Annotated in this window: 108 protein-coding genes and 1 tRNA gene (1 of these 109 running past the window's edge); 55 read left to right on the top strand and 54 right to left on the bottom strand. The window is 67.4% G+C overall.

Annotation, left to right across the window (positions count from 1 at the left end; genetic code table 11):
- The first annotated feature begins 244 nt into the window (after positions 1-244).
- From PA6_RS10110 to PA6_RS10120, 3 genes are read left to right on the top strand one after another with little or no spacing between them, the layout of a single operon-like run.
- A complete protein-coding gene (locus PA6_RS10110) occupies positions 245-910 on the top strand; it encodes an Nmad2 family putative nucleotide modification protein (RefSeq protein ID WP_021700816.1) in 666 nt (221 codons plus the stop codon).
- The gene (locus PA6_RS10115; protein WP_021700817.1) at positions 910-1,773 is read left to right on the top strand and encodes an Nmad3 family putative nucleotide modification protein; all 864 of its coding nucleotides are present in this window, start codon (positions 910-912) and stop codon (positions 1,771-1,773) included. Before PA6_RS10110 ends, PA6_RS10115 begins: the two co-directional genes overlap by 1 nt.
- 16 nt (positions 1,774-1,789) lie before the next feature.
- On the top strand, positions 1,790-2,647 hold the full coding sequence (locus tag PA6_RS10120) for an OST-HTH/LOTUS domain-containing protein (protein ID WP_021700818.1): 858 nt from the start codon (positions 1,790-1,792) through the stop codon (positions 2,645-2,647).
- Here the strand turns inward: PA6_RS10120 and PA6_RS22470 are convergent.
- Both PA6_RS22470 and PA6_RS10130 read right to left on the bottom strand, forming a co-directional pair.
- Positions 2,644-3,096: a hypothetical protein gene (locus tag PA6_RS22470; RefSeq protein WP_021700819.1), complete on the bottom strand. Its 453-nt coding sequence runs from the start codon at positions 3,094-3,096 to the stop codon at positions 2,644-2,646. The two genes, PA6_RS10120 and PA6_RS22470, sit on opposite strands and share 4 nt — an antisense overlap.
- A gap of 70 nt (positions 3,097-3,166) precedes the next feature.
- Positions 3,167-4,963, bottom strand: coding sequence for a GmrSD restriction endonuclease domain-containing protein (locus PA6_RS10130; protein ID WP_021700820.1), 1,797 nt, complete (start codon positions 4,961-4,963; stop codon positions 3,167-3,169).
- A gap of 207 nt (positions 4,964-5,170) precedes the next feature.
- Here PA6_RS10130 and PA6_RS22785 point away from each other — a divergent pair, with 207 nt between their 5' ends.
- Positions 5,171-5,383, top strand: a complete 213-nt coding sequence (locus PA6_RS22785) for a type II toxin-antitoxin system CcdA family antitoxin (RefSeq protein WP_021700821.1) — start codon at positions 5,171-5,173, stop codon at positions 5,381-5,383.
- A gap of 617 nt (positions 5,384-6,000) precedes the next feature.
- Here PA6_RS22785 and PA6_RS10135 read toward each other — a convergent pair.
- From PA6_RS10135 to glyQ, 10 genes are all read right to left on the bottom strand, one after another.
- Positions 6,001-6,933, bottom strand: coding sequence for a phosphatidate cytidylyltransferase (locus tag PA6_RS10135; RefSeq protein WP_021700822.1), 933 nt, complete (start codon positions 6,931-6,933; stop codon positions 6,001-6,003).
- Position 6,934: 1 nt separating this feature from the next.
- A complete protein-coding gene (locus PA6_RS10140) occupies positions 6,935-7,558 on the bottom strand; it encodes a lysophospholipid acyltransferase family protein (protein WP_021700823.1) in 624 nt (207 codons plus the stop codon).
- 13 nt (positions 7,559-7,571) lie between these two features.
- Positions 7,572-8,027, bottom strand: a complete 456-nt coding sequence (locus PA6_RS10145; RefSeq protein ID WP_021700824.1) for a hypothetical protein — start codon at positions 8,025-8,027, stop codon at positions 7,572-7,574.
- The gene (locus PA6_RS10150; RefSeq protein ID WP_021700825.1) at positions 8,017-9,354 is read right to left on the bottom strand and encodes a phosphatase PAP2/dual specificity phosphatase family protein; all 1,338 of its coding nucleotides are present in this window, start codon (positions 9,352-9,354) and stop codon (positions 8,017-8,019) included. The genes PA6_RS10145 and PA6_RS10150 overlap by 11 nt, the downstream gene beginning before the upstream one ends.
- A complete protein-coding gene (locus tag PA6_RS10155; RefSeq protein ID WP_021700826.1) occupies positions 9,354-11,108 on the bottom strand; it encodes a bifunctional alpha/beta hydrolase/class I SAM-dependent methyltransferase in 1,755 nt (584 codons plus the stop codon). Before PA6_RS10155 ends, PA6_RS10150 begins: the two co-directional genes overlap by 1 nt.
- Before the next feature lie 10 nt (positions 11,109-11,118).
- Positions 11,119-11,742 (bottom strand): CDP-alcohol phosphatidyltransferase family protein, encoded by a 624-nt coding sequence (locus tag PA6_RS10160; protein WP_021700827.1) that lies wholly within the window; start codon positions 11,740-11,742, stop codon positions 11,119-11,121.
- Positions 11,743-11,976: 234 nt separating this feature from the next.
- Complete coding sequence (locus tag PA6_RS10165) at positions 11,977-12,750, bottom strand: lysophospholipid acyltransferase family protein (RefSeq protein ID WP_021700828.1); 774 nt, start codon at positions 12,748-12,750, stop codon at positions 11,977-11,979.
- Positions 12,751-12,765: 15 nt separating this feature from the next.
- Positions 12,766-13,296, bottom strand: coding sequence for a D-glycero-beta-D-manno-heptose 1,7-bisphosphate 7-phosphatase (gene gmhB / locus PA6_RS10170; RefSeq protein ID WP_021700829.1), 531 nt, complete (start codon positions 13,294-13,296; stop codon positions 12,766-12,768).
- A 46-nt stretch (positions 13,297-13,342) separates the two neighbouring features.
- Positions 13,343-15,397, bottom strand: coding sequence for a glycine--tRNA ligase subunit beta (glyS, locus tag PA6_RS10175; protein WP_021700830.1), 2,055 nt, complete (start codon positions 15,395-15,397; stop codon positions 13,343-13,345).
- Positions 15,394-16,341, bottom strand: coding sequence for a glycine--tRNA ligase subunit alpha (gene glyQ, locus PA6_RS10180; protein ID WP_021700831.1), 948 nt, complete (start codon positions 16,339-16,341; stop codon positions 15,394-15,396). The genes glyS and glyQ overlap by 4 nt, the downstream gene beginning before the upstream one ends.
- Before the next feature lie 158 nt (positions 16,342-16,499).
- Between glyQ and PA6_RS10185 the strand changes: the two genes are divergently transcribed.
- From PA6_RS10185 to PA6_RS10200, 4 genes are read left to right on the top strand one after another with little or no spacing between them, the layout of a single operon-like run.
- Complete coding sequence (locus PA6_RS10185) at positions 16,500-17,708, top strand: class I SAM-dependent methyltransferase (RefSeq protein ID WP_021700832.1); 1,209 nt, start codon at positions 16,500-16,502, stop codon at positions 17,706-17,708.
- Positions 17,709-17,756: 48 nt separating this feature from the next.
- A complete protein-coding gene (locus tag PA6_RS10190; protein WP_043216529.1) occupies positions 17,757-18,308 on the top strand; it encodes a DNA-3-methyladenine glycosylase I in 552 nt (183 codons plus the stop codon).
- A 54-nt stretch (positions 18,309-18,362) separates the two neighbouring features.
- Complete coding sequence (locus PA6_RS10195) at positions 18,363-19,250, top strand: lysophospholipid acyltransferase (RefSeq protein ID WP_021700834.1); 888 nt, start codon at positions 18,363-18,365, stop codon at positions 19,248-19,250.
- A gap of 59 nt (positions 19,251-19,309) precedes the next feature.
- Positions 19,310-19,573: a PilZ domain-containing protein gene (locus PA6_RS10200; RefSeq protein WP_021700835.1), complete on the top strand. Its 264-nt coding sequence runs from the start codon at positions 19,310-19,312 to the stop codon at positions 19,571-19,573.
- Here the strand turns inward: PA6_RS10200 and PA6_RS10205 are convergent.
- From PA6_RS10205 to def, 5 genes are read right to left on the bottom strand one after another with little or no spacing between them, the layout of a single operon-like run.
- Positions 19,570-19,902, bottom strand: a complete 333-nt coding sequence (locus PA6_RS10205; RefSeq protein ID WP_021700836.1) for a tetratricopeptide repeat protein — start codon at positions 19,900-19,902, stop codon at positions 19,570-19,572. The genes PA6_RS10200 and PA6_RS10205 overlap by 4 nt on opposite strands.
- Positions 19,903-19,925: 23 nt before the next feature.
- Positions 19,926-21,299, bottom strand: a complete 1,374-nt coding sequence (trkA, locus tag PA6_RS10210; protein WP_021700837.1) for a Trk system potassium transporter TrkA — start codon at positions 21,297-21,299, stop codon at positions 19,926-19,928.
- Between the two features lie 13 nt (positions 21,300-21,312).
- Positions 21,313-22,626, bottom strand: coding sequence for a 16S rRNA (cytosine(967)-C(5))-methyltransferase RsmB (rsmB, locus tag PA6_RS10215; protein WP_021700838.1), 1,314 nt, complete (start codon positions 22,624-22,626; stop codon positions 21,313-21,315).
- Complete coding sequence (gene fmt, locus PA6_RS10220; protein ID WP_021700839.1) at positions 22,623-23,555, bottom strand: methionyl-tRNA formyltransferase; 933 nt, start codon at positions 23,553-23,555, stop codon at positions 22,623-22,625. Before fmt ends, rsmB begins: the two co-directional genes overlap by 4 nt.
- Before the next feature lie 60 nt (positions 23,556-23,615).
- On the bottom strand, positions 23,616-24,122 hold the full coding sequence (gene def, locus PA6_RS10225) for a peptide deformylase (protein WP_021700840.1): 507 nt from the start codon (positions 24,120-24,122) through the stop codon (positions 23,616-23,618).
- A 133-nt stretch (positions 24,123-24,255) separates the two neighbouring features.
- Here def and PA6_RS10230 point away from each other — a divergent pair, with 133 nt between their 5' ends.
- The 3 genes from PA6_RS10230 (at position 24,256) to PA6_RS10240 (ending at position 27,045) form a co-directional block, all read left to right on the top strand.
- Positions 24,256-25,296 (top strand): LysM peptidoglycan-binding domain-containing protein, encoded by a 1,041-nt coding sequence (locus PA6_RS10230; RefSeq protein WP_021700841.1) that lies wholly within the window; start codon positions 24,256-24,258, stop codon positions 25,294-25,296.
- Positions 25,297-25,359: 63 nt separating this feature from the next.
- Positions 25,360-26,448, top strand: coding sequence for a DNA-processing protein DprA (gene dprA / locus PA6_RS10235; protein WP_021700842.1), 1,089 nt, complete (start codon positions 25,360-25,362; stop codon positions 26,446-26,448).
- Between the two features lie 39 nt (positions 26,449-26,487).
- On the top strand, positions 26,488-27,045 hold the full coding sequence (locus tag PA6_RS10240) for an L-threonylcarbamoyladenylate synthase (RefSeq protein ID WP_021700843.1): 558 nt from the start codon (positions 26,488-26,490) through the stop codon (positions 27,043-27,045).
- A gap of 6 nt (positions 27,046-27,051) precedes the next feature.
- On the opposite strand, the gene PA6_RS10245 is transcribed toward PA6_RS10240, so the two are convergent.
- A complete protein-coding gene (locus PA6_RS10245; RefSeq protein ID WP_021700844.1) occupies positions 27,052-28,029 on the bottom strand; it encodes a quinone oxidoreductase family protein in 978 nt (325 codons plus the stop codon).
- Positions 28,030-28,107: 78 nt separating this feature from the next.
- On the opposite strand from PA6_RS10245, the gene hemF reads away from it, so the two are divergent.
- The 4 genes from hemF to pbpG all read left to right on the top strand — a co-directional run bounded on the left by hemF (position 28,108) and on the right by pbpG (position 31,834).
- A complete protein-coding gene (gene hemF / locus PA6_RS10250; protein ID WP_021700845.1) occupies positions 28,108-29,061 on the top strand; it encodes an oxygen-dependent coproporphyrinogen oxidase in 954 nt (317 codons plus the stop codon).
- A gap of 112 nt (positions 29,062-29,173) precedes the next feature.
- Positions 29,174-29,992, top strand: a complete 819-nt coding sequence (gene aroE, locus PA6_RS10255; protein WP_021700846.1) for a shikimate dehydrogenase — start codon at positions 29,174-29,176, stop codon at positions 29,990-29,992.
- A gap of 1 nt (position 29,993) precedes the next feature.
- Complete coding sequence (locus PA6_RS10260; protein ID WP_021700847.1) at positions 29,994-30,860, top strand: carboxylate/amino acid/amine transporter; 867 nt, start codon at positions 29,994-29,996, stop codon at positions 30,858-30,860.
- 62 nt (positions 30,861-30,922) lie between these two features.
- Entirely contained in the window at positions 30,923-31,834 is a 912-nt protein-coding gene (gene pbpG, locus PA6_RS10265) for a D-alanyl-D-alanine endopeptidase (protein ID WP_172491643.1), read from the top strand.
- 59 nt (positions 31,835-31,893) lie between these two features.
- Here the strand turns inward: pbpG and PA6_RS10270 are convergent.
- From PA6_RS10270 to PA6_RS10290, 5 genes are all read right to left on the bottom strand, one after another.
- Positions 31,894-31,966, bottom strand: a tRNA-Thr gene (locus PA6_RS10270).
- Between the two features lie 54 nt (positions 31,967-32,020).
- Positions 32,021-33,370, bottom strand: a complete 1,350-nt coding sequence (locus tag PA6_RS10275; protein ID WP_021700849.1) for a glutamine synthetase family protein — start codon at positions 33,368-33,370, stop codon at positions 32,021-32,023.
- Positions 33,371-33,388: 18 nt separating this feature from the next.
- Positions 33,389-33,946, bottom strand: coding sequence for a helix-turn-helix domain-containing protein (locus PA6_RS10280; protein WP_021700850.1), 558 nt, complete (start codon positions 33,944-33,946; stop codon positions 33,389-33,391).
- Between the two features lie 133 nt (positions 33,947-34,079).
- A complete protein-coding gene (locus tag PA6_RS10285; protein WP_021700851.1) occupies positions 34,080-35,366 on the bottom strand; it encodes an NAD(P)/FAD-dependent oxidoreductase in 1,287 nt (428 codons plus the stop codon).
- 77 nt (positions 35,367-35,443) lie between these two features.
- The gene (locus PA6_RS10290) at positions 35,444-36,349 is read right to left on the bottom strand and encodes a LysR family transcriptional regulator (RefSeq protein WP_021700852.1); all 906 of its coding nucleotides are present in this window, start codon (positions 36,347-36,349) and stop codon (positions 35,444-35,446) included.
- 171 nt (positions 36,350-36,520) lie between these two features.
- Here PA6_RS10290 and PA6_RS10295 point away from each other — a divergent pair, with 171 nt between their 5' ends.
- Positions 36,521-37,645 carry a M14 family metallopeptidase gene (locus PA6_RS10295; protein ID WP_021700853.1) on the top strand — a complete coding sequence of 375 codons (1,125 nt, stop codon included), beginning with the start codon at positions 36,521-36,523 and terminating at the stop codon, positions 37,643-37,645.
- On the opposite strand, the gene PA6_RS10300 is transcribed toward PA6_RS10295, so the two are convergent.
- The gene (locus PA6_RS10300; RefSeq protein WP_021700854.1) at positions 37,608-39,026 is read right to left on the bottom strand and encodes a GGDEF domain-containing protein; all 1,419 of its coding nucleotides are present in this window, start codon (positions 39,024-39,026) and stop codon (positions 37,608-37,610) included. The two genes, PA6_RS10295 and PA6_RS10300, sit on opposite strands and share 38 nt — an antisense overlap.
- Before the next feature lie 207 nt (positions 39,027-39,233).
- Between PA6_RS10300 and ybaL the strand changes: the two genes are divergently transcribed.
- The gene (gene ybaL, locus PA6_RS10305; RefSeq protein ID WP_021700855.1) at positions 39,234-40,943 is read left to right on the top strand and encodes a YbaL family putative K(+) efflux transporter; all 1,710 of its coding nucleotides are present in this window, start codon (positions 39,234-39,236) and stop codon (positions 40,941-40,943) included.
- Positions 40,944-41,003: 60 nt separating this feature from the next.
- Here the strand turns inward: ybaL and trpA are convergent, their stop codons facing one another.
- Both trpA and trpB read right to left on the bottom strand, forming a co-directional pair.
- Positions 41,004-41,813 (bottom strand): tryptophan synthase subunit alpha, encoded by an 810-nt coding sequence (trpA, locus tag PA6_RS10310; protein WP_021700856.1) that lies wholly within the window; start codon positions 41,811-41,813, stop codon positions 41,004-41,006.
- A complete protein-coding gene (trpB, locus tag PA6_RS10315) occupies positions 41,810-43,021 on the bottom strand; it encodes a tryptophan synthase subunit beta (protein WP_021700857.1) in 1,212 nt (403 codons plus the stop codon). Before trpB ends, trpA begins: the two co-directional genes overlap by 4 nt.
- 113 nt (positions 43,022-43,134) lie before the next feature.
- Here trpB and PA6_RS10320 point away from each other — a divergent pair, with 113 nt between their 5' ends.
- From PA6_RS10320 to PA6_RS10330, 3 genes are all read left to right on the top strand, one after another.
- Positions 43,135-44,022 (top strand): LysR family transcriptional regulator, encoded by an 888-nt coding sequence (locus tag PA6_RS10320; protein ID WP_021700858.1) that lies wholly within the window; start codon positions 43,135-43,137, stop codon positions 44,020-44,022.
- A 47-nt stretch (positions 44,023-44,069) separates the two neighbouring features.
- Positions 44,070-44,285, top strand: a complete 216-nt coding sequence (locus tag PA6_RS10325; protein ID WP_021700859.1) for a dodecin — start codon at positions 44,070-44,072, stop codon at positions 44,283-44,285.
- 91 nt (positions 44,286-44,376) lie between these two features.
- Entirely contained in the window at positions 44,377-44,601 is a 225-nt protein-coding gene (locus PA6_RS10330; RefSeq protein WP_021700860.1) for a DUF1161 domain-containing protein, read from the top strand.
- A gap of 55 nt (positions 44,602-44,656) precedes the next feature.
- Here PA6_RS10330 and PA6_RS10335 read toward each other — a convergent pair whose 3' ends face one another.
- Positions 44,657-45,568: a LysR family transcriptional regulator gene (locus PA6_RS10335; RefSeq protein ID WP_021700861.1), complete on the bottom strand. Its 912-nt coding sequence runs from the start codon at positions 45,566-45,568 to the stop codon at positions 44,657-44,659.
- A gap of 103 nt (positions 45,569-45,671) precedes the next feature.
- On the opposite strand from PA6_RS10335, the gene PA6_RS10340 reads away from it, so the two are divergent.
- The 3 genes from PA6_RS10340 to PA6_RS10350 all read left to right on the top strand — a co-directional run bounded on the left by PA6_RS10340 (position 45,672) and on the right by PA6_RS10350 (position 48,272).
- Positions 45,672-46,529 (top strand): MBL fold metallo-hydrolase, encoded by an 858-nt coding sequence (locus tag PA6_RS10340; RefSeq protein ID WP_043216532.1) that lies wholly within the window; start codon positions 45,672-45,674, stop codon positions 46,527-46,529.
- Complete coding sequence (locus PA6_RS10345; protein ID WP_021700863.1) at positions 46,520-47,212, top strand: DsbA family protein; 693 nt, start codon at positions 46,520-46,522, stop codon at positions 47,210-47,212. Before PA6_RS10340 ends, PA6_RS10345 begins: the two co-directional genes overlap by 10 nt.
- A gap of 61 nt (positions 47,213-47,273) precedes the next feature.
- A complete protein-coding gene (locus tag PA6_RS10350; protein WP_021700864.1) occupies positions 47,274-48,272 on the top strand; it encodes an LLM class flavin-dependent oxidoreductase in 999 nt (332 codons plus the stop codon).
- A gap of 78 nt (positions 48,273-48,350) precedes the next feature.
- On the opposite strand, the gene PA6_RS10355 is transcribed toward PA6_RS10350, so the two are convergent.
- Positions 48,351-48,773, bottom strand: a complete 423-nt coding sequence (locus PA6_RS10355) for a PA0061/PA0062 family lipoprotein (RefSeq protein ID WP_043216534.1) — start codon at positions 48,771-48,773, stop codon at positions 48,351-48,353.
- Positions 48,774-48,811: 38 nt separating this feature from the next.
- Positions 48,812-49,213 (bottom strand): PA0061/PA0062 family lipoprotein, encoded by a 402-nt coding sequence (locus tag PA6_RS10360; RefSeq protein WP_021700866.1) that lies wholly within the window; start codon positions 49,211-49,213, stop codon positions 48,812-48,814.
- A gap of 43 nt (positions 49,214-49,256) precedes the next feature.
- Here PA6_RS10360 and PA6_RS10365 point away from each other — a divergent pair, with 43 nt between their 5' ends.
- Both PA6_RS10365 and PA6_RS10370 read left to right on the top strand, forming a co-directional pair.
- Entirely contained in the window at positions 49,257-50,321 is a 1,065-nt protein-coding gene (locus PA6_RS10365; RefSeq protein WP_021700867.1) for an aminopeptidase, read from the top strand.
- Between the two features lie 34 nt (positions 50,322-50,355).
- Entirely contained in the window at positions 50,356-50,586 is a 231-nt protein-coding gene (locus PA6_RS10370) for a DUF1161 domain-containing protein (RefSeq protein WP_021700868.1), read from the top strand.
- A 6-nt stretch (positions 50,587-50,592) separates the two neighbouring features.
- Here PA6_RS10370 and PA6_RS10375 read toward each other — a convergent pair whose 3' ends face one another.
- From PA6_RS10375 to PA6_RS10385, 3 genes are all read right to left on the bottom strand, one after another.
- Positions 50,593-51,528, bottom strand: coding sequence for a hypothetical protein (locus PA6_RS10375; RefSeq protein WP_021700869.1), 936 nt, complete (start codon positions 51,526-51,528; stop codon positions 50,593-50,595).
- A 71-nt stretch (positions 51,529-51,599) separates the two neighbouring features.
- Positions 51,600-52,022 (bottom strand): hypothetical protein, encoded by a 423-nt coding sequence (locus PA6_RS10380; RefSeq protein WP_021700870.1) that lies wholly within the window; start codon positions 52,020-52,022, stop codon positions 51,600-51,602.
- The gene (locus PA6_RS10385; protein WP_021700871.1) at positions 52,019-52,561 is read right to left on the bottom strand and encodes a gamma carbonic anhydrase family protein; all 543 of its coding nucleotides are present in this window, start codon (positions 52,559-52,561) and stop codon (positions 52,019-52,021) included. The genes PA6_RS10380 and PA6_RS10385 overlap by 4 nt, the downstream gene beginning before the upstream one ends.
- 124 nt (positions 52,562-52,685) lie before the next feature.
- Between PA6_RS10385 and prlC the strand changes: the two genes are divergently transcribed.
- The 4 genes from prlC to PA6_RS10405 all read left to right on the top strand — a co-directional run bounded on the left by prlC (position 52,686) and on the right by PA6_RS10405 (position 56,972).
- Positions 52,686-54,734, top strand: coding sequence for an oligopeptidase A (prlC, locus tag PA6_RS10390; protein WP_021700872.1), 2,049 nt, complete (start codon positions 52,686-52,688; stop codon positions 54,732-54,734).
- A complete protein-coding gene (locus tag PA6_RS10395) occupies positions 54,734-54,991 on the top strand; it encodes a YheV family putative zinc ribbon protein (RefSeq protein WP_021700873.1) in 258 nt (85 codons plus the stop codon). The genes prlC and PA6_RS10395 overlap by 1 nt, the downstream gene beginning before the upstream one ends.
- 107 nt (positions 54,992-55,098) lie before the next feature.
- On the top strand, positions 55,099-56,157 hold the full coding sequence (locus PA6_RS10400) for a PA0069 family radical SAM protein (RefSeq protein ID WP_021700874.1): 1,059 nt from the start codon (positions 55,099-55,101) through the stop codon (positions 56,155-56,157).
- Between the two features lie 89 nt (positions 56,158-56,246).
- Positions 56,247-56,972, top strand: a complete 726-nt coding sequence (locus PA6_RS10405) for a carbonic anhydrase (RefSeq protein ID WP_021700875.1) — start codon at positions 56,247-56,249, stop codon at positions 56,970-56,972.
- 35 nt (positions 56,973-57,007) lie between these two features.
- Here the strand turns inward: PA6_RS10405 and PA6_RS10410 are convergent, their stop codons facing one another.
- The gene (locus PA6_RS10410) at positions 57,008-57,655 is read right to left on the bottom strand and encodes a hypothetical protein (protein ID WP_021700876.1); all 648 of its coding nucleotides are present in this window, start codon (positions 57,653-57,655) and stop codon (positions 57,008-57,010) included.
- A 376-nt stretch (positions 57,656-58,031) separates the two neighbouring features.
- Here PA6_RS10410 and coxB point away from each other — a divergent pair, with 376 nt between their 5' ends.
- From coxB to PA6_RS10430, 4 genes are read left to right on the top strand one after another with little or no spacing between them, the layout of a single operon-like run.
- On the top strand, positions 58,032-59,159 hold the full coding sequence (gene coxB / locus PA6_RS10415; RefSeq protein WP_081693970.1) for a cytochrome c oxidase subunit II: 1,128 nt from the start codon (positions 58,032-58,034) through the stop codon (positions 59,157-59,159).
- A gap of 1 nt (position 59,160) precedes the next feature.
- Complete coding sequence (ctaD, locus tag PA6_RS10420) at positions 59,161-60,765, top strand: cytochrome c oxidase subunit I (RefSeq protein ID WP_021700878.1); 1,605 nt, start codon at positions 59,161-59,163, stop codon at positions 60,763-60,765.
- A gap of 10 nt (positions 60,766-60,775) precedes the next feature.
- On the top strand, positions 60,776-61,354 hold the full coding sequence (locus tag PA6_RS10425) for a cytochrome c oxidase assembly protein (protein WP_021700879.1): 579 nt from the start codon (positions 60,776-60,778) through the stop codon (positions 61,352-61,354).
- A 12-nt stretch (positions 61,355-61,366) separates the two neighbouring features.
- Complete coding sequence (locus PA6_RS10430; RefSeq protein WP_021700880.1) at positions 61,367-62,254, top strand: cytochrome c oxidase subunit 3; 888 nt, start codon at positions 61,367-61,369, stop codon at positions 62,252-62,254.
- Between the two features lie 6 nt (positions 62,255-62,260).
- Here the strand turns inward: PA6_RS10430 and PA6_RS10435 are convergent, their stop codons facing one another.
- Positions 62,261-62,464: a twin transmembrane helix small protein gene (locus PA6_RS10435; protein WP_021700881.1), complete on the bottom strand. Its 204-nt coding sequence runs from the start codon at positions 62,462-62,464 to the stop codon at positions 62,261-62,263.
- A 68-nt stretch (positions 62,465-62,532) separates the two neighbouring features.
- On the opposite strand from PA6_RS10435, the gene PA6_RS10440 reads away from it, so the two are divergent.
- Genes PA6_RS10440 through PA6_RS10465 form a run of 6 tightly spaced genes read left to right on the top strand, consistent with a single transcriptional unit; the run spans position 62,533 to position 67,208 of the window.
- The gene (locus PA6_RS10440; RefSeq protein ID WP_043216550.1) at positions 62,533-63,288 is read left to right on the top strand and encodes an SURF1 family protein; all 756 of its coding nucleotides are present in this window, start codon (positions 62,533-62,535) and stop codon (positions 63,286-63,288) included.
- Complete coding sequence (locus PA6_RS10445; RefSeq protein ID WP_021700883.1) at positions 63,263-63,838, top strand: hypothetical protein; 576 nt, start codon at positions 63,263-63,265, stop codon at positions 63,836-63,838. The genes PA6_RS10440 and PA6_RS10445 overlap by 26 nt, the downstream gene beginning before the upstream one ends.
- 31 nt (positions 63,839-63,869) lie before the next feature.
- Positions 63,870-64,928, top strand: coding sequence for a COX15/CtaA family protein (locus PA6_RS10450; RefSeq protein ID WP_021700884.1), 1,059 nt, complete (start codon positions 63,870-63,872; stop codon positions 64,926-64,928).
- A gap of 14 nt (positions 64,929-64,942) precedes the next feature.
- Positions 64,943-65,842, top strand: a complete 900-nt coding sequence (gene cyoE, locus PA6_RS10455) for a heme o synthase (RefSeq protein ID WP_021700885.1) — start codon at positions 64,943-64,945, stop codon at positions 65,840-65,842.
- Positions 65,843-65,866: 24 nt separating this feature from the next.
- Complete coding sequence (locus PA6_RS10460; protein WP_021700886.1) at positions 65,867-66,505, top strand: SCO family protein; 639 nt, start codon at positions 65,867-65,869, stop codon at positions 66,503-66,505.
- A gap of 25 nt (positions 66,506-66,530) precedes the next feature.
- Positions 66,531-67,208 carry a hypothetical protein gene (locus PA6_RS10465; protein ID WP_021700887.1) on the top strand — a complete coding sequence of 226 codons (678 nt, stop codon included), beginning with the start codon at positions 66,531-66,533 and terminating at the stop codon, positions 67,206-67,208.
- Between the two features lie 46 nt (positions 67,209-67,254).
- Here the strand turns inward: PA6_RS10465 and PA6_RS10470 are convergent, their stop codons facing one another.
- From PA6_RS10470 to PA6_RS10500, 7 genes are all read right to left on the bottom strand, one after another.
- A complete protein-coding gene (locus tag PA6_RS10470; protein WP_021700888.1) occupies positions 67,255-68,034 on the bottom strand; it encodes a MetQ/NlpA family ABC transporter substrate-binding protein in 780 nt (259 codons plus the stop codon).
- A 77-nt stretch (positions 68,035-68,111) separates the two neighbouring features.
- Complete coding sequence (locus PA6_RS10475; protein ID WP_021700889.1) at positions 68,112-68,792, bottom strand: methionine ABC transporter permease; 681 nt, start codon at positions 68,790-68,792, stop codon at positions 68,112-68,114.
- On the bottom strand, positions 68,789-69,796 hold the full coding sequence (locus PA6_RS10480; RefSeq protein ID WP_021700890.1) for a methionine ABC transporter ATP-binding protein: 1,008 nt from the start codon (positions 69,794-69,796) through the stop codon (positions 68,789-68,791). The genes PA6_RS10475 and PA6_RS10480 overlap by 4 nt, the downstream gene beginning before the upstream one ends.
- A 236-nt stretch (positions 69,797-70,032) precedes the next feature.
- Positions 70,033-70,998 carry a hypothetical protein gene (locus PA6_RS10485; RefSeq protein WP_021700891.1) on the bottom strand — a complete coding sequence of 322 codons (966 nt, stop codon included), beginning with the start codon at positions 70,996-70,998 and terminating at the stop codon, positions 70,033-70,035.
- A 53-nt stretch (positions 70,999-71,051) separates the two neighbouring features.
- Positions 71,052-71,840 (bottom strand): zinc ABC transporter permease subunit ZnuB, encoded by a 789-nt coding sequence (znuB, locus tag PA6_RS10490; RefSeq protein WP_021700892.1) that lies wholly within the window; start codon positions 71,838-71,840, stop codon positions 71,052-71,054.
- Positions 71,840-72,631: a zinc ABC transporter ATP-binding protein ZnuC gene (znuC, locus tag PA6_RS10495; RefSeq protein WP_021700893.1), complete on the bottom strand. Its 792-nt coding sequence runs from the start codon at positions 72,629-72,631 to the stop codon at positions 71,840-71,842. Before znuC ends, znuB begins: the two co-directional genes overlap by 1 nt.
- Positions 72,628-73,128 carry a Fur family transcriptional regulator gene (locus tag PA6_RS10500; protein WP_021700894.1) on the bottom strand — a complete coding sequence of 167 codons (501 nt, stop codon included), beginning with the start codon at positions 73,126-73,128 and terminating at the stop codon, positions 72,628-72,630. Before PA6_RS10500 ends, znuC begins: the two co-directional genes overlap by 4 nt.
- A gap of 62 nt (positions 73,129-73,190) precedes the next feature.
- Between PA6_RS10500 and PA6_RS10505 the strand changes: the two genes are divergently transcribed.
- Positions 73,191-74,096: a zinc ABC transporter substrate-binding protein gene (locus PA6_RS10505; protein WP_043216537.1), complete on the top strand. Its 906-nt coding sequence runs from the start codon at positions 73,191-73,193 to the stop codon at positions 74,094-74,096.
- Positions 74,096-74,437 carry a hypothetical protein gene (locus PA6_RS10510; RefSeq protein WP_021700896.1) on the top strand — a complete coding sequence of 114 codons (342 nt, stop codon included), beginning with the start codon at positions 74,096-74,098 and terminating at the stop codon, positions 74,435-74,437. The genes PA6_RS10505 and PA6_RS10510 overlap by 1 nt, the downstream gene beginning before the upstream one ends.
- Here the strand turns inward: PA6_RS10510 and PA6_RS10515 are convergent.
- Together PA6_RS10515 and PA6_RS10520 are read right to left on the bottom strand one after the other, a co-directional pair.
- Positions 74,420-75,370 carry a homoserine kinase gene (locus tag PA6_RS10515; RefSeq protein ID WP_021700897.1) on the bottom strand — a complete coding sequence of 317 codons (951 nt, stop codon included), beginning with the start codon at positions 75,368-75,370 and terminating at the stop codon, positions 74,420-74,422. The genes PA6_RS10510 and PA6_RS10515 overlap by 18 nt on opposite strands.
- A gap of 4 nt (positions 75,371-75,374) precedes the next feature.
- The gene (locus PA6_RS10520) at positions 75,375-75,659 is read right to left on the bottom strand and encodes a DUF2782 domain-containing protein (protein ID WP_021700898.1); all 285 of its coding nucleotides are present in this window, start codon (positions 75,657-75,659) and stop codon (positions 75,375-75,377) included.
- A 74-nt stretch (positions 75,660-75,733) separates the two neighbouring features.
- On the opposite strand from PA6_RS10520, the gene polA reads away from it, so the two are divergent.
- Positions 75,734-78,520, top strand: coding sequence for a DNA polymerase I (gene polA, locus PA6_RS10525; protein WP_021700899.1), 2,787 nt, complete (start codon positions 75,734-75,736; stop codon positions 78,518-78,520).
- A gap of 312 nt (positions 78,521-78,832) precedes the next feature.
- Here the strand turns inward: polA and yihA are convergent, their stop codons facing one another.
- Positions 78,833-79,480, bottom strand: coding sequence for a ribosome biogenesis GTP-binding protein YihA/YsxC (gene yihA, locus PA6_RS10530; protein ID WP_021700900.1), 648 nt, complete (start codon positions 79,478-79,480; stop codon positions 78,833-78,835).
- A gap of 193 nt (positions 79,481-79,673) precedes the next feature.
- Between yihA and PA6_RS10535 the strand changes: the two genes are divergently transcribed.
- The 8 genes from PA6_RS10535 (at position 79,674) to PA6_RS10570 (ending at position 87,510) form a co-directional block, all read left to right on the top strand.
- Positions 79,674-79,967: a c-type cytochrome gene (locus PA6_RS10535; RefSeq protein WP_021700901.1), complete on the top strand. Its 294-nt coding sequence runs from the start codon at positions 79,674-79,676 to the stop codon at positions 79,965-79,967.
- Positions 79,968-80,157: 190 nt separating this feature from the next.
- Entirely contained in the window at positions 80,158-80,781 is a 624-nt protein-coding gene (locus PA6_RS10540) for a c-type cytochrome (RefSeq protein ID WP_021700902.1), read from the top strand.
- 288 nt (positions 80,782-81,069) lie between these two features.
- Complete coding sequence (locus PA6_RS10545; protein ID WP_021700903.1) at positions 81,070-81,699, top strand: thiol:disulfide interchange protein DsbA/DsbL; 630 nt, start codon at positions 81,070-81,072, stop codon at positions 81,697-81,699.
- Positions 81,700-81,709: 10 nt separating this feature from the next.
- Positions 81,710-82,555 (top strand): endonuclease/exonuclease/phosphatase family protein, encoded by an 846-nt coding sequence (locus PA6_RS10550; protein WP_021700904.1) that lies wholly within the window; start codon positions 81,710-81,712, stop codon positions 82,553-82,555.
- A 24-nt stretch (positions 82,556-82,579) separates the two neighbouring features.
- Entirely contained in the window at positions 82,580-84,454 is a 1,875-nt protein-coding gene (locus PA6_RS10555) for a GGDEF domain-containing protein (RefSeq protein WP_021700905.1), read from the top strand.
- Positions 84,455-84,528: 74 nt separating this feature from the next.
- Positions 84,529-85,122, top strand: a complete 594-nt coding sequence (locus PA6_RS10560; RefSeq protein WP_021700906.1) for a MarC family protein — start codon at positions 84,529-84,531, stop codon at positions 85,120-85,122.
- Between the two features lie 26 nt (positions 85,123-85,148).
- Positions 85,149-85,925 carry an N-acetylmuramoyl-L-alanine amidase gene (locus PA6_RS10565; RefSeq protein ID WP_021700907.1) on the top strand — a complete coding sequence of 259 codons (777 nt, stop codon included), beginning with the start codon at positions 85,149-85,151 and terminating at the stop codon, positions 85,923-85,925.
- Positions 85,926-85,938: 13 nt separating this feature from the next.
- Positions 85,939-87,510: an EAL domain-containing protein gene (locus PA6_RS10570; protein ID WP_021700908.1), complete on the top strand. Its 1,572-nt coding sequence runs from the start codon at positions 85,939-85,941 to the stop codon at positions 87,508-87,510.
- Here PA6_RS10570 and PA6_RS10575 read toward each other — a convergent pair whose 3' ends face one another.
- The 3 genes from PA6_RS10575 to PA6_RS10585 form a co-directional block, all read right to left on the bottom strand.
- Positions 87,511-87,918, bottom strand: coding sequence for a DUF1330 domain-containing protein (locus tag PA6_RS10575; RefSeq protein ID WP_021700909.1), 408 nt, complete (start codon positions 87,916-87,918; stop codon positions 87,511-87,513).
- A 65-nt stretch (positions 87,919-87,983) separates the two neighbouring features.
- Positions 87,984-89,684 (bottom strand): sulfatase-like hydrolase/transferase, encoded by a 1,701-nt coding sequence (locus tag PA6_RS10580; RefSeq protein ID WP_021700910.1) that lies wholly within the window; start codon positions 89,682-89,684, stop codon positions 87,984-87,986.
- Between the two features lie 116 nt (positions 89,685-89,800).
- Positions 89,801-90,457, bottom strand: coding sequence for a DUF3313 domain-containing protein (locus tag PA6_RS10585; RefSeq protein ID WP_021700911.1), 657 nt, complete (start codon positions 90,455-90,457; stop codon positions 89,801-89,803).
- A 130-nt stretch (positions 90,458-90,587) separates the two neighbouring features.
- Here PA6_RS10585 and PA6_RS10590 point away from each other — a divergent pair, with 130 nt between their 5' ends.
- Both PA6_RS10590 and PA6_RS10595 read left to right on the top strand, forming a co-directional pair.
- Positions 90,588-91,814: a nucleoside recognition domain-containing protein gene (locus PA6_RS10590; RefSeq protein WP_021700912.1), complete on the top strand. Its 1,227-nt coding sequence runs from the start codon at positions 90,588-90,590 to the stop codon at positions 91,812-91,814.
- Positions 91,815-91,888: 74 nt separating this feature from the next.
- Complete coding sequence (locus PA6_RS10595; RefSeq protein WP_021700913.1) at positions 91,889-93,499, top strand: methyl-accepting chemotaxis protein; 1,611 nt, start codon at positions 91,889-91,891, stop codon at positions 93,497-93,499.
- A 1-nt stretch (position 93,500) separates the two neighbouring features.
- Here PA6_RS10595 and norR read toward each other — a convergent pair whose 3' ends face one another.
- The gene (gene norR, locus PA6_RS10600) at positions 93,501-95,060 is read right to left on the bottom strand and encodes a nitric oxide reductase transcriptional regulator NorR (protein ID WP_021700914.1); all 1,560 of its coding nucleotides are present in this window, start codon (positions 95,058-95,060) and stop codon (positions 93,501-93,503) included.
- Positions 95,061-95,209: 149 nt separating this feature from the next.
- On the opposite strand from norR, the gene hmpA reads away from it, so the two are divergent.
- Both hmpA and PA6_RS24775 read left to right on the top strand, forming a co-directional pair.
- The gene (gene hmpA, locus PA6_RS10605; RefSeq protein WP_021700915.1) at positions 95,210-96,391 is read left to right on the top strand and encodes an NO-inducible flavohemoprotein; all 1,182 of its coding nucleotides are present in this window, start codon (positions 95,210-95,212) and stop codon (positions 96,389-96,391) included.
- A 92-nt stretch (positions 96,392-96,483) separates the two neighbouring features.
- Positions 96,484-98,100 carry a methyl-accepting chemotaxis protein gene (locus PA6_RS24775; RefSeq protein WP_021700916.1) on the top strand — a complete coding sequence of 539 codons (1,617 nt, stop codon included), beginning with the start codon at positions 96,484-96,486 and terminating at the stop codon, positions 98,098-98,100.
- 58 nt (positions 98,101-98,158) lie between these two features.
- Here the strand turns inward: PA6_RS24775 and PA6_RS10615 are convergent, their stop codons facing one another.
- From PA6_RS10615 to PA6_RS10640, 6 genes are all read right to left on the bottom strand, one after another.
- Positions 98,159-99,187 carry a DUF5924 family protein gene (locus tag PA6_RS10615; RefSeq protein ID WP_021700917.1) on the bottom strand — a complete coding sequence of 343 codons (1,029 nt, stop codon included), beginning with the start codon at positions 99,185-99,187 and terminating at the stop codon, positions 98,159-98,161.
- 70 nt (positions 99,188-99,257) lie between these two features.
- Positions 99,258-100,895 (bottom strand): Na/Pi cotransporter family protein, encoded by a 1,638-nt coding sequence (locus PA6_RS10620; RefSeq protein ID WP_021700918.1) that lies wholly within the window; start codon positions 100,893-100,895, stop codon positions 99,258-99,260.
- 99 nt (positions 100,896-100,994) lie between these two features.
- Complete coding sequence (locus PA6_RS24780; protein WP_021700919.1) at positions 100,995-102,581, bottom strand: methyl-accepting chemotaxis protein; 1,587 nt, start codon at positions 102,579-102,581, stop codon at positions 100,995-100,997.
- The gene (locus PA6_RS10630; RefSeq protein ID WP_021700920.1) at positions 102,578-104,833 is read right to left on the bottom strand and encodes a putative bifunctional diguanylate cyclase/phosphodiesterase; all 2,256 of its coding nucleotides are present in this window, start codon (positions 104,831-104,833) and stop codon (positions 102,578-102,580) included. The genes PA6_RS24780 and PA6_RS10630 overlap by 4 nt, the downstream gene beginning before the upstream one ends.
- 167 nt (positions 104,834-105,000) lie before the next feature.
- Complete coding sequence (locus PA6_RS10635; RefSeq protein ID WP_021700921.1) at positions 105,001-105,330, bottom strand: hypothetical protein; 330 nt, start codon at positions 105,328-105,330, stop codon at positions 105,001-105,003.
- A gap of 47 nt (positions 105,331-105,377) precedes the next feature.
- Positions 105,378-106,496 carry a PilT/PilU family type 4a pilus ATPase gene (locus PA6_RS10640; protein WP_021700922.1) on the bottom strand — a complete coding sequence of 373 codons (1,119 nt, stop codon included), beginning with the start codon at positions 106,494-106,496 and terminating at the stop codon, positions 105,378-105,380.
- 98 nt (positions 106,497-106,594) lie between these two features.
- Here PA6_RS10640 and recC point away from each other — a divergent pair, with 98 nt between their 5' ends.
- Positions 106,595-109,769, top strand: the 5' portion of a protein-coding gene (gene recC / locus PA6_RS10645; RefSeq protein WP_021700923.1) for an exodeoxyribonuclease V subunit gamma. The gene runs 86 nt beyond the window's last position; only the first 3,175 of its 3,261 coding nucleotides appear in the window; the start codon lies at positions 106,595-106,597; its stop codon lies beyond the right edge, outside the window.

Consider the following 109,769-nt stretch of genomic DNA (forward strand, 5'->3'; position numbering starts at 1 on the left):
GGTACACGCTTGATCTCCCCACCACACATCGGGCAGTCACCATGCCGGCACTGGGCCGGGTATACAGCACTCCGTGGGGTGTTCCTGTACGGCGAGCCGTTTGACTTGGCGTTCTACCGTCAGCACGGTCTCTTCGGTGAGACGGTTTTGGTAAGTTGAACCAGATTTCTCTGGATTGGCTTGAGACGGGCGCCACTTTGCCTTTTAGTCTGTGGTTTGGCTGGTGATGGACAAGGAGGTACCTATGCGGCTGTTCAGCTACAAGATGACCCATGACACCGGTTTCGCGCCGAACCCTTTTGGCAGCACCCTGACCCTGGCCACCTGCAAACCCCAGATTCGCTGGGCGAAGAAAACCGGCGATTGGATTGCCGGGTTCACCTCCAAAGCCCTCTCAGGGGATCGAATCGGTGAGGAGCGGTTGATCTACCTGATGCGCGTGGGGGAGAAGGTGCATTTGCGGGATTACCACGGCGATCCACGATTCCAGGACAAAATTCCTAATCTGAGCAAGGCCGGCCCCATCCCCAAAGCGGGCGACAACATCTACCGACCCCTGGTGCCTGGCGCGCTCGAGCCTGGGCATTTTGAACAGTTGCCCAATCCGAACCATTGGCGCGTTGGAGACGACGCACCTAGTGCGTTTGACCTGCAGCGAGATGTATCCGGTCAGTATGTCCTCGTTGCAGAGGAGTTCTATTACTTCGGCGCCCAAGCCATCGCGTTGCCTGAGGTAATGCGGCCGGCATTGCCCCAGGGGCAGTCGGCACATGGCAAGCTGTCCGGCGCCGAACAGGCCGAACGCTTTATTGCCTTCATCCGAGCGCGCTACCAGCCGGGCCGGCATGGGAAGCCGACACAGTGGCCGCAAGAGGAGGCGGCCTCGATCTCCAGGTGTGGAGGTCGGTGATGCGCATCATTTTGAGTCGTAAGGGTTTTGATTCGGCAGCCGGTGGTTGCCCGAGCCCCATCTTCCCAGATGGGCGCATGTTGTCGTTGCCCATCCCCGATAAGGGCTCGCCGATTGCCTACGGTGATTTGAGCTATGCAGACATGAACGTCGGAGATCTGGTCGTTGGGCTTACAGGAGATGCCAAGCGGCACCGGCATTTTGCGCATCTGGATCCTGATCTGCGAGCCGATGCGCTGCCCCGATTGTCTGGCTGGAAGCCCCTATTGGGACAGACTGGCAGCGCTCAGGGGCATCTGCGCAAGCAGGGGGTACAGGTTGGGGATGTATTCGTATTCTTTGGCTCGTTCAGGGTTGTCGAGAGGACGGCTGAGGGCTGGCGCTTCAAGAAGGCTGAGCGGGCCCGCCATGTGATTTGGGGCTGGCTACAAATCGGTCAGATCCACACCGTCGATGAGGTGCAGCCCGAAGATTTGGCGTGGGCCCGCTACCACCCGCATTTTTCCTACGCGCATGACGCCGCTAACACGCTGTATGAGGCGGCAGAGCAGTTGGTGTTCAACGGTACTCGTGCCGATGCGCCTGGGGCTGGTGTATTTCAGTATCTTGATGAACGGCTTGTGCTGACGGCCCCGAATAGCAGTGCTCAGACGTACTGGAGGCTGCCGGCTTTCTTCGCTCCCGTAGAGGGGGTGTCGCGACTGAGCTATCACCAAGATGTGGGGCGGTGGCGCATGGCGGGTCATGAATGTCTGCTCAAGAGTGCCGCCAGAGGGCAAGAGTTTGTCTTTGACACGCAAGGGCAGGAGGCGCCGGTTCAATGGCTGCGTTCACTGCTAGAAGAAAGATCGTCGGAGATATGAGCAGAGCCGTTTCAAAATGAATGAGACTGTGGATTCTGTGCCCGAGCTTCAACAGACAGTGCAGCGCAAGCTTGGGCGCTGCATGCTGCGGCTACAGCAATACGAGCTGTTGCTGAAAGCGGTGGTAGCAGAAAGCGAGATCAGTGGCCCGGCAGATCGATTGCTGGCGATCCGTGACGAGCGACGGGCGAGCACCCATAAGCAGACGCTTGGCGCACTGGTCAGCCAGCTGACCGAGGGCGCCCTTAGTCGATCATCAATGGCAGAGCGTGAGCCGGCGGACGATGTTTCCCCGGATAGAGCCTGGTTCAGCATGCGTTACCAGATTGAGCTCCCGGAGCAGCAGTTCAGTGATACCCATGCGGCGTTGAAGGAGTTGGTGGCGTTGCGTAACGAGCTGGTACATCACTTCCTGCAGCGTTTCGACCTCTGGGATCCTGCAGGCTGCGAAGCCGCCGAACAGCATCTGGATGGCAGTTACGAGACCATCGATGGGCATTACTTAACGCTGCACACCTGGGCGAGAAGCCTCGGCGAAGCGCGTACTGAAATGGCGTCGTTTATGCAGTCCCAGGCTTTTCATGAGGTGCTTGTAAATGGCATCTGGCTCGATGGCTCTGTACATTGGCCCAGCAGCGGTGTCGTTAGTTGTTTGCGCGAGGCTGAGCGGCTGTTGGCCTGTGACGGATGGACGGTGCTGTCAGAAGCGATTCGCTGGATCACTAAGACCTACCCTGACCAGACACCTAAGCGCTATGGCTGCAGTAGCTGGCGTCATGTGTTGCACGAGGCCAAGCTATTTGATGTCCGGAAGGAGGTTCAAGTGGACGCCGGAGGGGCCGTGGTTTGGTACCGCAGCCCTGTGGCGCACTAGAACCCTAAGCTCTTTTTCAAGGCATCTAATGCGAGATCGGGCCCGTAGTTTTTGATGACCTCCAGAATGCGGCCAAAGGCTCGCAGCTCTTCTTCGGCGTATGGGAGGTACAAATTTCCACCGGTCTTGAAGGTGAAGTGCTGGCTTAGATGCTCTAACAAATCCGTCGCGTGCTGGCTGGCTTTGCCCACGCTGTGGAATTGCACGTAATCAACCAGGGCGATACTGGCCAGTTGAGAACCATCGGTATCGGTGGCCCGCTGGACGTCGCCTTGCCACCACACAGTAACTCGGTCATCGTCCAGGCCATCATCAATCTCCCGCTGAGGCAGGATCAGCGTTCCATCTCTGAGTGAGCGGGCACCCCATAAACCCTGGACGTCTTCCTGTTGATACAGCGGCATCAGGCCGCCAATGAAGTCGACATAGCGTTGGCTGGACTGGCTCACCTACACCTCCTTTGTGGGATGACAACGGGACATCGATTTTCTTGTTAACGGGAGCCGATGCGGCCCGCGTTTAGAGAGTTTCGAACCAACGTTGAATCTTAAGTGCCATTAGCTTCCTGCGTTCCTCCAGAAAATCGCGGAAATCGCTGATCTCGCCGTCGAGCATGGCTTCTGGAATGCAGTTCATGCGTAGGTTATTGAGCAAGGCGCTACGTTCAGTAATGCCGCCGTACTTCTTATCGCCTGCGTTGCATTGCCGAGCCAGCTCTGCGAAGTAGAGCTCCGGCGCTTTAGCCCCGATGGCGATATTGATCTCGCTCTGAGCCACTACATAGTTGGCAATTTGGTTGTAGGTTCCACTGCTCATGCCCTGTCCTTTGAGGTGCTGGCGGGGATAGACGTGGTGGACGTCAGCTCGATTCAGCAGCAGATCGGTCACGCTGATGTCGCGTGACAAGAAACCCTTGTCTCCCAGCTTGACCTGCGCAGCCTTGTAGCAGAGGAAGTAAGGGCTCTTAATCGACGAAGTGTCCATGAACTGCGGCAGCATGCCTGTCCAGAAGCTATCGGGCAGTTCGTTAGGAATAACGGACTCGACATAGTCAACGACCCCTTTACTGGCGATCTGGCGTATATCGAAGTCAAACGTGGATTCCGGTGAGCCACTGTAGCGCCCGGTGAGAATCGACATGGCGTACCAGCGACGAACCAAGCGCTCCAGGTCGGCGGCGGGGACGTTAGATTTTCTACCTTGTAGGTAGACGATGTAGGCAAAGTTAACCGCGTTCTGGCTGCTGATCATGTCGCTAGTGATGAAGCCCGCCGAACGCAGAATCATGGTGATGCGGTCAAAATGAGTTTTGTTGATGAAGGCATGGATACCGTCCTTCAACCGCAGAAAGGAGTCCTCGGCAATCGCCTCCTCATATTGCTTAGTTTCAAAGTTTCGGCCTGACAGCAACGCCACTAGGTCTTGCAGCTTGCCGCGCCCGAACTCGGAGGTGAAGGCCACTCGCAGCATGTCGGTATAGGTGGGGTCGTAGATGTCATCGTTGACGTTGGCCACCCACTTCATCTTGTCGAAGAACTCGGACTCCACGAACTGCTGGTCGCCCTTTTGAATCTTGGTCAAGAATTCAGGGGCGACGGCAAGGTGGCAGAAGTAGTCGATGGCTTTGCGCAGCAGGTTGCCGCCATAGGTCTCGTTGACTGCAATCTTCGACATCGCAAAGTCAGCTTGGGAAAGCTGTTTTCCGGCCGAGTTCACCCTGATAAAGATTTCGGTCACGGTTTCGATGTCGAGATCTTCGGCTAGCTCAATGATGCCCACATGGTTATGGATGATCCCTCTCAACTTTTCGATGATTTTGAAGATCTGGTCTTGCGAGCATTCCGTGTTTACTTGGCAATAGTCACTTACCAGTTGGAACAAGCTGGTCGAGGACTTGAACACCTCAGAAACATCAGCGATCCAGGCTGTATTTTTTCGAATGGCAGGGTTAGCTACTTCGAAACGTTCTTCCTGGGGGTTGAAGGCAATACGAATTTGAACGGTCTCATAGTCATCGGTGAGCACTTCAATGCCGAGCAGCGACGCCATGAGGGCAGTTACACGTTGCTGTCCGTCGATCAGAATGCGCTTACCAGCTGAAGTTGAGCCGTCCTTGAGCTTCACCTGAGGATTGCGCCAGGCGATTAGGTAGCCCACCGGGTACCCCTGGTATAGCGAGTCGAGCAGGTTGCGAACCTTGGTGGCTTCCCAGACAAAAGGACGCTGAATTTCAGGGATTGCTATCTCACCGGACTTCACCCAGGTCAGCAGCGTTTCAATTGGGTGAGGTGTGACAGAGTACCGTTGGGTTGCCATGTACCGCATCCTTTCATCAGCAAAATTAAAGCGAGATTTAGCAGGCGCGTACCTTCGCGTCTAGCCAGCTATGTTCCCAGCACAATCAAAGATTTTCTTGTGCAAAGCCAAGAGGAGCAGCTGGTTGACGCTCGTCTGGCGGCCCTATGCGCAAGTGGCCTAAGCATGTGAGCATTCAGGCAGGCAAGAGGAACAGGGCTGGGTGATATGGATCGCATAGAGCGTGGGAAACAACATTTGCGTGATTCGCTGCTTGCAGGGGCTGGATCGAGTCCGACTGAGCCTGTGGATGGCCAGTACTTCAAATCGCTGCGTGCCAAGGTTTATCAGTGGCAGGAAGATAATCGCAAAATCATAAGCGCATACAACGAGTATGTGGAGGCCCATGGGCTATTCAGCGATGACCTGCGGATCTTCTGATACTTCCTTTCATCGCTCGCAAAAGTTCTACTGCAGCTGCCAAGGCTAGCACGCCCTTCCGGTCGAAGCTCCGGATTGCTAGCTAAGGACTTGCCTGCTTGCGCCGTAGGTGTAAAGATATTTGTAAATCTTGACGCCTTGTCAATTCCGCAAGGGTCAAATAACTTTGCGCAAAAATAGGTTTTGCGAGATTAACTTTGGCCAACATGTAAATTAACTTTGGCCGAACTCTTCTCTATGGCTGATTTTCAGGTGCGTCAAGTTCAATTATCTTTGCGCACCTACACCCCAGTCGTCGCAGAAAGAAAACCCCGGCCTAGCGCCGGGGTTTTTATTTCTGCCGCTATAGCGAAAGGCTTACACGCAATGGCGGAACAGGCTTCTGCCCTCACCCGCGTGTCTTGGCTAATCTACCCACACCTACCGGGAACTGGATGTCCCGGGTCAAGGAAGACAGACCGCGCCAGGATGGCAGACGACAGGATGTCGGAAGGTCATAAAAAACCCGCTTCGGCGGGTTTTTTGTTGCCTGCGATTCCATGCAGGCCCGGCGTCAGCGCTGGCTCAGGATTCCGCGAGCCGGCTGTCGCCTCGAGTGAGGCGACAGCTGATGCGGATCAGGCCCACCAGTAGCGGACGAAATGGAAGAAGATCGGTGCGGCGAAGCATACCGAGTCCATGCGGTCGAGCATGCCGCCGTGGCCCTCGATCATGTGGCCCCAGTCCTTCACCCCGCGGTCGCGCTTGATCGCCGACATCACCAGGCCGCCGGCGAAGCCCAGCAGGTTGACGGTCAGCGCCATCAGCGCGGCCTGCCAGAAGCTGAACGGGGTGATCCAGAACAGCGAGGCACCGACCAGGCTGGCCAGGGCCACGCCGCCGACAAAGCCTTCCACGGTCTTGGAGGGCGATAGCTTGGGCGCGATCTTGTGCTTGCCGGCGAGCTTGCCGCAGACGTACTGCAGCACGTCCGAAAGCTGCACGACGATGATCAGCCAGGCGATCAGCAGCAGGTTGCGCCCCTCGTAGCCGGGAATATCCAGGGTCAGCAGCGCCGGCACGGCGGATACGCAGTACACCGCGATCATCAACCCCCACTGCACTTCCGAAGCGCGCTCGAGGAAGCGCGTGGTATCGCCGCCCAGCGAGGCGAGGATCGGCAGCAGGAGGAACAGGTAGACCGGGATGAAGATGGCGAACAGGCCGTACCAGTCCAGGGCGATCAGCAGGTACTGCATCGGCAGCGCGAAGTAGAAGGCCGCCACCAGTGCCGGATAGTCGCTGCGCCGGGTCGGCGTCAGGGTGAGGAACTCGCGCAGGGCGTAGAAGGACACGAAGTAGAACAGCAGGATCACGCCATTGTTGCCGAACAGGAAGGCGATGCCGATGACCAGCACCATGGCCCACCAGGCGTCGATCCGCGCGTTGAGGTTCTCGATTACCGCGTTGGGTACTTCACCGGCGCGCCGCCGCAGCACGCGGGCGATCAGAGTGGCGAGCAGCAGTACGGCACCGATGCCGGCGAACAGCAGGATTGTATTGCGATCCATCTCAGACTACCTCCGGGGCCAGATCCAGCAGGGCATTACGGGCGCGTTCGAGGAACGCTGCCTTGTCCTCCCCTTCCTGGCGTTCGAGCGGTGCGCCGAAGCTCAGGGTACACAGCAGTGGCAGTGGCAGCGCCCTGCCCTTGGGCATCACCCGGTTGAGGTTGGCGATCCACACCGGCACAAGTTCCACATCGGGTTTGGCCTGCGCCAGGTGGTACAGGCCGCTCTTGAACGGCAGCAGCTGCTCGTCGGTGAGGTTGCGCGTGCCTTCGGGGAAGATGATCAGCGAGTCACCCTGTTCCAGCGCATCGAGCATTGATTGCAGCGGGTTGGCATTGGGGTCGCTGCGGTCGCGGTCGACCAGTACACCGTTGAACACATCACGGATCAGAAAGCGGCGCAGATCGCCCTTCATCCAGTAGTCCGAGCCGGCCACCGGGCGAGTGCGCCGGCGCAGCTCCGGTGGCAGGGAGGCCCACAGCAACACGAAGTCGCCGTGGCTGCTGTGGTTGGCGAAATACAGCCTTTGTGTCGGCTGGGCCGTGCAGCCCAGCCAGAGGGCGCGGGCGCCGGTCAGCAGGCGAGCTGCCGAGGTGATGGCGAAGGCAGTGAGCGAAGCGAGCATGGATATGACTCCTTTATCCAGCCAGGGAAAGCCAGGGGGTGGCGAGAATGACGACCAGGGCCAGCAACAGCTGCGCCACCAGCCAGGCTGCCTGCAGGCGCAGCAGACGGAGCGCGGCGTGGCTACGTTGCAGCCAGTCGCGAGGCGCAGCGTCGGTGGGTTGCAGACCAAGGCTGTGCAGCGCCTGGTCGAGGTCGGTGGTGTGCATGGCGAGACGAGCGGTATCGCCGGCCAGGCGGGCGAACAGTTCAGCGTCCAGTGCCACGCGGATGGCCCAGTACTTCTGTGCCAGGCCGAGCATCACCAGCAGGCCGCAGACCACAGCGCTGGCGGCGCTGGGTGGTGCACCGAGCAGCGGCGCCAGACCATAGGCCAGGGCCAGCAGGGTCAGCGTGTTGGACAGCAGGTCCAGGCCACGGCCACGGCCCAGCAGGCCGGCGACCAGAGTGAGTTGCATCTCAGAGGCCATGGGCCATCTCCAGATTCGCCGAGGGTTGCAGCAGACCCTGCAGCGCTATGCGCTGGGCATCGCCAAGGACAATCCTTGGCCGCGCGGCGCGGATCATCGCGATGGCCTGCTCGACGCTGTCGGCGCAGCCGCTGTGCAGCAGCCAGGCGGCGACCAGGGTGGCGCTGCGTGAGTAGCCGAGGGCGCAGCAGACCAGCAGCGGACCCTGCTGGCGCAACTGTTCGATCAGCTCGGCGCCCTGACGGCACGCCTCGCTATCCGGGGCGACCAGGTCGAGTAGTGGCAGGTTGCGATAGGTCTTGCCGGGCAGGCGCACCGGCAGCTCGGCGCTGAGGTCGAGCACGGCAGCGAAGGGCGCCGCTTCACGCGCGCTTGGCACGCGGCCGAGCCAGACGCCCTCCACCACCTGATCCGGTTGTGGGTGCTTGCGTGTCCATAGCCGCGAGTTGACCCAAGCTCCAAGCAGATAGGGCGCCAATAGCCAGGTGCTGGCCGAACTCAGCGAGCCGTCTGCGTGCTTCTGGAAGCCGGCCGCGCCGAACAGTGCGTAATTCAGCGCTACCAGCAGCAGCGATGCGCAGGGCCACAGCAGCCACAGCCAGGCGCCGCCGAGATTGACCGCCAGGGCGGCGCAGATCGCGCTGCCGAGCCCGTAGCGCAGCGCTAGACGCCAGCGCTGTGGCTCGCGGGCCAGGCGCAGGTTGTGCAGCGGGCTGCGGTCCTCTATTGGCCAGAGCCAGACGCACAGCCAGCCGGCCAGGGCGCCGGTGGGGACATCGATGAAGTGATGCTGCCAGGTGGTCAGCACCGACAGGCCGATCAGCGCCATCCAGCCATGCAGCAGGCCACGCAGCAGCAGGCCGCGGGTATGGCGGGCGAACATCACCCAGATCACCACCAGCAGGGCGATATGCAGCGAGGGCGCCTGGTTGAACGGCTTGTCGAAGCCCATCAGCACATCGAACATCCAGCCGAAGAAGCCGTCCAGCTCCGGACGTTCGAAAGTGAAGCGCAGCGGCCAGAGCAGGAAGCAGGCGACGCAGATGACCTGTGCCGTAAGCAGGCGCAGGGCGTGGCGGTCCATCTCCCGGCGAGTGGCCGGGAGCAGGAAGGACAGGCCGTAGAGCAGGTCGATCGACCAGTAGGGCACGATGCTCCAGGGCCACAGCGGCATTGCGCTTTCCCAGGCGAACACCAGGCTGCCGACATCCTCGCGCTGCGCAGTCAGCCAGTTGGCGAAGCCGTAGCTGGCGAAGAACAGCGGGCCGAGCAGCAACAGCCAAAGAACCCCGCGCTTCCACAATCCGGTTTCGCGGGCGGCCTGCATCAGGACACCCGCTGGGCCAGGGACACGCTGAAGATGCCCCATTCGTCGATGCGCTGTTCCAGCTTGCGGAAACCGGCGGCCTCCACCAGCTGGTCCATTTCCGCCTGGCTGCGTCGGCGCATCACCCAGGCCTGGCCCTGGCGGTGGCTGGTTAGGGCGCGGGCGATCAGTTCCAGCTGTGGGTGCCAGGGCTGGCCGGTGTAGACCAGGTAGCCACCCTCCTCGACCGCCGCGGCCAGGCCGGCCAGCGAGTCGCCGATCATCTGGTTGCTGCCGAACAGCTCGTACAGGCCGGAGACCACCGCCAGCGTCGGTTTGGGATCGAGGGCAGCCAGGTCGGCCCGGTCGAAGGCATCGCCTTTGACGAAGCGGGCGATGTCGCCGAGGCCCTTCTGCGCGATCAGCGCACTGCCGTCGCGTACGTTGATCTCGCTGTAGTCACGCAGCAGGATCGCGTCCGGCTTGTGCTCCAGGCCTTCGAGGGATTCGAGGATGTAACGGCCGTGGCCGGCGGCGATGTCGACGATGCGCACCGCCTTGTCCGCCTCGCGCAGCCGGCCCATGGCCAGGCGCAGCAGTTCCTCGGCATGCAGCTTGCGCTGGCGGATGCCACGCCAGCCGATGGAGTTCAGGTAGTTCGCATCGATCAGGCGGCCCAGCGCGGACTTGCCGGACGGCTGGTTGCGGTAGACGTAGTCCAGGGTACTGCCGGAATCGAAGCCGGTGGCGAAGCCCAGCTTCACCCCGTCGGACAGCCCGCTGCCGAGCTTGAGGCCGGCGCGGGTCGCGTGCCAGTACAGGTCGCCGAAGGAGTTCTTCGGCAGTGGCGCAGACAGGCTCTCGGCCTCGGCGCAGCTCCAGCCAAAACGGTCGGCATCCAGCAGCGAGGGACGCGCGGCCGGCTGCTCGAAACTTTCCAGGATGAAGCGTCGCGCACGGCTCAGCGCATGGGCGCGGTCGCGCTCGCCAAGGGTGTCGTGGAAAAAGCCAGGGAGGATGTGCTTCTCCTTGCGCAGGCTACCCAGGCGCTCGAAGAACTGCTCCTGCGGTTTGCGATGCACGACGAAGTCGGCGCCGGAGATCAGCAGCTGGGTCGGGATCTGGATCGCCTGGGCATCGGCGACCACGCGCTCGGCGGCGTCGTAGAGCCCCAGCAGCATGTTGACCGAGATCGGCCGGGTGATCAGCGGGTCGTTCTCGAACGAGGCGATGCGCTCGGGATCGTGGCTGAGGAAGCGCGCCTTGACGTAGCTGTTGACGAAGAAGTTGCCGCGCCACTGGCGCAGCAGCTTCAGGCCCGGGCGGGCGAAGGGCACGTAGAGCTTGACCTTGAACGCCGGCGAGGCGAGCACCAGGCAGCGTACCTTGGGCGCGTAGTCGTGGGCCCAGGTGCTAATGATCACGGCACCCACGCTCTGCGCCAGCACGGCCATGTCGGACTGCTCGATGGCATGCGTCGCACTGAGGTGATCGAGGAAGGTCTGCACATCGCGCACGCTGGTGGCGAAGCTCGGGCTGTCACCGCGGGCGCCGGGTGACAGGCCGTGGCCGCGGGCATCCCAGGCGAAGAAGTCGTAGTCGGGCAGATCCAGCTCGGCGGGCAGGTGGGCCATGCGCCCGCCGTGCTCGTGGCCGCGGTGGAACATCACCACCGCCTTGCGCGGGCCTGCGCCGGGGTGAGTGGCGGGCCAGTGGCGATAGAGCAGCTCCACGCCATCGTGGGTGAGGAAGACAGCCGTCTTGCAGTCGCGCATCGAAATATCCTTATTCCGATTGAGAGGTTTGTGCCACCTCGGCCAGGCCTTGGCGCACGCGGTTGACCAGAGTCGCCAGCAGCAACAGCAGGATCACCGCTAGCAGCCCGTTTATCCAAGACGACGGCAACAGGCCGGACGCCACACCGGCGCCCAGAACGCCGAAGCAGAAGGCGCGGTCGCTCTTGCCCATGGGGCCGTCGTAGCGGCGCGAGGCACCGACCATCGGGCCGAGCACGCCGGCGTATTCGCTGATCACCGCCAGCACCACCACCAGCACCACCAGGGTCGGCGAAACGCCGGCGAGCAGGGCGAAGGGCAGGTACAGGGCACTGTCGGCGACCACGTCACTCAGCTCGTTGAGGTAGGCGCCGAGTTTGGACTGCTGGCCGAACTCGCGGGCGAGCATGCCGTCCACGGCGTTCAGCGCCATGCGCAGCAGCATCCACAAAGGAATCAGGGCGAACAGCCAGGTGTGCTGTGGCAGCCAGGCCAGCAGCGCGCCGAGCAGCACGGACACCGCGGCGGCGGCGAGGGTCACCTGGTTGGCGGTGATGCCCTGCGCATACAGGCGCTGCACACCGGGGCGCAGCAGATTCTGGAAGCGAGGTTTGAGCTGGTAGATGGACGGCATGGAGCGAAAATCCCTTTCACGATGCGGGTCCGCCTAGCTTACTCGCTTTGCCCGCCCGGCGTTCCGGCAAGACTGTGCGGCATTGCCGAATTCGTCCATGACGCCGGTTGCGGTGAAAACTTATGCCCCGCTGCACGGCCTCTCGGGCGCAGTTAAAAGTCCATATGAAACAGGGTGTTGGACGCGATAATGGCAATGCGCCGGTATTTCGCGCACAGCTTATCCACAGGCGCGTCAGGCGATGCCCGAGGCGCCTTCGGAGACGGCCTGTGGTGCTACGCCGCTGATCTGTTGCTGGGTCTGGGCCACCCAGGCGTAGGCGCGCTCGTTGAGCTCGGCAATGGCGCGCGGGCCCTCTCCCTCGGCGTGCATGACCGGACCTATGACCACCTGGATGGTGCCCGGGTACTTGGCCCAGCCCTGCTTGGGCCAGAACTCGCCGGCGTTGTGTGCGATCGGCAGTACCGGTAGGCCGGCGTTCACCGCCAGGGCAGCGCCGCCGCGGGAGAACTTGCCGATCTGCCCCGGTGGAATGCGCGTACCCTCGGGGAAGATCAGCACCCAGGCGCCCTGCTTGATGCGTTCGTCGCCCTGCTTGGCCAGTTGCTTGAGGGCGGCCTTGGGGTTGCTGCGGTCGATGGCGATGGGCTTGAGCATGGCCATGGCCCAGCCGAAGAACGGCACGTACAGCAGTTCGCGCTTGACCACCTGCGACAGCGGCTCGAACAGCGCGGAGAGGAAGAAGGTTTCCCAGGTGCTCTGGTGCTTGGCCAGGATCACGCAGGGCTGCTGCGGGATGTTTTCCAGGCCGCGGACTTCGTAGTGGATGCCCGCCACCACCTTGGCCAGCCAGGTGGCGCAGCGGCACCAGGTCTGGATCACCAGGCGGTAGCGCGCGCGGAATGGCAGGAAAGGCGCGATGAACACGCAGAAGATGCACCAGAAGAAGGAGCTGGAGGACAGCAGCAGGTAGAAGAAGAAGGTTCTGATGGCCTGCACTGTCGTCATGGGGGCTCGCGTTCTCTAGAGAAGAAGCTGATCGGCTATGGCCGCCAGATCATCGAATATCAGGGTTCCCGCTGGCAATGGCTTGGCCAGCGTGCGCTGGCCCTTGCCGGTCTTCACCAGCACGGGTTGGCAATGGACGGCCAGCGCCGCCTCCAGGTCACCGCTGCTGTCGCCGACGAACCAGACGCCTGCGAGTTCCGTGCCGTAGTGCGCAGCGATCTGCTGCAGCATGCCGGGTTTCGGCTTGCGGCAGGTGCAGCCGTCGTCCGGGCCGTGCGGGCAATGCACGATCAGGCCGACTTCGCCGCCCTGCTCCGCCACCAGCTCACGCAGGCGCGCGTGCATCGTGTCCAGAGTGGCCGCGTCGTAGTAGCCGCGGGCCAGGCCCGACTGGTTGGTGGCCACGGCCACGGTCCAGCCAGCCTTGCTCAGGCGAGCGATGGCGGCGATCGAACCGGGGATCGGAATCCACTCGTCGAGCGACTTGATGTAGGCGTCGGAGTCTTCGTTGATGACGCCGTCGCGGTCGAGAATCAGCAGTTTCATGCAGTTACCCGAGCCACCGGGCGGCACAGGCCGCCCGGTGTGCCCGTCAGCCCAGCAGGGAGATATCGGCGACGCCCAGGAACAGGCCGCGCAGCTGGTTCAGCAGCGCCAGGCGGTTGGCCCGCACGGCGGCATCCTCGGCATTGACCATCACCGCGTCGAAGTACGCATCCACCGGCTCGCGCAGGCTGGCCAGCTGGGCCAGGGCCTCGCGGTAGCAGCGCGCGGCGGCCATCGGCGCCACGGCCTGGGCGGCGGCAGCCACGGCCTGGGCCAGGGTCTGCTCGGCGCCGGCTTCCAGCAGCTTGGCGTCCACCGCGGCCGGCAGCTGGCCTTCGGCCTTGGCCAGGATGTTCGACACGCGCTTGTTGGCGGCGGCCAGAGCGGCCGCTTCCGGCAGCTGACGGAAGGCCTGCACGGCCTGCACGCGCTGGTCGAAGTCCAGCGGTGCGGCCGGGCTGAGGGCGCGCACGGCCTGGTACACGGCCACGTCCACGCCTTCGTCCTCGTAGCGCGCACGCAGGCGGTCGAAGATGAAGTCCAGCACCTGCTGGGCCAGGCCCTCGGCCTTGACCTTGTCGCCATACAGGCCGACGGCGAAGCCAACGGCCTCGACCAGATCGAGGTCCAGCTGCTTCTCGATCAGGATGCGCAGCACGCCCAGTGCGGCGCGGCGTAGGGCGTAGGGGTCCTTGGAGCCGGTCGGCAGCATGCCGATGCCGAAGATGCCGACCAGGGTGTCGAGCTTGTCGGCCACCGCCACGGCGGCGCCGGTCAGGGTCTGCGGCAGTTCGGCGCCGGCGCCGCGCGGCATGTACTGCTCGTTCAGCGCCTGGGCCACGTCTTCCGGCTCGCCGTCGTGCTTGGCGTAGTAGTAGCCGGCGATGCCCTGCATTTCCGGGAACTCGCCGACCATCTCGCTGGCCAGGTCGCACTTGGACAGGATGCCGGCGCGTGCGGCGCGGCTGGCGTCACCGCCGATGCGCTCGGCGATGAAGGCGGCGAGTTTCGACACGCGCTCGGCCTTGTCGTACACGCTGCCGAGCTGGGCCTGGAACACCACGTTGGCCAGGCGCTGGTTGCGTTTCTCCAGGGGCTGGCGCTTGTCCTGCTTGAAGAAGAACTCGGCGTCGGTCAGGCGCGGGCGCACCACCTTCTCGTTTCCGGCGACGATCTGCGCCGGGTCCTTGCTCTCGATGTTGGCCACGGTGATGAAGCGCGGCAGCAGCTTGCCGTTGCCGTCGACCAGGCAGAAGTACTTCTGGTTGTCCTGCATGGTGGCGATCAGCGCTTCCTGCGGCACCTCGAGGAAGCGTTCCTCGAAGGAGCAGACCAGCGGCACCGGCCACTCGACCAGGGCAGTCACCTCATCCAGCAGCGCCGGCGGCACGATGGCAGTGCCGTTCTCGGCCTTGGCCAGTTCCTCGACGCGCTTGGCGATCTGCTCACGGCGCTTGGCGAAGTCGGCGACCACGAAGGCGCCGCGCAGGTCGTGGGAGTAGCTGGCCGGGCTCTCGATCGCCACTTCGTAATTGGCGTGGAAGCGGTGGCCACGGGACATGCGCCCGGCCTTCTGGGCGAGGATCTCGCAGTCGACCACGTGCTGGCCGAACAGCATGACCAGCCACTGGGTCGGACGGACGAACTCTTCCTTGCGCGCGGCCCAGCGCATGCGCTTGGGAATCGGCAGTTCATTCAGGGAGGCTTCGACGATGCCCGGCAGCAGGCTGACGGTGCTCTGCCCGGCGATGCTCTGGCTGAACTTCAGCTTCGGCCCGCTCTGGTCGATCTGGCTCAGCTCGACGCCGCACTTCTTGGCGAAGCCGAGGGCGGCCTGGGTCGGGTTGCCGTCCTTGTCGAAGGCGGCCTGCACGGGCGGCCCGTCGAGGTTGACGGTGCGGTCCGGCTGCTGGCTGGCCAGGGCCTCGACCAGCACGGCCAGGCGGCGCGGCGCGGCGTAGTAACGGGCGCTCTGGTAGCCCAGGCCGGCGGCCTTGAGGCCTTTCTCGACGCCCGCCAGGAAGGCCTCGCCGAGGCTCTTCAGGGCCTTGGGTGGCAGCTCTTCGGTGCCCAGTTCGACCAGGAAATCATGTGCACTCATGCTTGCGCCTCCAGCTTGGCCAGGACTTCGTCACGCAGTTCGGGGGTGGCCATCGGGAAGCCGAGCTTGGCGCGGGCCAGCAGGTAGCTCTGGGCGATGTTCCGTGCCAGGGTGCGCACACGCAGGATGTACTGCTGACGCGCGGTCACCGAGATGGCGCGGCGGGCGTCGAGCAGGTTGAAGCTGTGCGAGGCCTTGATCACCATTTCGTAGGCCGGCAGCGGCAGCTGCAGCTGCATCAGACGGTTGGCTTCGGACTCGTAGAAATCGAACAGGTCGAACAGCTTGTCGACGTTGGCGTGCTCGAAGTTGAAGGTGGACTGCTCCACTTCGTTCTGGTGGAACACGTCGCCGTAGGTGACCTTGCCGAACGGGCCGTCGGAGTAGACCAGGTCATACACCGAGTCGACGCCCTGCAGGTACATGGCCAGGCGTTCCAGACCGTAGGTGATCTCGCCGGTGACCGGGTAGCACTCGACGCCGCCGACCTGCTGGAAGTAGGTGAACTGGGTGACTTCCATGCCGTTCAGCCAGACTTCCCAGCCCAGACCCCAGGCGCCGAGGGTCGGCGATTCCCAGTTGTCTTCGACGAAGCGGATGTCGTGCACCAGGGTGTCGACGCCGATGCGGCGCAGCGACTCCAGGTATAGGTCCTGGATGTTTTCCGGGTTCGGCTTCAGCACCACCTGGAACTGGTAGTAGTGCTGCAGACGGTTGGGGTTCTCGCCGTAGCGGCCGTCGGCCGGGCGGCGCGAGGGCTGGACGTAGGCGGCGTTCCAGGTCTCCGGACCGATGGCGCGCAGGAAGGTGGCGGTGTGGAAGGTGCCGGCACCCATTTCCATGTCATAGGGCTGCAGGATCACGCAGCCCTGCTCGGCCCAATAGCTTTGCAGGGCGAGGATCAGGCCTTGGAAGGTGCTCACGTCGGGCTTGTTCTGGCTCACGAATTTCACCGGTATCGAGGCGTTGGCGTAAAGCCGCGCAGTATACCTGATCAGGCTTGCGCTGGATGTGGCGGCACGCCCGCTGCGCATAGAGGCTGCGTACCCTGTAGCATTGTCACCCCTTGCCGGCACCGGCAGCGCTTACTCAGGCCTTTTTCATGTCAGTCGAACCCACCGCCGTCACCGCTCGTGAAGAGTTTCTTGCCCTGCTGGACACCAGCGTGGTGCAGAACACCCTGGTCAAGCTGCTGCTGAGCAAGTACCAGGGCGAGGAAACCGAGCTGCAGCGCCTGGCCATTCGCCCGGTCACGGTCAAAGGCCAGGCCTGCCTGTCATTCGTCTCCACCTACAAGACCCGCGATATCACCAAGAACCTGCCGGTGGCCGAAGCCCTGGCGCATATCGCCAGCCTGTTACCGGCGGCGTTCAGGAACGCTCACCTGCTGTCGCTGACCGAGGACGTGCAACTGACCTTCGGCAAGAAGGACAAGGCGCGCCTGTTCGTCGGCAAGGTGGTCGAGCGCGAGGCGCCGGTCGCTGGCCATGACCGCGAGAAGAAGCGCTTTCTCGAACTGAGCCGGCCTTTCCTTACCGATCTGGGCGTGACCACCGCCAGGCACGAGCTGGTGCCGGCGATGGCGCGCAAGTGGAAGCAGATCAACAAGTTCATCGAGGTGTTTTCCCACGCCCTGAGCCACTCGCCGCTGCAGCGGCGTGATCCGCAGTTGCCGATCCATGTCGTCGATTTCGGCTCGGGCAAGGGCTACCTGACCTTCGCCATGCACGACTACCTGCGCAACAGCCTGGGCCTGCAGGGCCAGGTGACCGGCGTGGAGCTGCGCGAAGACATGGTGCGCCTGGGCAACACCGCCGCGGCCCGCCTGGAACAGCCGGGCCTGCGCTTCGAACATGGCGATGTGCGCACCTACACCCCGGCGGCCATCGACGTGATGATCGCCCTGCATGCCTGTGACGTGGCCACCGACTACGCCCTGCACCTGGGTATTCGCAGCGATGCCGCGATCATCATGTGCTCTCCCTGCTGCCACAAACAGATCCGCCCGCAGATGCACACGCCGAGCCTGCTCAAGCCCATGCTGCAGTACGGCGTACACCTGGGCCAGGAGGCCGAGATGGTCACCGACAGCCTGCGTGCCCTGTTGCTGGAGGCCTGTGGCTACGAAACCAAGGTGTTCGAGTTCGTCTCGCTGGAGCACACCAACAAGAACAAGATGATCCTCGCGGTGAAACGTCCCGAGCCGGTGGCGCCGGGTGAGCTGCTGGAAAAGATCCGCGGCATCAAGCAGTTCTACGGGATCCAGGAGCACTGCCTGGAAACCCTGCTGCAGGCGGACGGGCGTTTTTGACGGCCACTGCGCTACAGTGCGGCATGATCTCGCCTGGATATGAATGTCATGCCGCGCTGCTTCTGGTGTAACGACGATCCGCTGTACATCGCCTACCACGACGAGGAATGGGGCGTGCCGCTGCGCGACGCCGACCGTCTGTTCGAGCTGTTGCTGCTGGAAGGCTTCCAGGCCGGGCTGTCGTGGATCACCGTGCTGAAGAAGCGCGAGCGCTATCGCCAGGTGCTGTGGCGTTTCGACGTGCAACGCCTGGCGCAGATGAGCGATGCGGAGATCGAAGAGCGCATGCAGGACCCCGGCATCATCCGCAACCGCGCCAAACTCAGGGCGGCGCGGCAGAACGCCCAGGCCTGGCTCAAGCTGGAAGATCCGGCGGCGCTGCTCTGGTCCTTCGTCGGTGGCGCGCCGAAGATCAATCACTTCAGCGGCCGCGGCGAGGTGCCGGCCGTCACGCCGGAGGCCGAGGCAATGAGCAAGGCGCTGAAGAAGCTGGGCTTCACCTTCGTCGGCCCGACCATCTGCTACGCCTACATGCAGGCGGCCGGCATGGTCATGGACCATACGACCGACTGCGATCGCTATCACGCACTGCGAGGCTGAACCCGGCGGTCACAGCCGTTACAATGCCGGCCTTCGTGTATTCGGGAGTCGCTCGTGGAGAAGCTCAAAGGTGCCCTGGCCGTCGGTTTCCTGCGCCTGTTTGCCCTGCTGCCCTGGGGGGCCGTGCAGGCCACGGGATCGGTCATCGGCTGGCTGATGTGGAAGCTGCCGAACGGCTCGCGCGAGGTGGTGCGCATCAACCTGGCCAAGTGTTTCCCGGAGTTGTCCGCGGCCGAGCGCGAGCGCCTGGTCGGGCAGACCCTGCGCGACATCGGCAAGACCCTGACCGAGAGCGCCTGTGCCTGGATCTGGCCGGTCGAACGGACCCTCGGCCTGGTGCGCGAAGTCGAGGGCCTGGAGGTGCTGCAGGCGGCCCTGGCGTCGGGCAAGGGCGTGGTTGGCGTGGCCAGCCACCTGGGTAACTGGGAAGTGCTCAACCATTACTTCTGCTCGCAGTGCAAGCCGGTGATCTTCTACCGTCCGCCCAAGCTGCAGGCGCTCGACGAGCTGCTGCAGAAGCAGCGCGCGCAGCTGGGCAATCGCGTGGCGCCGTCGACCAAGGAAGGCATCCTCAGCGTCATCAAGGAAGTGCGTCGTGGCGGCGTGGTGGGCATTCCCGCGGACCCCGAGCCGAGCCGTTCCAGCGGCGTGTTCGTGCCCTTCTGCGGCATCCAGGCGCTGACCAGCAAGTTCGTCCCCGGCATGCTCGCCGGCGGCAAGGCCGTCGGCCTGTTCCTCAACGCGGTGCGCCTGCCGGACAACAGCGGCTTCAAGGTGATCTTCGAGGCGGTGCCGGAGGACATGTACAGCGAAGACCCGCAGGTGTCCGCGGCGGCCATGAGCCGCACGCTGGAGCGATACGTGCGGGCCTACCCGAGCCAGTACCTGTGGAGCATGAAGCGCTTCAAGAAGCGCCCGGACGGCGAGAAGAAATGGTATTGATGCCGCGCACGATAGCTATTACCGTCTGAGCAACTTTCGCCCCACGACACAGGACAGGCATGGACAACAAGCGCGAGCACAAGCGCACCCCGCTGAAGGTCCAGCTGCGCATCGATCATCCCGCGCACGGCCAGATGCTGGTGACCACCCGCGATATCTCCGAGAGCGGCGTGTTCGTGGTCATCGATGATGCGCAGAAGCTGCTGCAGATCGGCGAGCTGGTCAGTGGTCAGGTCCAGGGCCTGCCCATCGAGGCGCCGGTGGTGCTGATGCGGGTGGTGCGCTTCGAGGCCAGCGGCGTGGCCCTAGCCTTCCAGAACTAGGCTTCGGGCGCGCGCGCCGCTTTCTCCAGGCGGCGCAGAAACACCGTCATTTCCTTTTCCGTCTGCTTGTCACCGCGCTTGCGCGCCACTTCCAGGCCGTTGTGCCAGGCCTGGCGCGCCTCCTCCAGCATGCCCAGGCGCTGGCAGGCCTGGCCCAGCAGCTTCCACGCCGCCGAGTAGTTGGGGTCGAAGCCCAGGCACTTCTGCAGGTGCTCGGCGGCCTGTTCAGGCTGGCCGCTGTCGAGGTAGGCCTTGCCCAGGCCGAAGCGCAACAGGGCGTTGTCCACGCCGCGGGCCAGCAGTTTTTCCAGTGAGTCGGGCGTGGTCATGCGACGGGCCTCGGCTAAGCGGATCAGAAGAAGGTCAGGCCGACCTGGAACAGGCGCTCCACGTCGCGGATGTACTTCTTGTCGACCAGGAACAGGATCACATGGTCGCCGCTCTCGATCACCGTGTCGTCGTGGGCGATCAGCACTTCCTCGTCGCGGATCACCGCACCGATGGTGGTGCCCGGCGGCAGGGCGATATCCTCGATCATGCGCCCGACCACCTTGCTCGACTTGGCGTCACCGTGGGCGATCGCTTCGATGGCTTCCGCCGCGCCACGGCGCAGGCTGTGCACGCTCTCGATATCACCGCGGCGCACGTGGGTCAGCAGGGTGCCGATGGTGGCCAGTTGCGGGCTGATGGCGATGTCGATCTCGCCACCCTGGACCAGGTCGACGTAGGCCGGGTTGTTGATGATGGTCATCACCTTGCGCGCGCCCAGGCGCTTGGCCAGCAAGGACGACATGATGTTGGCCTCGTCGTCGTTGGTCAGGGCGAGGAAGATGTCGGCCTCGTTGATGTTTTCTTCCACCAGCAGGTCGCGGTCCGAGGCACTGCCCTGCAGCACCACAGTGCTTTCCAGGTTTTCCGAAAGGTAGCGGCAGCGCGCCGGGTTCATCTCGATGATCTTCACCTGGTAGCGGCTCTCGATGGCCTCGGCCAGGCGCTCGCCGATATGCCCGCCGCCGGCGATGACGATGCGCTTGTAGCTGTCTTCCAGGCGGCGCATTTCGCTCATCACCGCGCGGATATGGGCTTTGGCGGCGATGAAGAACACTTCGTCGTCGGCCTCGATCACTGTATCGCCCTGCGGCATGATCGGCCGGTTGCGCCTGAAGATGGCCGCGACGCGGGTGTCGACGCTGGGCATGTGCTCGCGTATCTGCCGCAGCTGCTGACCGACCAGTGGGCCGCCGTAGTAGGCGCGTACCGCCACCAGCTGGGCCTTGCCCTCGGCGAAGTCGATGACCTGCAGGGCGCCGGGGTATTCGATCAGGCGCTTGATGTAGTTGGTCACCACCTGCTCGGGGCTGATCAGCACGTCGACCGGGATCGCCTCGTTGTCGAACAGCGCCTCGCGGGTCAGGTAGGCCGACTCGCGCACGCGGGCGATCTTGGTCGGGGTGTGGAACAGGGTGTAGGCCACCTGACAGGCGATCATGTTGACTTCGTCGCTGTTGGTCACCGCCACCAGCATGTCCGCATCGTCGGCGCCGGCCTGGCGCAGCACGGTGGGGAAGGAGCCACGGCCGATCACGGTGCGGATGTCCAGGCGGTCGCCGAGATCGCGCAGGCGATCGGCATCGGTGTCGACCACGGTGATGTCGTTGGCCTCGCCGGCCAGGTGTTCCGCCAGTGTTCCGCCGACCTGGCCGGCGCCGAGAATGATGATTTTCATCGGGGTTCCTTCCTCAGCCGCGCGGTGCCGCGGCGATCTTGATCAGCTTGGCATAGTAGAAGCCGTCGTGGCCGTCGGCCTGCGGCAGCAGCTGGCGGCCATGGGCCTGCTTGAGGCCGAAGGCGCCGGCGATATCCAGTTCGCGCGCGCCCGGCGTGCGTTGCAGGAAGGCGGCGATGTTGTCGCTGTTCTCCTGCGGCAGCACCGAGCAGGTGGCGTAGAGCAGCACGCCACCGACTTCCAGGGTCGGCCACAGGGCGTCGAGCAGCTCGCCCTGCAGCTGGGCCAGGGCGGTGATGTCGTCGGCCTGGCGGGTCAGCTTGATATCGGGATGGCGGCGGATCACCCCGGTGGCCGAGCAGGGCGCGTCGAGCAGGATGCGCTGGAACGGCGTGCCATCCCACCAGACCTTGGTCGCACGGCCGTCGGCGGCGATCAGGGTGGCCTTGAGTTGCAGGCGCTCGAGGTTTTCCTGCACCCGCGCCAGGCGACCGGGTTCCAGGTCCAGGGCAATCACCTCGCTCAGCTGCGGTTGTGCTTCCAGCAGGTGGCAGGTCTTGCCGCCGGGCGCCGCGCAGGCATCCAGCACGCGCTGGCCGGGGGCCAGGTCGAGCAGGTCGGCGGCCAGCTGGGCGGCTTCGTCCTGCACGCTGACGCGGCCTTCCGCGAAGCCGGGCAGGGTCTTCACGTCGCAGGGCTGCAGCAGACGGATACCGTCACGGCTGAAGGTGCAGGGTTCGGCCTCGATGCCGTTGCCGCGCAGTTCGGCCAGATAGTCATCGCGGCTGCCATGACGGCGATTGACCCGCAGGATCAGCGGCGGATGCTCATTGTTGGCGGTGCAGATAGCCTGCCAATGCTCGGGCCAGTCGGCCTTCAGGCGTTTCTGCAGCCAGCGCGGGTGCGCTGTGTGCAGCACCGGGTCACGCTCCAGTTCGGCGAACAGCGCCTCATGGTCGCGCTGGGCGTTGCGCAGCACGGCGTTGAGCAGGCCCTTGAGCGAGGGCTTCTTCAGCTTGTCGACGCAGGCCACCGTCTCGCCGATGGCGGCGTGGGCTGGGATGCGGGTGTGCAGCAGCTGGTAAAGGCCGACCAGCAGCAGCGCCTCGACGTCGCGGTCGGCGGCCTTGAACGACTTCTGCAGCAGCTTGTCGGCGAGCAGCGCCAGGCGTGGCTGCCAGCGCGCGGTGCCGAAGGCCAGGTCCTGGGCCAGGCCGCGGTCGCGTGCGTCGACCTTGTCCAGCAACGGCGGCAGGCTGCTGCCCAGCGAGGCCTTGCCGTTGAGCACGGCGGCCAGGGCGCGGGCGGCGGCCAGGCGTGGGTTCATTGACCCAGCACCAGGCCGGGAGCGAACTGTTCGCGGCGGCTGTTGTACAGGTCGGCAAAGCTCAGCGGCTTGCCGCCGGGCAGCTGCAGGCGGGTCAGGCGCAGGGCGCCCTCGCCGCAGGCGACGGTCAGGCCACTCTTGTCGGCGGCGAGCACGCTGCCCGGCGTGCCTTGGCCCTCGCCCAGCTGGGCGGCGTGGATCTTGAGCGCCTCGCCATTCAGGGTGCTGTGGCAGATCGGCCAGGGATTGAAGGCGCGCACCAGGCGCTCCAGCTCGACGGCCGGACGGCTCCAGTCGAGGCGCGCTTCGTCCTTGTTCAGCTTGTGCGCGTAGGTGGCCAGGCTGTCGTCCTGTACCTCGCCACGCAGCTCGCCGGCAGCCAGCTTGGTCACGGCTTCGACCACGGCCTGGGAGCCGAGTGTGGCCAGGCGATCGTGCAGGCTGCCGCCGGTGTCCTCGGCAGTGATGGTGGTGGTGACCTTAAGCATCATGGGGCCGGTGTCCAGGCCAGCCTCCATCTGCATCACGGTGACGCCGCTGCTGGCGTCGCCGGCCTCGATGGCGCGCTGGATCGGCGCCGCGCCGCGCCAGCGCGGCAGCAGCGAGGCGTGGCTGTTGATGCAGCCCAGGCGCGGAGTATCCAGCACTACCTGTGGCAGGATCAGGCCATAGGCGACCACCACCATCAGGTCCGGCGTGAGCGCGGCCAGTTCGGCCTGGGCGGCCGGGTCGCGCAGGGTCTGCGGCTGGTACACGGCGATGCCGTGCTGCAGAGCCAGCTGCTTGACCGGGCTGGGCATCAGTTTTTGCCCGCGGCCGGCGGGGCGATCCGGCTGGGTGTACACGGCTACGATCTGCCGGCCTGCATCGAGCAGGGCCTGCAGGTGCTGGGCGGCGAATTCCGGGGTGCCGGCGAAGACGATACGCATGGATAACTCACTGCATGAAAAGAAAAAGGCTTGCCGGAGCAAGCCTTTGGAAGTCGTGAATCAAGCCTGCTGGCGGTGCTGTTTTTCCAGCTTCTTCTTGATCCGGTCGCGCTTGAGGCTCGACAGGTAATCGACGAACAGCTTGCCGTTGAGGTGATCGCATTCGTGCTGGATGCACACGGCGAGCAGGCCTTCGGCGATCAGCTCGTAGTGGCTGCCGTCGCGCTCCTGGGCCTTGATCCGCACTTTCTGCGGGCGGTCGACATTCTCGTAGAAGCCGGGCACCGACAGGCAGCCTTCCTGGTACTGGTCCATCTCCTCGGTCAGCGATTCGAACTCGGGGTTGATGAACACCCGTGGCTCGGACTTGTCCTCGGACAGGTCCATCACCACCACGCGCTTGTGCACGTTGACCTGGGTGGCGGCCAGGCCGATGCCGGGGGCTGCATACATGGTCTCGAACATGTCGTCGACCAGCTTGGAAAGCGCCGCGTCGAACACGGTCACCGGCTTGGCGATGGTGCGCAGGCGCGGATCGGGGAATTCGAGGATGTTGAGAATGGCCATGGCTGTTTGTGATGCACTTGTGGAATAAAGTAAAAAACCGCTGCTAAGATGATGAACAGCTTTGAAAAACGGCTCGGAAGCCGCGACTTCTGCGGCTCACAGGCGCCAGCCACATAATAAAGGGATTCACCGCATGAGGAAATCACTACTCGCCCTGTTGCTGGTCGCCGCGGGCGGTCTGGCGCAGACCGGTCTGGTACAGGCCGCCGTGCAGCTCAAGGAAGGTCATCCGGACCGCTATACAGTGGCCAAGGGTGACACCCTGTGGGATATCTCCGGCAAGTTCCTCAGCCAGCCGTGGAAGTGGCCCGAGTTGTGGCATGCCAACCCGCAGATCGAAAACCCCCATCTGATCTACCCGGGTGACACGCTCAGCCTGGTCTACATCGACGGCCAGCCGCGCCTGATGCTCAACCGCGGCGAGTCGCGCGGCACCATCAAGCTGTCGCCTCAGGTGCGCAGCACCCCGCTGGCCCAGGCCATCCCGACCATTCCGCTGGAGGCGATCAACAGCTTCCTGATCAGCAACCGGATCGTCGATACGGCGGAAGAGTTTTCCGCACAACCTTATGTGGTAGCGGGTGAGCAGGAAGGTGTTATCACCGGCGCAGGTGATCGTATCTATGTCCGCGGCAGTTTCGACGACGGCCAGGCGGTTTACGGTATCTTCCGCCAAGGCAAGACCTATACCGATCCGGAGACCAAGGAGTTTCTCGGCATCAATGCCGATGATATTGGCTCGGGGGAGCTGGTCTCTGAAGAGGGCGATATTGCCACTCTGAATCTGAGTCGGACTACCCAGGAAGTGCGTCCGGGTGACCGCCTGTTCCCCACTGAGGAGCGCGCCGTCAACTCTACCTTTATGCCCAGCGAGCCGCCGACCGATGTGGATGGCGTGATTCTCGACGTACCGCGTGGTGTGAACCGAGTTGGCCAGTTCGATGTGGTGACCATCAACAAGGGCAAGATCGACGGCCTCAGCGAAGGCAACGTACTGGCCGTGTACAAGACCGGCGAGACCGTGCGTGATCGCGTCACCGGCGAGTCGGTGAAGATCCCGGACGAGCGCTCTGGTTTGCTGATGGTGTTCCGCGCCTACGAGAAGCTCAGTTACGGCCTGGTGCTTTATGCCACCCGCGACCTGGCGCTGATGGACAAGGTGAAGAACCCGTAACACCCCGAACCCCCGCCCCGTGCGGGGGTTCTGCTTTCTGCTCCACGATCAGGGACGATCGCCATGCACAGCCCTTCCCCCGCCGAACTGGAGGCGCGCCTGCGCCTGCACAGCCTGCCGGAGCTCGGTTCGCGGCGCTTTCGCCGCCTGCTGGCAGCTTTTGGCAGCGCCTCCGCCGCCCTCAGCGCGCCCGCCACCGCCTGGCGCGCGCTGGGTATCCCTGGTAGCTGTGCCGAGCCCAGGCGTAGCGCAGATATCCGCGAGCGGGCCACGGCCGCTCTGCGCTGGCTGGAGCAGCCGGGCCAGTCCCTGCTGATGTGGGATGACCCCACCTACCCCGCCCTGCTGGCCGAGCTGAACGACGCCCCGCCGCTGCTGTTCGTCGCCGGTGATCCGGGGTTGCTGGAGCGTCCGCAGCTGGCCATGGTCGGCAGCCGGCGCGCCTCGCGAGCGGGGCTGGATACCGCCCAGGCCTTTGCCCGCAGCCTGGCCGGTGGTGGCTTCGTGATCACCAGCGGCCTGGCCCTGGGTATCGACGGTGCTGCTCACCAGGGCGCGCTGGAAGCCGGCGGTGCAACGGTCGCGGTGCTGGGTACCGGCCTGCAGCGGATCTACCCGCAGCGCCACGTCGGTCTGGCCGGGCGCATTGCCGAGCAGGGTGGCGCGCTGGTTTCCGAACTGCCGCTGGACTGCCCACCGCAGGCCAGCAACTTTCCCCGGCGCAACCGCATCATCAGCGGCTTGGCGCTCGGCGTGCTGGTGGTCGAGGCCAGTCCCTCCAGCGGCTCGCTGATCACCGCGCGTCTGGCCGCCGAGCAGGGGCGCGAGGTCTATGCAATTCCCGGCTCCATCCACCATCCCGGCGCCCGCGGCTGCCACCAGCTGATCCGCGAGGGCGCGACCCTGGTCGAGAGTGTCGAGGACATTCTCCAGGCCCTGCGCGGCTGGCAGCGCGTGACGCCGCCCGCCGCAGCCGAGGCAGATGACGCACATCCGCTGCTGCTGGAGTTGCGTGCGGCGCCGCAGACCAGCGAGGGCCTGGCCCAGGCCTGCGACCTGCCCATCGGCGAGGTGCTGGCCGCGCTCACCGAGCTGGAACTGCAGGGCCTGGTGGCCTGCGAGGCCGGGCGCTGGGTGCATCGCGTCCGCTGAGCTGGGTAAACTCGCGGCCAGACAGACGAGGCGGCGAACATGCACAGCAGTTGGCAGGTACAGCGGGTAGCACGGGTGGTGCGCCAGGGCGGGGTGATCGCCTATCCCACCGAGGCGGTCTGGGGCCTGGGCTGCGATCCCTGGGACGAACTCGCCGTCGGGCGCCTGCTGGCGCTCAAGGATCGCCCGGTGCACAAGGGCCTGATCCTGGTGGCGGACAGCATCCAGCAGTTCGACTTCCTCCTCGCTGACCTGCCCGAGCGCTGGATCGATCGCCTGGCCAGCACCTGGCCGGGGCCCAATACCTGGCTGGTGCCGCATCAGGAGCGCCTGCCCGTGTGGATCACCGGCCAGCATGACAGCGTCGCTCTGCGCGTCAGCGACCACCCACGGGTGCGCGACCTCTGCGCCCTAACCGGGCCGCTGGTGTCGACCTCGGCCAACCCCGCCGGGCGTCCCGCGGCGCGCTCGCGCCTGCGCGTCGAGCAGTACTTCCATGGCCAGCTGGACGCGGTGCTCGGCGGCGCCCTCGGTGGACGCAGGAATCCCAGCCTGATCCGCGACCTGCGTACGGGCGATGTGATCCGCCCGTCATAAGGCGGGTCAGGGCAGCAGAATGGTCGAGCCGGTGGTCTGCCGGCCGCTCAGCGCGTCGTGGGCCTGGGCCACTTCGGCCAGTGGGTAACGGCGGCCGATTTCGACCTTGATCGCGCCGCTGGCGACCAGGGCGAACAGCTCGTCGGCCATGGCCTGCAGATTTTCCGCGCTGTTGGCGTAGTGGCCGAGGGTCGGCCGGGTCACGTAGAGCGAGCCCTTCTGCGCCAGTACGCCGAGGTTGACCCCGGTCACCGCCCCCGAGGCGTTGCCGAAGCTGACCAGCAGGCCGCGCGGCGCCACGCAGTCCAGCGAGCGTTCCCAGGTGTCCTTGCCCACCGAGTCGTACACCACCGGGCATTTGGCCCCGTCGGTCAGGTCCAGCACGCGCTGCACCACGTCCTCGCGGCTGTAGTCGATGGTCGCCCAGGCGCCGTTGGCCCGGGCCAGCGCTGCCTTCTCTGGCGACGACGCGCTGCCGATCAGCTTCACCCCCAGCGCCCGTGCCCACTGACAGGCGATCAGCCCGACACCGCCGGCCGCGGCATGCCAGAGGATGGTCTGCCCGGCCTCGACCCGGTAGGTCTGGCGCAGCAGGTACTGCACGGTGAGGCCCTTGAGCATCAGCGCGGCGGCCTGCTCGAAGGAGATCGACTCCGGCAGCCGCACCAGGTGCTGGGCCGGCAGCACATGCAGTTCGGCGCAGGCACCCAGCGGGCCGGTGGCATAGGCCACGCGGTCGCGGACCCGCAGGTGGCTCACCGCGCTGCCGACCGCTTCCACCTCGCCGGCCGCCTCGGTGCCCAGGCCCGAGGGCAGGCTCGGCGGAGCGTAGAGGCCGCTGCGGTAGTAAGTGTCGATGAAGTTCAGGCCGATGGCACGGTTGCGCACGCGCACCTCGTGCGGGCCCGGCTCGGCCGCCGGCTGGTCGACCAGCTCGAGCACCTCGCTGCCGCCGTGGCGGGAAAACCGGATGCCTTTGGCCATCTGCTGCACTCCTCTGCAAAGGGCTCCATCCAAGCGCCGCGCCTGACCCCCGTCAAGCCCGGCGGAGGCGACGATGGTATGCTGGCGCCCTCTTCCGAACTGCCCGGACCCATTGCCGTGAGTGAACGTACCCAGGCCGTGAAGGCCTACCTGCTCGACCTGCAGGACCGCATCTGCGCCGCCCTCGAAGCCGAGGACGGTGGCGCCCGCTTCTTCGAGGACAGCTGGGAGCGCCCCGCCGGCGGTGGCGGCCGCACCCGGGTGATGGAGAACGGCGCGCTAATCGAGAAGGGCGGGGTCAACTTCTCCCACGTGTTCGGCGACAGCCTGCCGCCGTCGGCCAGCGCCCACCGTCCGGAACTGGCCGGGCGCGGCTTCGAGGCCATGGGCGTGTCCCTGGTGATCCACCCGGAGAACCCGCACGTGCCCACCTCCCACGCCAATGTGCGCTTCTTCAGCGCCGAGAAGGCCGGCGAGGAGCCGGTCTGGTGGTTCGGCGGCGGCTTCGACCTGACCCCCTACTACGCCGTCGAGGAAGACTGCGTGCACTGGCACCAGGTCGCCCGCGACGCCTGCGCCCCGTTCGGCGCCGAGGTCTACCCCAAGTTCAAGGCCTGGTGCGACCGCTACTTCCACCTCAAGCATCGCGGCGAACCGCGCGGCATCGGCGGGTTGTTCTTCGACGACCTGAACGAGTGGGACTTCGACACCAGCTTCGCCTTCCTGCGCGCCATCGGTGACGCCTATATCCAGGCCTACCTGCCGATAGTGCAGTGGCGCAAGGCCACGCCCTTCACCGAGGCGCAGCGCGAGTTCCAGGCCTTCCGCCGCGGCCGCTATGTCGAGTTCAACCTGGTGTTCGACCGCGGCACCCTGTTCGGCCTGCAGTCCGGCGGCCGTACCGAGTCGATCCTCATGTCGCTGCCGCCGCACGTGCGCTGGGGCTACGACTGGAAACCCGCGCCAGGCACCCCGGAGGCGCGCCTGACCGAGTACTTCCTGCAGGATCGCGACTGGCTGGCCGGCGTGTAGGACTGCTCCCTCTCCCGCTTGCGGGAGAAGGCGAGGCTGTATTTCCCTCCCCCCGACCCCTCTCCCATCAATGGGCGAGGGGAGAAGAAGCTCAACTTCACAAGGATTTTCCATGGATCGCTACGGCGTATTCGGCAATCCCATCGGCCACAGCAAGTCGCCGCTGATTCACCGCCTGTTCGCCGCGCAGACCGGCCAGGACCTGACCTACGAGGCCCTGCTGGCGCCGTTGGAGGACTTTCCCGGCTATGCCCGCGCCTTCTTCGTCGAGGGCCGTGGCGGCAATGTCACCGTGCCGTTCAAGGAAGAGGCCTATCGCCTGGCCGATGAACTGAGCGAGCGCGCCCGCCTTGCTGGCGCGGTGAATACCCTGAAGAAACTCGACGACGGCCGCCTGCTCGGTGACAACACCGATGGCGCCGGCCTGGTCCGCGACCTGACGGTGAACGCCGGGCTCGACCTGGCGGGCCAGCGCATCCTTCTGCTCGGCGCCGGCGGCGCCGTGCGCGGCGTGCTGGCGCCGCTGCTGGCCGAGCGGCCGCAGAGCCTGACCATCGCCAACCGCACGGTGGCCAAGGCCGAGCAGCTGGCCCACGAGTTCGCCGACCTCGGCCCGGTGGCTGCGGCCGGCTTCGACTGGCTCAGCGAGCCGGTCGACCTGATCATCAACGGCACCTCGGCCTCGCTGGCCGGCGAGCTGCCACCGATCGACCCGAGCCTGATCCAGCCCGGCCACACGGTGTGCTACGACATGATGTACGGCAAGCAGGCGACCGCGTTCAATCGCTGGGCGGCCGAGCATGGTGCGGCGCGCTGCATCGACGGCCTGGGCATGCTGGTGGAGCAGGCCGCCGAGGCCTTCTGCGTCTGGCGCGGGGTGCGCCCGGACAGCGCGCCGGTGCTGGCCGAGCTGCGTCGCCAGCTGAGCTGACATGCCCTACCTGCTGATCGTCACGGCCCTCTGGGCCTTCTCCTTCAGCCTGATCGGCGAGTACCTGGCCGGCCGCGTCGACAGCGACTTCGCCGTGCTGTTACGGGTACTGATCGCCGCCCTGGTGTTCCTTCCCTTCACCCTCTGGCGCGGCCTGCCGCGGCGGATGCTGGCCGGCTTCTGGCTGGCCGGGGCGCTGCAGTTCGGCATCACCTACCTGTGCCTGTACCGCAGTTTCCAGGTGCTCACGGTGCCCGAGGTGCTGCTGTTCACCGTGCTCACACCGATCTACGTGACCCTGCTCGACGACGCCCTGGCCCGTCGCTTCAGCCCCTGGGCGCTGCTCGCTGCACTGGTGGCGGTGGCTGGCGGAGTGATCATCCGCTTCGATCGCCTGGAAGGCGACTACCTGCTCGGCTTCATCCTGCTGCAGATCGCCAACGCTACCTTCGCCGCCGGCCAGGTTCTGTGCCGCCGCCTGCTCCTGCATTACCAGCCGGCGCAGCCGCTGCACCGCTTCTTCGGCCACTTCTTCCTCGGCGCGCTGGTGCTGGTGCTGCCCTCCTTCCTGCTGTTCGGCGATGCGCAGAAGCTGCCGCAGACGGCCATGCAGTGGGGTGTGCTGGCGTGGATGGGGCTGTTCGCCACGGCCCTGGGCCTGTACTGGTGGGTCAAGGGCAGCACGCGGGTGGACGCCGGCACCCTGGCGATCATGAACGAGCTGCACGTGCCGGCCGGCCTGCTGGTCAACCTGCTGATCTGGAACCGCGACTTCGACCTGCCGCGCCTGGCCGCCGGCGCCGTCGTCATCCTCCTGGCCATGGCCCTCCTGCGTATGGGCCGGCCCAGAGCCGGCGCGCTCGCCTGAGACGCGCCGCACACTTATACTTTTGCCATTCGCCGGCAGGGACCGCCAGGCTCATTGCAACCATGCGGACCCGATCAGTGAAAAAAGCCCTCTCCTTCGCCGGCCTGCTGCTGGCCTGCCTCATGAGCGTCGCCCAGGCGGCGCCGCAGACCCAGGAACTCGCCTCCGGCAGCGCCCTGCTGGTCGACCTCAAGACCAACCAGGTGCTCTACTCCAGCAACCCCGACCTGCAGGTGCCGATCGCCTCGGTGACCAAGCTGATGACCGCCATGGTGGTGCTGGACGCCAAGCAGCCGCTGGACCAGCAGCTGGACATCGTGATCAGGGACGTGGCGGAGATGCGCGGCGTCTACTCGCGCGTACGTATCGGCAGCCAGCTGAGCCGTCGCGACATGCTGCTGCTGACCCTGATGAGCTCGGAGAACCGCGCCGCCGCCAGCCTGGCTCACCACTACCCGGGCGGCGTGCCGGCCTTCGTCGCGGCGATGAACGCCAAGGCCCAGGCCCTGGGCATGACGCACACTCGCTACCGCGAACCGACCGGCCTGTCGGAGAAGAACGTTTCCACCGCCAACGACCTGGTCAAGCTGATCAGGGCGGCTGGCCAGTTCCCGCTGATCGGCCAGTTCAGCAGCACCCGCGAGCATGTCCAGCAGTTCGCCAAGCCGCGCTACAGCCTGGGTTTCCGCAATACCAACAGCCTGGTGCACAAGGACAACTGGAGCATCCAGCTGACCAAGACCGGCTTCACCAATGCCGCCGGCCACTGCCTGGTGATGCGTACCCAGATGGCCGGCAAGCCGGTGGCCTTCGTGGTGCTGGATGCCTTCGGCAAGTACACCCACATGGCCGACGCCAACCGCCTCAAGCGCTGGCTGGAGACCGGCCAGGTGACCAAGGTGGCCCCGGCGGCGCTGGCCTACAAGCAGCAGAAACAGGCCGAGCGCGCACGCAGCATGCAGGCGGCGCAGTAGCGGAATAGCCATAAAAAAGCCCAGCTCGATGCTGGGCTTTTTTATGTTCGGGAGGCTTGTGCCGGAGACAGGAGTCGAACCTGCGACCTTCGCATTACGAATGCGCTGCTCTACCAACTGAGCTACACCGGCGTGGAGCGCAACTTATCAGCAGAGCGCATGCCGATCAATTGGGTCCGATGGCTATCACAGGAACCAGCGATACTCTCGCGCGCTGATGTCGTGCATGAACTGTAGGTGATCCTGGCGCTTGTTCTCGCAGTAGACGAAGACGAACTCGCTGCCCAGTTTCTCCTTCACCACCTCATGCGACGCCATGGCCGCCACCGCGGTGAGCATGTCCTTGGGGAAGCCGATGCCGCTGCTGCGGTCCTCGTTCAGTGAGGGGATCGGTTCGCGGGCCTGCTCCAGGCCGTGCTCCATGCCGCTGAGGATGGCCGCCAGCACCAGGTAGGGGTTGGCGTCGGCGCCGGCCAGGCGGTGTTCGATGCGCAGGTTCTTGCCGTCCGATTCGGGGATGCGGATGCACGCATCGCGGTCCTCGAAGCCCCAGCTGGCCTTGCTCGCCGAGTTGACCATGGCGCCGTAGCGGCGGAAGGCGTTGTGGTTGGCGGCGAAGATCGGCATGCAGTGCGGCAGCAGCTCCAGGCAGCCGGCCACGGCGTGGCGCAGCGGACGCTGCTCATCGAGGTCGAGGAGGTTGCGGCCGCTTTCGTCGTACAGGCTGACGTGCACGTGCATGCCGCTGCCCGGCGCGTCCAGGTAGGGCTTGCTCATGAAGCTGGCCCGGTACCCATGTTTCATTGCCACGCCGCGGGTGCTGCGGCAGAACAGGGCGGCCTGGTCGGCGGCGTGCAGGCCGTCGTCGCAGTGGGCGAAGTTGATCTCGAACTGGCCGGGGCCCAGTTCGGCGGTGATCACGTTGGCATCCACGCCCTGCTCCTGGGCCGCCTCGACCATCTCGTGCAGCACATCCGAGAAGCGCGACAGGCGCTCGATGTGCATGTTCGGCTGGTCGTCCTCGTCATCGGTCAGCGGGTCGCGCGGGAAGCGCGGCAGGCCGCTCTCGAGCTTCTTGTCGAACAGATAGAACTCCAGTTCGAAGGCCACCACCGGGCGGATGCCCTTGGCCTGCAGGCGTTGCAGTACGCGGGCCAGGACTTCGCGCGGCTCGAACTCGATGGGCGCCTCGGTGCCGTCGGAGCTGATCAGCATCTGCCCCAGTGGCTGCTTCTCCCAGCGCACCGGTTTCAGGGTGCCGGGGATCAGGCGGCGCGGCGCGTCCGGGTCGCCGTCGTTGAAGCAGTAGTCGCCGATCGGGTGCAGGCCGCCTTGGGCGCCGAGCAGCACGCAGTTCTGCGGCACCTTGAGCGGGCCGCCGGCGGCGACCTTCTCCAGCATGTCGAGGGGGTAGCGCTTGCCGTAGAAGTGCCCGGGGATGTCCAGGCAGATCAGTTCGACGTAGCGCACGTCGGGGTGGGCGGCGCGGAAGGCACGCACTTCGCTGAGCAGGTCGGGGAATCTTGTTGTTGTCATGGCGATATCTGCGGCGGGTCAGGTGAAGACCCAGAGCACTCTGGTTGGGGAATCGGTGAGGTTGGCGTAGCGGAACTGGGCGTGCGGCGGCAGCTGGAAGCTGTCGCGCGGGCCGAGGGTGACCGGCTCGGCGTCGTCGCCGTACCAGACGGTCAGCTCGCCTTCGAGGACGAAACCGCCCTGCTCGGAGCTGTCGTCGAGGTGGCCCTCGCCGCTGGTCGCGCCCGGTTCGAGGAAGCTCTCGAGCATGGCGAAGCCGCCGGACATGCCCGGCGAGGCCAGCACGTCGGTGATGCCGCCGGCGTAGTTGAGCGTGCGGCGCTCGTCCGGGCGGGTCACCCAGCGCACCGCGCGCGGCTTGCCGGGGTTGTAGAAATAGGTGGTCGGCACGCCCAGCGCCTCGCTGATGGCGGTGAGGTCGGCCACGGTCGGGCGCGACAGGCCGCGCTCGACCTGGGACAGGAAGCCCACCGAGCGGCCGATGCGCTCGGCCAGTTCGCCCAGGGTGACGTTCTTGTGCTTGCGCAGATCGCGCACCAGGATCGCCAGGCCTTCGATTTCGTCTTGCTTGTCCACGCTGAGGATTACTCCGTTATTTCTGCTCCCTCTCCCATGGGGGGAGGGTTGGGGCGGCCCGCGTAGGGTGAGGGTGTTTCGAGTTGCAGACGGTTCCCTCACCCCTAGCCTCTCTCCCAGGGGGAGAGGGGGATTAAATGACGTCGCGCAGGCGGTACCAGGCCTTGCCCACCGCCTCGATGGGCGCGGCCAGCAGGTCGCCGCCGGGGAAGCGCGGGTTGTCCAGGCCCTGGTACAGGCCGAGCAGCTCGTCCTGGCCGAGGATGGCATCGCTGACCGCGCGGGCGGCGGCCAGGGTCGGCAGGATGCCGTGGCCGGAGAAGCCCTGCAGCCAGTACTTCTGGCCCTGGCGGCCGACATCCGGGGTGCGGTGCATGGTGCAGTCGATATGGCCGCCCCAGCCGTAGTCGATCTGCACCCCGCGCAGCTGCGGGAACACCCGCTCCAGGTAGGGCCGGGTGGCCGCCGGCACGTCCTTGGGGATGCCGCCCAGATAGGTGCAGCCGCCGCCGAACAGCAGGCGGTTGTCCGGGGTGACGCGGAAGTAGTCGGGGACGAACTGGTTGTCGATGGCGCAGGTGCCGCGTGGGAACAGCGAGCGCGCCAGCTCCGGGTCCAGCGGCGCGGTGGCCACCTGGTAGGAACCGACCGGCAGCAGGCGCCGCGCCAGGTCGCGGTCGAGGCCGTCGACATAGGCGTTGCAGGCCAGCACCAGGATGTCGCCGCGTACCTCGCCGTGCTCGCTGTGCACGCGGTAGCCGTCGGCGGTCTGCTGCCATTGCAGCGCCTGGCTCTGCTCGAAGATGCGTCCGCCGGCCGCTTCGATGGCGCCGGCCAGACCCTGGGCCAGCTTCAGCGGGTTGAGGTGGGCGGCGCCGGCATCGAACAGTGCGGCCAGGTAGCGCGGGCTGGCGATCCACTGCGGCAGCTCTTCTTTGGCGATAAAGCTCAGCTGCGCATAGCCGTACTTCTGCTCGGCTTCCTCCAGGCTCTCCTGCAGCTGGCGTACGCGGCGCGGCAGCACGGCGGTGTACAGCGCGCCAGTGCGGTAGTCGATGTCGAAGCCGTGGCGGTCGGGCAGCTCGCGCATTTCCTCGGCGGCCCAGACCATGCTGTCCCACAGGCGCTTGGCGCGTTCCAGGCCCAGGGCCTTCTCCAGCGGCGGCATGTCGCAGGACCAGCCCGGCAGGGCCTGGCCGCCGTTGCGCCCGGAAGCGGCCCAGGCGATGCGGCTGGCTTCCAGCAGCACCACCCTCTTGCCGGCCAGGGCTAGGCGCAGGCCGGTGTGCAGGCCGCTGAAGCCGCCGCCGACGATGATCACGTCGCAGTCGAGTGCTTCCTGCAGACGCGGGCGCAGGGGGATCTGGCCGTAGGTGGCGGCGTAGTAGGTGCCGATGTGCTGGGCGGACTGCTTGAACATGGGACCCTCGTGAAATTTATTGTTCTGTATTTCATGAAAAAATACACAATAAATTTCACAAGGCCAAGACCGGTCGGTCAGTATTTCGCCCAGTCGCGGCCGGCCAGGCATTCGCCGAGGTAGTCGAGGAAGCAGGTAATACGCGCCGCCAGCGCCGTATTGCGGTAGTACACGGCGTTGATCGGCTGGCGCTGATCGACGTGCCAGTCGGCCAGCACCTCCACCAGCGCGCCGCCGGCGCGGTCCTGCTCGGTCATGAAGTCCGACAGGCTGGCCAGCCCGGCGCCCGCCAGGGCCAGCTGGCGCAGCGTCTCGCCGCTGGAGGCGCGCAGGGTCGGGGTGATCGGCAGGCCGTCGCCGAGGGTATGGCGCAACGGCCAGGTGTTGAGGTGTTCCAGCTGGGTGAAGCCGAGCAGGTCGTGGCCGCCAAGCTGCTCCGGCGTATCGGGCGTGCCGCGTGCGGCCAGGTAGGCCGGGCTGGCCAGCACGCGCACAGGGCTGCAGCCCAATGGCCGGGCGTGCAGGCTGGAGTCACGCAGCGCGCCGATGCGGATGGCCAGGTCGGTGCGCTGCTCCAGCAGGTCGATGTTCTGCTCGTTGCTGGTCAGCTCCAGCTCGATCTGCGGGTAGCGCTGGCGGAAGCCGGCCACCAGCGGGATGAGCACGTGCAGCAGGAACGGCGTGGCGGCGTCGACCCGCAGGCGCCCGGCCGGCGCCTGGCGGCGCAGGCTCATCTGTTCCTCTGCCTCTTCCACGGCGGCGAGGATGCGCCGTGCCTGGGCGAGAAAGGCCGAACCCTCTTCGGTCAGTTCCAGGCGCCGGGTGGTGCGGCGCAGCAGGGTGACGCCGAGCTTGTCTTCCAGCCGGCTCAGCGCACGGCTGATGCCCGAGGCGGTCTGCCCCAGCTGCTCGGCGGCGGCGCTGATGGAGCCGACGTCCACCACGCGGGTGAAGGCCTGCAGTTCGTCCAGGGTCGTTTTCATTGTTGCTGCTCGGGCAAGAATCGCGGGGTCATTATCTGAGTCTGGCGCGCCAGCCGTGGCGCGGCAATCGATGCGTAGCCGAGTTGCGTGGATGCGACATGCGCGCCGGCCGGACATGCGCCGGTGCCTGCCGACGGCTATCCTCGCGGTTTTCATCGTCAGGGGCAGGCCATGCAGATTCGCAGCGACTTCGACAGCGGCAACATCCAGGTGCTGGACGCCAGCGACCCGAGCCGGGTGCGCCTGGCCATCCGCAAGGACTTCGCCAGCGAGCATTTCCAGTGGTTCCACTTCCTCGCCGAGGATCTGATGCCGGGGCAGACGCACCGCTTCAGCCTGGAGAACGCGCCGCAGTCCAGCTACAAGAACGCCTGGACCGGCTACCAGGCGGTGGCCAGCTATGACGGCGAGGACTGGTTCCGCGTGCCGACCACCTATGACGAGGGCGGGCTGCATTTCCAGCTGACGGCCGAGCAGCCCAGCGCCCGCTTCGCCTACTTCGAGCCCTACAGTCGGGCGCGCCATGCCCGGCTGCTGGTGCGCGCCCTGGCGCTGCCCAACGTTGCCCTGGTCGCCTGCGGCAGCAGCCTGCAGGGCCGCGAACTGCCGCTGCTGCAGGTGCGTGGCACGGCCACCGCGCCGCGCAAGATCTGGCTGATCGCCCAGCAGCACCCCGGCGAGCACATGGCCGAGTGGTTCATGGAGGGCCTGATCGAGCGTCTGGAGCAGCCGGACGCCGAACTACGCGCCCTGCTGGCCGAGGCTGACCTGTACCTGGTGCCGCACATGAACCCGGACGGTTCCTTCCTCGGCAACCTGCGTACCAACGCCGCCGGCCAGGACCTCAACCGCGCCTGGCAGGCGCCCTCGGCCGAGCGCAGCCCCGAGGTGCTGTTCGTCCAGCAGCAGATGGCGCGGATCGGCGTGGACGGCTTCCTGGATATCCACGGCGACGAGGAGATTCCCCACGTGTTCACCGCCGGTTGCGAGGGCAACCCCGGTTTCAGCCCGCGCCTGGATGCGCTGGAGCAGGAGTTCCGTGAACGCCTGGTGGCCGCCGGCGAGTTCCAGACCGCCCACGGCTACCCGCGCGACGAGCCGGGGCAGGCCAACCTGGCGCTGGCCTGCAACTGGGTTGGGCAGACCTACGACTGCCTGGCCTTCACCGTGGAGATGCCGTTCAAGGACCACGACGACAACCCGCAGCCGCGCACCGGCTGGAACGGCGCACGTTCCAAGCGCCTGGCCCAGGCGGTGCTCAGGGTGCTGGCGGCTCTGGCGCCTCGTCTGCGCTGAGCTCGACGCGGTTGCGGCCGTTGGCCTTGGCCCGGTAAAGCGCCTCGTCGGCGCGTTCCAGCACCTGGTCCAGCGAGCCGTCGTCGTCCTCCGGGCGCAGCTGGCTGGCGCCGATGCTGACGGTGACGTGCAGCGACTCGCCGTCGTTGGTCGCCAGGATCATCGCCTCGACCCGGCGGCGCAGGCGTTCGGCGATCAGGCGTGCCTCGTCGAGGGCGATACCCGGCAGCACCACGGCGAACTCCTCGCCGCCCAGGCGTGCCAGCAGGTCCTGCTGACGTAGCTGCTCGTGCAGCAGGCGGGCGAAGCTGCGCAGCACGCGGTCACCGGTGGCGTGGCCGTGGCGGTCGTTGATCAGCTTGAAGTGGTCGAGGTCGAGCAGCAGCACGGCCACCGGCGGCTCGTCGCTGTGCCGGCGGCGATGTTCCAGCAGCTCTTCCGCACGCTGGCTGAGGGCGCTGCGATTGAGCGTGCCGGTGAGGAAGTCGTGGTTGGCGCGGCGATACAGGCGCGCCATCAGGCGCCGGTTGAGGGTGTTGACCGACGCCACCCACAGCGGCCCGAGCACCAGGATGGCGATGCCCAGGCGCGCGGAAGTCAGGGTATCGACGCTGGCGCCGTCGTTGAGCACGCCGAAGTGCGCCAGGTTGCCGGCCGTCATCAGCACCTCGGTGACACCGCTGACCAGGCCCAGCAGGGCGACCACGAAAGGTCGGAAGCGCATCGCGCACCAGAGCAGCGGCAGCAGCGGGAAGACCACGGCGCCGGGCCCGCCGATCAGCAGTATCGCCGCCAGCGCCAGGCCCAGCGCCAGCAATGGCCAGAGGTCGGCGGTAGTGATGCGCCGCAGCAGGTAGCGCAGGCTGCGCCAGGGGTGATCCGGGGCGCTGAGGATGGCCGGGAGCAGCAGCAGGCCGGTGGAGAACTGCTCGCCGAACCAGATCAGCCAGACATCCCAGCCACTGCTTTCCAAGCTGGCCAGCGTCGCTGCCACGGCGGCCCCGCTGACGCAGGCAAGGAATAGCAGCAGCAGGCCCTGGGGCTGGGCCAGGCGCAGCACGGCGCGGCTCTGGCGGCGCAGCAGCAGCCAGCCAACCAGGATCAGGCCGAGGTTGCACAGGTTCAGCCACAGGGCTTTTTCCCAGCTGTTGCCGGTGGCGATGTCGGTGGCCAGCATGCCCAGGTACAGCAGCCCCCAGCCCAGGGGCCTGGCCAGTGGCGGATGGCGCAGCAGCAGGCCGAGCAGGATGGCGTTGACCGGCCAGAACAGCGCCAGCGACTCGAAGGCGCGGGTGAAGATACCGGCCAGCGTCAGCCCCACCGTCAGCAACAGCAGGATGGCGTAGAGGGTGAATGGCTGGAGGCGGGCCAGAGGGGGCATGCGAACCTGAAAGTGGGCGGGCTTACCGGTCAGCTTCGACAAGCCCCGAGGGGCTGTCAATTGCGCACCTGCCGCGCCAGGCATGGCCGACGACAGATGCTGCAATTATTGATTTATGGAATTGATGGGAAGGCATCGATAGAATTTTCAGATTATTTTTGCTGCCGACCGCCAGGCTGTGCGGTCGTCCCCTGCCAAGGAGGTGCCATGGAGCACAACATCTCCCTTATCACCATGCTCGCCGGCGGCTTCGGCATGGCGCTGATCTGCGGATTTCTCGCCGAGAAGCTGAAGCTGCCGGCGCTGGTCGGCTACCTGCTGGCCGGCATCATCATCGGCCCGGCGACCCCGGGTTTCGTCGCCGACATGGAGCTGGCGCCGCAGCTGCTGGAGATCGGCGTGATGCTGCTGATGTTCGGCGTCGGCCTGCACTTCTCGCTCAAGGACCTGCTGGCGGTGAAGAAGATCGCCCTGCCCGGCGCGGTGGTGCAGATGGGCCTGGCCACCGCATTGGGCATCGGTGTCGCCAGCTGGTGGGGCTGGACCTTCGGCCAGAGCCTGCTGCTCGGCCTGTCGCTGTCCTGCGCCAGCACCGTGGTGCTGCTCAAGGCCCTGGAAACGCGCGGCATCCTCGATTCGATGAACGGCCGCATCGCGGTTGGCTGGCTGGTGGTCGAGGACCTCGCCACGGTGCTGGTGCTGGTCTTGCTGCCACCGCTGGCCGGCGTGCTGGGGGGCAACGCCGGCAGTGCCGGTGACGATGGGCCGCTGTGGCAGGTCCTGGGCGTGACCCTGCTGCAGGTCGCCGGTTTCATCGCCCTGATGCTGCTGGTCGGGCGCCGGGTGCTGCCCTGGCTGCTGCTGCAGGTGGCCAGGACCGGTTCGCGCGAGCTGTTCACCCTGTCGGTGGTGGCTGCCGCCATCGGCATCGCCTATGGCGCTTCCGTGCTGTTCCACGTGTCCTTCGCCCTTGGCGCCTTCTTCGCCGGCACGGTGATGCGCGAGTCGGACCTGTCGCACCGCGCGGCCGAGGAGTCGCTGCCGCTGCGCGATGCCTTCGCCGTGCTGTTCTTCGTTTCGGTCGGCATGCTGTTCGACCCGCTGGTACTGCTCGCCGAGCCGCTGCGGGTACTGGCCGTGGTGGCGATCATCATCCTCGGCAAGGGCCTGGCCGCCGCCGTGCTGGTGCTGACCCTGCGCTATCCGCTGAACACCGCGCTGACCGTGGCCGCCAGCCTGGCGCAGATCGGCGAGTTCTCCTTCATCCTGGCCGGCCTGGGGTTGGCCCTGGGCCTGTTGCCGCAGGAGGGCATGAGCCTGGTGCTGGCCGGCGCGCTGATCTCCATCGCGCTCAACCCGCTGCTGTTCGCCTGCGTCAAACCGCTCAAGGAGCTGGCGTTGCGGCGCTCGGCCCTGGCCCGCCGCCTGGAGTTCCGCGAGGACCCACTGGCGGTGCTGCCGGCCAGCACCGAGCTCAAGTACCTGGAAGGTCAGGTGGTGGTGGTCGGTTACGGCCGAGTCGGTCGGCGCATCGCCAGGGCCCTGCTGGAGCGTGGCATCCCCTTCGTGGTGGTGGAGCAGAACCGCGAGCGCGTGGAGCAGATCCGTGCCCAGGGCCTGGTTGCCGTGAGTGGCGACTCGGCCGAACCGGGCAGCCTGATCCAGGCGCATATCGCCAAGGCGGCGATGCTGGTGATCGCCACGCCCGACCCGCTGAACGTGCAGCGCATGGTGGAAATCGCCCGCGCGCTGAACCCGCAGATTGAGGTGGTGATCCGCACCCACAGCGCCGCTGCGGTGGAGATCTTCCGGGGCGAAGGCCTCGGCGAAGTGTTCTTCGACGAGGAGGAGCTGGCGCGCGGCATGCAGGACCACATCCTCGCCAAGTTCAGCCCGGCCGTCGCTGCCGGCCACTGACGGCGCACAAAAAAGCCGCTGGCGGCGCGAGCCGGCAGCGGTTTTCGTTTGCCCGTGGCGTCAGCGGCGCGCGCCGCGTACTCCTTCGGCCAGCTGGGCGCACAGGCTGAGCACGCCGTCGATGGCCTGGGCCGGCGACTCGGCCTTGGCGATCTGGTCGACCAGCGCCGAACCCACCACCACGCCATCGGCGCGGCGCGCCACGTCGGCGGCATGCTCGGGGGTGCGGATGCCGAAGCCGATGCACAGCGGCAGGTCGGTATGGCGGCGCAGGCGGGCGACGGCCTGCTCGACGTGGTCCATGGTCGCCGCGCCGGCGCCGGTCACGCCGGCCACCGAGACGTAGTAGACGAAGCCCGAGCTGCCGTTGAGCACGGTGGGCAGGCGCTGGTCGTCGGTGGTCGGAGTGGTCAGGCGGATGAAGTCCAGACCGGCGGCCTGGGCCGGCTCGCACAGCTCGTCGTTATGCTCCGGCGGCAGGTCGACGATGATCAGGCCGTCGACCCCGGCTTCCTTGGCGTCGGCGATGAAGCGCTCGACGCCGTAGGCGAAGATCGGGTTGTAGTAGCCCATCAGCACCAGCGGCGTGCGGCTGTCGGTGACGCGGAACTCGCGGACCATCTGCAGCGTCTTCGGCAGGTTCTGCTTCGCCGCCAGGGCGCGGATGTTGGCCAGCTGGATCGCCGGGCCGTCGGCCATCGGGTCGGTGAAGGGCATGCCCAGCTCGATCACGTCGGCGCCGGCGGCCGGCAGACCCTTGAGGATTTCCAGGCTGCTGGCGTAGTCCGGGTCACCGGCGGTGACGAAGGTGACCAGCGCGGCGCGGTTCTGTTGTTTCAGCTCGGCAAAGCGGCTCTGCAGGCGGCTCATGCGTGCTTCTCCTGTTCGCTCATATGGTGCATCACGGTCTGCATGTCCTTGTCGCCGCGGCCGGACAGGTTGACCACCATCAGGTGCTCCTTGGGTAGCTTGGCCGCGCGCTTGAAGGCTTCGGCCAGGGCGTGGGCCGATTCGAGCGCGGGGATGATGCCTTCCAGGCGGCAGCACTGGTGGAAGGCCTGCAGCGCTTCGTCATCGGTGCAGGGCACGTATTCGACGCGCTTGATCTCGTGCAACCAGGCGTGTTCGGGGCCGACGCCCGGGTAGTCGAGGCCGGCGGAGATCGAGTGGGCATCGGTGATCTGGCCGTCGGCGTCCTGCAGCAGGAAGGTGCGGTTGCCGTGCAGCACGCCCGGCGCGCCGCCGGCCATGCTGGCGGCATGCTTGCCGGTGTCGATGCCGTGGCCGGCCGCTTCGACGCCGACGATCTGCACGCCTTCGTCATCGAGGAAGGGGTGGAACAGGCCGATGGCGTTGGAGCCGCCGCCGATGCAGGCGACCAGCGAATCGGGCAGGCGGCCTTCCTTCTGCATGATCTGCTCACGCACTTCGTTGCCGATCACCGACTGGAAGTCGCGGACCATGGCCGGGTACGGGTGCGGACCGGCGGCGGTGCCGATCAGGTAGAAGGTGTTATGGACGTTGGTCACCCAGTCGCGCAGGGCTTCGTTCATCGCATCCTTGAGGGTGCCGGTGCCGGCGGTGACCGGAATCACCTCGGCGCCGAGCAGCTTCATGCGGAACACGTTAGCCTGCTGGCGGTCGATGTCGGTGGTGCCCATGTAGACCACGCACTGCATGCCGAAGCGCGCGGCCACGGTGGCGGTGGCCACGCCGTGCATGCCGGCGCCGGTCTCGGCGATGATGCGTTTTTTGCCCATGCGTTTGGCCAGCAGGATCTGGCCGATGCAGTTGTTGATCTTGTGCGCGCCGGTGTGGTTCAGGTCTTCGCGCTTGAGGTAGATCTTCGCCCCGCCGAAGTGCTCGGTCAGGCGCTCGGCGAAGTACAGCGGGCTGGCCCGGCCGATGTAGTCGCGCTGGAAGTAGGCCAGCTCCTCGAGGAAGGCTGGGTCGGTCTTGGCCTTCTCGTATTCGGCCGCCAGCTGGTTGATCAGCGGCATCAGGGTTTCGGCGACGAATTGGCCGCCGAAGCGGCCGAACAGGCCCTTGGCGTCGGGACCGCTGCGGAATGAAGTCATGTCAGGCTCCTGGCGGGAGTGGGCTAAGCGGGTGATGGCGCCATTCTACCCCTGGCTGCTGGTCTGAAAAGCGATTAGATTGCGCTGACCTGTCAGAAAAACTCACCAATGCCATGAGCCGAGAACTGCCCCCGCTGAATGCCCTTCGCGCCTTCGAGGCCGCTGCCCGCCTGCAGAGCGTCAGTCAGGCGGCGGAGGAGCTGAGTGTCACCCACGGAGCCGTGAGCCGGCAGATACGTGCGCTGGAAGAACAGCTTGGCATGGCTCTTTTCGTCAAGGACGGCCGAGGCGTAAAACTCACCGATGCCGGTGTGCGCCTGCGCGATGCCGCCTTTGATGCCTTCGAGCGCCTGCGCAGTACCTGTGCTGATCTGCGCCGGCAGGGCGAAGACGCGCCCTTTGTGCTGGCCTGCCCGGGCAGCCTGCTGGCGCGCTGGTTCATCCCGCGTCTGGATCGCCTCAACCGCGAACTGCCCGAGCTGCGCCTGCAGCTGTCGGCCAGCGAGGGCGAGCTGGACCCGCGTCGCCCCGGGGTGGACGCCACCCTGTGCTTTGCCAGCCCGCCGTGGCCGGCGGACCTGCAGGTGTATGAGCTGGCCGCCGAACGCATTGGCCCGGTGTTCAGCCCGCGTCATGCGCGGGCCGCCGAGCTGGCCCGGGCTCCGGCCAGTGTTCTGCTGGGTGAGGCGTTGCTGCATACCGTGTCGCGCCCGCAGGCCTGGCCGCAGTGGGCGACCCGCCAGGGCCTGGGCGCTGCGCCGTTGCAACTGGGACAGGGTTTCGAGCATCTGTACTACCTGCTGGAAGCCGCCATGGCCGGGCTCGGCGTGGCCATTGCGCCACAGCAGCTGGTGGCCGATGACCTGACGGCAGGTCGTCTGCTCGCCCCCTGGGGCTTCACCGCAACCGGCGGGCGCCTGGCGCTGTGGGTGCCGGGCCGCCGCGGTGATCGCCGCGCCGAGCGCCTGGCGCAGTGGCTGGGGCGGGAGCTGGGCGGCTGAATCTCGACTAGCCTCAGACAGGAGTCCATCTGCCTGAGGAACAGCTCATGTCCGATCACCGCACCTACAAGAAGATCGAAGTCGTCGGTACCTCCAAGCTGAGCATCGAGGATGCCATCGCCAACGCCCTGGCCGAATGCGCCAAGAGTGTGCGCAACATGGACTGGTTCGAGGTGGTCGAGACCCGCGGCCATATCGTCGACGGCAAGGTGGCGCACTACCAGGTCGACCTCAAGGTCGGCTTCCGCATCAGCAACAGCTGAGCGGCGCACGGATTTTCCCGGCGTTCCCGGTTAGCCTGCAGCGGTGCGGGGCGGAGTGCCCCGCGCGCTCATCGACGAAGGAGTGTTGAACATGAAACGACTGATGCTGGGCCTGGCCCTGCTCCCCCTGGCCGGTTCCGTACTGGCCGCCGGCAAGCCCTGCGAGGAGCTCAAGGCGGAGATCGACGCCAAGCTCAAGGCCAAGGGCGTGGCTGTCTATAGCCTGGAAGTGGTCGACAAGGGCAGCGCCGGCGACAAGCAGGTGGTTGGCAGCTGCGAGGCCGGCAGCAAGGAGATCGTCTACCAGCGCGGCTGATCGCGGCGCGGCAGGCATCGGGCCGGAGCTCCGCGAGGGGCTCCGGCCTTTTCGTTCAGGGGGCGAGCTGTTCTTCCCAGTGCGGGTCGCCCTGCAGCCGCGCGGCGAGGAAGTCCAGCAGCGCACGCAGGGCCGGCAGCATCTGCCGCCGCGAACCGTACAGGGCGTGGATGCCGAGGGCCTCGGCACGGTACTGCGGCAGCAGCTGCACCAGGCGCCCGGCGCGTAGCAGCGGTGCCGCCGCATAGAGCGGCTGCAGGCTGATGCCGGCGCCGGCCACGCTGGCCTCCAGCAGCACGGTGGATTCGTTGGCGCTGATGTTGCCGCTGACCGGCACGCCGCTCGGTTCGCCATCACGCTCGAACTGCCACAGGCTGCGGCCGAAGTAGGCGTAGGTCAGGCAGTTGTGCCGGGCCAGCTCCGCCGGCGTCTGCGGCGTGCCGTGGCGCGCCAGATAGGCCGGCGCGGCGCACAGCACCGAGTGGCAGGTGGCTAGGCGCCGGGCGATCAGGTTGGGGTCGAGCTGGTTGGTGATGCGCAGGGCCAGGTCGATGCGCTCCTCCACCAGGTTGACCGCCTGGCTGCTCACCTGCAGGTCGACGGCCACCGCCGGATGCCGCTCGACGAAGGCGGCCACCGCCCGCGCCAGCCAGGCCTGGGCGAAGGACTGGCTGCTGGCGATGCGCAGGGTGCCGCCCAGCTGGCTGCTGACGCGCTGGCCGGCGCTCTGCAGTTCGTCGGCCAGGGCCAGCATGTCGCGGCAGCGCGGCAGCAGCTCCGCGCCCATGCCGGTCAGGCTCAGGCGGCGCGTGGTGCGGTGCAGCAGGCGGGCGCCGACCCAGCTTTCCAGTTCGCCGAGGTAGCGCGAGATCATCGCCCGTGACATGTCCAGGTGCTCGGCGGCGGCCGTCTGGCTGCCGCGCTCGACCACTTCGACGAAGACCCGGGCGGCGGTGAGTCGGTCCATGATTCGCTCGATTCATGCAATAGAGATGGCCAGGTTATCCGGCTTTTTGCACGCTTTCGAGCAACTAAGATGCGCCTCGTTCTACTCCATTCCCGAGGTCCGCATGTCCCTTCGTTCCCTTCTCGGCGCTGCCCTGCTCGCCCTCACCGGCCTGGTCCAGGCCGCCCCCCTGCAATTGCAGGTTTACAACCCGGGCGAGGTCGCGGTGGTCCCGGTCAGCTCGACCCTGATCAGCGGCGAGCGCGAGGCCATCCTGGTCGATGCGCAGTTTTCCACCCGCGAGGCCGTCGAGCTAGTGCGCCTGGTCAAGGCCAGCGGCAAGCGCCTGACCACCATCTACATCAGCCACGGCGACCCGGACTTCTACTTCGGCCTGCAGACCCTCAAGGAGGCCTTCCCCGAGGCCCGGGTGCTGGCCACCGCCGCCACTGTCGAACACATCCGCGCTACCCAGGCCGGCAAGCTGGCCTACTGGGGGCCGATCCTCAAGGACACGGCGCCGAGCCGGGTGATCCTGCCCGAGGTGCTGGCCGGCGACAGCCTGGTCCTCGAAGGCGAGAAGCTGCAGGTGATCGGTCTCGACCCCGAGCGCACCACCCTGTGGATTCCATCGCTCAAGGCGGTGGTCGGCGGCGTGCTGGTGGACGCCGGCGAGCACGTGTGGACCGCCGATACCCAGACCGTGCAGGCGCGCCGCGACTGGCTGGCGATGCTCGACCGGATCGAGGCGCTGCAGCCGGCGGTGATCGTGCCCGGTCACTACCTGGGCGACGTGCCGCACACCCTGGCGGCCCTGCGCTTCACTCGCGGCTACCTCAAGGCACTGGAGCAGGAGCTGGGCCAGGCGCCGGACGCCGCCGCGCTGATCGCCGCCATGCAGCGCCGCTACCCGCGCCTGCCGGGCGAATCCAGCCTGGAACTGAGCGCCAAGGTGCTCAAGGGAGAAATGCAGTGGCCGTGATTCACTACTGGTACGACCCGCTGTGTGGCTGGTGCTATGGCGCCGCCCCGCTGCTGCAGGTGGCCGGCGCGATCCCCGGCCTGCGCATCGCCCTGCATGGCGGCGGGCTGTTCAGTGGCGCGCAGCGCCAGCGTCTGAACGCACCGCTGCGCCAGCATATCCTGGCGCATGACCAGCGCATCGCCGCGCTGAGCGGCCAGCCGTTCGGCGCCGCCTACCGCGATGGTCTGCTGCAGGATGCCGAGACCTGGCTGGATTCCGACCCGCCGACCGCCGCCGTACTGGCCGCCGAGGCTCTGTCCGGCCAGGGCCTGGCCATGCTGCACGCCCTGCAGCGGGCGCATTACCAGCAGGGGCGGCGCATTGCCGAGCCGGCTGTGCTGGCCGAGCTGGCGCAGGAGCTGGGCCTGGCGGCGCAGGCGTTCCGCACCGAACTGCAGCGCCACAACGGCCCGGTGCTGGCCGAACACCTGGTGGCCAGCCGCCGGGCGCTGGCGCAGCTCGGCGGTGGCGGCTTCCCGACCCTGGCACTGGAGCGCGATGGGCAGCTGCAGGTGCTGGACATTGGCGCCTACCTGGGACGTCCCGAGGCCTGGCGCGAGTTCCTGCTGCGTGGCCTGGTCGAGGCGCCGCCGGCGACCGGCCAGGCGTTCTGCGTGGTCGACGGCAGTGGCGACTGCTGAGCGGCGGCTTGCCTTCGCCGGTCGTGCCCCCATATAGGAGGTTCGACCCGAGGAGGCGCCCATGAGCCAGCTGTCCCACACCCCCTTCGCCGTACTCGACCTGGCGCCCATGCGCGACGATGACGCCGGCCCTGGTCCCGCCCTGCGCCGCTCGCTGGACCTGGCGCGGCATGTGGAGCGGCTCGGCTTCTCGCGCCTGTGGGTGGCCGAGCACCACAACATGGAAGGCATCGCCAGTTCCGCCACCGCCGTGTTGCTCGGCTACCTGGCGGCCAATACCTCCACCCTGCGCCTGGGTTCCGGCGGGGTGATGCTGCCCAACCATGCGCCGCTGGTGGTGGCCGAGCAGTTCGGCACCCTTGCCGCGCTCTACCCCGGGCGCATCGAGCTGGGCCTCGGCCGCGCGCCGGGTGCCGACCAGGCCACCGCGCGCGCCCTGCGCCGCGACCGTCTGGGCAGCCCGGACGACTTCCCCGAGGACGTCGCCGAGCTGCAGGCCCTGCTCGGCCCGCGCCAGCCCGAGCAGCGGGTGATCGCCCTGCCCGGCATGGACAGCGGCATCCCTATCTGGCTGCTTGGCTCCAGCCTGTTCAGCGCCCAGCTGGCCGCCGAGCGCGGCCTGCCCTACGCCTTCGCCTCGCACTTCGCGCCGCGCTACCTGCACCAGGCGCTGCGCATCTACCGGGAGAACTTCCGGCCTTCGGCGGTGCTCGACAAGCCCTACGCCATGATCGGCGTACCGCTGATCGCCGCGCCCAGCGACGAGGAAGCCGAGTTCCTTGCCACCAGCGCCTACCAGCGCGTGCTGGCGCTGATGCGTGGCGAGAGCCTGGTGCTGCGCCCGCCGGTGGAGAGCATGGCCGGCCGCTGGCAGCCGCACGAGCAGGCGGCGGTCGGCGATTTCCTCGGTCTGGCCGTCATCGGCGGCCCGCAGAAGGTGCGTGCGCGCCTGGAGGTGCTGCTGGAGCAGACCGGCGCCGACGAGCTGATCTTCACCTGCGACCTGTACCAGCCCGAGCACCGCCTGCGTAGCTTCGAGATAGCCGCCGGGCTGCGCTAGGCGCGCAGCGGCTGGGGTAAGAATCAGGCGGTGAGAGGCCCTCGGCCCTCTCCCAGGGGGAGAGGGGGAAGCATGCCGTCAGCCGAAGGTGTTGCAGCGCAGCACCTTGGCCCGCGCCAGCACCTGGCGGTCCGCGCCGTACAACCAGCCCTGGGCCTTGTACTGCAGCGGCCGTGCCTCGATGCGGTAGCGCTGGCCGGCGGCGAAGCCGTCGTAGGCGAAACGCAGGTGGCAGGTCATCTGCAGCGGTTCGCCGTTGAACTCGTCGCCGCCGCCACCGCCGGCCACCTCGAACTGGAAGCGCACATCCAGCTGATGCGCACCGGGGGCGACCTGGAAGTAGCGGCCGTCTGGCCAGCGCTGGTCGTCCAGGCGATGCGCCATCAGGGTGTAGCCCGCCGTGGCGTAGAGATCGACCCAGGCCTTGCCCGCATCGGGCTGCGGCAGCGGGCTGGCGCAGGCGCCGAGGGTGAGCAGGAACAGCAGCAGGGGTGTACGCATGGTGCGATCCTCGGGGTGATGGTTGAGCATAACGCCGATCAGACCTCGCCGCAGCGCCCCTCGCGCGCCCGCGCCAACGGACGATCCTGCGCGTCGCGCAGTTGCGCCCAGGGGCGAAAGCCGCGGTGGCCGGCCTCCAGCCGATAGCGCTGGCCGGCGTTGAACTCGGCGTAGTCCAGTTCGAGCAGGCAGGTGCGCGGCAGCGCCTGCGCGCCGCCGGTGTCGGTGGGCGCTACCTCGAAGCGCAGACGCATCTGCAGCGCATGACGCCCAGGGGGTACCTGGAAGTAGCGCGCATCCTCCAGCATCCGCTCATCCACCCGCACCGCCTGCAGGCCCGGCGCCAGGTCGATCCAGGCCTGAGCGGGGTCGTGCCAGGGTGGCAACAGGGCGCAGCCGCCGAGGACCAGAGACAGGGGGCTGAGCAGCAGTAGGCGCATGGCGGGCTTCCTTGGGGGCGCGGCAATGCACTAGGCTCGCGCAATGCCTATTGCCCTTCTCGACCGCCCTTTGCGGTGGCTGGTTCCCCTGCTGTGCGGCGTCCTGCTGAACGGTTGTGCCAGCCTCGACTACTACGCCCAGGTCAGCCGTGGCCAGCTCGACCTGCTGGCCGCGCGCCAGCCGGTGGCCGAGCTGCTCGCCGCGCCACAGACCGACCCCGAACTCAAGCGGCGCCTGGCTCTGGCCCAGCAGGCACGGACCTTCGCCAGCGCCGAGCTGGGCCTGCCGGACAACCGCAGCTACCGCCTGTATGCCGACCTGCAGCGGCCCTATGTGGTGTGGAATGTGTTCGCCACCCCGGAGCTGTCGCTGCAGCCGCTGACCCACTGCTTCCCGATTGCCGGCTGCGTTGCCTACCGCGGTTACTACCAGCTGGGCCGCGCGCGGGGCGCCGCCGCCCTGCTGCAGGCCGAGGGTCTCGACACCTATGTGGCCGGCATCGAGGCCTACTCGACCCTGGGCTGGTTCGCCGACCCCATCCTCAACACCATGCTGCGCTGGGACGACCAGCGCCTGGCCGCGGTGATCTTCCACGAACTGGCCCACCAGCAGCTGTACGTGCGGGACGACACGGCGTTCAATGAGTCCTTCGCCAGCTTCGTCGAGCAGCAGGGCCTGCGCCAGTGGCGCGCCGCCCGTGGCCTGGCCGCCGACGATGCGCAGGAAGCGCGCATGCGCCGCCAGTTCACCGCGCTGATCCTGGCCAGCCGCGAGCGCCTGCAGGCGCTGTACGACGGTCCGCTGGACGATACCGGCAAGCGCGCTGGCAAGGTCGCCGAGTTCGAGCGCCTGCGCGCCAAGTACCGCACCCTGCGTGACGCCCAGTGGGGTGGCGACGCGCGCTACGACGCCTGGATCAATGCCCCGCTGAACAACGCTCGGCTGCTGCCCTTCGGCCTCTACGACCAGTGGGTGCCGGCCTTCGCCGCGCTGTTCGAGCAGGCCGGCGGCGACTGGGCGGCGTTCTACCAACGCGCCGCCGAGCTGGGCGAGCTGCCGCTGGTCGAGCGCGAGCGAGCGCTGGCGGCCCTGGCCGGGTCGAACTAGAACTGGCGAACCAGCTCTCAGTGAGGAGTAACGGATGAAACGCCTAGTGACGGCCACCATGGCCCTGATGCTGTGCGGCGCCGCCGTGGCCGCGCCCAAGCCCTGTGAGGAACTGAAGCAGGAGATCGAAGTGAAGATCCAGGCCGCGCGGGTGAACAGCTACACCCTGGAAATCGTGCCGGCCGGCGAGGTCAAGGACCCCGCCATGGTGGTCGGCAGCTGTGAGAACGGCAGCCGCAAGATCATCTACCAGAAGAACGACTGAGGCGGATCAGGCCGCCTCGGCGCGGTAGATCCAGCGCAGGCCCAGCAGGGTCAGCGGCCACAGCAGGGCCAGCACGGCGAGGCCGGCGATGATCAGCGGTGCCGGCTGCAGCAGTGCATCGCTGCCGCTGAAGGCGGACACCAGCAGCACGCCGGCCACCAGCAGGTGGACCAGCAGCCAGACCAGGAAGATCGCCAGTGCAGTCAGCACCAGCTGCCCAGGGCGGATTCGCGCCAGCCGGGGCGGCAGGGTCTGCCAGGCGCAGGCGAACACCAGCGCGGCATACAGCACTGGGGCGACAAACAGCAGTGTTGCCCAGCCATCGATTTCGCTCAGCAGGTGTGCGGGCAGCAGCTGCAGGCCCTTGAAGCTCAGCAGTGCAATAGTCCCGGCCAGCAACAGGGAAGCTTCGCCACGTTGTGCGAAACCTTTCACTGCGGGTGTCTTGGCGCCCAGGCGCAGACCCAGCCACAGCGGCAGCAGGCCGGTGATGGCGAAGCCCAGCAGCCCCAGTAATTCGAACAGCAGGGTCGGTGGAAGTGCATGCTCGTTGAACCACTCATAGAGACCTCCGAGCATCCAGCCGGTAAGCAGGCCATAGGCCAGATCGGCCAGCACCCACGTTACTCCCAGCACGACCAGCAAGGGCAGGGGGCGGGTCAAGGCACTGCCGTGGTGTTCCAGGTAGCCGCGGCTGAACAGGGCTGTCACCCAGGCGCTGAGAAGAATGGAGAAGCACCAGCCAGCCAACTGAACGGGCAGATTGCTTAGCAGGTGATCGAGATAAGTAGGGTGACTGAGCCAGGCGCTCAGACAACCCAGCAGCACACTGAGCATTGTTGCCACAGCCGCTGTCAGGGCCAAGGCCAGTGGCTGGCGCGTGGCTTCCTCGGCGATGGGGCTGGCTTCGGCCGGGAGGGTGGCGAACGGATTGGCGTGCACGGGGACGTCCTTTTCGGCAGCGGTGACGCGCGCAGCTTAACCGCCAGTGGCTTCGGCTGCTGTGCGCCCGGTCATTGCCAGTGACACTGGCCGTCTTCGCCCAGCAGTTCAGGGCGTTCTGCGAAGTCGAAGCGCTTGCCGTTGCGCCCGTTGCTGTAGCTGAAGGCGAACACCACCGCACCCTGATGATGGAATGCATAGCGCCCGCCGATCCGCTCCTCGTCCGGCAGCACTTCCAGCCAGGTGCTGCGGAACTCCGAGGGGCGGTCTTCGACCGCCATCACCTCCTCGCTGTCCTTGAACACGATCGGCAGGCTGGCGGGCTGGCCGCGGTACTGCACCTGCCCGGCGCCCTGCCAGCCTCCTTCCGCGTCGGTGAACAGGGTCATCTGCAGCTGGATCGGCTTGCCGCCGGTCGATTGCAGGCAGCGCACATCGTCGGCCAGGGCCAGCCCCGGCAGCAGCCCCAGCAGGCAGATCGTCAGGCGCTTCATTGGTCGTAGCCCTCGGCCAGGTGCAGGTCCTTGAGCTTCACGTAGTTGGCCGCGCTGTAGGCGAAGAACGCGCGCTCCTGGTCGGTCAGGGCGCGGGCCTGCTTCACCGGGCTGCCGACGTACAGGTAGCCGCTCTGCAGCACCTTGCCCGGCGGCACCAGGGAGCCGGCGCCGATCACCACTTCGTCCTCGACCACCGCACCGTCCATCACGATGCTGCCCATGCCGACCAGGATGCGGTTGCCCAGGGTGCAGCCGTGCAGGGTGACGTTGTGGCCGATGGTCACTTCGTCGCCGATCAGCAGCGGGTAACCGTCCGGGTTGAAGGGCCCGGCGTGGGTGATATGCAGCACGCTGCCGTCCTGCACGCTGGTGCGCTTGCCGATCCTGATCCGGTGCATGTCGCCGCGCACCACGGCCATCGGCCACACCGAGGCATCCTCGCCCAGCACCACGTCGCCGAGTACCACGGCCGAGGCGTCGACGAAGGCGCGCGGGCCCAGCTGTGGAGTGGTACCCCGGTAAGTTCGAATCGCCACGATAGTCTCCTTCAGGCTGCGGTTGTCGCAGATTGTAATTAACATGCCGGCCATCAAGGTTGTGAAAGGCCGCTGGCGGCCCCATAAACCTGTTCTGCATTCGCGTATCCAAAGGTGCCTCGCCGTGACCGCTGCCAATCCCCTGCTGCAAGACTTCGACCTGCCGCCCTACTCCCAGATCAAGCCCGAGCATGTCGAGCCGGCTATCGACAGCATCCTGGCCGACAGCCGCGTGGCCATCGCCGAGCTGCTCAAGACCCAGCAGGCCAGCCCGAGCTGGGATGGCCTGGTGCTGGCGCTGGACGAGCTGAACGCGCGCCTGGGCCGCGCCTGGGGCCCGGTCAGCCACCTCAACGCGGTGTGCAACAACGCCGAGCTGCGCGCCGCCTACGAGGCCTGCCTGCCCAAGCTGTCCGAATACTGGACCGAGATGGGCCAGAACAAGCCGCTGTTCGAGGCCTACGACGCACTGGCCAAGAGCCCGGCGGCCGCCGGTTTCGACGTCGCGCAGCAGACCATCCTCGACCACGCCCTGCGCGACTTCCGCCTGAGCGGCATCGACCTGCCGGCCGAGCAGCAGAAGCGCTACGGCGAGATCCAGATGAAGCTGTCCGAGCTGGCCAGCCGCTTCTCCAACCAGCTGCTCGACGCCACCCAGGCCTGGACCAAGCACATCACTGATGAAGCGGCCCTCGCCGGCCTGACCGACTCGGCCAAGGCGCAGATGGCCCAGGCCGCGCAGGCCAAGGAACTGGACGGCTGGCTGATCACCCTGGAATTCCCCAGCTACTACGCGGTGATGACCTACGCCGACGACCGCGCCCTGCGCGAAGAGGTTTACACCGCCTACTGCACACGCGCCTCCGACCAGGGGCCGAATGCCGGCCAGCACGACAACGGCCCGGTGATGGCCGAGATCCTCGACCTGCGCCAGGAGCTGGCGCGCCTGCTCGGCTTCGCCCACTACAGCGAGCTCTCCCTGGCCAGCAAGATGGCCGAGTCCACCGAGCAGGTGCTGCACTTCCTGCGCGACCTGGCGGTGCGCAGCAAGCTGTTCGCCGAGCAGGACCTGGCCGAACTCAAGGCCTTCGCCGCCGAGCAGGGCGTGCAGGACCTTGCGAGCTGGGACGTCGGCTACTTCAGCGAGAAGCTGCGCCAGCAGCGCTACAGCATCTCCCAGGAGGAAGTGCGCGCCTGGTTCCCGATCGACAAGGTGCTGTCCGGCCTGTTCGCCATCGTGCAGAAGCTCTACGGCATCGAGATCAACGAGCTCAAGGAGTTCGATACCTGGCACCCGGACGTGCGCCTGTTCGAGATCCGCGAGAACGGTGCACATGTCGGCCGCTTCTTCTTTGACCTCTACGCCCGCGCCAACAAGCGCGGCGGCGCCTGGATGGACGGCGCCCGCGACAAGCGCCGCGCCGCCGATGGCAGCCTGATCGCGCCGGTGGCCAATCTGGTGTGCAACTTCACCCCAGCGGTGGGCGGCAAGCCGGCGCTGCTGACCCATGACGAGGTCACCACCCTGTTCCACGAGTTCGGCCATGGCCTGCACCACCTGCTGACCCGCGTCGAGCATGCCGGCGCTTCGGGCATCAACGGCGTGGCCTGGGATGCGGTGGAGCTGCCGAGCCAGTTCATGGAGAACTGGTGCTGGGAGCCCGAGGGCCTGGCGCTGATCTCCGGCCACTACGAGACCGGCGAGGCGCTGCCGCAGGCGTTGCTGGACAAGATGCTGGCGGCGAAGAACTTCCAGTCCGGCCTGATGATGGTGCGCCAACTGGAGTTCTCGCTGTTCGACTTCGAGCTGCATGCCACCCACGGCGACGGCCGCAGCGTGCTGCAGGTGCTCGAAGGCATCCGCGACGAGGTGGCGGTGGTGCGTCCGCCGGCCTTCAACCGTTTCGCCAACAGCTTCGCGCACATCTTCGCCGGCGGTTACGCGGCCGGTTACTACAGCTACAAGTGGGCCGAAGTGCTGTCCGCCGACGCCTTCTCCAAGTTCGAGGAAGAAGGCGTGCTCAACCCGGCCACTGGCCGCGCCTTCCGCGAGGCGATCCTGGCCCGTGGCGGCTCGCAGGAGCCGATGGTGCTGTTCGTCGACTTCCGCGGCCGCGAGCCGAGCATCGACGCCCTGCTGCGCCACCTCGGCCTGAGCCAGGAGGCGGCGTGATGAGCGAGCCGAAGAAGCGCTTCATCGCCGGCGCCGTGTGCCCGGCGTGCAGCGCCCAGGACACCATCAAGATGTGGGACGAGGACGGCACCCCGCACCGCGAATGCGTGGCCTGCGGCTACGCCGACACCCTCAACGCCCAGGGCCAGTCGGTGCCCAAGGAGCTCGGCACGCGGGTCAACCGGGCCGAGCCCAAGCCGGCGGCGAGCAAGGGCCAGCCGGTGCAGTTCTTCCCCAATCCCAAGCTGAAGAAGTGACGCGGCGCTCGCCGAATCAGGCGAGGTAAAGCGTCCGACGGAATAGGCTGGCGAGGCCTTGGTAATAATAATACTGTGTATGCATACAGTATTTGTAAGTCCTCGCCATGTCCGTCCCTATCCCGCCGCGCGGCCGCGGCACCGCCAGCAATCCGCATAATCGTTTCGCCCCGACCCGCAGCCAGGCCGAGGACGATGGCTGGTTTCAGGCCGAGACGCCGCCCTGTCGTGCCACCGAGGTGCGTGCCGAGCGGGCGAAGACGGTGATCACCCGCAACCAGTCGCCGGACGTCGGCTTCGACCGTTCGGTGAATCCCTATCGCGGTTGCGAGCACGGCTGCATCTACTGCTTCGCCCGGCCGACCCATGCCTACTGGGACCTGTCGCCGGGCATCGACTTCGAGACCCGGCTGATCGCCAAGACCAACCTGGCCGAACGCCTGGAGGAGCAGCTGAGCAAGCCCGGCTATGTGCCGCAGCCGATTGCCCTGGGCATCAATACCGACGCCTACCAGCCGATCGAGCGCGAGCAGCGCCTGACCCGCCAGGCGCTGGAGATCCTGCTGCGCTACCGCCACCCGCTGCACCTGATCACCAAGAGTTCGCTGATCCTGCGCGACCTCGACCTGTTGCAGGAGCTGGCCGCGCGCAACCTGGTCAGCGTGGCGCTGAGCCTGACCACCCTGGACGACGAGCTGAAACGCATCATGGAGCCACGCACCGCCTCGCCCGGGGCGCGCCTGCGCACCCTGCGCGAGCTGCGCCAGGCCGGCGTGCCGGTCGCGGCGCTGGTGGCGCCGATCATCCCGATGATCAACGACATGGAGCTGGAGCGGATTCTCGAGGCGGCCCGCGATGCCGGCGCCAGCTCGGCCGGCTATGTGCTGCTGCGCTTGCCGCTGGAGATCGCCGAGCTGTTCGAGGAATGGCTGCGCGCGCACTTTCCCGAGCGCGCCGAACACGTCATGAGCCTGATCCGCCAGTCGCGCGGCGGCAAGCACTACGACAGCCGCTTCGGCACCCGCATGCGCGGCGAGGGCGCCTTCGCCGACCTGCTGGCGCAGCGTTTCGCCCTGGCGCGCAAGCGCCTGGGCCTGGAGCGCCGCGACTTCGTGCTGGATTGCAGTCAGTTCGCCCCGCCCGGTCGTCAGCTGGCCCTGTTGTGAGCGAATTGTGACTCGATGCGGCTGGCGGCTGTCCGCATGCCAGGTCGATAATCCGCGCCAGCGCAACGGTTCAGCACGAGGTAGACGCAATGCCCTACAAGCACAACGCCATTCCCCTGCAGGCGCGCACCGCGCCGGAAAGCGCCGACGAGGCGCTGAATGCCATCGTCGGCGGCTTCAAGCGCTTCCGTACCGAGGTGTTTCCGCAGCAGGAGGAACTGTTCAAGGCGCTGGCCAGCGCGCAGAACCCGCGTGCCATGTTCATCACCTGTGCCGACTCGCGCATCGTGCCCGAGCTGATCACCCAGAGCGCGCCGGGCGACCTGTTCGTCACCCGCAACGTCGGCAACGTGGTGCCGCCGTACGGGCAGATGATGGGTGGCGTGTCCACCGCCATCGAATACGCGGTGCTGGCCCTGGGCGTGCAGCACATCATCGTCTGCGGCCACTCCGACTGCGGCGCGATGAAGGCGGTACTCAACCCGCAGGGCCTGGAACGCATGCCCACGGTGAAGACCTGGCTGCGCCACAGCGAGGTGGCGCTGCGCGTGGTCGAGGAAAACTGTGGCTGCGACGGCCACGACACCCTGGGCATCCTCACCGAGGAGAACGTGGTGGCCCAGCTCAACCACCTGTCCACTCACCCCTCGGTGGCGGCCAAGCTGGCCAGCGGCCAACTGTTCATCCATGGCTGGGTGTACGACATCGAGACCAGCGCGATCCGCGCCTACGATGCCGAGCGCGGCACCTTCCTGCCACTGGATGGCGAGGTGGTGCCGATGGCGACGCCCAAGGCGCGCTACCCGCAGCAGTGAAATGACGAGGCCCGCAGATGCGGGCCTCGGCGCATTCAGGCACTCACCGGCAGGCCCAGTTCGACACCCAGCTGGCGCGACAGGCATGGCCAGTTCTGCCAGGCCGCCACTGTCTGCGGGTTGCTCAGGCGCGTGCGGTACTCCTGTACCGAGCTCTGCTGGAACACCTGCTCATCGAGCAGCTCGTCCACTGCATGGTGCACGGCCTCGTCCAGCTGGTTGGCGAAGGGCTCGCCGATCAGCTGGTGAGCGATCACATTGGCAACCGTGGTATCCAGCGGAATCAGCGGCTGGCCGAGGTGAGTGATGTAGCGATCGTTGACCTCCTCGACCAGGCGATGGGCCAGGTAGGCCTCGTCGAGCAGGGCGTCCAGGCCCTGGTGACCCTCCAGGATGCTCGGCGGGCTGAGGAAGAACTGCTCGGCCAGTTTCAGCACCGGTTTCACCTGCGCCTCGATCCCGGCCTCGCGGGCCACCGCATGGGCGGCGTCCAGTACATCCGGTACCTGCTCGACGTAGGAGGTGACGAAACGCGTGAGTACGCCATGAGCATCACTGGCGGGCAGCTGGATGGTCGGGTGCAGCAGATCGAGCTGATGCTGCAGTTGACGCGCCAGCGCACCGCTGCTGGCTTCCTGAACGAGGGCGAGCTGAATCTGTTCGCGTAGGGCGGGCGTATTCATGACGGCTCCGGAAGGGACATGAGAGTTGCAAACGAGAATTCACCTTAGCTGGCCGAGGGCTGCCGCTAAGATCGGATTGTCATAATTATTTAACGGTTATTCGTCGTCGCTATATGGAGACAGCCTGTTCTTTTTTCCAGCCCGCGCAGCCCCTGGCCTGGGCGGGGTGAGCGGAAATCGGGCGTTATTTTTCTGACTGCGTTGTGATGTCGCACTCCCTGTCTATACTCGAAATCGCAAGGCGTTACCTGATGGAACCGGACGGGCTGCGGCACGGAGAGGTTTCGACAGTGGTAGCCAGCAGTATCGGCAAGGTCGATCCCTGAGCCGCGGGCTTTAGCCGGCGGGATAACAAGAACAACGAGGGGAACCCGCAATGATGCGACATCCACGAGTCTGGATGGGCCTCCTGCTGTGGTTGGCATTCAGCTCGGCGCAGGCCGAGTGGGCAGTGAACATGCTGCCGGGTGCCACCGAGGTCAGTCGTTCAGTCTTCGACCTGCACATGATCATCTTCTGGATCTGCGTCGTGATCGGCGTGGTGGTGTTCGGCGTGATGTTCTGGTCGATGCTGATCCACCGCCGCTCCACTGGCCAGAAGCCCGCCCACTTCCATGAAAGCACCACGGTGGAGATTCTCTGGACCGTCGTGCCTTTCGTTATCCTGGTGGTGATGGCGGTACCGGCGACCAAGACGCTGATCGAGATCTACGACACTTCCGAGTCGGAGCTGGATATCCAGATCACCGGCTACCAGTGGAAGTGGCACTACAAATACCTGGGCCAGGACGTCGAGTTCTTCAGCAACCTGGCGACCCCGGCCGCGCAGATCCACAACCAGGCCGACAAGGGGGAGCACTACCTGCTGGAGGTGGACGAGCCGCTGGTGGTGCCGGTGGGCACCAAGGTGCGCTTCCTGATCACCGCGGCCGACGTGATCCACTCCTGGTGGGTGCCGGCGCTGGCGGTGAAGAAGGACGCCATTCCCGGCTTCGTCAACGAATCCTGGACGCGCATCGAGGAGCCCGGCATCTACCGTGGCCAGTGCACCGAACTGTGCGGCAAGGACCACGGCTTCATGCCGGTGGTGGTCGAGGCCAAGAGCAAGGAAGACTTCGCCAAATGGCTGGCCGTGCGCAAGGAAGAGGCCGCCAAGCTCAAGGAGCTGACCACCAAGGAGTGGACGCTGCAGGAGCTGGTCGAGCGCGGCGACAAGGTCTATCACACCGCCTGCGCGTCCTGTCACCAGGCCGAGGGCCAGGGCCTGCCGCCGATGTTCCCGGCACTCAAGGGCTCGAAGATCGCCACCGGGCCCAAGCAGGGTCACCTCGACATCGTCTTCCACGGCAAACCCGGCACCGCCATGGCCGCGTTCGGCAAGCAGCTGTCGGAAGTGGATATCGCCGCCGTCATTACCTACGAGCGCAACGCCTGGGGCAACGCCATGAACGACATGGTCACCCCGCAGGAAGTGCTGGCGCTCAAGCAGGCCGAGGAGAAGTGACATGAGTGCAGTGATCGATCCGGGCCACGCTGGCCACGGTCATGCCGGGCATGACCACCACCACGGCCCTGCCAAGGGCCTGATGCGCTGGGTACTGACCACCAACCACAAGGACATCGGCACGATGTACCTGTGGTTCAGCTTCGCCATGTTCCTGCTGGGCGGGTCCATGGCCATGGTGATTCGCGCCGAGCTGTTCCAGCCCGGCCTGCAGATCGTGCAGCCGGAGTTCTTCAACCAGATGACCACCATGCACGGCCTGATCATGGTCTTCGGTGCGGTGATGCCGGCCTTCGTCGGTCTGGCCAACTGGATGATCCCGCTGATGATCGGCGCGCCGGACATGGCGCTGCCGCGGATGAACAACTTCAGCTTCTGGTTGCTGCCGGCGGCCTTCGGTCTGCTGGTCAGTACCCTGTTCACCGCCGGTGGCGGGCCGAACTTCGGCTGGACCTTCTACGCGCCGCTGTCGACCACCTACGCGCCGGAGAGCGTCACCTTCTTCATCTTCGCCGTACACCTGATGGGCATCAGCTCGATCATGGGCGCGATCAACGTGATCGCCACCATCCTCAACCTGCGCGCCCCCGGCATGACCCTGATGAAGATGCCGCTGTTCGTCTGGACCTGGCTGATCACCGCCTTCCTGTTGATCGCGGTGATGCCGGTACTGGCCGGCTGCGTGACCATGATGCTGATGGACATCCACTTCGGCACCAGCTTCTTCAACGCGGCCGGCGGCGGCGACCCGGTGCTGTTCCAGCACGTGTTCTGGTTCTTCGGCCATCCTGAGGTGTACATCATGATCCTGCCGGCCTTCGGCGCCGTCAGCTCGATCATCCCGGCCTTCGCGCGCAAGCCGCTGTTCGGCTACACCTCGATGGTCTATGCCACCGCGTCGATCGCCTTCCTGTCGTTCATCGTCTGGGCCCACCACATGTTCACCGTCGGCATCCCGCTGACCGGCGAGCTGTTCTTCATGTACGCCACCATGCTGATCGCCGTGCCCACCGGGGTGAAGGTGTTCAACTGGGTGAGCACCATGTGGCAGGGCTCGATGACGTTCGAGGCGCCGATGCTGTTCGCCGTGGCGTTCGTCATCCTGTTCACCATCGGCGGCTTCTCCGGGCTGATGCTGGCCATCGCCCCGGCGGACTTCCAGTACCACGACACCTACTTCGTGGTGGCGCACTTCCACTACGTGCTGGTGCCCGGGGCGATCTTCGGCATCTTCGCCTCGGCCTACTACTGGCTGCCCAAGTGGACCGGCCACATGTATGACGAGACCCTGGCCAAGCTGCACTTCTGGATGAGTTTCATCGGCATGAACCTGGCGTTCTTCCCGATGCACTTCGTCGGCCTCGCTGGCATGCCGCGGCGCATCCCGGACTACAACCTGCAGTTCGCCGACTTCAACATGCTCTCGTCGATCGGCGCCTTCACCTTCGGTGCGACCCAGTTCCTCTTCCTGTTCATCGTCATCAAGTGCATCCGTGGCGGCAAGCCTGCCCCGGCCAAGCCCTGGGATGGCGCGGAGGGGCTGGAGTGGACGGTACCCTCGCCGGCGCCTTACCACACCTTCAGCACCCCGCCGGAAGTGAAGTAGGAGCGCGGCCATGAGCGAAGCCCTGGACAACCGCCGTCTGGTCATTCGCCTGCTGGCGGTGGTGGTCGGCATGTTCGCCTTCGGCTTCGCCCTGGTGCCGATCTACGACGTGATGTGTCAGGCCTTCGGCATCAACGGCAAGACCGCCGGCGCCTATCAGGGCCAGCAGGCGGTGGACGAGTCGCGCCAGGTACGCGTGCAGTTCCTCGCCACCAACTCCGCCGACATGGTCTGGGAGTTTCATCCCAAGGCGGACGAGCTGACGGTGGTGGCTGGGGCGAGCAATGAGATGCTGTTCGTCGCCCACAACCCCACGGACAAGCCGATGACCGCCCAGGCCATCCCCAGCGTGGCGCCGTCCAAGGCCGCGGCCTTCTTCCACAAGACCGAGTGCTTCTGCTTCACCCAGCAGGTGCTGCAGCCCGGCGAGCGCATCGAGATGCCGGTGCGCTTCATCGTCGACCGCGACCTACCCAAGGATGTGAAGCACCTGACCCTGGCCTACACCCTGTTCGATATCACTGCGCGCAAACCGCCTGTCGCGCAGGTGACTCTTGCCCAGACAGCCCCTGACCGGGCGGCTCCATAAGGAGAATAAGAAATGTCGAGTCATGAGAACTACTACGTTCCCGCCCAGAGCAAGTGGCCGATCATCGCCACCCTGGGCATGCTGATCTCGGTCTACGGGGTCGGCACCTGGTTCAACGACATGAAGGCCGAGCGCGCCGAGTCCCATGGTCCGCTGATCTTCTTCGTCGGCGGCCTGCTGCTCGCCTGGATGCTGTTCGGCTGGTTCGGCAACGTGATCAAGGAGAGCCGTGGCGGCCTGTACAGCGCGCAGATGGACCGCTCGTTCCGCTGGGGCATGAGCTGGTTCATCTTCTCCGAGGTGATGTTCTTCGCCGCCTTCTTCGGCGCGCTGTTCTACATCCGCACCTTCGCCGGCCCCTGGCTGGGAGGCGAGGGCGACAAGGGTGTGAGCAACATGCTGTGGGAGGGCTTCGAGTACAGCTGGCCGCTGCTCAGCAACCCCGACTCCAAGCTGTTCCCGCCGCCAACGGCGGTGATCGACCCCTGGCACCTGCCGCTGATCAACACCATCTTGCTGGTGTCCTCCAGCTTCACCGTGACCTTCGCCCACCACGCGCTGAAGAAGAACAAGCGTGGCCCGCTCAAGGCCTGGCTGGCGCTGACCATTCTGCTGGGCGCGGCCTTCCTGGTGCTGCAGGTCGAGGAATACATCGAGGCCTACACCGAACTGGGTCTGACCCTCGGCTCGGGCATCTACGGCGCCACCTTCTTCATGCTCACCGGCTTCCACGGCGCCCACGTGACCCTGGGCGCGATCATCCTCACGGTGATGCTGGTGCGCATCCTCAAGGGCCATTTCGATGGCGACAAGCACTTCGGATTCGAGGCGGCCAGCTGGTACTGGCACTTCGTCGACGTGGTCTGGCTGGGCCTGTTTATCTTCGTCTACGTGCTCTAGGGAGGGTCACCAGGTCACGTGGCTGACCAGTTGGCCGCTGTAGAAGCCCCAGGCAATTAGCGCCACGGTGATGGCGGTGAGGACCACGCGAACGCTCAGCGAGTTGACCACACGCAAACCGCGGCCTTCGTCCCTGACCAGGAAGAACAGGCCGCTGAACAGGCTGACCAGGGTGGCCAGCAGCAGGAGGATGATCGCGGCCTTGAGCATGCGTGACTCCGGGGGATGGGGGAGATGGTGTGCAGTTCGAGTATAGCCAGACGATTCGGGGGCAGGCCGTGACAGGCTTTCGCCCGGGCTGGTGGCCCAGCATCGCGGCGGCGCTGCTGCTGCCGTTGCTGCTTGGCCTCGGGTTCTGGCAGCTGTCGCGGGCCGAGGAGAAGCGGGCGTTGCTCGCCGACTTTGCCGCCCGCGAGCATGCCGAGCCGATGAGCGTCGCCGAGCTGGAGCGGCGTGCCGACCTGGCGCACCTGCGCATCCGCCTGCGCGGCCAGTTCGACGAGCAACACAGCCTGCTGCTGGATAACCGCCAGCGCGGCGGCAAGGTTGGCGTCGAGCTGCTGCAACCCTTCTACGACCAGGCCTCCGGCCTGTGGCTGCTGGTCAACCGCGGCTGGCTGCCCTGGCCGGACCGGCGCACGCCGCCACAGTTCACGACTCCCGAGCAGCCGCTGGAGCTGCTGGCGCGGGTGCATGTGCCGGTTGGTGAGCCCTTCCAGTTACAGGCCGACCCCGCCAGCGGTGACTGGCCGCGACTGATCACCGCCGTCGAGCCGGAGCAGCTGTGGCGTCAGCTCGGCCGTGGCGGTCTGGCCTACGAGGTGCGCCTGGAGCCCGGCCCCGCTGCCTACCAGGCCGAGTGGCCGCTGCTGGCCATGAGCCCGGACAAGCACACCGGCTACGCCGTGCAGTGGTTCGCCCTGGCCGCCGCCCTCGTCGGCCTCTACCTCTATCTCGGTATCCACACTTCAAGACAATCCGCGCGGGAGAAATCGCATGAGCCCAGCCATGAGTCCGGCCCTTTCCACTCCTGAAGCACCGCGTGCGCGCGGGCGCTGGCAGCTGATCCTGCTGCTGCTGGTGGCCATCGGCCCGATGATCCTCGCCACCGCCATGTACCAGTGGCGCTTCTGGGTGCCGGACAGCCGCAATTACCACGGCGCCCTGATCGGCGATGGCAGCCAGCTGGCCGATATCGGCGTGCAGGGCGCCGCCCAGGAACGCTGGCAGCTGTTGGTCACCACGCCCGGCGACTGCGCCGAGGATTGCCGCCAGCTGGTGTATGCCGCCCGGCAGATCCACATCGGCCTCAATCGCGAGGCTGCCCGTGCCGCCCACGGCCTGGCAGTCAGTCGCCCACTGGCGGCCGATTACGACCAGCAGTTGCAGCGCGAATACCCGCAGCTCGGCCGCTACGTGCTGGACAGCCTGAAGTACGACAAGGCGGTGCCGGCAGGCCAGGGTGCGCAGCTGTGGATAGTCGACCCGCACGGCAACCTGGTGCTGCGTTACGACGCCAAGAGCAAGGGCAAGGACATCCTCACCGACCTGCGCTTGCTGCTGAAGCTCTCGCAGATCGGTTAGGCGGCCAGCACAACAACAAGAGAGGCCCCGGATGAGTGATCGCAAGACCCTGCCCGGCTATCGCCTGGCCCTGTTCGCCACCGCCCTGGCGGTGGTCGTGGTGCTGCTCGGCGCCTACACCCGACTGACCCATGCCGGTCTTGGCTGCCCGGACTGGCCCGGTTGCTACGGCTTCATCGGCGTGCCGATGAGCGAGCACAAGCAGGCCGTTGCCGAAGCGCGCTTCCCCGAGGCGCCGGTGGAGGTGGAGAAGGGCTGGAACGAGATGGTCCACCGCTACTTCGCCGGCAGCCTCGGCCTGGTCATCCTCGGCCTGGCCGTGCAGGCCCTGCGTCGTCGCGGCCAGGACGGCCAGCCACTGAAGTTGCCGCTGCTGCTGCTCGGCGTGGTGATCGCCCAGGCTGCCTTCGGCATGTGGACGGTGACCCTGCAGCTCTGGCCGCAGGTGGTCACCGCGCACCTGCTCGGCGGCTTCGCCACCCTGTCGTTGCTGTTCCTTCTGTGCCTGCGCCTGTCCGCTGCGTTGCCGGTCCTGCCGGCGATATCGCGGCGGTTGCGGGCGCTGGCGGGCCTGGCCCTGCTGCTGGCCGTGGGCCAGATCGCCCTGGGTGGCTGGGTCAGCTCCAACTATGCGGCGGTGGCCTGCGTCGACCTGCCGACCTGTCACGGCGAGTGGTGGCCGGCGATGGACTTCGCCAACGGCTTCCACCTGACCCAGCACATCGGCCCCAACTACCTCGGCGGCCAGCTCGACAGCGACGCGCGCACCGCCATCCACATGACCCACCGCCTCGGCGCGCTGGTGCTCAGTCTGGTCCTGCTGCTGCTGGCCTGGCGCCTGCGTGCCGCCGGCCTCGCTCGCCTGGCCGGCCTGCTGCTGCTGGCCCTGGCCGTGCAGGTCAGCCTGGGCGTGAGCAACGTGCTGCTGCACCTGCCGCTGGCGGTGGCGGTGGCGCACAACGCCGGCGGCGCCGCGCTGCTGCTGGTACTGGTGCTGATCAACTATCGCCTGCGGGCGCATCCCCTGGCGGCGCATAGCCGGGAGCCGGCCGATCTGGCCGCCACCCGCCTCGCCCCGCTGGGTAAATAAGAAGGAGAGATGCCATGGCTACTGTGCTGCGAGCCCACTCCGAAGCCGCCAGCTGGCGCGACTATCTGGAGCTGACCAAGCCGAAGGTGGTGCTGTTGATGCTGATCACCTCGCTGGTCGGCATGTTCCTCGCCACCCGCGCCGGCGTGCCCTGGACCGTGCTGGTGTTCGGCAACCTCGGTATCGGCCTGTGTGCCGGCGCGGCGGCGGCGGTCAACCACGTGGTGGACCGGCGCATCGACTCGATCATGGCGCGCACCCACAAGCGTCCGGTGACCGCCGGACGGGTCACGGTGCCGGCGGCGCTGGGCTTCGCCCTGCTCCTGGCGGTGGCCGGCCAGGCGCTGCTGCTGGCCTTCACCAACGAGCTGACCGCCTGGCTGACCCTTGCCTCGCTGCTCGGCTATGCGGTGCTCTATACCGGTTTTCTCAAGCGCGCCACGCCGCAGAACATCGTCATCGGCGGCCTGGCCGGCGCCGCGCCGCCGCTGCTCGGCTGGGTCGCTGCCACCGGGCACCTGAGTGCCGAGCCGCTGCTGCTGGTGCTGATCATCTTCGCCTGGACCCCGCCGCATTTCTGGGCCCTGGCCATCCACCGCAAGGAGGAATACGCCAAGGCCGACATCCCCATGCTGCCGGTGACCCATGGCGAGCATTACACCAAGGTGCACATCCTGCTGTATACCGCCGCGATGCTCGCCGTGACCCTGCTGCCCTATGCCATCCACATGAGCGGACCGCTCTATCTCGTGGCTGCACTGCTGCTCGGCGGGCGCTTCATGTTCTGGGCCTGGGTGCTGTACCGTGACAGCCGACCGCACGCGGCGATCAACACCTTCAAGTACAGTATCTGGTACCTGTTCCTGCTGTTCATCGCCCTGCTCGTCGACCACTACCTGCTGCTCAACGTGTAGCGTGCCGAACCCAAGAGAGATTTCATGAGCCGTACCCAGAAGACCGTCATCGTCCTCGCCGCCTTCGTCGCCCTGGTGCTGGGGCTTACCGTCAACAAGGTGCTGAACAGCAAGGGCGACGGCACCGACAAGGTGGCGATGCTCGATGCCGGTATCGTCCTGCTGCCGCAGAGCCGCAGCCTGCCGGGCCTGGCTCTGACCGACCAGGACGGCCAGCCGGTGCAGCTCGATCAGCTCAAGGACAAGTGGAGCCTGCTGTTCTTCGGCTACACCTTCTGCCCGGACATCTGCCCGGCGACCCTGGCGCAGCTGCGCCAGCTGCAGGGCATGCTGCCCGCCGAGGCCAAGGACAAGCTGCGCGTGGTGCTGGTGACGGTCGACCCGCACCGCGACACCCCCGAGCAGCTGAAGAAATACCTGGGCTTCTTCGATGCCGGGTTCCAGGGGCTGACCGGTGCCCAGGCCGATATCCAGAAGCTGGCCAGCGCCGTCAGCATCCCCTTCATCCCCGCGGATACCAGCAAGGAAAACTACACCGTCGACCACAGCGGCAACCTGGTCATCATCGGTCCGGATGGCAGCCAGCGTGGTTTCATCCGTGCGCCGCTGAACAACGACAAGCTGGCCGCGCAGTTGCCGCAGTTGCTGCTCAGCGACGGCTGAGGACAGCGCGCCAGGGAGGGCGCAGATGATCGATACCCGCTACTGTTCGCGCCTGGGGGCCGGCGCCGCTTTTTGCGGCGCCCTGCTGCTGACGTTGGGTACCTCGCTGCACCCGATGCAGGCCGCGCCCTGGGACGCCGCCGCGGCCTTTGCCGAATACGCCGCCGACCACCACTGGCTGGCCAGCCATCTGATCCAGCTGCTGGGCGTGCTGCTCGGGGTGCTCGCCCTGCTGGCGCTGAGCTGGCGCCTGCGCGCCGGCCAGTCCGGGGTCTGGGCGTTGTTCGGAGCGGCCTGCGCCCTGGCCAGCCTGGCCCTGGCTTTTGCCCTGCAAGCGGTGGATGGCGTGGCGCTGAAGTTGATGGTCGACCAGTGGGCGCACGCCGAGGAGCCACTCAGGAGCCAGCTGTTCGCCGCCACCTTCGGCGTACGGCAGATCGAGGCGGGACTGGCCGCACTGTTCGGTCTGAGCTTTTCCATCAGTCTGCTGTTGTATGCGCCGGCGCTGTGGCTGAGCCGCCCGGCGCCGCGTGGCCTGGCGCTCGGTGTGCTGCTGGCGGGTGGTGCCAATCTGCTGGCCGCCCTGCTGCAGGGCCACGATGGCTTCTCCGAACGAGCAATGAACTGGAGCATGCCCGCCTCGCTGCTTGCCCTGCTCTGGTTCTTCTGGCTGGCGGTCTGGCTCTGGCGCCAGCCGGAATGAAAAAAGCCCGCTCGATGAGCGGGCTTTTCGTTGGCAGCTGACGCGATCAGAACGCCGGGACAACGGCACCCTTGTACTGGTCGGCAATGAACTTCTTCACTTCCGGAGTGTGCAGGGCCTTGGCCAGCTTCTGCAGATCGGCGTTGTCCTTCTTCTCGGCGGTGGTCACCAGGATGTTGACGTAGGGCGAGTCGGCGCCTTCGATCACCAGGGCGTCCTTGGTCGGGTTGAGGCCGGCTTCCAGGGCGTAGTTGGTGTTGATCAGGGCCAGGTCGACCTGAGCCAGCACGCGCGGCAGGGTGGCCGCTTCCAGTTCACGCACCTTGATGCCCTTCGGGTTCTCGGCGATGTCCTTGACGGTGGCGGTGATGCCGGCGCCGTCCTTCAGCTTGATCACGCCGGCCTTCTGCAGCAGCAGCAGGGCGCGACCGCCGTTGGTGGCGTCGTTGGGGATCACCACCTGAGAGCCTTCGCTCAGTTCGTCGAGCTTCTTGATCTTGCTCGAGTAGGCGCCGAAGGGCTCGACGTGCACGCCGGCGATGCTCACCAGGGCGGTGCCACGCGAGGCGTTGAACTCGTCCAGGTACGGCTGGTGCTGGAAGAAGTTGGCGTCCAGGCGGCCTTCGGCAACCTGTACGTTGGGCTGTACGTAGTCGGTGAAGACCTTGATCTTCAGTTCGACGCCCTCTTTGGCCAGGGCCGGTTTGACGAATTCGAGCAGCTCCGCGTGCGGCACGGCGGTGGCCGCGACACTGATCTCGCCAGCGTGCGCGGCGGCGGAGGTGAGGGCCGCAGCGGCGGCCAGGGCAGTCAGCAGTTTCTTCATGTTCAGCTCCTTGTGGGATATGGCGCGGGGTCCGACGGGTGGCCGGTCGCCCGCTGTTCTAGGTGTGGCGAAATCGTTTATTTGCGCGAGAAGTGGATGACCAGCCTGTCGCCGACCATCTGCAGCACCTGCACCAGGATCAGCAGGAGGATGACGGTGACCGCCATCACGTCCGGCTGGTAGCGCTGATAGCCGTAGCGCACGGCCAGGTCGCCGAGGCCGCCGCCGCCGATCAGGCCGCTCATCGCGGTGTAGGACACCAGGGTGATGGCGGTCACGGTGGTGGCCGCGATCAGCCCCGGCAACGCCTCCGGCAGCAGGGCGCGGAAGATGATCTGCAGGGTGCTGGCACCCATCGCCTGGGTCGCCTCGATGATGCCGCGATCCACCTCTCTCAAGGCGGTCTCCACCAGGCGCGCGAAGAACGGCGTGGCGCCCACCACCAGCGGCGGGATCGCGCCGGCGACGCCCAGCGAGGTGCCGGTGATCAGCACGGTCAGCGGGATCATCAGGATCAGCAGGATAACGAACGGCACCGAGCGCAGCACGTTCACCACCAGCGACAGCAAGGCATACAGCGCGCGCTGTTCGAACATCTGCCGCGGGCCGGTGAGGAACAGCAGCACGCCCAGCGGCAGGCCGAGCAGCACGGTGAACAGGGTGGCGCCGCCGAGCATGTTGAGGGTGTCGAGGCTGGCGTAGCCGATCTCCTGCCAGTCGACATTGGGCAGCCAGCGGGTCAGCAGGGACTCGATCATCGCAGCACCTCCAGATGCACGTCGGCGGCCTGGAAGCGCGCCAGCGCGGCGTCGATGTCGCCGCCAGTCAGGGCCAGGGTCAGCTGGCCGTAGGGGGTATCCTTGATGCGGTCGATGCGCCCGGCCAGGATGCTGTAGTCCACCCCGGTCTCGCGCGCCACGGTGCCGAGCAGCGGCGCGTAGGTGGCCTCACCCTGGAAGGTCAGGCGCAGGATGCGGCCGTCGACATGGGCGAAGTCGTCGCGCTGCTCGTTCTCGTCGACCTGCTCGTCTTCCAGCACGAAGCGGCGCGTGGTCTCGTGCTGCGGGTGGAGGAACACCTGGGCCACCGGGCCCTGTTCGACGATGCGCCCGCCGTCCATCACCGCCACCTGGTCGCAGACCCGACGGATCACGTCCATCTCGTGGGTGATGAGGACGATGGTCAGGCCCAGCTCGCGGTTGATCTCGGCCAGCAGTTGCAGGACCTGGGCGGTGGTCTGCGGGTCCAGTGCGCTGGTGGCTTCGTCGCAGAGCAGGATCTTCGGCCGGGTGGCCAGGGCGCGGGCGATGCCGACGCGCTGCTTCTGGCCGCCGGACAGCTGCGCGGGGTACTTGTCGGCATGCTCGGTGAGGCCGACTCGGGCCAGTAGTTCGGCGACGCGCTGGTTGATCTCGGCGCGGCCCAGTTCGCCAGCCAGCTCCAGCGGCATGGCCACGTTGGCGGCCACGGTCTTCGACGACAGCAGGTTGAAGTGCTGGAAGATCATCCCGACCTGGCGACGGAAGCGGCGCAGGCCGGTGGCGTCGAGGGCGGTGACGTCCTCGCCGGCGACCAGGATGCGGCCGGCCGAGGGCTCCTCGAGGCGGTTGATCAGGCGCAGCAGGGTGCTCTTGCCGGCGCCGGAATGGCCGATCAGGCCGAACACCTGACCCTGCTCGATGCGCAGGTCGGTGGACTGCAGGGCGGGAACGTCCCGCCCGGAGACCCGATAGGTCTTCTGGACGTGGTGGAACTCGATCACTGAGCGAACCTTGTGGGTACGTTGAAGGCTGTCTGCCGGCAGGCAGGTGGTGCCGGCGATTTCAGCAAGCGTAGGCGGTTGGCCGAAAGCCGGGCATTTTAGCCGCTTTGTTTATGCGGTCTTAGTCTTTATTGGCCTGAATTGCTATCAGAAAGGCATAAGCAAGCAGGGCGGGTACACCCCGCGGGTCTACCCGCGCGGGGTGCACCCGCCCTGCACTGTCCTGCCGCCGGAGGTCAGCCGTTGCTTTGCGGGCTGAGCACCAGGCGCGGCTCCTGATCCGGCTTGAGCACCGGCGAGAACTGCGGCGAGAAGCCCGGGTCGAGCTTCTTGATCCGCGCCGAGAGCAGCGCGGCGACGAAGGGATAGTCCTTGGCCTCGCGCACTTCCAGGCGTACCGCGCAGTCGAAGGCGACCACGTCGGCGGCGACCTGGTCGAGCAGGTTGCGCAGGCTGTCGCGGTCGTTGGCGTCGAGCATCGGCATGGGCACGCTGCTGCTGGCGGCGGCCGGGTCGATCAGGCGTGCACGCGGTGCGGCGGCCACGGCCGGTTTGGCGGCTTCGACCTTGGCCACCGCGGGCGCTGGGGCAGCGGCAGGTTGCGCGGCGGCAGCCTGCTGGGCTGCCTCGCGCTCGGCTGCGGCTTTCTCCTCGGCCAGCTGCTGCTGGCGGGCGCGCTCGGCCTCTTTCCTGGCGATGGTCGCTTCGGCCTCGCGCAGGCGGCGTTCGACATCCTCGCGCCGCTCCTCGGGGGCTTTCGCCTCGGCAGGCTTGGCCACCGGCTGTGGCTTGGCTGCCGCGACCGGCGCCGCTGCCGGCTTGGCGCTGCCGCCCTCGGCGACGACGGCCTGATACTGCTGGCGGAATGTCGGAGAGGTGGCGGCCAGGTGGCGCTCGCCCTTGGCCAGGGTGGCGCCGGCGCCGGCCTTGTCGCCGGCCTGCAGTTGCTGGCGGCCCTGCTGCAGGTAGGCGCTGGCCAGCTCACGCTGGTACTGGCCGATGCGCACATCGTTGCTCGCGGTGCGCTGGCGCAGGGCGTCCAGGCCGGCTTCAGCGGCCTGCAGCTCGCCACGGGCGATCTGCGCCGACACCTGGTTGAAGCCTTCGACCAGCTCGTCCACGGTCCAGTAGTCGGCGCGGGCTTCGCCCAGCAGCAGGCTCAGGGCGAGCACTGCAAGATAACGGTTGCTTGGCTTGTTCATTATGTGACCCGCTGGTTCTGTTTCGTTTTGGGCTGGGCAAAAAACGCCCAATCCTAGCGGGCCCGACGCGGCAGGGCAAAGCCTGCGAGGAAAATTGCTGCGGCTGATACCACGATAGAAGGCCCGGCTGGCGTGTCCTGGAACCAGGAGAGGCTCAAGCCCGCGGCTACCGCGAGCATGCCGAGCAAACTGGCACCTATCGCCATCTGCTCCGGGGTGCGTGCGTGGCGCTGGGCGGCGGCGGCCGGGATGATGAGCAGCGAGGTGATCAGCAGCACCCCGACTATCTTCATCGCCACGGCGATGACCACGGCGATCAGCAGCATCAACGCCAGGCGCAGGGCGGCCACCGGCAGGCCCTCGACCCGCGCCAGCTCCTCGTGCACGGTGATTGCCAGCAGGCGCCGCCACAGCGGCAGCAGCAGGGCCATGACCAGCGCACTGCCGCCCAGAATCCACAGCAGGTCCTCATGGCTGACGGCCAGCAGATCGCCGAACAGGTAGGCCATCAGGTCGATGCGCACTTCGTCCATAAAGCTCAGTACGACGAGCCCTAATGACAGAGTGGTCGGTGCCAGGATGCCCAGCAGGGTGTCGGAGGCCAGCGGCTGGCGCTGCTGCAGGGTGACCAGCAGCACGGCCAGCAACAGGCAGCCGGCGGTTACCGCCAGGGTCGGGCTGAGGTCGAGCAGGAAGCCCAGGGCCACGCCGAGCAGCGCAGCGTGCGACAGGGTGTCGCCGAAATAGGCCATGCGCCGCCAGACCACGAAGGAACCGAGCGGGCCTGCGACCAGGGCCAGGGCCAGGCCGGCGAGCAGGGCGTTGAGCAGAAAATCGGGCATCAGTGTTTGCAACCTGGGCCGTGGACATGAGCCGGGCCGTGGATACGCAGGCCCGGTTCGTTGACCACCGCGCCATGCAGGTCATGGCTGTGGTCGTGGTGGTGGTGATAGATGGCCAGGCTCTTAGCGTCCTGGCCGAACAGCTCGACGAAGGCCGGGTCGGCGCTGACCTGCTCCGGGTGCCCCGAGCAGCACACATGGCGATTCAGGCAGACCACCTGGTCGGTGGCGCTCATCACCAGATGCAGGTCATGCGAGACCATCAGCACGCCGCAGCCATGGCGGTCGCGCAGTTGAGTGATCAGGCGGTACAGCTCGGCCTGGCCGGCGACGTCGACGCCCTGCACTGGCTCATCCAGCACCAGCAGCTGGGGCTCGCGCAGCAGGGCGCGGGCCAGCAGCACGCGCTGCAGCTCGCCGCCGGAGATGCTCTGCAGCGGGCTGTCGATCACCTGGCTGGCGCCGACTTCGGCCAGCGCAGCCGCCGCGGCGCTGCGGTCGACACCCGGTACCAGGCGCAGGAAGCGCAGCACCGAGAGCGGCAGGGTCGGATCGACATGCAGTTTCTGCGGCATGTAGCCGATGCGCAGGCGCGGCTTGCGCTGCACGCTGCCGCGGTCCGGCTTGAGCAGACCGAGCACGGTGCGCACCAGGGTGGTCTTGCCGGCGCCGTTGGGGCCGATCAGGGTGACGATCTCGCCGGCGCGCAGGCTCAGTTGCACGTCCTGCAGCACGTCCTGGCCGGCAAAGCCGACACTGACGCCGTCGAGGCGAATCAGCGCATCGCTCATGCCGCCCCCTGGCAGCCGGCGCACAGGCCGACTACTTCCACCGTCTGGCTCTCCACGGCGAAGCCGACGGCGGCGGCGCCGGCGACGATGGATTGGCTGATGGCCGGCAGCTCCAGCTCGATGGCCGCATGGCAGGCCTTGCAGATGAGGAACTGGCCCTGGTGCAGTTCGCCCGGGTGCACGCAGCCGATGAAGGCGTTGAGCGAGGCGATGCGGTGCACCAGGCCGTTCTCCAGGAGGAAATCCAGCGCCCGGTAGACGGTGGGCGGCGCGGCACGGCGGCCGTCTTCCTCGCTCAGTACGCCGAGGATGTCGTAGGCGCCCAGCGGCTTGTGGCTGGCCCAGACCAGTTCCAGCACGCGCTTGCGCAGCGTGGTCAGGCGCGTGCCCTGTTTCGCGCACAGGGCCTCGGCCTCGGCCAGGGCATCGGCCACGCAGCGCGAATGGTCGTGTGGCAGGCAGGCGAGCGGAGTGTTGCTGGTCAGGGGCTTGAACATGACGGGGACGTCCGGGTGAAGAGACGTTATTCTATTACTCTTTGCCCGCCGAGTGTTGTTCCGTGTCGCGCCTCCTTGTTCTGCTCCTGCTCTGTCTCACCGCCCTCTCCGCCCGCGCCGAAGTGCGCGTGCTGACCAGCATCAAGCCGTTGCAACTGATCGCCGCCGCCATTCAGGGTGATGCCGGACAGGCCGAGGTGCTGCTGCCACCCGGCGCCTCGCCGCATCACTTCGCCCTGCGCCCGTCCGATGTGCGGCGGGTCGCGGACGTCGACCTGCTGTACTGGGTTGGCCCGGACCTGGAAGGTTTCCTGCCGCGCGTACTGGCGGGGCGCGACAAGCCCAGCGTGGCCGTGCAGGAGTTGCCGGGCATGACCTTGCGCCACTTTGGCCAGGCGGCGCATGGCGAAGACGAGCACCACGACGAGCATGACGATCACGACCATGATCACCGCCCCGGCAGCCTGGATGCGCACCTCTGGCTGCTGCCGGCCAACGCGCGGGTGATCGCCGCGAAGATGGCCGCCGACCTGGCTGCGGCCGACCCGGCCAATGCCGCGCTGTACCAGGCCAACCTGCAGGCCTTCGAGCAGCGCCTGGGCACGCTGGATGGTCGCCTCAAGACGCGCCTGGCGCCGCTGGCCGGCAAACCGTTCTTTGTCTTCCACCAGGCTTTCGACTATTTCGAGAGCGCCTATGGCCTGCAGCATGTCGGCGTGTTCACCGCCGCCAGCGAGGTGCAGCCCGGCGCCCGCCACGTGGCGGCGATGCGCGAGCGGCTCAAGGCGACCGGACCGGCCTGCGTGTTCAGCGAGCCGCCGCTGCGCCCGCGCCTGGCCGAGACGCTCTCCGCCGGCCTGCCGGTGCGGCTGGCCGAGCTGGATGCGCTGGGCGCCGAGGCAGGCAGCTACGAGCAGTTGCTGGAGGCGCTGGCCGGGCAACTGGCCGGCTGCCTGGAAGGCCTCTGATGCGCCGCCGGCGGCTGCTGTGGGCGGCGGTGACGCTGTCGCTGATGGGCCTGAGCGCGCTGCTGGGCTGGCACGCCGCACGCTGGCAGGCCGGGCTGACGGACCTGCTGTGCGCCGGCGACTTCCGTGATTACCGCGTCGGTGTTGCCCTTGAGGATGGCGCCGGCATCACCCTGCCGGCCGGTACCCGCCTGCGTCTGCGCTTCTGCGAGTACAACGCGCAGGCGCAGCTGGAGCTGCTGATCGACAAGGGCGAGTTCGACCAGTTGCAGCCGCTCGCCCATCCTGCGGCTGAGCGCTGGCTGTACAGCCTGCAGCCGGTCTCAGAAGGCGAACGGTAGCGCCAGGCCGACCTGCTGGCGCTGCGCCAGGCGGCGCTGGAACTCGCCGGGGTCCTTGACCAGCACATCGCGGCCCTGGAAACGGCGGGCGGCGATCAGCCTGGAAAGCCAGAAGCGCAGGCAGGCGATGCGCAGCATGGCCGGCCACAGCTCGGCCTCGGCGCGGGTGAAGGGCCGCAGCGCGGCATAGGCGCCGAGCAGCGCCTGGGCGCGCGGCCCGTCGAGGCGCTGGTCGGCTGCCGAACACCAGTCGTTGAGAGTGATCGCCAGGTCGTAGAGCATCGGTCCCGAGCAGGCGTTGTAGAAGTCGATCACCCCGGCCAACTGGTTGCCGTCGAACAGCGCGTTGTCGATGAACAGGTCGGCATGCAGGTTGGCGCGCGGCAGGGCGAGGATGCGCGTCTTCAGTTCGGCCACCTCGTGCAGGCTGTCGCGCAGCAGCGGCAGCTGTTCGTCATGCAGCTCCAGGGCCAGCACCGGGCCTTCTTCGAGCATCCAGTCGAGGCCGCGGTCGCTGCGCCGTTCCAGAATATGCTCGCGGGTCGCCAGGTGCAGGCGCGCCAGCCAGGCGCCGATTTCCGCGCAGTGGTGGGCGTTGGGCTGGCTGACGTGCTTGCCGGCCAGGCGCGGCTGCAGCAGCGCCGGCTTGCCGGCCAGTTCGCGCAGGGCCTCGCCGCCTTGCGTCGGCACCGCATAGGGCACCGGCAGGCCGGCCTGGTGCAGGCGCTCCAGCAGTTCGATGAAGAACGGCATGTCGGCGCGCGGCCCGCGCTCCACCAGGGTGAGGACGAACTCGCCGCCTTCCAGGCTGATGAAGAAGTTGCTGTTCTCGCTGCCGGCGGCAATGCCCTGGAAGTCCTTCAGGCGGCCGAGCCCGTAGGGTTCGAGGAAGGCTTCCAGCTCTGGGCGTTCGAGGGGCGTGAAGACGGACATGGGCTTACCAGCTGAAGATTTCCCAGGCGGGAATCAGCATGTCCGGCTGGTCGGAGCGGATGAAGTTGCCTTCGCTGCCGTCGGCACGCACCAGGAAGTACGGCTTGCCGTTCTTCGGCGTGACCTTGATGGCGTAAAGGAAACCGTTCTGCCGGTACTCGGTGATGGTCTTGTCGCCATCCTGGCGGATGGTCACGTCCGGGTCGCCGGTGACTTCTTCCTCGGCCAGGGCGAGCATTGGGCTGGCGGCCAGCAGGGTGGCCAGGGTCAGGCGGGTGAGCAGGCGCATGGTAACCTTGTTCCTTTCTTCAGGTTGATGCAGCCATTCTAGCGCTCGCACCCGGCAAAAGGTTGACTCCAAGCATGTCCAAGGCCCCTCTCGTTCTGGTCGACGGTTCCTCCTACCTGTACCGCGCCTTCCACGCCCTGCCGCCACTGGCCAACTCCAAAGGCCTGCAGACCGGTGCGGTGAAGGGCGTGCTGAACATGCTCAAGAGCCTGCGCAAGCAGTACCCGGACAGCCCCTTCGCCGTGGTGTTCGACGCCAAGGGCCCGACCTTCCGCGACGAGATGTTCGAGCACTACAAGGCGCACCGCCCGCCGATGCCCGAGGAGCTGCGCGGCCAGGTCGAGCCGCTGCACGCCGCCGTGCGCGCCCTCGGTTACCCGCTGCTGTGCGTGGAAGGCGTGGAGGCCGACGACGTGATCGGCACCCTGGCCCGGCAGACCGCCGCGCTCGGCCGCGACGTGGTGATCTCCACCGGCGACAAGGACATGGCCCAGCTGGTCTGCCCGCACGTCACCCTGGTCAACACCATGACCGGCAGCGTCTACGACATCGAGGGCGTGCGCGAGAAGTTCGGCGTCGGTCCCGAGCTGATCATCGACTACCTGGCCCTGATGGGCGACAAGGTGGACAACATCCCCGGCGTGCCGGGGGTCGGCGAGAAGACCGCGCTGGGCCTGCTGGTCGGCGTCGGCGGCGGCCTCGACGTGCTCTACGCCAGCCTGGACAAGGTGCCCGAGCTGCCGATCCGCGGCGCCAAGACCCTGCCGGCCAAGCTCGCCGAGCACAAGGACATGGCCTTCCTGTCCTACCAGCTGGCGACTATCAAGACCGATGTCGAGCTGGACGTCGGCGTCGACGATCTGCACCCCGGCGAGCCGGACCGTGCGGCACTGGTCACCCTGTATACCGAACTGGAGTTCAAGGGCTGGCTCGACGAGCTGCAGCGCCAGCAGCCCAAGGCCCGTCCGGCCACGGTGGCGGCGCCGACCGGTGGCCTGTTCGATGCGCCCGAGCCTGCTGCCGTTGCCGCCCAACCGGCCAGCGAATCGCGCTACGAGACGGTGCTGGAGCAGGCGCGCTTCGACGCCTGGCTGAAGAAGCTGGAGGCCGCCGAGCTGATCGCCTTCGACACCGAGACCACCAGCCTCGACCCGCAGCAGGCCCAGGTGGTCGGCGTGTCCTTCGCGGTGGAGGCCGGCGAGGCCGCCTATGTGCCGCTGGCCCACTCCTACATGGGCGTGCCGGCGCAGCTGGACCGCGACGCGGTGCTCCGTGCGCTCAAGCCGATCCTGGAAGACCCGGCCAAGGCCAAGGTCGGTCAGCATGCCAAGTACGACATGAACGTACTGGCCCACGCGACCACGCCGATCGAGGTGCAGGGCGTGGCCTTCGACACCATGCTGGAGTCCTATGTGCTGGATTCCACGGCGACCCGCCATGACATGGACAGCCTGGCCATGAAGTACCTGGAGCACAGCACCATCCGCTTCGAGGACATTGCCGGCAAGGGCGCCAAGCAGCTGACCTTCGACCAGATCGCCCTGGAGCAGGCCGGGCCTTACGCCGCCGAAGACGCCGACGTGACCCTGCGTCTGCACCAGACCCTGTGGGCCAGGCTGCAGGCCACGCCGAGCCTGGCCAAGGTGCTCAAGGACATCGAGATGCCGCTGGTGCCGGTGCTGGCGCGTATCGAGCGCAACGGCGCGCTGGTCGATGCCAAGCTGCTCGGCCAGCAGAGCCTGGAGCTCGGCGAGCGCCTAGTGGCGCTGGAGCGCCAGGCCTTCGAGCTGGCCGGCCAGGAGTTCAACCTCGGCTCGCCCAAGCAGCTGGGTGCCATCCTCTACGACAAGCTCGGCCTGCCGGTGCTGAGCAAGACCGCCACCGGCCAGCCGTCCACCGCCGAGAACGTGCTGGCCGAACTGGCCGAGCAGGACCATGCGCTGCCCAAGTTGCTGATGGAATACCGCAGCCTGAGCAAGCTGAAGAGCACCTACACCGACAAGCTGCCGGAGCAGATCAACCCGCGCACCGGGCGCATCCACACCAGCTATCACCAGGCGGTAGCGGCCACCGGGCGGTTGTCGTCGACCGACCCGAACCTGCAGAACATCCCGATCCGCACCGCCGAGGGCCGGCGTATCCGCCAGGCTTTCGTCGCGCCCGCAGGCTACAAGCTGATGTCGGCGGACTACTCGCAGATCGAGCTGCGCATCATGGCGCACCTGGCCAAGGACGAGGGCCTGCTGGATGCCTTCCGTCACGACCGCGACGTGCACCGCGCCACCGCCGCCGAGGTGTTCGGCGTGCCGCTGGAGCAGGTCAGCTCCGACCAGCGCCGCAGTGCCAAGGCGATCAACTTCGGCCTGATCTACGGTATGAGCGCCTTCGGCCTGGCCAAGCAGATCGGCGTCGACCGCAAGCAGGCGCAGGCCTATATCGACACCTATTTCGCCCGCTACCCCGGCGTGCTCGCCTATATGGAGCGCACCCGCGAGCAGGCGACCCAGCAGGGCTATGTCGAGACCCTGTTCGGCCGCCGCCTGTACCTGCCGGACATCCACGCGAAGAACCCGGCCCTGCGCAAGGGCGCCGAGCGCACGGCGATCAATGCGCCGATGCAGGGCACCGCGGCGGACATCATGAAGCGCGCGATGATCGCCGTGGACCAGTGGCTGCCGCAGTCCGGGCTGGATGCGAAAGTCATACTGCAGGTGCACGACGAACTGGTGCTGGAGATTCGCGAGGATCAGATCGAAGCGCTGCGCGCCGGCCTGTTGCCACTGATGAGCGGCGCCGCCGAGCTGGACGTGCCGCTGGTGGTCGAGGCTGGGGTAGGCAACAACTGGGACGAGGCGCACTGAGGCGTTGCGGCATAAGGTCGCAGGTTTGTTGCTGTATCGACTAAGAACGGACCTGCTTATCGCAATGCGATTTAAAAAAATCTGAACTATTGCTGCGCAAGGGGGGTCAGAGATCGTGAATGGCAACGAAGCCCTTCGATGCTCCTGTGTTTTAATGTTGGCAGATCTCTGAACCCCGCCCTAGCGGTTCAGAATTGAACCCCGGTCTTCTCCCTCCCCATACGAAGCCCGGGGTTTTTTTTGCCCGGCGAAAGCCTGCGGACCGACATCAGCCCCACTGGCAGGGGTTTCAGCCGGTCGTGAGGTGCAGGGTCAGGCGTCCTGTTGCGCCTCTTCTTCCTCTATCAGTCCCAGCCACTGGGCCAGTACCAGCTGGGCTTCGTCCACGCCCTGGCGCTTGGGCGCGGAGAACAGTTGGATGCTGGCGACCCCGTCGCCCCAACCCTTGCGGATTTCCTGGCGGACCTTGAGCAGAGTGTTCTTGGCTGCGCCGAAGGTCAGCTTGTCGGCCTTGGTCAGCAGGATATGCAGCGGCATGCCGCTGGCCTTGCACCAGTCGAGCATCATGTTGTCGAACTCGGTCAGCGGATGACGGATGTCCATCATCAGCACCAGCCCGCACAGGCTTTCGCGGCTGCCCAGGTAGGCTTCCAGGTGCTTCTGCCAGTGCTGCTTGAGCGGAATCGGTACCTTGGCGTAACCGTAACCCGGCAGGTCGACCAGGCGGCGCTCGTCATCCAGGCGGAAGAAGTTGAGCAACTGGGTACGACCCGGGGTCTTCGAGGTACGCGCCAGGTTGGCGTGGGTCAGGGTGTTCAGCGCGCTCGACTTGCCGGCGTTGGAGCGGCCGGCGAAGGCCACTTCCAGGCCCTGGTCGTCCGGGCACTGGTCGACCTTGGCGGCGCTGATGAGGAAGGTTGCCTGCTGGCACAGGCCGAGAATGGGGTTCTTGGATGACATGGGGAGTCCGTATGGGCGGGGAGCCGGAACGCGTGGCGGCGCCAGGGGGCGCGGCATGCTGTCGCTTCCGTTTCAGCGACGCCAGTATATAATGCCGCAGATTTTGTGTGCGCTTTGTCCTTCCGCCGGGAACGAGACAGAACCCGCTGCGCGACCAGACGCAGGCCGTTCCCTCCCTGATTGAGGTTTGGCTATGAAGAAAGTGCTGATCGTCAGTGCAGCGTTACTGTGGTTGTCGGGTGCCGCGAATGCGGCGCAGGATCCGGAAGCGGTTTATGCCAAGGCCTGTGCGGCCTGCCACAATGGTCAGTTGCCGATGGCGCCCAAGCGGGGCGACAAGGCGGCCTGGGAACCCAGGCTGGCCAAGGGTACGGATGCACTGGTACAGAGCGTTACCAACGGTTTGAATGCCATGCCACCTCGTGGCCTGTGCATGGATTGCAGTGCCGAGGACTACCAGGCCGTCATCAAGTTGATGAGCGAGTAGTCCCACAAGAACCTGTTCGCGATCTGTTGTGTGTCGGTCATGCGCGGTTGAAAACAGGCTCGGATGCAGATTTGCCCTCGGTGAACTCTGCGCTTCCCCGCCTGTTTTTGCCTAGTCTGGCCTTAGCCTGCAAGATCCAGAACAGGTTCAAAGAAAACCAAATTACCTCTAGCCGTTATTGGATTAGCTGATGAACAAAGTACTCGTGAGTCTCCTGTTGAGCCTGGGTGTCTCCGTGGCAGCGCAAGCCGCCGACGCTGGCAAGATCGTCGGCGATGCCGAAGCCGGCAAGGCCAAGGTCGCCGTCTGCGGTGCCTGCCATGGCGCCGACGGCAACAGCGCCGCGCCGAACTTCCCCAAGCTGGCCGGCCAGGGCGAGCGCTACCTGCTGAAGCAGCTGCATGACATCAAGGGCGGCAAGCGCACCGTGCTGGAGATGACCGGTATTCTGGACAACCTCAGCGACCAGGACATGGCCGATATCGCCGCCTACTTTGCCGGTCAGAAGATGAGCGTCGGCGCCGCCGATCCCAAGCTGATCGAGCGTGGCGAGGCGCTGTTCCGTGGCGGCAAGCTCGCCGAGGGCATGCCGGCCTGCACCGGTTGCCATTCGCCGAACGGCGCCGGTCTGGCTGCCGCGGGCTTCCCCAAGCTGGGTGGCCAGCACGGCCAGTACGTGGCCAAGCAGCTGACCGATTTCCGCGAAGGCAACCGTACCAACGACGGCGACGCCATGACCATGCGCGCCATCGCCGCCAAGCTGAGCAACAAGGATATCGAAGCGGTATCCAGCTATATCCAGGGCCTGCACTAAGAACCCGCTTACGATCTGCTGCGCGTCGGAAAGACTGCGTTGAAAGCGGCTTCGGAATGCTCATTTACTACATGTAAATTCCGCTTCCTCAGCCGCTTCCGCCTTGTCTTTCTCTAGCTCGCGAGATCGTAAACGAGTTCTGCGCGGCGCTGACCGGCGGAAAGAAAAGGGTGGCTACGGCCACCCTTTTTCATTGGTGCTGCCGCTACAATGCCGGAACCCGCTGCTGCACTGTCGGTCGAAGCGAACCGCCGTGTCTGCGCGGCTCTCATTCTCAAGGAGTTCTGCATGCGTAACCTGATTCTCAGTGCCGCCTTCGCCGGCCTCAGCCTGCTGGGCCTGAACGCCCAGGCCGAGAACATCGAAGCCGGTCGCCAGTACGAGGAGCTGAGCAACCCGGTACCGGTATCGCAGCCGGGCAAGATCGAGGTGGTCGAGCTGTTCTGGTATGGCTGCCCGCACTGCTACCAGTTCGAACCGACCCTCAATCCGTGGATCAAGACGCTGCCGGCCGACGTCAACTTCGTGCGTATCCCGGCGCTGTTCGGCGGCATCTGGGATGTTCACGGGCAGCTGTTCATCACGCTGGAGTCCATGGGTGTCGAGCAGCGCGTGCATGACGCCGTGTTCAACGCCATCCACAACGAGAAGCGCAAGCTGGCCACTGCCGAAGAGATGGCCGAGTTCCTCGCGGCTCATGGCATCGACAAGAGCAAGTTCCTCAGCACCTTCAACTCCTTCGCGGTGAAGGGTCAGATGGCCAAGGCCAAGAAGCTGGCGGTTGCCTACCAGATCAGCGGCGTTCCGGTGCTGATCGTCGGCGGCAAGTACCGCTTCGACATCCGCAGCTCGGGTGGCCCGCAGGAAACCCTGCAGGTTGCCGACTTCCTGATCCAGAAAGAGCGTTCCGCCAACTGAGACCCTCGCCATGTTGCGCCGCTGGAGTTCCGGGCGTTCCGCGGGCCTGCGCCAGGCGCAGGTCAACGGCCTTTGCCCGGACTCTGGCGGTCACGCGGGTGACGGGCGCCTGCGCCTGCTCAGCTTCAACATCCAGGTTGGCATCAGCACCGAACGCTATCGCCATTACCTGACCCGCGGCTGGCAGCACCTGCTGCCGCACCACGGCCGTGCCGGCAACCTGCAGCGCATCGGCGCCCTGCTGGCTGACTACGATCTGGTCGCCCTGCAGGAGGTGGATGGCGGTAGCCTGCGCTCCGGCTACATCAACCAGGTCGAGCGCCTGGCCGAGCTGGGGGCCTTTCCCTACTGGTACCAGCAGCTCAACCGCGATCTCGGGCGCCTGGCCCAGCACAGCAACGGCGTGCTCAGCCGCCTGCGTCCCGACCTGGTGGAAGACCATCCGCTGCCCGGCCCGCCCGGCCGCGGCGCCATACTCGTGCGTTTCGGTGAAGGTGCCGATGCCCTGGCGGTGGTCAACCTGCACCTGGCGCTCGGCGCGCGGACCCGCACGCGCCAGCTGGCCTATGTGCGCGAGCTGATCGAGCGCTATCGCCATGTGGTGCTGATGGGCGACATGAATACCCATGCCGTCGATCTCCTGCAGCATTCGCCGCTGCGTGATCTCGGCCTGGTCGCGCCGCAGGTTGCCGCGACGTTCCCCAGCTGGCGGCCGCAGCGTTGCCTCGACCACATCCTGCTCAGCTCTGAGCTGGTGCTGGAGCGGGTCGAGGTCCTCAGCCTGCCGATTTCCGACCATTTGCCGGTGGCGGTGGATATCCGCCTGCCGGGTGCCCTCAACCTGCCTATGCTGTAGTGGTTTTGCCACTGGATCGCCACCATGACCGATGATGCCCAGCGCTGGAAAGCCAAATACCTGAAGAGCCTGGAACAGCAGGAACTGCAGGAGAAGCTCTGGAATGAACGTCTCGACCTGCTGCGGCGTGGTCTGGTGCGCAGCTCGCTGGCCGCCGAGGGCAGTGACAAGGCGGTCGACCAGTGCATGCAGGAGCTGCGCGAGCTGATCCGTGGCGAGCAGATGGACAGCGGCCTCTCGGCGCTGATCCCGCGCCTGGAGAAGGCGGTGCTGGACTCCGAGCAGCGCCGCCAGCAGCGCATCGAGCAGAACATCGCCGGCATTACCGACCTGACCCAGCAATTGCTCGCCCTCGATCCGCCACGCGAGGTGCGCAAGGCGCTCAAGCAGTTCGCCAAGCGCATCGACGAGCGCGCCAGCCAGTCGCGCGAGATGCCGGCGCTGCTGGCCGAACTGAGCAGCCTGCAGGGCAAGACGCTGACGGTGCTGGGCAGTGCACCGGTCGAACGCCCCGGGCTGCTGCAGCGTCTGTTCGGCGGTGGCCGCGACGAGGCAGTCGCCGAGGCACCAGCAGCCCAGCCGCAAGCCCAGGCGCCCGCGCCGATCATGCCGGATGACGAAGACGACGAGCCGGCGCCTGCTGCCGTGGCCGCCGCGCCGCCGCTCCCGGCTTCCGCCGCGCCCACTGCCGAGGTGGCGCCTCCTGCTGCGGTGGCGGAACCCACCCCTGCGGCGCGTCCGCTGGCGCCGCTGCCGGCGGCCGTCGCCAGCCTGGACAGCCTGCCGCTGGATGCCCGCATCCTCACCGGCGAGGGCGATCCCTCCTTTGCCCTGCCGGAATCCCCCGAGCCGGGGTACAGCGCGGTAGCACCACATGTGGCGCAGAGCCTGCTGGGCCTGCTCGACGAGCTGGAGTTGCCGGCGCACCACCAGCCGCAGGGCGAGGCCCTGCGCGAGCGGGTGCGCGGCGGGCTGAACTGGTACGAGCTGGTGCCGGTGCTGGACGACCTGGCCGTGCTGGTCCTGGCGCTGAGCGACAGCGGTCAGCGCGAGTTCGCCGTCTACCTCAAGCAGCTCAACGAACGCCTGGCGGCTTTCATCGACACCCTGGGGCAGGCTCACGAGGGTTACAGCGAGTCGGTGGAGAGCGCGCGCAGCTTCAACCGCGAGCTGCGCGAGCAGGTCAGCGGCCTGCAGGCCAGCGTGCAGGAGGCTGCCGACCTGGCCAGCCTCAAGCAGGCCCTGGAGCAACGCCTGGACGGTCTGCTGAGCACGGTGATCGAGCACCAGCGCCAGCGCGAGGGGCGCGAGGAGGAGGTGGCCCGGCGCCTGCAGGCACTAGCGCAGAAGGTCAGTGAGATGGAGGGCGAAGCCCAGGGCTTCCGCGAGCATATCGAGGAGCAGCGGCAGAAGGCGCTCACCGACCCGCTCACCGGCCTGGCCAACCGTGCCGGCTGGAGCGAACGCCTGGAGCTGGAGGTGGCGCGCTGGAAGCGCTATGGCGGTGATCTGCTGCTGGCGGTGCTGGACATCGACCACTTCAAACGGATCAACGATGGCTACGGCCACCTGGCCGGCGACAAGGTGCTGAAGATCATCGCCGGCGAGCTCAGCAAGCGCCTGCGCAAGACCGACTTTCTCGCCCGCTTCGGCGGCGAGGAATTCGTCCTGCTGCTGCCCGGCACACCGCTGGAGGGTGGCCAGCAACTGCTGGAGACACTGCGTGCGGGGGTCGAGTCCTGCCCCTTCCACTTCCGTGGCGAGCCGGTGACCATCACCCTGTCTTCCGGCCTTACCGCCTTCGCCACTGGCGACAGCGGCGAGGCCGCTTTCGCGCGTGCCGACCAGGCGCTGTACAAGGCCAAGCGCGAGGGGCGCAACCGCATCGAGCTGGGCTGAGCGGCGGCCAGCGCGGCGCGTTTTGGCGCAGCCCTCGGCGCCGGATAGACTGTGAGCCTCTCGAGGAGCTGTTCATGGATATTTTCGGCGTTGCCGTTCTGGTTTTTCTGGTCACCGACCCCTTCGGCAACATTGCCATCTACCTGGCTGCGCTGAAGAACGTCGCGCCCGAGCGGCGCATGCGCGTGGCCCTGCGCGAGCTGCTGCTGGCCCTGGCGCTGCTGATGCTGTTCCTCACCTTCGGTGACAAGATTCTCAGCGGTCTGGGCCTGTCGCGTGAGTCCACCGCCATCGCCGGCGGCATCATCCTGTTCGTGATCGCCATGCGCCTGATCTTCCCGCGTCCGGAGGGGGTGCTCGGCGACCTGCCCGATGGCGAGCCGCTGCTGGTACCGCTGGCCACCCCGGCGGTGGCCGGGCCCTCGGCGCTGGCCGTGCTGCTGACCCTGCGCAGTACCTATGACGGCCCGATCTGGGAGCTGTACCTGGCCGTCGGCCTGGCCTGGCTGGCCACCGCCAGCATCCTGCTGCAGGCCTCCTGGCTGCAGAAGTTCCTCGGTCCGCGCGGCCTCACCGCCGTCGAGCGCCTGACCGGCATGCTGCTGATCATGCTCAGCGTCGATATGCTGCTGGACAATCTGCAGAGCATCCTGCATATCGCGCCCTGAGTTCAGAACAGGCAGTCGCCCTACCGATGAAATTCCTTCGCCTCGCCCTCTGCGCCCTGCTTCTCGCCGGGTGCGCCGGCACGCCGTCAATCGATGACAGCTACACCGCGCGTGGTCAGAGCAGCCGGGTGCAGTACATCGTGCTGCACTACACCTCCACCGACTTCACCCGCTCGCTGGCGCTGCTGACCCAGGGCGAGGTCAGCGCCCACTACCTGATCGGCGAGGGCTCGGCCAAGGTCTACCGCCTGGTCGACGAGAACCGCCGTGCCTGGCATGCCGGCGACAGCAGCTGGCAGGGACGCACCTGGTTGAACGCCAGTACCCTCGGTATCGAACTGGTCAACCAGGGTTACGTCGAAGGGCCCGACGGCCGCCACTGGCAGCCCTATGACGAAGCGCAGATCCAGGCGCTGATCGCCCTGCTCAAGGATCTGGTCAAGCGTCACGACCTGCCGATCGACAGCATCATCGGTCACAGCGACGTGGCGCCGCAGCGCAAGGTCGACCCCGGCCCGCTGTTCCCCTGGCAGCGCCTGGCCGAGGCCGGGCTGATCCGCTGGCCGGACGCGGCGCAGGTGGCCAGCCGGCGCGGCGAGTTCGAGCGGGCCCTGCCGGATGCCCTGTGGTTCCAGCAGCAGCTGGCCAAGGTCGGCTTCAGCCTGGCCTTCAGCGGCCAGTTCGACGAACAGACCCGCAACGTGCTGGCGGCCTTCCAGATGAAGTACCGCCCGGCCCGCTACGATGGACTGGCGGATGCCGAAACGGCAGCGATACTCGCCGTACTGAACAACATTCCCTGAGCGAGGAACGACCATGGGCAAAGGATTGCGGCGCTGGCTTCGACCCTTGCCCTTAGGCCTGCTGGCGGCCCTGCTGAGTGCCCTGGTGCTGCTGCCGACCCTGCTCGGGGTGGCGGACTGGCAGGCTGGCCGGGCCGAGCAGCGTGATCTGGAGCTGCTGCGCCAGCACAGCGCGCAACGCATTGGCGATTTCTTCGCCAGCCTCTACGCCAGCCTCGAGCGCGTCGAGGCCCTGAGTGCCGAGCGTTGCACTGCGGCCTCGCGCGACGAGCTGCAGCAACGCGCCGCCGCCGAACTGTTCGTGGTCGGCTTCAGTCGTACCCTGCCCGATGGCCGCAGCTGCCGCACGCTGCGCCTGCCTTCGGCGCAGGCCCTGCAGGACTACCGCCACTGGCGCCTCGACGATGTGGATATCTGGTGGCAGCCACAGCGCCTGCAGGACCCGCTGCAGCCGTCGCTGGTGCTGGGCCGCGGCGAGGTCAAGGTGGCCAGCAGCCTGCGCTTCCTGTGGGCGTTGATGCAGATGCCGGCCGGGACCGACAGTCGCCTGATCGGGCCGGATGGCCAGGTGCTCGACCTGGAAGGTGAGACATCCCTGCTCGGGGTGTCCGAGGGCCGCCTGTTGCAGTATCCGCAGACGCTGCAGCATCGGGACGGGCGCACCCACCTGCTGGGCGCCGGAGATCGTTTCGGCCTGCGCCTGCTGATCAGCCGTGCCGACCAGCAGCTGCTCGAACAGCGCCGGACATTGAGGGCGCTATGGTCGGTTGCCGGCCTGCTGCTTGCGGCGCTGCTGGGCTGGCTGGTGGCCCTACTGCTGCGCCGCGACCAGTCGCTGGCGCGCGCGCTGGAGCAGGCGCTGCGGCGCGATGAGTTCGAGCTGGACTACCAACCGCTGGTGGACCTGGCCAGTGGCCGCTGCGTGGGCGCCGAGGCGCTGCTGCGCTGGCGTCGCGCCGATGGCCAGCGGGTGCGCCCGGACCTGTTCATCCCGCAGGCCGAGGACAGCGGGCAGATCACCGCGATCACCCGCTGGGTGATCCGCCAGGTACTGCAGGAGCAGGGCGAGCTGCTGCGCCAGCATCCCCAGCTGTATATCTCGGTGAACCTGGCGGCGGCGGACCTAGTCGAGGCGCGTTTCCCGGCCGAGGCGAAGGCGGCGCTGCAGGCCGCCGGGGTGCCGCCCGCGCAGCTGGTCTACGAGGTCACCGAGCGTGGGCTGGTCGACCCGCAGCGCGCCGTGGCCGTGCTCGAACCGCTGCGCCAGGCCGGCCATCGCATCGCCATCGACGACTTCGGCACCGGCTATTCCAGCCTCTCCTACCTGCAGCAGCTGCCGGTGGACGTGCTGAAGATCGACAAGAGCTTCGTCGATGCCCTGGGCACCGAGGCCGCCAGCAGCCCGGTGGCGCCGCACATCATCGCCATGGCGCGGGCACTGGGGCTGAAGGTGATCGCCGAGGGGGTCGAGCAGGCCGAGCAGGCGCGTCTGCTGGCCGAACTGGGCGCGCATATCGGCCAGGGCTGGCTGTTCGCCAAGCCGCTGTCCGCCGAGGCCTTCCGCGCCTTCGTCGCGGCGCACTGATCAGCCCGGCGGCAGGCAGCCGATCAGCCGCGAGTCGGCCAGGGCCGCCGTGCGGTGGACGGTGGCGGCGCGATACTCGGGGTCGGCGAGCATGCCGAGGAAGGCCGCCTTCAAGGGGTAGCGCACCAGCAGCAGCTCGTCCCACTGTTCGCCCGCGGGGGCGATCAGCGCCACCTGCGCGGCCGCCAGCAGCTCGACCCTGCCGCCCACGCCCTGCACCTTGGCCAGGGCCGTGCGGCTGTAGCGCCGATAGGCCTCGCGTCCGCTGCAGGGGGCGTGCTCGCTGGCGGCCGGGTAGTCGGCCGCCTCGCGGTAGCGCAGCAGGTTGAGCATCAGGATCGGCGCATCGTCCGGCATCTGCTCGGCAAAGGCGGCCAACTGTTCGCGACTGGGGTTGAGGCTGGGCATGGCAGGCTCCTGGTCGGGTTTGCTGCCCAGCCTCCGCTACCGGCGGGGTCGGTCGCAAGCTCCATTCAGGGCGTGGATGGCGCCTCCCCCAGATCCCGCAGCCAGCGGCTGAGCAGGCGCGGTTCATCGAACACCAGGCCCGCGGGCGTTTCCCGCACGCGCTGGATCATGTTGTCGCCGAACAGCTGCTTGCCCTGCACGAAGTGCTCGCCGGCGACCTGGTTGGGATTCTCCACCCGCTGGCCGAGGCGCTCGGCCAGCCACAGCCCGGCCTCGTGGTGGCTGATCCACTGTTCCTGGCGCAGTGACTCCAGGGCCGCCTCCGGCGCCTCGCGCGCCAGCACCATCACCGGCACCTCGGCGACCTGCGGCAGCAGGTCGTTGTGGCCCCAGCGCCCGCCTTCGCCCAGCAGCTGGCCGTGGTCGCCGGTGATCAGCAGGTAGCGCTCGCCCTGCAGCTGGTCGAAGCGAGCGATGACTTCGGCGAGCACGTCATCCAGGTAGCCGATGGCGTTGTCGTAGGCGTTGCGCTGGCGTTCCTCGCGCGGCAGGGTCGGGTCGACCGGCCAGCTCGGCAGCGGCTCGTTGTGCTGGTCGTAGTTCTCCTCGTAGGGCAGGTGCGCGGTGCGCAGGTTGATCACGGCGAAATTGCGCTCGCCCCAGCGCTGCTCGCCGAGCAGGTCGACCAGGGCGTGGTCGTGGCGCTTGAGGAACAGCAGCGGGTGGTCCTCGCGGGTGACGCTGACGTCCAGGTGGCGGCTGCCCAGGTGGCTGAGCAGCTTGGACTCCTGGGCCGACAGCCAGTGGGTGCGGAAGCCGCTGGTGCGGGCCAGGGCGAACAGGTTGTGCGGCTGCTCGCGCAGCAGCTCGGGCTGGCCGGGTTCGCGGATCAGGTTGAGCAGCATCGGCAGGCTGACCGCCGTGGCCACCCCGGAGGCGATGCCCGGCCGCGCCAGCAGTGCGCCCTCGGCCTGCAGGCGGCTGAGGGTCGGGGTAGTGTCGCGTTCGTGACCGAACAGGCCGAGGCGGTCGGTGCGCAGCGAGTCCGCCACCACCACCCAGACGTGCTTGGCACCACTGGCCACCGGGGTGACCCGGTAGGGCACGAACGGCGCCTTGGGCAACGTTTCGGCCGGGCGGAAGGCCAGGCGCACGCCATAGAAGGCGAAGGCGTTGAAGCTGTTGTGCAGGCCGCTGCGGGTCGGCCCGGGGAGGAACGAGCTGTAGTCGCGGTAGGTGGCGCGCCAGGGCTTGGCCGCCAGCACCAGGACGATGATCAGCAGGGCCCAGCGGCTCTGCGGCAGGCGCACGTGCCGTGGCAGCCACAGGTGCAGGGCCAGCAGCAGGCCGTAGGGCAGCAGCACCGTGGGCAGCACGTGCCAGTGGTCGGCGAAGCTGGCCCAGCCGGTTTCGCGCACCTCGGCGAAGTCGGCGAACAGGCTGACGATGTCCGGCGCCGCCAGCGGCTCGCCGAAGAACGACACATGGCTGAGCTGGATCAGCTGCATGCCGGCCAGCAGCACCAGCAGGCTCGCCACCAGGCGCGGCATGCCGCACAGCCACAGGCCCAGGGCGAACAGCCAGACCACCACCACGAAGCGCGCTTCGAGCTCGGCCTGGTTGGCGCTGGTGAAGAGTTGCTGGATGAAGTCGTCGGCCATCAGCAGGCCGGCGCTCAGGGTGCTCAGCAGGAGCAGGCGCGGCAGGGCGAGGGACCAGGGCAGGCGATGGGAGGACGTATCGGGAGCCAAGGCGGCAAGCGACATGGGGTACTACTCGATAGTGGCGGATCGCCAACAGAGTGCTCCGCCTTGCGCCGGGTTCCCGCCCGGCTTGTTACCGGAGTTTGCCGCGCGGGCCCGCCACCCGCGCGGCGCACCCGTCAGGGCTGGAAGGCGCGGGCGTCGCGGGCCCAGACGTCCAGCGCCGGCTTGAGGGTGTTCAGCGACAGCTGTTCGCTGTCGTTCTCCAGCTCCAGGCCGTGGCCCTTGCGTACCACCCGCACCATCGGCTGGCTGGTGCGCGCGTCCAGCGCCTCCAGCTCGACGTAGATCTCGGTGTTCTTGTCGCGGGTGCCGGCGGCGGTGTTGGCGGCGGCCAGCACCAGGGCGATGGGAATCACCTCGTAGGGCTTGAGGCCTTCGGTGGAGACGCTGACCGCGGTGATCGCGCTGCGCAGCACCAGGCTGTCGGCGTTGGGCTGGTCGACCACGGTCATGCGGCTCTGCAGCTCGCGGCGCATGGACTGGTGCAGGTAGTTGGCGACCTGGTCGAGGGTGGCCTGGCTGACCTGTGCACTGGGGGTCGGCGCGGGATAGAACACCGGCTTCTCGATATACACCGAGCGATAGCTGGTGGCCTTGTAGTCGGGCGAGACCCAGCGCAGCACCGGCGCGCCGCTGGCCGAGGTGGCCGGCTGCAGCTGCGAGTAGTCGCCGAGGAAACCGGAATACTGCGAGGGCTGGGTGGTCTTGCTTGCGCAGCCGGCCAGCAGCAGGCCGGCTGCGAGGCCGAGAGACAGCATCAGTGTGGGTTTCATCCTTGCACTCCTAAGGGGTTGATAAGCGCTTTAACTCTAGTCGCTTATAGCAGACTGGCAGGTGCGCCTTGCAGTTTGGTGAAGCGCCGGGTGCCGGCTATCATCGCCGCCATCGATCGGGGGACTGACCATGCTCAACGGCCTGTGGCTGGGATTCTTCGTGGTGGCCGCGCTGGCCGCCACGCTGCGCTGGATAGGCGGCGACGTCACAGTATGGGCGGCCATGGTCGAGAGCCTGTTCGCCATGGCCAAGGTTTCGGTCGAGCTGATGGTGGTGCTGTTCGGCACCCTGACCCTGTGGCTGGGCTTCCTGCGCATCGCCGAACAGGCCGGCTTGGTCGACCTGCTCGGCCGCGCCCTCGGCCCGCTGTTCGCCCGGCTGATGCCCGAGGTGCCGCGCGGCCATCCGGCGCTGGGGCTGATCACCCTCAACTTCGCCGCCAACGGCCTGGGTCTGGACAACGCCGCCACGCCGATCGGCCTCAAGGCGATGAAGGCGCTGCAGGAGCTCAACCCCAGCGCCACGGTGGCGAGCAACGCGCAGATCCTGTTCCTGGTGCTCAACGCCTCGTCGCTGACCCTGCTGCCGGTGTCGATCTTCATGTACCGCGTGCAGCAGGGCGCCGAGGACCCGACCCTGGTGTTCCTGCCGATCCTGCTGGCCACCAGTGCCTCGACCCTGGCCGGCCTGCTGTCGGTGGCGCTGATGCAGCGCCTGCGCCTGTGGGACCCGGTGGTGCTGGCCTACCTGATTCCCGGCGCCCTGCTGCTGGGGGCTTTCATGGCGCTGCTGGCGGGCCTCAGCGCGGTGGCGCTGAAGGAGCTGTCGTCGCTGCTCGGCAACCTGACCCTGTTCGGCCTGATCTTCCTCTTCGTGCTGGTCGGCTGGCTGCGCAAGGTGCCGGTCTACGAAACCTTCGTCGAGGGCGCCAAGGAAGGCTTCGACGTGGCCAAGAACCTGCTGCCGTACCTGGTCGCCATGCTCTGCGCGATCGGCGTGCTGCGCGCCTCCGGCGCTCTCGACATCGGCCTGGACGGCATCCGTGCGCTGATCGAGTGGGCCGGCTGGGACACTCGTTTCGTCGATGCCCTGCCCACCGCGCTGGTCAAGCCGTTCTCCGGCAGCGCGGCGCGCGCCATGCTCATCGAGACCATGCAGACCCACGGCGTCGACAGCTTCCCGGCGCTGGTGGCGGCGACCATCCAGGGCAGCACCGAGACCACCTTCTACGTGCTGGCCGTGTACTTCGGCGCGGTCGGCATCCAGCGTGCCCGTCACGCGGTCGGCTGTGCGCTGGTGGCCGACCTGGCCGGGGTGCTGGCGGCCATTGGCGTGTGCTACTGGTTCTTCGGCTGAGGCGCCGGGCGGCTCAACTTTTGCGCCGCGCGGACGCTAACCTGGGTATGTAGTCTCGCCTGCCTGGAGTACCCATGTCCCTTCGCAATATCTCTGTGCGTGCCCGCAATCTGCTGGGCTTCGGCCTGCTGGGCCTGATCCTGCTGGTCACCGGCGGGGTGGCGCTCAAGGAAATCCAGGGGCTCAAGCACGAAGTGCTGGAGATGCGTGACGAATGGATGCTGGGCCTGGACTGGGTCGCGCAGATGAAGTCCGACCGGCAGAACATCCGCCTCAAGGAAAGTCTGGTGCTGACCCTGCCGGACCAGGTCGACAGCCTGGCCGGCGACATCGACACCTTCCTCGGCTCGGTGCACAGCATCGAGCAGAAGTACGGCGCCGAGATCGTCTACGAGCATGACCGGCGGGCCTTCAATGCCTACCTGGAGGCGACGCGCCAGTACGAGCAGGCGCTGCGCAAGGTGCTGGACTCGACGCGGGCCGGCGAGCCCGACCTGGCCAGCGTGGGCGCCAGCCTGCAGGCCTATAACGCCATGATGGAGGCGCTCGAGGCGGTGTCGCAGCTCAACCGCGAGGGCGCGCAGAAGGCTGGCGTGCAGGCCGAGCAACAGGCCGAGCGCGCGGTGCTGATGTTCTCCCTGCTGCTCGGCGCCGGTCTGCTGCTGACCCTGATCACCGCCTGGTTGCTGAGTCACAGCATTACCGGTCCGCTGGTAGAGCTGAAGGCGCTGGCGGCGCGCATCGCCGGTGGCGACCTGAGCCAGCCGGTGCGCTGCGAGGGGGCCGACGAGATCACCGACGTGCAGCATTCCCTGGAGCAGATGCAGTCCAGCCTGCGCGGCACCCTGCAGGCCATCCAGACCTCGGCGACCCAGCTGGCCGCCGCCGCCGAGGAAATGCACGCGATCACCGAGCAGACCTCGCAGGGCATCCACCGGCAGAACGGCGAGATTCAGATGGCCGCTACCGCCGTCAACGAGATGTCCGCCGCCGTGGAAGAAGTGGCGCGCAACGCCAACCACACCTCCGATGCTTCGCGCGAGGCGGAGCAGAGCGCCGAGACCGGGCGCCGCCAGGTCAGCGTGACCCGCGACACCATCGTGCAGCTGACCGGCAAGCTGGAAGGCACTTCGCAGGTGATCAGCCGCCTGGCCCAGGAGGCGCTATCGATTGGCCAGGTGCTGGAAGTGATCCGCACCATCGCCGAGCAGACCAACCTACTGGCCCTCAATGCCGCCATCGAGGCGGCGCGTGCGGGTGACCAGGGTCGTGGTTTCGCCGTGGTCGCCGACGAGGTGCGCGCCCTGGCGCAGCGCACCCAGAGTTCGACCCAGGAGATCGAGCGCATGATCGGCGCGATCCAGAACGCCAGCCAGGAGTCGGTCGGCGCCATGCAGCAGAGCAGCGAGTTCGCCAGCCGCAGCCAGGCACTGGCCAGCGAGGCGGATCAGGCGCTGCAGCAGATCGCCGAACGGGTCGGCCAGATCAACGAGATGAACCTGGTGATCGCCAGCGCGGCCGAGGAGCAGGCGCAGGTGGCGCGCGAGGTGGACCGCAACCTGGTGGCCATCCGCGACATCGCCGAGCAGAGCGCCGATGGCGCCAGCCAGACCTCCAGCGCCAGCGATGAGCTGGCGCGCCTGGCCACCGACCTCAACGGCATGGTGCAGCGCTTCCGCCTCTGACCTACTTGAGCCCCAGGCGCACCGCCAGGCGGTGCAGGTTGGCGCGGTCCAGGCCCAGTTCGCGGGCGGCGGCGGCCCAGTTGTCCTGGTGGCGCGCCAGGGCCGCCAGGACCAGCTGGCGCTGGTAGGCATCGACCGCGCTGCGCAGGTCTACGATCACCGCACCCTCATCCGCCGACGCTGGCGGGTTGCCCGGCGCCGCCGGCAGCACGGCGGGGGCTCCCAGATCCAGATCGATGGCCTCCAGGCTGAGGATGCGCGGGCGTTCCGCCTGCCGCGCCAGCGCCTTGAGCGCGGCCCGGCCGAGCAGGTGTTCCAGCTCACGTACGTTACCCGGCCAATGGTGTGCCAGTAGCGCCGCCTGGGCCTCGGCGCTCAGGCGCAGGCCGCGCAGGTGCAGGCGCGCGCGGTTCTGTTCGAGGAAGTGCCCGGCCAGTAGCAGGGCATCACGGACGCGCTCGCGCAGTGGCGGCACCTGCAGCGGGTAGACGCTGAGGCGGTGATAGAGATCGGCGCGGAAGCGCCCGGCGCGCACTTCCTCGGCCAGGTCGCGGTTGGTCGCGGCGAGGATGCGCACATCCACCCGGTGCTCGCGGTCCGAGCCCAGGCGCTGCAGCTGGCCGCTCTGCAGCACGCGCAGCAGCTTGGCCTGCACCGTCAGCGGCAGTTCACCGACTTCGTCGAGCAGCAGGGTGCCGCCGTCGGCCAGCTCGAACTTGCCGCTGCGCTCGCCACTGGCGCCGGTGAAGGCGCCGCGCACATGGCCGAACAGTTCGCTTTCCACCAGTTGGTCCGGCAGGGCCGCGCAGTTGATGCTGATCAGCGGCTTGCCGGCGCGTGCCGAGCGGGCATGGATGGCCTGCGCCACCAGTTCCTTGCCGACGCCGGTTTCGCCGGTGATCAGCACGGTCAGGTCACTGCCGGCGACCGTGTCGATCTCCGCCAGCAGGCGCCGGTGCGCGGCGCTCTGGCCGATCAGTTCGGCAGCGCCGGCCTGCCCGGCCATCTCGCGAAAGCGTGCGGCCAGCTGGCGCTCGGCTTCGGCGCGCTGGGCCAGGCCGAGCAGGCGGTCGTTGGCCTTGACCGAGGCCGCGGCCAGGCGGGCGAAGGCATCCAGGTTGTCCAGGTCGTTCTGCGCGAAGCTGCCGGGGCGCAGGCTGTCCAGCGTCAGCAGGCCCCAGGGACGCTCGTCAATGTACAGCGGGCAGCCCAGGCAGTCGTGCACTTCGAGCTGGCCGACATGTTCCTCGACCAGGCCGTCGTAGGGGTCGGGCAACTGGCTATCGGCGGCGAAGCGGGTCGGTCGCCGCTCGGCCAGCAGCGCGGCGAAGCGCGGGTGTTCGGCCACGGCGAAGCGCCGTCCGAGGGTATCCGGGCTGAGACCGTCCACCGCCAGTGGTACCAGCTGCTCGCCCTCCAGGCGCAGCAGCGCGGTGGCGTCGCAGGGGATCAGCGCGCGCAGGGCGCTGAGCAGGCGCCGGTAACGTTCCGCTTCGACCAGCTCACGACTGAGATCGTCGACCAGCGGTAGCAGGGCCTGCAGCAGTGGATGGGTTGTCATTCCGACTCCGTGAAGTCTTATCGACAGCGCAATTGATGCTGTCGATAAGACTCTATGTAAATTAACTGATTGATTTATATGGAAAATAATTCTGGCACGATTCCTGGTATGCCAAGGGCAGAATAACCCTGCGTGCAAGAGGATCTTATATGTTGTCCAACGAACACATCGCCATCGTCAAGTCCACGGTGCCCCTGCTGGAAGCCGGCGGCGAGGCGCTGACCACCCACTTCTACCGCATCATGCTCGCCGAGTACCCGCAGGTGCGCCCGCTGTTCAACCAGGCGCACCAGGCCAGCGGCGACCAGCCGCGCGCGCTGGCCAATGGCGTGCTGATGTACGCCAAGCACATCGATCGCCTGCAGGCGCTCGGCCCGCTGGTTGGGCAGATCGTGCAGAAGCACGTATCGCTGCAGATCCTCCCCGAGCACTACCCGATCGTCGGCAGCTGCCTGCTGCGCGCCATCCGCGAGGTGCTCGGCGCCGAGGTGGCGACCGACGCGGTGATCGCCGCCTGGGCTGCCGCATACGGGCAGCTGGCCGACCTGCTGATCGGCGCCGAGGAGGAGGTCTATGCCGCCACCGCACGGGCGACTGGCGGCTGGCGCGGCGGGCGTGCCTTCCGCGTGGTGGGCAAGGTGCGCGAGAGCGAGGAGATCACCTCCTTCCACCTGCAGCCAGCCGATGGCGGCGCCCTGCTCGACTTCATTCCCGGCCAGTACATCGGCCTGCGCCTGTGCCTGGATGGCGAAGAGGTGCGGCGCAACTACTCGCTGTCGCAGGCGGCGAACGGCCACGAGTACCGCATCAGCGTCAAGCGCGAGCCCGGTGGCCGGGTCTCCAGCCATCTGCATGAGCAGGTGCGCGAGGGCGATGAGCTGGAGCTGTTTGCCCCGGCCGGCGATTTCACCCTGAGTGCCTCGCGCAAGCCGCTGGTGCTGATCAGTGCCGGCGTCGGCATCACTCCGCTGCTGGCCATGTTGGAGGCGGCGCTGCCCAGCGGTCGACCGATCCGCTTCATCCACTGCGCGCGGCATGCCGGGGTGCAGGCCTTCGCCGCCCATGTCGATGCGCTGGCCGCGGCCCATCCGCAACTGCAGCGCTTCTACTGCCTGGAGCAGGCGCGAGCCGGCGACGGCGCCGATGCCCATGGCCGCCTGAGCCTTGAGCTGCTGCAGCGCTGGCTGCCGGCCGAGCGCGATGTGGATGCCTACTTCCTCGGCCCGAAACCCTTCATGGCCATGCTCAAGCGCCACTTGCGCGAGCTCGGGGTGCCTGAGGCGCAGGCGCGCTACGAGTTCTTCGGCCCGGCCGCCGCGCTGCAGGACTGAACGCCTGGCCGGCCGCGCCGGCCGCGCGCTGCAGGCCGGATGGGTCTATGGTTGTGAAAGGCATACGCCTGTCTTCATGCGGGTGACCGACCATGAACAACTGGACCATTCGGACAAGGCTGTTCGTCCTCATCGTCCTGATGATGGCGGGCAGCCTGGCCATCGGCGCCGCCGGCCTCACCGGCCTGCGCGGTGTGCTCGACGGCCTCAACAGCGTCTACCTGGATCGCGTGGTGCCGCTGCGCGACCTCAAGCTGATTTCCGACCTCTACGCGGTGAATATCGTCGACGCCAGCCACAAGGCGCGCGACGGCGGCATGGCGCCGACCGAGGCGGCGCGCCAGGTGCAGGACGCGCAGCAGCGCATCCAGCAGATCTGGAAGGCCTACCTGGCCACCAGCCTGATCGACGACGAAAAGCGCCTGATCGCCCAGATCGAGCCGCTGATGCAGAAGGCCGATGAGCCGCTGAGACGACTCGGAACCCTGCTCGCCGCCGGTGACCAGCAGGCCCTGGCGAGCTTCACCGCCAAGGAGCTGTATCCCTCCATCGACCCGCTGTCCGAGCAGTTCGCCAAGCTGATCGAGGTGCAGCTGCACGAGTCCGAGCGCCAGTACCAGGCCGGCGTGGCGTTGTACCAGCGCAACTTCAATCTGGTCGCCGGGCTGCTCGCGCTGCTGCTGATCGGCGGCGGCCTGCAGGCCTGGTCGATGAGCCGCGGCATCAACCTGCGCCTGTCCGAGCTGCGCGAGGTGGTGGCGCGCAATGCCGCCGGTGACCTGCGCGAGCCGGTGCAGTGCAGCGGTAGCGACGAGATCACCGCCGTGCAGGCCTCCTTCAAACAGATGCAGGAGAGCCTGCGCGACACCCTGCAGGGCATCCAGAGCGCCGCCACCCAGCTGGCCTCGGCCGCTGAGGAGCTGCATGCGGTCACCGAGGATTCGTCCCAGGGCATCACCCGGCAGAACGACGAGATCGAGATGGCCGCCACCGCCGTGACCGAGATGTCCGCCGCCGTGGACGAGGTGGCGCGCAACGCCAACCTCACCTCCGACTCTTCGCGCGAGGCGGAGCAGAGCGCCGAGGCCGGGCGCCAGCAGGTGAGCACCACGCGCAGCACCATCGACCAGCTCAGCCAGCGCCTGGAGAACACCTCCAGCACCATCGCCCGCCTGGCCGAGGAGGCCATTGCCATCGGCCGCGTGCTGGAAGTGATCCGTACCATCGCCGAGCAGACCAACCTGCTGGCGCTGAACGCCGCCATCGAGGCGGCACGCGCTGGCGACCAGGGTCGCGGTTTCGCCGTGGTCGCCGACGAGGTGCGCGCCCTGGCGCAGCGCACGCAGAGCTCGACCCAGGAAATCGAACGGATGATCAGCGCGATCCAGAGCGCCAGCCGCGAGTCGGTCGACGCCATGGGCGAGAGCAGCACCTACGCCAGCCGCAGCAGCGCCATGGCCAGCGAGGCGGACAACGCGCTGGAGCAGATCGCCCAGCGGGTCAGCCAGATCAACGAGATGAACCTGGTGATCGCCAGTGCCGCCGAGGAACAGGCGCAGGTGGCGCGCGAGGTCGATCGCAATTTGGTGGCCATTCGCGACATCGCCGCACAGAACGCCACCGGCGCCCACGAGACCTCGGTGGCCAGCGACCAGCTGGCACGCCTGGCCACCGACCTCAACGGCATGGTGCAGCGCTTCCGCCTCTAGGTGGCGGCCGCCTGGCTGCTGCAGCCCGGGACCGGACGGCGACTCCGCCCCGGATTGCCTACGGGCGGACGGTGCCGGCCTGGTCGGTCACGACAAAGCGCAGCACGCCGATCTGCTGCCCGGCCTCGGTGACCACCTGCACCTGCCAGTCGCCGGCGGCCTGCGCCGGGAAGTTGCGCTTGTGCGTCCAGGCCCGGTAACCGGCCTTGCGCCCGCCGTGGATATCCAGGGCGATGCGGTCCATCTCCACGCCGTCGCGCTTCCACACGTGGTAGATGCGCTCGTTGAGGCCACGTGGCGCGCTGATCGCGGTGTAGGCGTAAAGCCCAGCCTGGCGCAGCTGGGCGACCTCGACCCGCTCCAGGCTGCGCCCGGGGTTGCGCTGCTGCAGTTCGGCGGTGACCGCCACCTGGGTCAGCCACAGGGTCACCGGTGGCACCCAGGGCCGCGCCAGCCAGGCGCCCAGGCCGAGCGTCAGGAGCAGGCCGGCCAGCACCGGCCAGCGCCACCAGCGCTGGATGCGCAGGCTGCTGCCGAGGCTGGGCAGCGCCACTACCAGGGCCACGCCCAGGGCCAGGCGATAGCTCTCGGCGGTGGTCAGGTGGACGATCAGCGGCAGCGCCACCAGCAGTACGGCGAACAGCGCCAGGGTGTGGAAGCTCAGGTACAGCCAGCGCCGCGCGGCCAGCCACTTGTAGTACAGCGGGTCGGTGATGGCGAGCAGCGCGGCGGCGCCGAGCAGGCCGGTGAACAGCGCCTGGCCGCTGTTCCAGGCGGTGGTGACGAAGAAAAACGGCAGGGCGAAGAACAGGCTTTCCTGGTGGATCAGCTGGGTCAGGTAGCGCAGCAGCAGCGGTGGCACCTCGATGCCCAGCCAGCGCGTCGCGCTGCGGGTCAGCAGGCCCTCGAGCAGCAGCCAGGCCCAGCTCAGCAGCATCAGCACGGCGATCACCTTGCCCACCCCGGCCTGGCGGTCGACCAGGATGAAGCTGGCCACGCCGGAGCAGAAGCCGAAGGCGGCGATCAGCCCGGGGTAGCGTTGCAGCAGGGCGAGCAGGCGGAGCAGGTGGGGCTTCCAGTGCGGCATCGGGGAGCGCGAGGTGGTGACGACAGGGGCGGCAGGATACCAGCCGCCCCGCGTGCCGTCAGGCCGCGTCTCAACGCTGTGTCTGCGGGTCGCCGGGCGCTGGCGCCAGAGCCTCCAGCTGGGCGTAGGCGCTGCTGCAGAACAGCGAGTTGAGGCGCTTCATGTCGGCGATCAGCTCCAGATGCAGGGCGCTGGTCTCGATGCTCTGCACCACCTGCTGGGCCAGGCGGTCGACATGGGCATGGGCCAGGCGGCGCTCCTCCTGGCGGAAGCGCTGCTTCTCCTCCAGCAGGCGGCGGGCGTTGTCGCGGTTGCCGTTGAGGAACACGTTGAGGCCCAGGCGCAGGTTGCCGGCAAGCAGGCCGTGCAGGGTGGTCAGCTCGGCCAGGCCGTCGCTGGAGAAGTGGTGGCGGGCGCGCTTGTGGCTGTCCAGCTTGCCTGCCATCTGTTCGATCAGGTCGCCGGCGTGTTCCAGGTTCACCGCCAGCTCGATGATCTCGGCCCAGCGCCGGCTGTCGTGGGCCGGCAGGTAGTCGCGTGGCATCTGCGCCAGGTACAGCTTGACCGCGCCGTACAGGGCATCGACGTCGTCGTCGAGCTTGCGCACCTGCTGCGCGGCCTCGGCCGAATCGGCACGCAGCACCTCCAGCAGGTGGGCGAGCATCTGCTCGACCAGATCGCCGATGCGCAGGGTTTCGCGCACCGCGTTGGCCAGTGCCAGGCTCGGTGTGTCCAGCGCCGCGCGGTCGAGGTGGCGCGGCTTGGCCACGCCGTTGTCCTGCACCCGTTCGGGCAGCAGCAGGCTGCACAGGCGCGCCATCAGCCCCACGCTGGGCAGCATCAGCAGGCAGCGCAGGCTGTTGTAGGCGAGGTGGAAGGTAATCACCAGGTTGGCCGCCGACCAGCCCAGCCCGCTCATCCAGTGCACCAGCGGCTCAACCAGGGGCAGCACCAGCAGCAGGCCGAGCAGCTTGTACAGCAGGCTGCCGAGTGCCACGCGGCGGCCGGCGGCGGACTGCATGCTGCTGCTCAGCAGGGCCAGCACGCCGCTGCCGACATTGGCGCCGATGACCAAGCCGATCGCCACCGGCAGGCTGATCATGCCGCTGCCGGCCAGCGTCGCGGTGAGCAGCACGGCGGCCAGGCTGGAATAGGTGAGGATGGCGAACAGCGCGCCGACCAGGGCGTCCAGCAGCAGGTCGCCGGTCAGCGAGGCGAACAGCGCCTCGATGCTGTTGGATTCGGCGATCGGCCGCGCCGCCTCGACGATCAGTTGCAGGGCCAGCAGGAGCAGGCCGAGGCCGATGGCCACGCGGCCGATTTGCCCGGCGCGGCTCTGCTTGCGCGAGAGGAACAGGACCACTCCAGCGCAGATCAGCAGCGGCGACAGCCAGGCCAGGTCGAGGGTCAGCACCCGCGCCATCAGCGCCGTGCCGACATCGGCGCCGAGCATGATCGCCAGCGCCGGTGGCAGCGCCATCAGGCCCTGGGCGACGAACGAAGTGACCAGCAGGGCGGTGGCGTTGCTGCTCTGCACCAGGGCGGTGACGCCGATGCCGGCGGCGAACGCCTGCGGGCGGCGGGCCACGCTGTGGCTGAGGATGCGCCGCAGCTGCGAGCCGTACACGCGCAGGATGCCGGTGCGCACGATGTGGGTGCCCCACACCAGCAGGGCGATGGCAGACAGCAGGTTGAGCAGGGTGAGCATGGCGCAGCCTCGTGGCTCGCTCTTCTTCTAGGTGCGGTTTCCCGACGCCCTCCCGTTTGCTGTCAGTGTAGATCGCCGGCGGGCGCGGCGACGCCCGCTTCAGCCGCGTTGCGCATTGCCGCGAAACTGCTCGGCGAGCAGCTGCAGGCGCTCGACCAGGCTGGCCACGTGCTCGGCGCTGTGGCGGCTGCGGCCGCTGGCGGCCACCGTGCTCTGCCCGGCCTCGCGGATGCCGTCGAGGTTGCGCTGGATGTCCTCGCCCACCGCGCTCTGCTCCTCCACCGCGGTGGCGATCTGCAGGCTCATGCCGCTGATGGCCTCTACCTGCAGGTTGATCCCGCTCAGCGCCTCGGCCGCCTGCAGGGCGTTGTCGACGCTGCCCTCGGCCTGCATCTGGCTGCGCTGCATGGCGGCTACCGCCGCCGTGGTGCCCTGCTGCAGGCGCTCGATGATGGTCTGGATCTGCGCGGTGGATTGCTGGGTGCGGCTGGCCAGCCCGCGCACTTCGTCGGCCACCACGGCGAAGCCGCGTCCGGCCTCGCCGGCGCGCGCCGCCTCGATGGCGGCGTTGAGCGCCAGCAGGTTGGTCTGCTCGGCGATGCCGTGGATCACCTCGATGACCTGGTCGATCTCCTGGCTGTGCGCCTGCAGGCGCTGGATCACCTGATTACCCTGCAGCACCTCGTCGGCCAGCGCGGCGATCTGCCGGCGGGTCTGCTCCACCTGGCGCAGGCCGCTGTCGGTGGCCTGGTTGGCCTCGGCGGCGCTGGCGCTGAGCTGGGCATGGCGCGCCACCTCCTGCACGCTGGCGGCCAGCTGCTCCACCGCGCTGGCCACCTGCTCGGTCTCGCGCTGCTGCTGCACGCTGGCGCCGCGGCTGCAGTCCACCGCCGCCGCCAGTTCGCCAACATCCTCGTTGAGCTGGCGCGCCGAGTCGGCGATGCGCCCGACCATGGCGCCCGATTCCGCCTCCAGGCTGCGCAGGGCGAAGGCGATCTGCCCGAAGCTGTCGTTGCGGCCGCAGTATACCCACTGGCTCAGCGGGTTGTCGGCGATGCGCCGGGCCTCGCGGCTCAGCGCCACCAGCGGTTGCAGGCGCCAGCGCACCAGGGCGGCCAGGCCGGCGCCGAACAGTGCGCCGCCGCCCAGGGCCGGCAGCAGCGGCAGAGCGCCGGCCAGCCCGAGCAACAGCGCAGCGGCGAGCGGCGCCGCACCCACCAGCAGGGCCAGGCTGCTGGCGCTGTCCAGGCGTGGCCGGCGCAGCACGCGTGGCGTGCGGCCGGCGCTCAGCTCGGCATACAGCGGCTCGGCGCGGGCCACCCGCTGCGCGCCGGCCTGGCTGCGCACCGACTGGTACTCCACCACCGCGCCGTCGCGGATCACCGGCGTGGCGAAGGCGCTGACCCAGTAGTGGTCGCCGTTCTTGCAGCGGTTCTTCACCAGGCCCATCCACGAACGGCCGGCCTTGAGCGTACGCCACAGGTCGGCGAAGGCCGCCGGCGGCATGTCCGGATGGCGCACCAGGTTGTGGCTGCGGCCGAGCAGCTCGTCTTCTTCATAGCCGCTGATGGCGATGAAGTCCGGGTTGACGTAGGTGATCACGCCCTTCAGGTCGGTGGTCGAAAGGATGTTGGCGCGCGGGCCCACCGCGACCTCGCGCTGGCTGACCGGCAGGTTGATTTTCATGCTTGAGAGTCCTGGCAGGGTTGGCTAGCAGATCGTTCGGGCAGCAGGCACCAGAGTCCTTCGAAGCAGTCCTCGCCGGCGAACAGGCGCTGCAGCTCGGCGGCCGGGCGCGGCCGGCTGAACCAGTAGCCCTGGGCCAGGCTGCAGCGCTCGCGGCGCAGGAAGTCGAGGTGCTCGTCGCGCTCCACGCCCTCGGCCACCACCTCCAGGCCGAGGCTGCGACCCAGGCCGATGATGGCGCGGCTGATCGCCCGCGACTCGGCATCGCTGCCGCCGATGAAACTCTTGTCGACCTTGAGGATGTGCAGCGGGAAGCGCTTGAGATAGCCCAGCGAGGAATAGCCGGTGCCGAAGTCGTCCAGCGCCAGGCGCACGCCCAGGCTGCCCAGCTCGCGCAGGGCGATCAGGGTGCTGGTGCAGTCCTGCATCAGCTGGCTCTCGGTGATCTCCAGCACCAGGCTGGAGGGCGCCAGGCCGCTGTCCATGACGATGTCGGTGAGGCGGGCGACGAAGTCTTCCTGCTGCAGCTGGCGGCTGGACAGGTTGACCGCACAGCGCAGCTGGCCCTGCCCGGCCAGCTGCCAGGCGCGTACCTGGCGGCAGGCCTGGCGCAGTACCCAGTCGCCGACGCGGAGGATCTCGCCGGACTCTTCCAGCGAGGCGATGAACTCCTGTGGTGCGATCAGCCGCCCGGCATGTCGCCAGCGCAGCAGCGCCTCGACCCCGACCAGGCGCGACTGGCCCTGGTCGATGCGGCAGATCGGCTGGTAATGCAGGACGAACTCGTCGCGCTCCAGGGCCTGGCCCAGCGCGCTTTCCAGCTCCAGCTGGCGCCGTGCGGCGGCCTGCAGTTCCTGGCTGTAGCGGGCGAACTGCGCCTTGCCGGCCTGCTTGGCGCGGTACAGCGCCAGGTCGGCGGCCTGCAGCGCCTGCTCGGCAGCGGTGTGCGCCGGCAGCGTGGCGATGCCGATGCTGGCGCTGACCACCAGGGTCTGCTCGCCCAGGTGCAGCGGCTGGTGCAGGGTGTCGAGCATGCGCTGGGCGACCTGCTCGGCATCGCTGCCGCAGGCCAGGTCGGTGAGCAGCACGACGAACTCGTCGCCGCCGAAGCGCGCCAGGTGATCGCCGGGGCGCAGGCACTGCTGCAGGCGCCGGCCGACTTCCACCAGCACGCGGTCGCCGGTCTGATGGCCGAGGCTGTCGTTGATCAGCTTGAAGCGGTCGAGGTCGACGAACAGCAGCGCGGCCTCGCGCGCACCGGGCTTGCCGAGCTGCTGCAGGGCCTGCTGCAGCAGCTCGTCCAGGCGCAGGCGGTTGGCCAGGCCGGTCAGCGGATCGTGGCGGGCGGCGTGGCGCAGCTGCTGTTCCACCGCCTTGCGCGCGCTGATGTCGCTCTGCGAGCCGGCCATGCGCCGCTGGCCCTCGTGGTCGCGCTCGGCGACGCCGCGGGCCAGCACCCAGAGATAGCCGCCGTCCTGGCGGCGCAGGCGATATTCGTGGTGCAGCTGCGCGGTGCTGCCGGCCAGGTGGGCGTCGATGGCCTGGCGCAGGCCCGGCAGGTCGTCCGGGTGGACCCGCGAGAGCCAGGCCGCGCTGCTCTCGCCGAGGCCGTCGCGGCTGAGGCCGAGCATGCCGGCCCAGCGCTCCGAGACGTACAGCCGGTCGTGCTCCAGGTGCCAGTCCCACAGACCGTCGTGGGCGCCGCGCAGGGCGCGGGCAAAGCGCGCCTCGCTGTCTTCCAGGGCCTGACGCTGGGCGGCGCCGTAGGTGTCGATGGCCAGGGTCATGTCGAAGAACACCGCCTTGAGCAGGCTGGCGAACAGCGCCTGCTGCGGGTGGGCGGCGAACAGCTCGTGGCTCATCTGTTCCAGGTACAGGCGGTAGGCGGCCAGGTACCACTTGGGCTCGACCCCGGCGCGCTGGTGGATCAGGCCGACATGCAGGCGCCCGGTCAGGTAGTCGCGGTCGTAGGGGCCGTGCCACAGGCGCTGGTAGTAGTCGAGCTGGCGGTGCTTGAGGCGTGTCAGCACCTGTTCGGCAGCGAGCAGGCCGGCCGGCCCGGGAAAGGTCCCGAGGTGCTGGTAGAGGCGCTCGACGAACTGCCGGTGCGCCCCGTCCATCGCCGCCGCGGCCTGGTTCAGCCGCTCGCCATCGCGCGCCTGCCAGTCGAGCAGGCGGCAGCGCTCGTCGACTTCCTCGCGGTCCAGGCCGATGCGGCGCATCAGCTGGCGCAGTACTTGCGCTGAATCCATGACATTCCCTTTTTGCGTTGTTGTTTTTCTGCGGGCACAAAAAAAGCGCCGCACGGCGCATTCGGCTGAATGCGACGTCGCGGCGCTTCGTCTTGCAGGCCCGTTCGTCCTGCCCGGCAAAGCCGGTTCCCGCCTGTGGCGGAACCTCAATCTGTGCCGTTTCTACCTTATTCGGTGGGCGCTGACAATTCGACCAGCAGTTGCTCCAGGCGCCGGCGCAGCTGGCCCAGCTCGGGCGAGCGGAAGGCGTGGCGGGTGCGTTCCAGGGTGGCGACGGCTTCCGCCAGGGCGGCCTGCACGTCGCCGGCGGGGCCCAGCGGGGCATCGTCCAGCCAGCGGCACAGTGGTGCCTGGCTGCAGTGGCGGGGGTCTTCGATCACCTCGCAGTCCCCGAACAGGCGGCGCAGGTGCGTGGCCAGTTGCGGGTCGCTGCAGGCGATGCGCGCGGTCGGGCAGGGCATGGCGGTGGGCGATGTGGTCCAGGGAGCGCGCACCATAGCCGCTGCTGGCGAAGGGCCATTGATCGGGGTCAACGGCACGCCAATCAGCCGTCGCGCAACACCTTGCGCTCGCTGTCGTCGGCGCCGAAGCCGCGCTCCAGCTTGAAGCGCAGGCTCAGGTCGGTGCGCGAGTCGGCGAACTTGAGCGCCTCGGCCAGGCCGATGCGCTTGCCCTCGACTAGGGCGAACAGGTGCTGGTCGAAGGTCTGCAGGCCCTGCTCGGCCGCACGCGCGGTGGCCTCGCGCAGCTGCTCCAGTTCGTCGCGCTGGATCAGGTCGCGGATATAGGGCGTGCCGAGCATCAGCTCCACCGCCGCCACGCGCTTCTGCGCCAGGCCCGGCACCAGACGCTGGCCGACCACCGCCAGGAGGTTGTGCGCGAGGTCGGCCAGCACCTGCTTGCGCGCGCCGTCGGGGAAGAAGCGCACGATGCGCTCGATGGCGTGGCTGCTGCTGGTGGCGTGCAGGGTGGCCAGGCACAGGTGGCCGGTCTCGGCGTAGTGCAGGGCGTGCTGCATGGTCGCGGCGTCGCGGATCTCGCCGAGCATGATCACGTCCGGCGCCTCGCGCAGCACGTGGCGCAGGGCCTCCTCGAAGCTGTGGGTGTCGAGGCCGACCTCGCGCTGGTCGACGATGGACAGCTGGTGACTGTGGAGGAACTCGATGGGGTCCTCGATGCACAGGATATGGCCGCCCTTGTGGCGGTTGCGGAAGTCGATCATCGCCGCCAGCGTGGTCGACTTGCCGGAGCCGGCGGCGCCGACCACCAGGATCAGACCGCGGTCCTGCATGGCCAGTTTTTCCAGCATCTTCGGCAGGCCGAGGTGCTCGAAGTCGGGAATCTCGCTCTTGATCAGGCGTACCACCATGGCCACTTCGCCGCGCTGGTAGTACAGGTTGGCGCGAAAGCGCCCCTGATTGCTCATGCTCACCGCCAGGTCCAGCTCCAGATCGCGCTCGAACTCGGCGATCTGCTTCTGGCTGAGCAGCTGGTAGGCCATCTGCTTGACCTCGCCGGGGCCCAGCACGCGTTCGTCGAGGGCCTGGCTGTGCCCTTCGACCTTGGCGTGGGCCGGCGCGCCGACGCTGAGGAACAGGTCGGAGGCCTGCAGCTCGCGCATGCGCTGCAGGTAGTCGAAGACATCCAGGCTGGGCTCGGACATGGGGCGGGCTCCGCATCGGTTGGCCGGGCAAGGATAGCCCCGGCTGCCCCGGCTCCGCGACCCTGCTACCCTAGCGGCCATTGTCCGGAAGCCCGCCCATGCTCAGCCTGTACCACGCCCCCGACCTGGAAACCCTCGGCGCCCTCGCCTGCCGCCTGCTCGCCCAGCCGCAGGCCGATGTGCTGGCGCCGGCGCGGGTGGTGGTGCCGAGCCAGGGCATCGGTCGCTGGCTGACCCTGCAGCTGGCGCGCGAGCAGGGCATCGCCATGCACCTGGAGGTGCAGCTGCCGTCCAGCTTTGTCTGGGCCGTGGCGCGCCAGGTGCTCGGCGCCCTGCCGGAGCAGTCGGCGTTCAACCCGCAGGCGATGACCTGGCGCCTCTACGACTGGCTGTGCGAGCCGGCCAACCTGGCCCGCGCCGAGCGCCTCGAACGTTATCTGCAAGGCGCTGACGAGCGCCGCCGCCTGGCCCTGGCGGCGAAGATCGCTGACGTGTTCGACCAGTACCTGCTTTACCGTGACGACTGGCTGGCCGCCTGGGAGCGCGGCGAGCTGTGCGACCTGGGCCCGGACGAAGCCTGGCAGGCGCTGCTCTGGGCCGAGCTGACCAAGGACGGCCACCCGCACCGCGCGCGTCTGCTCGGCGAGCTGCTGGCGCGCCTGCACGGCGATGCTGTCATCGAGGGTCTGCCCGAGCGCCTGCTGGTGTTCGGCATCAGCTCGCTGCCGCCGCACCACCTGCGCGTGCTGGAGGGCCTGGCGCGGCACACGGACGTGGTGATCTGCGCCCTCAACCCGTGTCGCGAGGCCTGGGGCGAGATCCGCGACGTGCGCGAGCTGGCGCAATCCGAGGTCAGCCCGGATGACTGGTACCTGGACGTTGGCCACCCGCTGCTGGCCAGTCTGGGCAAGCAGGGCCGCGACTTCTTCGACAGCCTGCTCGGGCAGATCGCCGAGGAGCACGGCATCTACCCGCAGGACGCCGAGCTGGCCGACGACAGCCTGCTGCATGCGCTGCAGAACGACATCCTGCGCCTGCGCACCCGCACCCCCGATGAGCGCCTGGCGCTGCGCGCCGACGACCGCTCGCTGGAGCTGCATATCGCCCACTCGCCGCTGCGCGAGGTGGAAATCCTGCATGACCAGCTGCTGGCGCGCTTTGCCGCCGACCCGCGCCTGAGCCCGGACCAGGTGGTGGTGCTGACCCCGGACATCGAGCGCTACGCGCCCTTTATCGAGGCCGTGTTCGCTCGCCGCGAAGGCTCGCCTTATGTGCCCTACAGCCTGGCCGACCGCAGCCTGCGCGCCGAGACGCCGCTGATCGAGGCCTTCCTCGGCCTGCTCAGCCTGCCGGAAAGCCGTTTCGCCGCCGAGGAAATCCTCGCCTGGCTGGAACAGCCGGCCATCGCCCGCCGCGCCGGCATCGAGCCCGAGGACCTGCCGCTGCTGCGCGACTGGCTGCGCCAGGCCGGCGTGCGCTGGGGCCGCGACGGCCAGCACCGCGCCGCGCTCGACCTGCCGGCCGACGATGCCTTCACCTGGCGCCAGGGCCTGGATCGCCTGCTGCTGGGTTTCGCCGCGCCGCCGCAGCTGGCCGGCGACGACCTGCCGCTGCTCGGTGACAGCTGGCCGCTGGATGCCCTGGAAGGCGCGCGCGCGCAGCTGCTCGGGCGCCTGTGCGCCTTCGTCGAGCTGCTCGCCGGGCTGGCCGAGCGCCTGCAGCGTGCCCGCCCCCTGGCCGACTGGGCGCTGGAGCTGCAGGGCCTGGTCGATGCGCTGTTCGACGAGCGCGAGTCCGGCGACACCCTGCTCCTGCTCAGCCAGGCCTGCGCGGCGCTGGGCCGCCAGGCCACGGACGCCGGCATCACCCGCCCGGTGGAACTGGCGCTGGTGCGCCAGCAGCTCGGCGCGGCGCTGGAGAGCGGCAGCGGCGCCTCGGGCTTCCTCACCGGCGCGGTGACCTTCTGCACCATGGTGCCGATGCGCAGCCTGCCGTTCCGCCTGGTCTGCCTGCTCGGCCTGGACGACGGCGCCCTGCCCCGGCGCACCCCGGCCGCCGGCTTCGACCTGATCGCCAAGCGCCCACGCCGTGGTGACCGCGCGCGCCGCCTGGACGACCGCTACCTGTTTCTGGAAACCCTGCTCAGCGCCCGCGACGGTCTGTATTTGAGTTATGTCGGCCGCGACCCGCGCGACAACGCCGAGCTGCCGCCCTCGGTGCTGGTCAGCGAGCTGCTGGAGGCGGTCGATCTGACCGCGACCCAGGGTGAGTACAAGGCCAGCGCCCGCATCACCGTCGAACACCCGCTGCAGCCCTTCGCCCCCGGCAACTTCGAGCGCAGCGGCCCGCGCCAGGGCTTTGCCAGCGCCTGGTTCCGCGCCGCCCGGCGTTTGGCCGAGGCGCCGCTGCTCGAGCCGCCAGCCTTTATCCAGCGCCTGCCCGAGCCAGGCCAGGACTGGCTGACCATCGAACCCAGCCAGCTGCTGCTGTGCTTCCGCCACCCGGCGCGTTTCCTCCTGGAGCAACGCCTGGGCCTGCGCCTGGCCGATGCCGAGGAAGGCATCGCCGCAGACGAACCCTTCAGCCTGGAGCGCTCGGCCTACCTCGGCCTGCGCCAGCTGGCGCTGCAGGCGGTGGAGCGCGGCTGGAGCGAGGAGCAGGAGCGCCGCGTGGCCCGCGCCGCCGGCTGGCTGCCGCCCGGCGAGCTGGGCCATGCCCTGTGGGGCAAGCAGCGCGGCCCGGTGCGCGCCTTCGCTCCGCGTCTGTTCGAGGCGCGTCCCGAGGAGAGCCCGGAACCGCTGCTGGTGGATATCCAGCTGGCCGGCGTGCGCCTGCACGGCTGGCTCGACGGAGTGACCTCCAGCGGCCTGTTCGACTGGCGTCTGCGCGCGCCGGACGCGCGCGACCTGCCCGGCTTCTGGCTGCGCCACCTGCTGCTCAACGTCGCCGCCACTCCCGACATCGCCCGCGAGAGTCTGCTGGTGTCGCCGGCCGGCGACTGGCAGCTCGGCCCGCTGGACAACCCCGCAGCACTGCTCGAACCCTGGCTGGCCGCCTACCGCGAGGCGCTGTGCGAGCCGCTGCCGTTCATCACCCGCAGCAGCTATGACTTCGCCAAGGCGCTGGTCACCCCCAGCGCCAAGAGCCGCAAGGAGCCTATCGCCGCCGCCCGCGACAAGGCCCAGGCCGCCTGGCTCGGCGCCGAGTTCAGCCCGCTGGCCGGGGAAGTCTTCGACCCCTGGTATGCCCTGGCCTTCCGCGAGCGCGAGCCGC

Origin of the sequence: Aquipseudomonas alcaligenes NBRC 14159 (assembly GCF_000467105.1) — a bacterium.
Lineage (GTDB): Bacteria > Pseudomonadota > Gammaproteobacteria > Pseudomonadales > Pseudomonadaceae > Aquipseudomonas > Aquipseudomonas alcaligenes.

Excerpts from the sequence above, each read along its gene's own strand:
- PA6_RS10570 (WP_021700908.1), top strand. The coding sequence starts at position 85,939 with ATGGGCAAAGGATTGCGGCGCTGGCTTCGACCCTTGCCCTTAGGCCTG.
- dprA (WP_021700842.1), top strand. The coding sequence starts at position 25,360 with ATGCACAGCCCTTCCCCCGCCGAACTGGAGGCGCGCCTGCGCCTGCAC.
- znuB (WP_021700892.1), bottom strand. The coding sequence starts at position 71,840 with ATGCCCGATTTTCTGCTCAACGCCCTGCTCGCCGGCCTGGCCCTGGCC.
- PA6_RS10485 (WP_021700891.1), bottom strand. The coding sequence starts at position 70,998 with ATGAACAAGCCAAGCAACCGTTATCTTGCAGTGCTCGCCCTGAGCCTG.
- PA6_RS10245 (WP_021700844.1), bottom strand. The coding sequence starts at position 28,029 with ATGGCCAAAGGCATCCGGTTTTCCCGCCACGGCGGCAGCGAGGTGCTC.
- PA6_RS10260 (WP_021700847.1), top strand. The coding sequence starts at position 29,994 with ATGCCCTACCTGCTGATCGTCACGGCCCTCTGGGCCTTCTCCTTCAGC.
- PA6_RS10555 (WP_021700905.1), top strand. The coding sequence starts at position 82,580 with ATGACCGATGATGCCCAGCGCTGGAAAGCCAAATACCTGAAGAGCCTG.
- PA6_RS24780 (WP_021700919.1), bottom strand. The coding sequence starts at position 102,581 with ATGAAAATCAACCTGCCGGTCAGCCAGCGCGAGGTCGCGGTGGGCCCG.
- PA6_RS10410 (WP_021700876.1), bottom strand. The coding sequence starts at position 57,655 with ATGAATACGCCCGCCCTACGCGAACAGATTCAGCTCGCCCTCGTTCAG.
- PA6_RS10320 (WP_021700858.1), top strand. The coding sequence starts at position 43,135 with ATGAGCCGAGAACTGCCCCCGCTGAATGCCCTTCGCGCCTTCGAGGCC.
- def (WP_021700840.1), bottom strand. The coding sequence starts at position 24,122 with ATGGCCATTCTCAACATCCTCGAATTCCCCGATCCGCGCCTGCGCACC.
- PA6_RS10325 (WP_021700859.1), top strand. The coding sequence starts at position 44,070 with ATGTCCGATCACCGCACCTACAAGAAGATCGAAGTCGTCGGTACCTCC.
- polA (WP_021700899.1), top strand. The coding sequence starts at position 75,734 with ATGTCCAAGGCCCCTCTCGTTCTGGTCGACGGTTCCTCCTACCTGTAC.
- PA6_RS10110 (WP_021700816.1), top strand. The coding sequence starts at position 245 with ATGCGGCTGTTCAGCTACAAGATGACCCATGACACCGGTTTCGCGCCG.
- PA6_RS10145 (WP_021700824.1), bottom strand. The coding sequence starts at position 8,027 with ATGGCCTCTGAGATGCAACTCACTCTGGTCGCCGGCCTGCTGGGCCGT.
- PA6_RS10565 (WP_021700907.1), top strand. The coding sequence starts at position 85,149 with ATGAAATTCCTTCGCCTCGCCCTCTGCGCCCTGCTTCTCGCCGGGTGC.
- PA6_RS10580 (WP_021700910.1), bottom strand. The coding sequence starts at position 89,684 with ATGTCGCTTGCCGCCTTGGCTCCCGATACGTCCTCCCATCGCCTGCCC.
- PA6_RS10560 (WP_021700906.1), top strand. The coding sequence starts at position 84,529 with ATGGATATTTTCGGCGTTGCCGTTCTGGTTTTTCTGGTCACCGACCCC.
- PA6_RS10355 (WP_043216534.1), bottom strand. The coding sequence starts at position 48,773 with ATGCGTACACCCCTGCTGCTGTTCCTGCTCACCCTCGGCGCCTGCGCC.
- PA6_RS10640 (WP_021700922.1), bottom strand. The coding sequence starts at position 106,496 with ATGTCCGAGCCCAGCCTGGATGTCTTCGACTACCTGCAGCGCATGCGC.
- yihA (WP_021700900.1), bottom strand. The coding sequence starts at position 79,480 with ATGTCATCCAAGAACCCCATTCTCGGCCTGTGCCAGCAGGCAACCTTC.
- ctaD (WP_021700878.1), top strand. The coding sequence starts at position 59,161 with ATGAGTGCAGTGATCGATCCGGGCCACGCTGGCCACGGTCATGCCGGG.
- hemF (WP_021700845.1), top strand. The coding sequence starts at position 28,108 with ATGCTGGCGCCCTCTTCCGAACTGCCCGGACCCATTGCCGTGAGTGAA.
- PA6_RS10300 (WP_021700854.1), bottom strand. The coding sequence starts at position 39,026 with ATGCCCCCTCTGGCCCGCCTCCAGCCATTCACCCTCTACGCCATCCTG.
- PA6_RS10585 (WP_021700911.1), bottom strand. The coding sequence starts at position 90,457 with ATGAAACCCACACTGATGCTGTCTCTCGGCCTCGCAGCCGGCCTGCTG.
- PA6_RS10335 (WP_021700861.1), bottom strand. The coding sequence starts at position 45,568 with ATGGACCGACTCACCGCCGCCCGGGTCTTCGTCGAAGTGGTCGAGCGC.
- PA6_RS10160 (WP_021700827.1), bottom strand. The coding sequence starts at position 11,742 with ATGCCGTCCATCTACCAGCTCAAACCTCGCTTCCAGAATCTGCTGCGC.
- PA6_RS10435 (WP_021700881.1), bottom strand. The coding sequence starts at position 62,464 with ATGCTCAAGGCCGCGATCATCCTCCTGCTGCTGGCCACCCTGGTCAGC.
- PA6_RS10590 (WP_021700912.1), top strand. The coding sequence starts at position 90,588 with ATGCTCAACGGCCTGTGGCTGGGATTCTTCGTGGTGGCCGCGCTGGCC.
- PA6_RS10430 (WP_021700880.1), top strand. The coding sequence starts at position 61,367 with ATGTCGAGTCATGAGAACTACTACGTTCCCGCCCAGAGCAAGTGGCCG.
- PA6_RS10405 (WP_021700875.1), top strand. The coding sequence starts at position 56,247 with ATGCCCTACAAGCACAACGCCATTCCCCTGCAGGCGCGCACCGCGCCG.
- hmpA (WP_021700915.1), top strand. The coding sequence starts at position 95,210 with ATGTTGTCCAACGAACACATCGCCATCGTCAAGTCCACGGTGCCCCTG.
- trpA (WP_021700856.1), bottom strand. The coding sequence starts at position 41,813 with ATGAGCCGCCTGCAGAGCCGCTTTGCCGAGCTGAAACAACAGAACCGC.
- norR (WP_021700914.1), bottom strand. The coding sequence starts at position 95,060 with ATGACAACCCATCCACTGCTGCAGGCCCTGCTACCGCTGGTCGACGAT.
- PA6_RS10340 (WP_043216532.1), top strand. The coding sequence starts at position 45,672 with ATGTCCCTTCGTTCCCTTCTCGGCGCTGCCCTGCTCGCCCTCACCGGC.
- PA6_RS10545 (WP_021700903.1), top strand. The coding sequence starts at position 81,070 with ATGCGTAACCTGATTCTCAGTGCCGCCTTCGCCGGCCTCAGCCTGCTG.
- PA6_RS10230 (WP_021700841.1), top strand. The coding sequence starts at position 24,256 with ATGAGGAAATCACTACTCGCCCTGTTGCTGGTCGCCGCGGGCGGTCTG.
- PA6_RS10290 (WP_021700852.1), bottom strand. The coding sequence starts at position 36,349 with ATGAAAACGACCCTGGACGAACTGCAGGCCTTCACCCGCGTGGTGGAC.
- PA6_RS10615 (WP_021700917.1), bottom strand. The coding sequence starts at position 99,187 with ATGCCGCACTGGAAGCCCCACCTGCTCCGCCTGCTCGCCCTGCTGCAA.
- PA6_RS10155 (WP_021700826.1), bottom strand. The coding sequence starts at position 11,108 with ATGCGCGACTGCAAGACGGCTGTCTTCCTCACCCACGATGGCGTGGAG.
- PA6_RS10520 (WP_021700898.1), bottom strand. The coding sequence starts at position 75,659 with ATGCGCCTGCTCACCCGCCTGACCCTGGCCACCCTGCTGGCCGCCAGC.
- PA6_RS10275 (WP_021700849.1), bottom strand. The coding sequence starts at position 33,370 with ATGACAACAACAAGATTCCCCGACCTGCTCAGCGAAGTGCGTGCCTTC.
- PA6_RS10285 (WP_021700851.1), bottom strand. The coding sequence starts at position 35,366 with ATGTTCAAGCAGTCCGCCCAGCACATCGGCACCTACTACGCCGCCACC.
- PA6_RS10370 (WP_021700868.1), top strand. The coding sequence starts at position 50,356 with ATGAAACGCCTAGTGACGGCCACCATGGCCCTGATGCTGTGCGGCGCC.
- PA6_RS10460 (WP_021700886.1), top strand. The coding sequence starts at position 65,867 with ATGAGCCGTACCCAGAAGACCGTCATCGTCCTCGCCGCCTTCGTCGCC.
- coxB (WP_081693970.1), top strand. The coding sequence starts at position 58,032 with ATGATGCGACATCCACGAGTCTGGATGGGCCTCCTGCTGTGGTTGGCA.
- PA6_RS10130 (WP_021700820.1), bottom strand. The coding sequence starts at position 4,963 with ATGGCAACCCAACGGTACTCTGTCACACCTCACCCAATTGAAACGCTG.
- glyS (WP_021700830.1), bottom strand. The coding sequence starts at position 15,397 with ATGAGTGCACATGATTTCCTGGTCGAACTGGGCACCGAAGAGCTGCCA.
- PA6_RS10240 (WP_021700843.1), top strand. The coding sequence starts at position 26,488 with ATGCACAGCAGTTGGCAGGTACAGCGGGTAGCACGGGTGGTGCGCCAG.
- PA6_RS10380 (WP_021700870.1), bottom strand. The coding sequence starts at position 52,022 with ATGAAGCGCCTGACGATCTGCCTGCTGGGGCTGCTGCCGGGGCTGGCC.
- ybaL (WP_021700855.1), top strand. The coding sequence starts at position 39,234 with ATGGAGCACAACATCTCCCTTATCACCATGCTCGCCGGCGGCTTCGGC.
- PA6_RS10140 (WP_021700823.1), bottom strand. The coding sequence starts at position 7,558 with ATGCTCGCTTCGCTCACTGCCTTCGCCATCACCTCGGCAGCTCGCCTG.
- PA6_RS10630 (WP_021700920.1), bottom strand. The coding sequence starts at position 104,833 with ATGGATTCAGCGCAAGTACTGCGCCAGCTGATGCGCCGCATCGGCCTG.
- aroE (WP_021700846.1), top strand. The coding sequence starts at position 29,174 with ATGGATCGCTACGGCGTATTCGGCAATCCCATCGGCCACAGCAAGTCG.
- PA6_RS22785 (WP_021700821.1), top strand. The coding sequence starts at position 5,171 with ATGGATCGCATAGAGCGTGGGAAACAACATTTGCGTGATTCGCTGCTT.
- PA6_RS10620 (WP_021700918.1), bottom strand. The coding sequence starts at position 100,895 with ATGCTCACCCTGCTCAACCTGCTGTCTGCCATCGCCCTGCTGGTGTGG.
- gmhB (WP_021700829.1), bottom strand. The coding sequence starts at position 13,296 with ATGAAACTGCTGATTCTCGACCGCGACGGCGTCATCAACGAAGACTCC.
- cyoE (WP_021700885.1), top strand. The coding sequence starts at position 64,943 with ATGGCTACTGTGCTGCGAGCCCACTCCGAAGCCGCCAGCTGGCGCGAC.
- PA6_RS24775 (WP_021700916.1), top strand. The coding sequence starts at position 96,484 with ATGAACAACTGGACCATTCGGACAAGGCTGTTCGTCCTCATCGTCCTG.
- PA6_RS10190 (WP_043216529.1), top strand. The coding sequence starts at position 17,757 with ATGCCGCGCTGCTTCTGGTGTAACGACGATCCGCTGTACATCGCCTAC.
- PA6_RS10535 (WP_021700901.1), top strand. The coding sequence starts at position 79,674 with ATGAAGAAAGTGCTGATCGTCAGTGCAGCGTTACTGTGGTTGTCGGGT.
- PA6_RS10360 (WP_021700866.1), bottom strand. The coding sequence starts at position 49,213 with ATGCGCCTACTGCTGCTCAGCCCCCTGTCTCTGGTCCTCGGCGGCTGC.
- PA6_RS10365 (WP_021700867.1), top strand. The coding sequence starts at position 49,257 with ATGCCTATTGCCCTTCTCGACCGCCCTTTGCGGTGGCTGGTTCCCCTG.
- PA6_RS10445 (WP_021700883.1), top strand. The coding sequence starts at position 63,263 with ATGAGTCCGGCCCTTTCCACTCCTGAAGCACCGCGTGCGCGCGGGCGC.
- znuC (WP_021700893.1), bottom strand. The coding sequence starts at position 72,631 with ATGAGCGATGCGCTGATTCGCCTCGACGGCGTCAGTGTCGGCTTTGCC.
- PA6_RS10330 (WP_021700860.1), top strand. The coding sequence starts at position 44,377 with ATGAAACGACTGATGCTGGGCCTGGCCCTGCTCCCCCTGGCCGGTTCC.
- PA6_RS10475 (WP_021700889.1), bottom strand. The coding sequence starts at position 68,792 with ATGATCGAGTCCCTGCTGACCCGCTGGCTGCCCAATGTCGACTGGCAG.
- PA6_RS10550 (WP_021700904.1), top strand. The coding sequence starts at position 81,710 with ATGTTGCGCCGCTGGAGTTCCGGGCGTTCCGCGGGCCTGCGCCAGGCG.
- PA6_RS10395 (WP_021700873.1), top strand. The coding sequence starts at position 54,734 with ATGAGCGAGCCGAAGAAGCGCTTCATCGCCGGCGCCGTGTGCCCGGCG.
- PA6_RS10135 (WP_021700822.1), bottom strand. The coding sequence starts at position 6,933 with ATGGATCGCAATACAATCCTGCTGTTCGCCGGCATCGGTGCCGTACTG.
- PA6_RS10150 (WP_021700825.1), bottom strand. The coding sequence starts at position 9,354 with ATGCAGGCCGCCCGCGAAACCGGATTGTGGAAGCGCGGGGTTCTTTGG.
- trkA (WP_021700837.1), bottom strand. The coding sequence starts at position 21,299 with ATGAAAATCATCATTCTCGGCGCCGGCCAGGTCGGCGGAACACTGGCG.
- PA6_RS10540 (WP_021700902.1), top strand. The coding sequence starts at position 80,158 with ATGAACAAAGTACTCGTGAGTCTCCTGTTGAGCCTGGGTGTCTCCGTG.
- PA6_RS10450 (WP_021700884.1), top strand. The coding sequence starts at position 63,870 with ATGAGTGATCGCAAGACCCTGCCCGGCTATCGCCTGGCCCTGTTCGCC.
- PA6_RS10470 (WP_021700888.1), bottom strand. The coding sequence starts at position 68,034 with ATGAAGAAACTGCTGACTGCCCTGGCCGCCGCTGCGGCCCTCACCTCC.
- PA6_RS10115 (WP_021700817.1), top strand. The coding sequence starts at position 910 with ATGCGCATCATTTTGAGTCGTAAGGGTTTTGATTCGGCAGCCGGTGGT.
- PA6_RS10205 (WP_021700836.1), bottom strand. The coding sequence starts at position 19,902 with ATGACCACGCCCGACTCACTGGAAAAACTGCTGGCCCGCGGCGTGGAC.
- rsmB (WP_021700838.1), bottom strand. The coding sequence starts at position 22,626 with ATGAACCCACGCCTGGCCGCCGCCCGCGCCCTGGCCGCCGTGCTCAAC.
- PA6_RS10425 (WP_021700879.1), top strand. The coding sequence starts at position 60,776 with ATGAGCGAAGCCCTGGACAACCGCCGTCTGGTCATTCGCCTGCTGGCG.
- PA6_RS10200 (WP_021700835.1), top strand. The coding sequence starts at position 19,310 with ATGGACAACAAGCGCGAGCACAAGCGCACCCCGCTGAAGGTCCAGCTG.
- PA6_RS10500 (WP_021700894.1), bottom strand. The coding sequence starts at position 73,128 with ATGTTCAAGCCCCTGACCAGCAACACTCCGCTCGCCTGCCTGCCACAC.
- PA6_RS10510 (WP_021700896.1), top strand. The coding sequence starts at position 74,096 with ATGCGCCGCCGGCGGCTGCTGTGGGCGGCGGTGACGCTGTCGCTGATG.
- PA6_RS10400 (WP_021700874.1), top strand. The coding sequence starts at position 55,099 with ATGTCCGTCCCTATCCCGCCGCGCGGCCGCGGCACCGCCAGCAATCCG.
- PA6_RS10515 (WP_021700897.1), bottom strand. The coding sequence starts at position 75,370 with ATGTCCGTCTTCACGCCCCTCGAACGCCCAGAGCTGGAAGCCTTCCTC.
- PA6_RS10185 (WP_021700832.1), top strand. The coding sequence starts at position 16,500 with ATGTCAGTCGAACCCACCGCCGTCACCGCTCGTGAAGAGTTTCTTGCC.
- pbpG (WP_172491643.1), top strand. The coding sequence starts at position 30,923 with ATGCGGACCCGATCAGTGAAAAAAGCCCTCTCCTTCGCCGGCCTGCTG.
- fmt (WP_021700839.1), bottom strand. The coding sequence starts at position 23,555 with ATGCGTATCGTCTTCGCCGGCACCCCGGAATTCGCCGCCCAGCACCTG.
- PA6_RS10120 (WP_021700818.1), top strand. The coding sequence starts at position 1,790 with ATGAATGAGACTGTGGATTCTGTGCCCGAGCTTCAACAGACAGTGCAG.
- PA6_RS10465 (WP_021700887.1), top strand. The coding sequence starts at position 66,531 with ATGATCGATACCCGCTACTGTTCGCGCCTGGGGGCCGGCGCCGCTTTT.
- PA6_RS10635 (WP_021700921.1), bottom strand. The coding sequence starts at position 105,330 with ATGGTGCGCGCTCCCTGGACCACATCGCCCACCGCCATGCCCTGCCCG.
- PA6_RS10165 (WP_021700828.1), bottom strand. The coding sequence starts at position 12,750 with ATGACGACAGTGCAGGCCATCAGAACCTTCTTCTTCTACCTGCTGCTG.
- PA6_RS10575 (WP_021700909.1), bottom strand. The coding sequence starts at position 87,918 with ATGCCCAGCCTCAACCCCAGTCGCGAACAGTTGGCCGCCTTTGCCGAG.
- PA6_RS10350 (WP_021700864.1), top strand. The coding sequence starts at position 47,274 with ATGAGCCAGCTGTCCCACACCCCCTTCGCCGTACTCGACCTGGCGCCC.
- PA6_RS10295 (WP_021700853.1), top strand. The coding sequence starts at position 36,521 with ATGCAGATTCGCAGCGACTTCGACAGCGGCAACATCCAGGTGCTGGAC.
- PA6_RS10595 (WP_021700913.1), top strand. The coding sequence starts at position 91,889 with ATGTCCCTTCGCAATATCTCTGTGCGTGCCCGCAATCTGCTGGGCTTC.
- trpB (WP_021700857.1), bottom strand. The coding sequence starts at position 43,021 with ATGACTTCATTCCGCAGCGGTCCCGACGCCAAGGGCCTGTTCGGCCGC.